The organism is Paenibacillus thiaminolyticus (genome assembly GCF_007066085.1).
In the GTDB taxonomy this organism is placed as follows: Bacteria; Bacillota; Bacilli; order Paenibacillales; family Paenibacillaceae; genus Paenibacillus_B; species Paenibacillus_B thiaminolyticus.
Window position 1 is genome coordinate 1,326,446 of the sequence record NZ_CP041405.1, and the last position, 115,343, is coordinate 1,441,788.

The 115,343-nt window shown below is 56.0% G+C and carries 91 protein-coding genes (2 of these 91 running past the window's edge); 20 read left to right on the forward strand and 71 right to left on the reverse strand.

What is annotated here, in order from left to right; all coding sequences use genetic code 11:
* From FLT43_RS06050 to FLT43_RS06060, 3 genes are all read left to right on the forward strand, one after another.
* Positions 1–1,174: the 3' portion of a sensor histidine kinase gene (locus FLT43_RS06050; RefSeq protein ID WP_087442558.1), read on the forward strand. It extends 56 nt beyond the left edge of the window; the window shows 1,174 of its 1,230 coding nt (coding positions 57–1,230); the start codon falls outside the window, past its left edge; it ends in the stop codon at positions 1,172–1,174.
* 167 nt (positions 1,175–1,341) lie between these two features.
* A complete protein-coding gene (locus FLT43_RS06055; RefSeq protein ID WP_087442557.1) occupies positions 1,342–2,502 on the forward strand; it encodes an acyltransferase in 1,161 nt (386 codons plus the stop codon).
* 183 nt (positions 2,503–2,685) lie between these two features.
* Entirely contained in the window at positions 2,686–3,939 is a 1,254-nt protein-coding gene (locus tag FLT43_RS06060) for a polysaccharide deacetylase family protein (protein WP_087442556.1), read from the forward strand.
* Between the two features lie 104 nt (positions 3,940–4,043).
* On the opposite strand, the gene FLT43_RS06065 is transcribed toward FLT43_RS06060, so the two are convergent.
* From FLT43_RS06065 to mntR, 3 genes are all read right to left on the reverse strand, one after another.
* Positions 4,044–5,021 (reverse strand): patatin-like phospholipase family protein, encoded by a 978-nt coding sequence (locus tag FLT43_RS06065; protein WP_087442555.1) that lies wholly within the window; start codon positions 5,019–5,021, stop codon positions 4,044–4,046.
* 96 nt (positions 5,022–5,117) lie between these two features.
* Positions 5,118–6,749, reverse strand: coding sequence for a family 10 glycosylhydrolase (locus FLT43_RS06070; RefSeq protein WP_087442554.1), 1,632 nt, complete (start codon positions 6,747–6,749; stop codon positions 5,118–5,120).
* Between the two features lie 109 nt (positions 6,750–6,858).
* On the reverse strand, positions 6,859–7,287 hold the full coding sequence (gene mntR, locus FLT43_RS06075) for a transcriptional regulator MntR (protein ID WP_087442553.1): 429 nt from the start codon (positions 7,285–7,287) through the stop codon (positions 6,859–6,861).
* A 212-nt stretch (positions 7,288–7,499) separates the two neighbouring features.
* Here mntR and splB point away from each other — a divergent pair, with 212 nt between their 5' ends.
* Positions 7,500–8,567, forward strand: a complete 1,068-nt coding sequence (gene splB / locus FLT43_RS06080) for a spore photoproduct lyase (protein WP_087442552.1) — start codon at positions 7,500–7,502, stop codon at positions 8,565–8,567.
* A gap of 116 nt (positions 8,568–8,683) precedes the next feature.
* Here the strand turns inward: splB and FLT43_RS06085 are convergent, their stop codons facing one another.
* The 4 genes from FLT43_RS06085 to FLT43_RS06100 form a co-directional block, all read right to left on the reverse strand.
* Positions 8,684–9,400 (reverse strand): cytochrome c biogenesis CcdA family protein, encoded by a 717-nt coding sequence (locus FLT43_RS06085; RefSeq protein WP_087442551.1) that lies wholly within the window; start codon positions 9,398–9,400, stop codon positions 8,684–8,686.
* A gap of 76 nt (positions 9,401–9,476) precedes the next feature.
* Complete coding sequence (locus FLT43_RS06090) at positions 9,477–10,280, reverse strand: metal ABC transporter permease (protein WP_087442550.1); 804 nt, start codon at positions 10,278–10,280, stop codon at positions 9,477–9,479.
* A gap of 50 nt (positions 10,281–10,330) precedes the next feature.
* Entirely contained in the window at positions 10,331–11,089 is a 759-nt protein-coding gene (locus tag FLT43_RS06095; RefSeq protein WP_087442549.1) for a metal ABC transporter ATP-binding protein, read from the reverse strand.
* A gap of 54 nt (positions 11,090–11,143) precedes the next feature.
* Positions 11,144–12,148 carry a metal ABC transporter substrate-binding protein gene (locus FLT43_RS06100; protein WP_087442548.1) on the reverse strand — a complete coding sequence of 335 codons (1,005 nt, stop codon included), beginning with the start codon at positions 12,146–12,148 and terminating at the stop codon, positions 11,144–11,146.
* A 210-nt stretch (positions 12,149–12,358) separates the two neighbouring features.
* On the opposite strand from FLT43_RS06100, the gene FLT43_RS06105 reads away from it, so the two are divergent.
* Positions 12,359–13,171: an undecaprenyl-diphosphate phosphatase gene (locus FLT43_RS06105; protein WP_087442547.1), complete on the forward strand. Its 813-nt coding sequence runs from the start codon at positions 12,359–12,361 to the stop codon at positions 13,169–13,171.
* 76 nt (positions 13,172–13,247) lie between these two features.
* On the opposite strand, the gene FLT43_RS06110 is transcribed toward FLT43_RS06105, so the two are convergent.
* The 4 genes from FLT43_RS06110 to FLT43_RS06125 all read right to left on the reverse strand — a co-directional run bounded on the left by FLT43_RS06110 (position 13,248) and on the right by FLT43_RS06125 (position 17,045).
* Entirely contained in the window at positions 13,248–13,739 is a 492-nt protein-coding gene (locus tag FLT43_RS06110; RefSeq protein ID WP_087442546.1) for an 8-oxo-dGTP diphosphatase, read from the reverse strand.
* Positions 13,740–13,890: 151 nt separating this feature from the next.
* Positions 13,891–15,891 (reverse strand): methionine--tRNA ligase, encoded by a 2,001-nt coding sequence (metG, locus tag FLT43_RS06115; RefSeq protein ID WP_087442674.1) that lies wholly within the window; start codon positions 15,889–15,891, stop codon positions 13,891–13,893.
* A gap of 420 nt (positions 15,892–16,311) precedes the next feature.
* Positions 16,312–16,584, reverse strand: a complete 273-nt coding sequence (yidD, locus tag FLT43_RS06120) for a membrane protein insertion efficiency factor YidD (RefSeq protein ID WP_087442545.1) — start codon at positions 16,582–16,584, stop codon at positions 16,312–16,314.
* On the reverse strand, positions 16,581–17,045 hold the full coding sequence (locus FLT43_RS06125; RefSeq protein WP_087442544.1) for a Fur family transcriptional regulator: 465 nt from the start codon (positions 17,043–17,045) through the stop codon (positions 16,581–16,583). The genes yidD and FLT43_RS06125 overlap by 4 nt, the downstream gene beginning before the upstream one ends.
* A 246-nt stretch (positions 17,046–17,291) precedes the next feature.
* Here FLT43_RS06125 and FLT43_RS06130 point away from each other — a divergent pair, with 246 nt between their 5' ends.
* Complete coding sequence (locus FLT43_RS06130; RefSeq protein ID WP_244194192.1) at positions 17,292–17,864, forward strand: GNAT family N-acetyltransferase; 573 nt, start codon at positions 17,292–17,294, stop codon at positions 17,862–17,864.
* Between the two features lie 388 nt (positions 17,865–18,252).
* Here FLT43_RS06130 and FLT43_RS30780 read toward each other — a convergent pair whose 3' ends face one another.
* The 3 genes from FLT43_RS30780 to FLT43_RS06140 all read right to left on the reverse strand — a co-directional run bounded on the left by FLT43_RS30780 (position 18,253) and on the right by FLT43_RS06140 (position 21,801).
* Positions 18,253–18,552, reverse strand: coding sequence for a TroA family protein (locus FLT43_RS30780; RefSeq protein ID WP_411831080.1), 300 nt, complete (start codon positions 18,550–18,552; stop codon positions 18,253–18,255).
* 29 nt (positions 18,553–18,581) lie between these two features.
* Positions 18,582–18,887 (reverse strand): hypothetical protein, encoded by a 306-nt coding sequence (locus FLT43_RS30785; protein ID WP_411831081.1) that lies wholly within the window; start codon positions 18,885–18,887, stop codon positions 18,582–18,584.
* A 745-nt stretch (positions 18,888–19,632) separates the two neighbouring features.
* Positions 19,633–21,801 (reverse strand): stalk domain-containing protein, encoded by a 2,169-nt coding sequence (locus FLT43_RS06140; protein ID WP_087442542.1) that lies wholly within the window; start codon positions 21,799–21,801, stop codon positions 19,633–19,635.
* Between the two features lie 320 nt (positions 21,802–22,121).
* Here FLT43_RS06140 and FLT43_RS06145 point away from each other — a divergent pair, with 320 nt between their 5' ends.
* The 3 genes from FLT43_RS06145 to FLT43_RS06155 all read left to right on the forward strand — a co-directional run bounded on the left by FLT43_RS06145 (position 22,122) and on the right by FLT43_RS06155 (position 24,243).
* Positions 22,122–22,745, forward strand: coding sequence for a YhbD family protein (locus FLT43_RS06145; protein WP_087442541.1), 624 nt, complete (start codon positions 22,122–22,124; stop codon positions 22,743–22,745).
* 15 nt (positions 22,746–22,760) lie between these two features.
* Positions 22,761–23,435 (forward strand): bactofilin family protein, encoded by a 675-nt coding sequence (locus tag FLT43_RS06150; protein WP_087442540.1) that lies wholly within the window; start codon positions 22,761–22,763, stop codon positions 23,433–23,435.
* A gap of 76 nt (positions 23,436–23,511) precedes the next feature.
* Positions 23,512–24,243 (forward strand): polymer-forming cytoskeletal protein, encoded by a 732-nt coding sequence (locus FLT43_RS06155; protein ID WP_087442539.1) that lies wholly within the window; start codon positions 23,512–23,514, stop codon positions 24,241–24,243.
* 184 nt (positions 24,244–24,427) lie between these two features.
* On the opposite strand, the gene FLT43_RS06160 is transcribed toward FLT43_RS06155, so the two are convergent.
* From FLT43_RS06160 to FLT43_RS06230, 15 genes are all read right to left on the reverse strand, one after another.
* Entirely contained in the window at positions 24,428–25,342 is a 915-nt protein-coding gene (locus tag FLT43_RS06160) for a lipoate--protein ligase family protein (protein ID WP_244194191.1), read from the reverse strand.
* Between the two features lie 52 nt (positions 25,343–25,394).
* Complete coding sequence (locus FLT43_RS06165; protein WP_087442538.1) at positions 25,395–25,649, reverse strand: YciI family protein; 255 nt, start codon at positions 25,647–25,649, stop codon at positions 25,395–25,397.
* 197 nt (positions 25,650–25,846) lie between these two features.
* Entirely contained in the window at positions 25,847–27,763 is a 1,917-nt protein-coding gene (locus FLT43_RS06170) for an LTA synthase family protein (RefSeq protein ID WP_244194190.1), read from the reverse strand.
* Positions 27,764–27,825: 62 nt separating this feature from the next.
* The gene (locus FLT43_RS06175) at positions 27,826–29,118 is read right to left on the reverse strand and encodes a DUF6080 domain-containing protein (RefSeq protein ID WP_087442536.1); all 1,293 of its coding nucleotides are present in this window, start codon (positions 29,116–29,118) and stop codon (positions 27,826–27,828) included.
* 40 nt (positions 29,119–29,158) lie between these two features.
* Positions 29,159–29,476: an EamA family transporter gene (locus FLT43_RS06180; protein WP_164776198.1), complete on the reverse strand. Its 318-nt coding sequence runs from the start codon at positions 29,474–29,476 to the stop codon at positions 29,159–29,161.
* Complete coding sequence (locus tag FLT43_RS06185; RefSeq protein ID WP_087442534.1) at positions 29,466–29,795, reverse strand: EamA family transporter; 330 nt, start codon at positions 29,793–29,795, stop codon at positions 29,466–29,468. Before FLT43_RS06185 ends, FLT43_RS06180 begins: the two co-directional genes overlap by 11 nt.
* Positions 29,783–30,421: an HAD family hydrolase gene (locus FLT43_RS06190; protein ID WP_087442533.1), complete on the reverse strand. Its 639-nt coding sequence runs from the start codon at positions 30,419–30,421 to the stop codon at positions 29,783–29,785. Before FLT43_RS06190 ends, FLT43_RS06185 begins: the two co-directional genes overlap by 13 nt.
* Before the next feature lie 19 nt (positions 30,422–30,440).
* The gene (locus FLT43_RS06195; protein WP_087442532.1) at positions 30,441–31,361 is read right to left on the reverse strand and encodes a decaprenyl-phosphate phosphoribosyltransferase; all 921 of its coding nucleotides are present in this window, start codon (positions 31,359–31,361) and stop codon (positions 30,441–30,443) included.
* 247 nt (positions 31,362–31,608) lie between these two features.
* Positions 31,609–34,704, reverse strand: coding sequence for a GAP1-N2 domain-containing protein (locus tag FLT43_RS06200; RefSeq protein ID WP_244194189.1), 3,096 nt, complete (start codon positions 34,702–34,704; stop codon positions 31,609–31,611).
* On the reverse strand, positions 34,701–35,963 hold the full coding sequence (locus tag FLT43_RS06205; protein ID WP_087442531.1) for a TRAFAC clade GTPase domain-containing protein: 1,263 nt from the start codon (positions 35,961–35,963) through the stop codon (positions 34,701–34,703). The genes FLT43_RS06200 and FLT43_RS06205 overlap by 4 nt, the downstream gene beginning before the upstream one ends.
* Before the next feature lie 13 nt (positions 35,964–35,976).
* Positions 35,977–36,615 (reverse strand): beta-mannanase, encoded by a 639-nt coding sequence (locus FLT43_RS06210; RefSeq protein ID WP_087442530.1) that lies wholly within the window; start codon positions 36,613–36,615, stop codon positions 35,977–35,979.
* A 19-nt stretch (positions 36,616–36,634) separates the two neighbouring features.
* Positions 36,635–37,915 carry a vWA domain-containing protein gene (locus tag FLT43_RS06215; protein ID WP_087442529.1) on the reverse strand — a complete coding sequence of 427 codons (1,281 nt, stop codon included), beginning with the start codon at positions 37,913–37,915 and terminating at the stop codon, positions 36,635–36,637.
* 151 nt (positions 37,916–38,066) lie between these two features.
* Positions 38,067–40,505 (reverse strand): transcription initiation factor TFIID, encoded by a 2,439-nt coding sequence (locus tag FLT43_RS06220; RefSeq protein ID WP_087442528.1) that lies wholly within the window; start codon positions 40,503–40,505, stop codon positions 38,067–38,069.
* A gap of 1 nt (position 40,506) precedes the next feature.
* Complete coding sequence (locus tag FLT43_RS06225) at positions 40,507–43,896, reverse strand: tubulin-like doman-containing protein (RefSeq protein WP_087442527.1); 3,390 nt, start codon at positions 43,894–43,896, stop codon at positions 40,507–40,509.
* 57 nt (positions 43,897–43,953) lie between these two features.
* Positions 43,954–45,735, reverse strand: a complete 1,782-nt coding sequence (locus tag FLT43_RS06230) for a VWA domain-containing protein (protein WP_087442526.1) — start codon at positions 45,733–45,735, stop codon at positions 43,954–43,956.
* Positions 45,736–46,119: 384 nt separating this feature from the next.
* On the opposite strand from FLT43_RS06230, the gene FLT43_RS29245 reads away from it, so the two are divergent.
* From FLT43_RS29245 to FLT43_RS06240, 3 genes are read left to right on the forward strand one after another with little or no spacing between them, the layout of a single operon-like run.
* Positions 46,120–46,272 carry a hypothetical protein gene (locus tag FLT43_RS29245; protein ID WP_164776196.1) on the forward strand — a complete coding sequence of 51 codons (153 nt, stop codon included), beginning with the start codon at positions 46,120–46,122 and terminating at the stop codon, positions 46,270–46,272.
* On the forward strand, positions 46,269–47,210 hold the full coding sequence (locus tag FLT43_RS06235; protein WP_087442525.1) for a hypothetical protein: 942 nt from the start codon (positions 46,269–46,271) through the stop codon (positions 47,208–47,210). The genes FLT43_RS29245 and FLT43_RS06235 overlap by 4 nt, the downstream gene beginning before the upstream one ends.
* Positions 47,211–47,215: 5 nt before the next feature.
* Positions 47,216–48,949, forward strand: a complete 1,734-nt coding sequence (locus FLT43_RS06240; protein WP_127510894.1) for a hypothetical protein — start codon at positions 47,216–47,218, stop codon at positions 48,947–48,949.
* A 214-nt stretch (positions 48,950–49,163) separates the two neighbouring features.
* Here the strand turns inward: FLT43_RS06240 and FLT43_RS06245 are convergent, their stop codons facing one another.
* From FLT43_RS06245 to FLT43_RS06290, 10 genes are all read right to left on the reverse strand, one after another.
* Complete coding sequence (locus FLT43_RS06245) at positions 49,164–50,558, reverse strand: tryptophanase (protein ID WP_087442523.1); 1,395 nt, start codon at positions 50,556–50,558, stop codon at positions 49,164–49,166.
* Between the two features lie 602 nt (positions 50,559–51,160).
* On the reverse strand, positions 51,161–52,783 hold the full coding sequence (gene nagZ / locus FLT43_RS06250) for a beta-N-acetylhexosaminidase (RefSeq protein WP_087442522.1): 1,623 nt from the start codon (positions 52,781–52,783) through the stop codon (positions 51,161–51,163).
* Between the two features lie 56 nt (positions 52,784–52,839).
* Positions 52,840–54,438, reverse strand: a complete 1,599-nt coding sequence (locus FLT43_RS06255; protein ID WP_087442521.1) for a response regulator transcription factor — start codon at positions 54,436–54,438, stop codon at positions 52,840–52,842.
* Positions 54,435–56,270: a cache domain-containing sensor histidine kinase gene (locus FLT43_RS06260; protein WP_087442520.1), complete on the reverse strand. Its 1,836-nt coding sequence runs from the start codon at positions 56,268–56,270 to the stop codon at positions 54,435–54,437. The genes FLT43_RS06255 and FLT43_RS06260 overlap by 4 nt, the downstream gene beginning before the upstream one ends.
* Before the next feature lie 50 nt (positions 56,271–56,320).
* A complete protein-coding gene (locus tag FLT43_RS06265) occupies positions 56,321–57,664 on the reverse strand; it encodes an ABC transporter substrate-binding protein (RefSeq protein ID WP_087442519.1) in 1,344 nt (447 codons plus the stop codon).
* 1,142 nt (positions 57,665–58,806) lie between these two features.
* On the reverse strand, positions 58,807–60,489 hold the full coding sequence (locus FLT43_RS06270) for an ABC transporter substrate-binding protein (RefSeq protein WP_087442518.1): 1,683 nt from the start codon (positions 60,487–60,489) through the stop codon (positions 58,807–58,809).
* 171 nt (positions 60,490–60,660) lie between these two features.
* A complete protein-coding gene (locus tag FLT43_RS06275; protein WP_087442517.1) occupies positions 60,661–61,551 on the reverse strand; it encodes a carbohydrate ABC transporter permease in 891 nt (296 codons plus the stop codon).
* Between the two features lie 18 nt (positions 61,552–61,569).
* Positions 61,570–62,547 carry an ABC transporter permease gene (locus FLT43_RS06280; protein WP_087442516.1) on the reverse strand — a complete coding sequence of 326 codons (978 nt, stop codon included), beginning with the start codon at positions 62,545–62,547 and terminating at the stop codon, positions 61,570–61,572.
* 179 nt (positions 62,548–62,726) lie between these two features.
* The gene (locus FLT43_RS06285) at positions 62,727–65,144 is read right to left on the reverse strand and encodes an AraC family transcriptional regulator (RefSeq protein WP_087442515.1); all 2,418 of its coding nucleotides are present in this window, start codon (positions 65,142–65,144) and stop codon (positions 62,727–62,729) included.
* A gap of 174 nt (positions 65,145–65,318) precedes the next feature.
* Positions 65,319–66,113: an alpha/beta hydrolase gene (locus FLT43_RS06290; protein ID WP_244194188.1), complete on the reverse strand. Its 795-nt coding sequence runs from the start codon at positions 66,111–66,113 to the stop codon at positions 65,319–65,321.
* Between the two features lie 412 nt (positions 66,114–66,525).
* Between FLT43_RS06290 and FLT43_RS30790 the strand changes: the two genes are divergently transcribed.
* A complete protein-coding gene (locus FLT43_RS30790) occupies positions 66,526–66,588 on the forward strand; it encodes a hypothetical protein (RefSeq protein ID WP_087442671.1) in 63 nt (20 codons plus the stop codon).
* 495 nt (positions 66,589–67,083) lie between these two features.
* Here FLT43_RS30790 and pflA read toward each other — a convergent pair whose 3' ends face one another.
* The 3 genes from pflA to adhE form a co-directional block, all read right to left on the reverse strand.
* Positions 67,084–67,818 (reverse strand): pyruvate formate-lyase-activating protein, encoded by a 735-nt coding sequence (gene pflA, locus FLT43_RS06300; RefSeq protein WP_087442513.1) that lies wholly within the window; start codon positions 67,816–67,818, stop codon positions 67,084–67,086.
* Positions 67,819–67,860: 42 nt separating this feature from the next.
* Positions 67,861–70,122: a formate C-acetyltransferase gene (gene pflB, locus FLT43_RS06305; RefSeq protein WP_087442512.1), complete on the reverse strand. Its 2,262-nt coding sequence runs from the start codon at positions 70,120–70,122 to the stop codon at positions 67,861–67,863.
* Positions 70,123–70,558: 436 nt separating this feature from the next.
* On the reverse strand, positions 70,559–73,153 hold the full coding sequence (adhE, locus tag FLT43_RS06310; RefSeq protein ID WP_373994963.1) for a bifunctional acetaldehyde-CoA/alcohol dehydrogenase: 2,595 nt from the start codon (positions 73,151–73,153) through the stop codon (positions 70,559–70,561).
* A 484-nt stretch (positions 73,154–73,637) separates the two neighbouring features.
* Between adhE and FLT43_RS06315 the strand changes: the two genes are divergently transcribed.
* Positions 73,638–74,348, forward strand: coding sequence for a Crp/Fnr family transcriptional regulator (locus tag FLT43_RS06315; protein ID WP_087442511.1), 711 nt, complete (start codon positions 73,638–73,640; stop codon positions 74,346–74,348).
* 652 nt (positions 74,349–75,000) lie between these two features.
* Here FLT43_RS06315 and FLT43_RS06320 read toward each other — a convergent pair.
* The 3 genes from FLT43_RS06320 to nirB are packed head-to-tail and all read right to left on the reverse strand — an operon-like array spanning position 75,001 to position 78,635.
* On the reverse strand, positions 75,001–75,783 hold the full coding sequence (locus FLT43_RS06320; protein ID WP_087442509.1) for a formate/nitrite transporter family protein: 783 nt from the start codon (positions 75,781–75,783) through the stop codon (positions 75,001–75,003).
* 49 nt (positions 75,784–75,832) lie between these two features.
* Positions 75,833–76,192, reverse strand: coding sequence for a nitrite reductase small subunit NirD (gene nirD / locus FLT43_RS06325; RefSeq protein ID WP_087442508.1), 360 nt, complete (start codon positions 76,190–76,192; stop codon positions 75,833–75,835).
* Between the two features lie 19 nt (positions 76,193–76,211).
* A complete protein-coding gene (gene nirB / locus FLT43_RS06330; protein WP_087442507.1) occupies positions 76,212–78,635 on the reverse strand; it encodes a nitrite reductase large subunit NirB in 2,424 nt (807 codons plus the stop codon).
* A gap of 622 nt (positions 78,636–79,257) precedes the next feature.
* Between nirB and FLT43_RS06335 the strand changes: the two genes are divergently transcribed.
* Positions 79,258–82,419, forward strand: a complete 3,162-nt coding sequence (locus tag FLT43_RS06335) for an alpha-amylase family protein (protein ID WP_087442506.1) — start codon at positions 79,258–79,260, stop codon at positions 82,417–82,419.
* A 94-nt stretch (positions 82,420–82,513) separates the two neighbouring features.
* Here the strand turns inward: FLT43_RS06335 and FLT43_RS06340 are convergent, their stop codons facing one another.
* The 5 genes from FLT43_RS06340 to FLT43_RS06360 all read right to left on the reverse strand — a co-directional run bounded on the left by FLT43_RS06340 (position 82,514) and on the right by FLT43_RS06360 (position 88,117).
* Positions 82,514–83,254, reverse strand: coding sequence for a hypothetical protein (locus FLT43_RS06340; protein WP_087442505.1), 741 nt, complete (start codon positions 83,252–83,254; stop codon positions 82,514–82,516).
* Between the two features lie 155 nt (positions 83,255–83,409).
* Entirely contained in the window at positions 83,410–85,347 is a 1,938-nt protein-coding gene (locus FLT43_RS06345) for an ABC transporter permease (RefSeq protein WP_087442504.1), read from the reverse strand.
* Positions 85,319–86,098, reverse strand: a complete 780-nt coding sequence (locus FLT43_RS06350; protein WP_087442503.1) for an ABC transporter ATP-binding protein — start codon at positions 86,096–86,098, stop codon at positions 85,319–85,321. The genes FLT43_RS06345 and FLT43_RS06350 overlap by 29 nt, the downstream gene beginning before the upstream one ends.
* Before the next feature lie 256 nt (positions 86,099–86,354).
* Positions 86,355–87,410, reverse strand: coding sequence for a sensor histidine kinase (locus FLT43_RS06355; RefSeq protein ID WP_087442669.1), 1,056 nt, complete (start codon positions 87,408–87,410; stop codon positions 86,355–86,357).
* Complete coding sequence (locus tag FLT43_RS06360; RefSeq protein WP_087442502.1) at positions 87,407–88,117, reverse strand: response regulator transcription factor; 711 nt, start codon at positions 88,115–88,117, stop codon at positions 87,407–87,409. The genes FLT43_RS06355 and FLT43_RS06360 overlap by 4 nt, the downstream gene beginning before the upstream one ends.
* A gap of 281 nt (positions 88,118–88,398) precedes the next feature.
* Here FLT43_RS06360 and FLT43_RS06365 point away from each other — a divergent pair, with 281 nt between their 5' ends.
* Together FLT43_RS06365 and FLT43_RS06370 are read left to right on the forward strand one after the other, a co-directional pair.
* A complete protein-coding gene (locus tag FLT43_RS06365; protein ID WP_006675962.1) occupies positions 88,399–88,713 on the forward strand; it encodes a DUF485 domain-containing protein in 315 nt (104 codons plus the stop codon).
* Positions 88,710–90,242: a solute symporter family protein gene (locus FLT43_RS06370; RefSeq protein ID WP_087442501.1), complete on the forward strand. Its 1,533-nt coding sequence runs from the start codon at positions 88,710–88,712 to the stop codon at positions 90,240–90,242. The genes FLT43_RS06365 and FLT43_RS06370 overlap by 4 nt, the downstream gene beginning before the upstream one ends.
* 119 nt (positions 90,243–90,361) lie before the next feature.
* On the opposite strand, the gene ric is transcribed toward FLT43_RS06370, so the two are convergent.
* From ric to FLT43_RS06390, 4 genes are all read right to left on the reverse strand, one after another.
* Entirely contained in the window at positions 90,362–91,048 is a 687-nt protein-coding gene (ric, locus tag FLT43_RS06375) for an iron-sulfur cluster repair di-iron protein (RefSeq protein WP_087442500.1), read from the reverse strand.
* A 129-nt stretch (positions 91,049–91,177) separates the two neighbouring features.
* Positions 91,178–92,038 carry a DegV family protein gene (locus tag FLT43_RS06380; protein WP_087442499.1) on the reverse strand — a complete coding sequence of 287 codons (861 nt, stop codon included), beginning with the start codon at positions 92,036–92,038 and terminating at the stop codon, positions 91,178–91,180.
* 200 nt (positions 92,039–92,238) lie between these two features.
* Positions 92,239–92,754, reverse strand: a complete 516-nt coding sequence (locus FLT43_RS06385; RefSeq protein WP_087442498.1) for a cob(I)yrinic acid a,c-diamide adenosyltransferase — start codon at positions 92,752–92,754, stop codon at positions 92,239–92,241.
* A 142-nt stretch (positions 92,755–92,896) separates the two neighbouring features.
* Positions 92,897–93,271 carry a winged helix-turn-helix transcriptional regulator gene (locus FLT43_RS06390; RefSeq protein ID WP_087442497.1) on the reverse strand — a complete coding sequence of 125 codons (375 nt, stop codon included), beginning with the start codon at positions 93,269–93,271 and terminating at the stop codon, positions 92,897–92,899.
* A gap of 195 nt (positions 93,272–93,466) precedes the next feature.
* Between FLT43_RS06390 and FLT43_RS06395 the strand changes: the two genes are divergently transcribed.
* Positions 93,467–94,717, forward strand: coding sequence for a CapA family protein (locus FLT43_RS06395; protein WP_087442496.1), 1,251 nt, complete (start codon positions 93,467–93,469; stop codon positions 94,715–94,717).
* Positions 94,718–94,825: 108 nt separating this feature from the next.
* Here the strand turns inward: FLT43_RS06395 and FLT43_RS06400 are convergent, their stop codons facing one another.
* Together FLT43_RS06400 and tsf are read right to left on the reverse strand one after the other, a co-directional pair.
* Complete coding sequence (locus tag FLT43_RS06400) at positions 94,826–95,386, reverse strand: PadR family transcriptional regulator (RefSeq protein ID WP_164776195.1); 561 nt, start codon at positions 95,384–95,386, stop codon at positions 94,826–94,828.
* Between the two features lie 96 nt (positions 95,387–95,482).
* A complete protein-coding gene (gene tsf / locus FLT43_RS06405) occupies positions 95,483–96,391 on the reverse strand; it encodes a translation elongation factor Ts (RefSeq protein ID WP_087442494.1) in 909 nt (302 codons plus the stop codon).
* Positions 96,392–96,706: 315 nt separating this feature from the next.
* On the opposite strand from tsf, the gene FLT43_RS06410 reads away from it, so the two are divergent.
* Entirely contained in the window at positions 96,707–97,843 is a 1,137-nt protein-coding gene (locus tag FLT43_RS06410) for a GNAT family N-acetyltransferase (RefSeq protein ID WP_244194186.1), read from the forward strand.
* Positions 97,844–97,866: 23 nt separating this feature from the next.
* Here FLT43_RS06410 and FLT43_RS06415 read toward each other — a convergent pair whose 3' ends face one another.
* The 11 genes from FLT43_RS06415 to FLT43_RS06465 form a co-directional block, all read right to left on the reverse strand.
* On the reverse strand, positions 97,867–98,664 hold the full coding sequence (locus tag FLT43_RS06415) for a LutC/YkgG family protein (protein ID WP_087442493.1): 798 nt from the start codon (positions 98,662–98,664) through the stop codon (positions 97,867–97,869).
* Positions 98,664–100,136: a LutB/LldF family L-lactate oxidation iron-sulfur protein gene (locus FLT43_RS06420; protein ID WP_087442492.1), complete on the reverse strand. Its 1,473-nt coding sequence runs from the start codon at positions 100,134–100,136 to the stop codon at positions 98,664–98,666. The genes FLT43_RS06415 and FLT43_RS06420 overlap by 1 nt, the downstream gene beginning before the upstream one ends.
* On the reverse strand, positions 100,133–100,864 hold the full coding sequence (locus tag FLT43_RS06425; protein WP_087442491.1) for a (Fe-S)-binding protein: 732 nt from the start codon (positions 100,862–100,864) through the stop codon (positions 100,133–100,135). Before FLT43_RS06425 ends, FLT43_RS06420 begins: the two co-directional genes overlap by 4 nt.
* Positions 100,865–100,965: 101 nt before the next feature.
* The gene (locus FLT43_RS06430) at positions 100,966–101,817 is read right to left on the reverse strand and encodes a fumarylacetoacetate hydrolase family protein (protein WP_087442490.1); all 852 of its coding nucleotides are present in this window, start codon (positions 101,815–101,817) and stop codon (positions 100,966–100,968) included.
* 80 nt (positions 101,818–101,897) lie between these two features.
* The gene (locus FLT43_RS06435) at positions 101,898–102,671 is read right to left on the reverse strand and encodes an SDR family NAD(P)-dependent oxidoreductase (protein ID WP_087442489.1); all 774 of its coding nucleotides are present in this window, start codon (positions 102,669–102,671) and stop codon (positions 101,898–101,900) included.
* A gap of 225 nt (positions 102,672–102,896) precedes the next feature.
* The gene (gene rbsD, locus FLT43_RS06440; protein WP_087442488.1) at positions 102,897–103,283 is read right to left on the reverse strand and encodes a D-ribose pyranase; all 387 of its coding nucleotides are present in this window, start codon (positions 103,281–103,283) and stop codon (positions 102,897–102,899) included.
* Positions 103,280–103,504 (reverse strand): hypothetical protein, encoded by a 225-nt coding sequence (locus FLT43_RS06445; protein ID WP_087442487.1) that lies wholly within the window; start codon positions 103,502–103,504, stop codon positions 103,280–103,282. Before FLT43_RS06445 ends, rbsD begins: the two co-directional genes overlap by 4 nt.
* Positions 103,501–104,172 (reverse strand): cyclase family protein, encoded by a 672-nt coding sequence (locus tag FLT43_RS06450; RefSeq protein ID WP_087442486.1) that lies wholly within the window; start codon positions 104,170–104,172, stop codon positions 103,501–103,503. Before FLT43_RS06450 ends, FLT43_RS06445 begins: the two co-directional genes overlap by 4 nt.
* A gap of 9 nt (positions 104,173–104,181) precedes the next feature.
* Positions 104,182–104,976 carry an SDR family NAD(P)-dependent oxidoreductase gene (locus FLT43_RS06455; RefSeq protein WP_087442485.1) on the reverse strand — a complete coding sequence of 265 codons (795 nt, stop codon included), beginning with the start codon at positions 104,974–104,976 and terminating at the stop codon, positions 104,182–104,184.
* Positions 104,977–105,081: 105 nt separating this feature from the next.
* A complete protein-coding gene (locus FLT43_RS06460; RefSeq protein ID WP_087442484.1) occupies positions 105,082–106,245 on the reverse strand; it encodes a UxaA family hydrolase in 1,164 nt (387 codons plus the stop codon).
* A gap of 49 nt (positions 106,246–106,294) precedes the next feature.
* Positions 106,295–106,618, reverse strand: a complete 324-nt coding sequence (locus FLT43_RS06465) for a UxaA family hydrolase (protein WP_087442483.1) — start codon at positions 106,616–106,618, stop codon at positions 106,295–106,297.
* A 435-nt stretch (positions 106,619–107,053) separates the two neighbouring features.
* Here FLT43_RS06465 and FLT43_RS06470 point away from each other — a divergent pair, with 435 nt between their 5' ends.
* Positions 107,054–108,058: a LacI family DNA-binding transcriptional regulator gene (locus FLT43_RS06470; protein WP_087442482.1), complete on the forward strand. Its 1,005-nt coding sequence runs from the start codon at positions 107,054–107,056 to the stop codon at positions 108,056–108,058.
* A 2,145-nt stretch (positions 108,059–110,203) separates the two neighbouring features.
* Here the strand turns inward: FLT43_RS06470 and FLT43_RS06475 are convergent.
* From FLT43_RS06475 to FLT43_RS06490, 4 genes are all read right to left on the reverse strand, one after another.
* Positions 110,204–111,088: a carbohydrate ABC transporter permease gene (locus FLT43_RS06475; protein WP_087442481.1), complete on the reverse strand. Its 885-nt coding sequence runs from the start codon at positions 111,086–111,088 to the stop codon at positions 110,204–110,206.
* A gap of 34 nt (positions 111,089–111,122) precedes the next feature.
* Positions 111,123–112,004 (reverse strand): carbohydrate ABC transporter permease, encoded by an 882-nt coding sequence (locus FLT43_RS06480; RefSeq protein WP_087442480.1) that lies wholly within the window; start codon positions 112,002–112,004, stop codon positions 111,123–111,125.
* 110 nt (positions 112,005–112,114) lie between these two features.
* Complete coding sequence (locus tag FLT43_RS06485; protein ID WP_087442479.1) at positions 112,115–113,464, reverse strand: extracellular solute-binding protein; 1,350 nt, start codon at positions 113,462–113,464, stop codon at positions 112,115–112,117.
* 305 nt (positions 113,465–113,769) lie between these two features.
* Positions 113,770–115,343: the 3' portion of a helix-turn-helix domain-containing protein gene (locus tag FLT43_RS06490; RefSeq protein WP_087442478.1), read on the reverse strand. The gene runs 145 nt beyond the window's last position; only the last 1,574 of its 1,719 coding nucleotides appear in the window; the start codon falls outside the window, past its right edge; it ends in the stop codon at positions 113,770–113,772.

Here is a 115,343-nt window from a genome sequence, read left to right on the forward strand (position 1 = left end):
CGTGTTCCTGGGGAGCGTGAGCCTGACCGCATTCATCATGCTGCTTGGCCGCTTGCTGGCCTCGTACTTGCTGTTAGAGCCTCCTTACAACGAACCGCTCATCTGGGCGGTGAACAACATCGGCTCTAAACCGATCATGATCGTGACGGGTATTGGAACGTTTCTACTGTTTTATTTTTTGTTCAGCCGTCCCCTCATTCGTTATTTGAACGAGATAGAATACGGGCTTCAGGAGATTGCCAAGGGACAATTCGATTATGCCATCCCAGTTAAATCGTCGGATGAAATTGGATCGATTGCCTCTCGGATTAACGTGTTGTCCGAAGAGTTGAACAGCTATTTGCAAGAGATTACCTACGGACTGCAAGAGATCGCCAAGGGGCAATTCGAGCACGTCATTCCAGTGAAGCCTGCCAACGATCTCGGCCTGGTCGCCGAGAGCATCAATCATATGAGCGCCCAGCTATATCACTCGATACAGGAGGAGCGCAATGCCGAGAAAACGAAGAACGATCTAATTACGGGCGTTTCCCATGACCTGCGTACCCCGCTGACGTCGATTCTCGGCTTCCTGGAGCTAATCGAAAATGACCGGTACCACGATGAAGTCGAATTGCGGTATTATGTTAATATTGCATATGAGAAAGCATTAAGCTTAAAATATTTGATCGATGACCTATTCGAATTCACGCGCATCAACAACGGACTTCCTCTCGAATTGACCGAGCTGGACATGACCAGCTTCATCCGGCAGCTGGCGGAGGAATTCGTGCCGAGTCTGGAGAATTCCGGCATGATGTGCCGAATCAATGCCCCATCCGAGCCACTGTACATCATGGCGGATGGAGACCGTCTTGTCCGATCGTATGAAAATCTCATCTCTAATGCGATCCAATACGGCAAGGCTGGGAAATATGTCGATATTGAGCTCGGCAAAGAAGAGGATCAGATTTATGTGAAGATAACCAATTACGGCGATCCGATATCGGAGAGGGATCTGCCATATATATTCGACCGCTTCTATCGGGCGGAGCAGTCCCGGTCCAAGGAGACCGGCGGGACCGGCTTGGGACTGGCCATTACGAAGAGCATTATTGAGGTTCACGGCGGGAAAATCTCGGTGACGAGCGATCGCAACAAGACGACATTTACGACTCGCTTCCCATGCGCCTGACCCGCCGGCGCCTTCCTCATCGTTTGCTAAGAAAATAATAAGGATTTCTGATCCGTTTTCGTAAGATACATATTCTATACTCGTTGATAGGGCATGTTCCGCAGGAGCTGATTGGAGGCCTGCTTGAGCATCTTCTTATAGATATTTCGCATGGGAGGTATGACATCATGGCAACCGGACGTGAAAAGCTGTCCGAGGTGCAGCTTGTGCGCGCGATGGCGATCATTGGCGTACTATCCGTTCACTCGACGTCATTTGCGACGCTGCAGATGAAGGAGTCTAATTTTTACTGGATGTACAGCTTCATGAATATATTTATGAAGATTGGCACACCGACATTTTTATTTCTGAGCAGCTTCGTGCTATTCTACAATTACTTTTCGAGGCCTTTGGATTCCAAGCTCATCGGCAATTTCTACAAAAAACGGCTAAAGTACATTATCATTCCGTATTGTTTATTTTCGGTCTTTTACTTCGTCATGTTGCATTTTACTCATTACCGGGACCGCGCCCTGGACGAGACGCTCATCAAATTTTTCACCCAGCTGGCTACGGGCAAGGCGTATACGCATCTATACTTCGTCTTCATCAGCATCCAATTCTATCTGCTGTTCCCGATTTGCCTGTGGCTCTTCAAGCGGAAGCCGGCCATCGCCAAATGGAGCATTCCACTCGGACTGGCTATTCAGTGGGGCTTCATCCTGCTTAATAAATACGCGCTTCAGGTGCCGAACAAAGGGAGCTGGTCGCTCGCGTATATGTCCTACTTCATGCTGGGCGCCTTCCTGGGCATCTACTATCCGAAGCTGAAGAGCTGGCTCATCATCAGCCGGGACAATGCGACTGCGCCGCGTGTCATGTCCTGGATCGCCTTGTGGACAGTGGGATTATGCGCCGGACTCGGTCATGTGTACATCTGGCATACGACACGGCTGTATGGCGCCAACTACAACTCGCTCTTATATGAATTGCTGTGGAATGTACACACCTATACCTTCGCGATTATGGCGTTTCAGATCGCATTTCTGCTTCGCCGTCACGCTTGGCCGTGGCTCGTTAACGGAATGCATCGGCTTGGGGAAATCTCATTCGGCATTTATTTGGTTCATCCGTTCTTTTTGTTCGTCTATCGTAATTTCCCGCCGCATACGTCGAAATCGCCGCTCTTGCATATGTGGTATGCCGGCGGATTCTTGTCGGCTCTTATCTTGTCCTGGATTACGGTCTCGCTGACAGTGCGTTTCGTGCCTCAGTCGTGGCTTATCTTCGGGAGCACGCCACCACGGAAGAAGAGCAAGCCTGCACAGGGCGTGGCCGCGAGCGGCTAACCCTGAATACTCCGTCCCGATCTGATGCGGGGCGGAGTTTTTTTGGCTTCCTTATTAAGGAATTCTTAAGTAAGATGGTAATTGTTTCGCGTTCGATAAGCGTTTGTTAAGATTTGCCTTACAAGAACATTAAGATCCTCCATCTACAATCTCATTATGAGATGAACGAAGGAGGATTTTTTAATGAAAGCCCGCTTATTATACCCTGTAAAAATCGCATTTGCACTTCTATCTTTATTCGTGATGCTGCAAGGCTGCGGCTTGAACCGAAGCGTAAAGGAGGTTGCATTCATTATAAATGGACAACAGTTGGAGAAGCCCGTCTCTGTTGTCATTGATGATGGAACTCTGATGGTCCGGGCATCCTCCGATCAGATCTGGAAGGAATTAGGCATGTCAATTGTTGAATATGCCCCGCCAGAATCGTCTTCTGTCTACTATTCGGACCAGGTTGCCGTATTGATGTACCATCAGCTCGTCGACCAACCGGATAAGACTAAGCCGCACTTGCTGCCCGTCGACCAATTCGAGCAGCAGATGAAGCTGCTTAAGGAACGGGGATTTCACGTCATCAGCATGGATGAATATGTTGACTTTATGACGGGAGGCGCCGCCATTCCGGATAATGCCGTGCTGCTTACCTTCGATGACGGCTATGAGACGTTCTATACGCACGCCTTTCCCATTTTGCAGAAATTCGGCTACACCGCCACGAACTTCGTCATTGTCGCCAGCATAGACAACCAGACGGGCAAGCCGAAGCTGTCCTGGGATCAAATGCGGGAAATGAAACAGGCCGGCATGAGCTTCTATAGCCATACATACAACTCCCATCGCCAGGGCCCAATCAATGCCACAGGCAAGGAGAAACCGATGCTGAGCCGCCATCTATACTTGAAGGACCAGGATCGAATCGAGACCGATGAGGAATATATCGGCCGCATTACCGGCGACCTGGCCACCGCCGAGAAGCGGCTCCGGGAAGAGCTGGGGAACACGCGCAGTATCGTCGCGTTCCCGTACGGAGCTTATAACCAAGATGTGCTCCGTGTTCTCGACACGCTGAATATTGAGCTCTCCTTCACTATCAAACCGGGAATGACCGGCCGGGAAGACCGCAACGCCTTCCGTTTCAATGCGGGAACGATCAAGCAGACGCCAGAGGAGCTGATCAAGCTGCTTAGCGAAGGCGGGTATACGAAGAAGAAGAAGGATAACGAGGTTCGTGTCCGGATCAACGGCAAAAATGTCAACTTTACAAAAAAGCAGCCGATACGGGAGGAGGGGGATATACTGATCCCGCTGCGCGAGCTGTGCAAAATGTATAGTATCGAAATCAACTGGAACAACTCGCAAAATACCGTTGCATTGAAAACCACCCCCGTGGCGGAGGATTCCCCTGCGGATCCCGGCAGTGATGGCGTCTCTTCCCCATGACGTGTTCATTCGTCCCAACCTGCCTTTTCGACCGCAGGCTTCACGCACGAATTCAAGTACGAACCAAAATAGCGCTGCCGCATACACCGTGGAGCGCTATTGGCCTATATTTTATGAACCACACTATGAAAAGCTTGAAACATCTCTCTATATTTCCCGAAATCCCAGCTCTTAAAGAACTCGGTGCCAGACTCCAGACCGGAATTGAATAACGCCATGCTCTGCTCCAACGTGAGATCGAAATCAGTCGTGCCGATGCCAAGCGTCGGAATTTTGATGGTCCGGTACTGATTATGCTTCTCGATATACCGCTGATCATGAGCGGACATCATCGTGCCGAAAATCGCTTGCAGCATCGACAGCAGGCCGGAGATCCGGTGCGGCTGGTTCTCGCTCTTCCCTACCATCTGGAATCCGATCGTCGGAATACAGTTTTTCCCCCCGCCCGCCGCGTCCTCATCGAACAGCCATAGCGGAAAATTGCTCAGCAAGCCTCCATCGACGATATAGGAGAACTGCTTATTGAAGGGCTTGCTCTTGCGCATGGCCGATTGGAAGGACTGACGGATGATAACGGGATCAAAAAAATACGGGATACTGGTGCTCATCCGCACGGCCCGGCTTACGAGAAACCGGTTCGGATCGATCCCGTACTGCTTAATATCGTCGGGAAGCACGAGCAGCCGGCCATTGGAAATATCCGAAGCGATAATGCGCAGCCGGCCGGGCTTGATGTCCCCGAAGCTCCGAACCCCTTTTTCCAGCAGCCGCTGATGGATCCAGTATTCGAGCCGTTCTCCGGAATACAGACCTTTTTTCAGCAGCATCCGCATGGCCGGCCCAATCCATTTGACTTGAAAAATCGGAGCGCTATGCAAAAAGGAGGAGAATGGCATCTCCATCATGAGATGGCGCATCTCTTCCGCCGAGTAGCCTGCAGCGATGAGCGCGGCCACGACGGCACCCGAAGAAGTTCCGGCTACGCGATGAAAGGAAAATCCGTAGTTCTCGGCGGCCTGCACCGCTCCGGACAACGAAATGCCTTTGACGCCGCCGCCTTCAAAAACAGCATTTATTTTCATAGAGGGAATACCCCCTTCCGGCGCATACGGGATCGTATTACTGTTATGTATGCGCGGTAGGGGGCGGTTATGATGGGTTATATAATGGCGGTATTCTTATTGCTCATAATACTGCTTCAGCCGCGCAGCCACATCCTTCGTGTTGTTCAGTAAATCCTTCGCGCTGAAGAAAATGCTGCCGGCCACGCTGTCATACTGCTTGTTGTAGTCCAGTTGGCGGATAAGCACATCGGCGCTGAACCAGTCCTTCTCCTTCGCGTCCGCGAGCTTGTAAGCGGCATGCCCGATATACAGATCGACGCCGGTTCCTGCCGTCTCCTTCACCCACCAGTCGACCAGCGTCTTGTAGTCTGCTGCCGAGTGGCCGATATGCCAATAAATTTGCGGCGCGATGTAATCAATCCAGCCGTGCTTAATCCAGGTGCGCGTATCGGCGTACAGGTCATCATAGGTGTTCACGCCGGCCTTCGTATTCGAACCTGTCGGATCAAGACTCGCATTGCGCCATACCCCGAACGGGCTGACCCCGAAGCGGATATTCGCCTTGCTCGCCTTAATTTCTCCATTCAATTGCTCAATGAACTGATTGACATTGTTGCGGCGCCAGTCGCCTTTGTTGTTGAATACTTTGTTGTACGCTTTGTAGGAAGCATCGTCACGGAAAGGCTCGGAAGCCTGTCCGTACGGATAGAAATAATCATCCAGATGGACTCCGTCGATATCGTATCCGTTCACGACTTCCATAATCGTATCGACAATGAACTGGCGCGCTTCCGGCACGCCCGGATCATACATCAGCTTGCCGCCATGCTTGACGACCCAATCCGGATGCTGCTTCGCCGGATGATCGGCGGCCAGCTTCGCGATGTCTCCCTGCACACTGATCCGGAACGGATTGAACCAGGCATGGAACTCCATTCCCCGGCGGTGGGTCTCTTCGATCATATAAGCGAGCGGATCATAGCCGGGGTCCTGCCCCTGCTTGCCCGTCAGCCATTCCGACCACGGAAGAAGCTTCGAAGGGAAGAAGGCGTCCGATGTCGGTCTCACCTGCACGAAGACCGCGTTTAAGCCCATGCCTTGCAGCTTGTCCAGCATCTCGGAATATTGCTTCTTCTGCTGCTCCGGGTTGGCCCCTTTACGGGGATCGGCCGGCCAGTCAATGTTATATACCGTGGAAATCCAAGTGCCTCTTAAGCCCTCGGTATGTATTTCTTCTTCCGCTCCTGCATGGCCTTGCGAGCCTGTATTGCCATTTGATCCGGTATTGCCTTGAGAGCCTGACTCGCCCGTTAACAGGTTCACCCTGCGATCCTGCTGATTCCAATTGACGGTTAGGCCCGTGTTCTCCCCGATGAACCGCAGCGGCACCATCGTCCGGCTATCCCGCATTTGCGCTCCGGCGTCCAGCGCCACCTTCTCTCCATTGACGAGCGCCGTCTCGCTGCCGATTGTGAGCTGGATGACGGTGTCATCCTTGCGGAACTCCACCTCCTGCTTGCTCTTGTCCCAGCCTACCGTCGCACCGACCGCTTCCCCGACGGCCCGGAACGGAAGCATTGTTACGTTCTTCCCCGGCACCAGGTAAGGCGCCACGTCCGTGACAAGCCTCTTCTGATCGAAATAAATGGTAATGTCGTCCGCCGCTGCCTTCGCAGGCGCCGCCAATCCGGCCCCGAGCAGCAGCGCCGCCATCGTTCCCGACAGGAGGCGTCTCCAGATTGTCATGAATCCTCTCTCTCCCTTGCATCTGATATTTCAGACTTGATCATTTATTCAAGCCCTACACTATTAGACGCACAAAACAAAACATCTGTTTCTCTCGAAACAGATGTTTTTACGAAGATTCGTTCTCTAATTCGCCGCGTACGCCGACAAGATCCCTGATGCGCTCGGGGTCACGCTTGAAATATTCGACAAGCGCTTCGATGCACGTAATGGAATCCCAGCTCAAGTGATGCTCGATTCCTTCCACATCCGTGTAGATGTTCTCATGCTGCACGCCGATCATCTCCAGGAATTCCTCGAGCAGATGGTGGCGATCTACAAGCCGTTTGCCGATTTTTTTGCCCTTGCTCGTCAGCACGAGCCCGCGGTATTTCTCATAGATCAGATATTGATCCTTATCCAGCTTCTGAATCATCTTCGTGACGGAAGATGGATGTACCTCCAGCCCTTCCGCAATATCCGATACACGGGCGTACCCTTTCTCATCAATCAACTTATAAATGCGTTCCAAATAATCTTCCATGCTTGGCGTAGGCATCAAGCGTCCCTCATTTCATTCACGATCGCTAACAATATCCATAAGATAGTGTACCATGTTCATGTAAGCAAGTTCAACCATACCAGGGAAATACGGCTTTTTCCAAGCGGTTCTGCCTGAAAATGACGCATACTAACCGGGGAGGATTGCTTGCAAGGATTATACTGTCCAGTGCAGGCAGGAACCGACTATAAAGGAGGGACAGGCGAGTAATGGCGTCACAATCCGTAACACGGCAGGACAAGCGGCGGGAGACGACGCTGTTCGTCCCCGATCTCGTCTATTTCGAGCCGGGGGCGCTTGCATATCCGAAGGGGCAGCAGATTATGGGTTGGGTCCAGTCCCAGGGGATAGAATACCGGATGACGACCTCGCATAACCGGATTCTGGACTTGCCGGGGGCTACCGATACGGAGAAATACCGAATTGCGAAGCGTACGCTCGTCGTCGGCGTCCGCAAAACATTGACCTTCGATCAATCAAAGCCTTCCGCCGAATACGCGATTCCGATCGGAACCGGGTGCATCGGCCACTGCCATTATTGCTATCTGCAGACGACGCTTGGCGCCAAGCCCTATATCCGGGTATATGTCAACACGGATGACATCTGGGCGGCAGCTATGCGCTACATCGAGGAACGGAAGCCGGAGATAACGCGCTTCGAAGCGTCCTGTACCTCAGATCCGCTGAGCATCGAGCATATTACCGGCAGCCTGTCCGAACTGATCGAGCGGATGGCCGATCAGCCCTTCGGCAAGCTTCGCTTCGTCACGAAGTACCATCACGTCGGTCCGCTTCTCCCCCTCCGCCACGGCGGACGAACCGATGTCCGCTTCAGCATTAACAGCGATTATGTCATTCGCCACTTCGAGCCGGCCACCTCGCGCTTCGAGGAGCGGATCGAGGCGGCCCGGCGCATCGCCGAAGCCGGCTATCCGCTTGGCTTCATTATCGCGCCGATAATGTGGCACGACGGCTGGGAGGATGAGTACGAGAAGCTGATTATGACGTTGGCCGGCGCCTTACCGCGGGAAGCAAGCGAGCGAATCACGTTCGAGTTGATCCAGCACCGCTTCACGAAGACAGCCAAGGCCATCATCGAAAAGCGGTACCCGAAGAGCAAGCTGGAGATGAATATCGCGGAACGCAAATATAAGTGGGGCCGCTGGGGGCAAGGGAAATATGTCTATCCGGATGAGCGGGCCAACCGGTTGAAGGAATTCATCACCGGGCGAATCGGCGAATACTTCCCTGCTTCCCGTGTTCTCTATTTCACGTAGCCGGAGTCCAGGCGGGGATAACAATGAACCGGGCATGCCTGTCTCGCTGTGGAGAAAACATGCCCGGTTCTCTGATGAGCAGCATCGAGTCCCATTTCCATGAGAAGTTGCCGCTCCTATGTAAGCCGCTTCAGCCATTCCGGCGTAATCTGCTGCAGCCAAATATTGATCTGGTTCAAATGATCCGTAAACAGCAGCACGCCCATAATGATCATCACCGCGCCGCCGAACTTCATCATGGCGTTCGAATAGCGGAGCAGCCAGCGCGTCGATCCGATGAAGAACGAGAGAATGAAAAACGGCAGCCCGAACCCGATACAATAGGCGGTCGTCATCACGATGCCAAGGCTCGGCTGAGAAGCCGATAAGGTGAAGATTGCGCCGAGAATCGGCCCCACGCAGGGGGACCATCCGGCCGAGAAGCCCATCCCGAACAAAAACGATCCGAGGTAGCCTCCCTTGCGCGACACATCGAACTTCCATTCCTTCATTAGCATCTGCGGGCGGAATACGCCCATAATGACCAGACCCATCGCAATAATGATAATCGCCGACACTTGACGGACCGTATCCCGATATTCCGCCAGGAATGATCCGAGGAAGGTCGCGCTTAACCCCAGCGTATAAAATACGACGCTGACCCCAAGAATGAAAAACAGTGTATGCGTCATCGTCTTCCAACGAACGACACGCTTATTGCGTTCTTCTTTCAATTGATTAACGGACATGCCCGTAATAATTGAAAGGAATGTGGGATACAACGGCAAGCAGCACGGGGAAATAAATGATATGACTCCCGCCCAAAAGGCAACCCAGACCGTTACATCCGACATGTTGACCGCCTCCTCCCTAGTTCATACACCGGGCGGAACGGCTGCATGCCCTGGAAGAGCCGCCATTCCGACAGCCCTATACCTTTACCCCCCGGCGTATCACTAAGGTTAATATTAACATGGCAATCAATAGTAAGACAATCGTCGCACCGGGAGCCAGGTTCCACACGCCTGCCATCAGCAGCCCGGCAATGACGGCGGATTCCGACACGAGCACGGAGACGATGACCGCCTTCTTGAAGCTCTTCGCGAGGAGCAGACTGGTCGCGACCGGAATCGTCAAGAGCGCCGATACGAGCAAGGCGCCGACGATCTTGATCGCGACGCTGATGACCAGCGCCGTCAGCACCGTCACGGCGACATTCAACCAGCGGACCGGAAGCCCGTTCACCGCAGCCGCGTCCTCATCGAAGGTCAGCATGAACATTTCCTTGAAAAAAATAAGCATAAAAACGACGACGATGACCGTTACGGCTCCGACCACTGTCAGATCCGTGCCGTTCAGCGTATAGATGCTGCCGAATAAATAATTGGTCACGTTCGCGTTGAAGCTCCGTCCCAGCGTAAAAAAGAGCGAAGCCAACGCGACGCCGCCCGACATGATGACGGCTATCGACAGCTCCGCATACGTCTTATACGCCTTGCGAAGCCGCTCGATCGCCACCGCCCCCAGCAGGGCGAAGACGACCCCCATCGCGAGCGGATAGATGCCTAGCAAAAAGCCAAGCGCCACCCCGGCAATCGTCACATGAGCCAAGGTGTCCCCGATCATGGACAACCGGCGCAGCACGAGAAACATCCCCATCAGCGGCCCCGTAATCCCGATGAGCAGACCGCCGATAAGGGCCCTCTGGAAAAATTCCGAAAATATGATATCCAATCTATACCGACCCCTTCACATCATTTGCTAGCCGTATGCCGCAGCGGCATTCAGACGATGACGCCATGCGTCAAACCCGGCTCCAGACATTCCGCCTCATGGGAATGCTTCACATAGAAGTGGAAATTCCCGCAGGAGCCGGCCGGCTCGTCGCCAAGCCACGAGTTCACCAGGTCCAGATCGTGGGAGACCATGACGAAGGTCATCCGGTGATGCTCATGCAAATGCTGCAGCAGGCTGAAAAACTCCTTCTGCGTGCCGGCATCAATGCCGACGGTCGGTTCGTCCAAAATCATCAAGTCCGGCTTGTTCACCATCGCCCGTGCCAAAAAGACGCGCTGCTGCTGTCCTCCGGACAGCTGTCCAATTTTTTTGTGAGCCAGATCCTCGATCCGCATCGCCGCCATCGCATCGACGCATTGGCTGATTTCCTGCTTCGACAGCCTGCGGAACAGGCGGCTCCGGTTGTACATCCCGGACTGCACTACCTCCATGACCGTGGCGGGGAACAGCGGATTGAACGAATTTTTTTGCGGAACATATCCTATACGTTCCCACTGCTTGAAGCGCTGAATCGGCGTGCCGAACAGCCTCACTTCCCCGGCGGTAGGCCGGAGCAGGCCTACCATTAAGCGAAGCAGCGTCGTCTTGCCTGCCCCGTTCGCCCCGATGACCCCTACGAAGTCCCGTTCTATCACCGTGAAATTCACATTATCGAAGACCTTCTGCCCTTCATAGTCAAAGCCGACTTGATCCAACGTGATGACCTGCCCGTGGCAGGGATCGGTTACGTTCATTGTTCTAGTCATCTCTCTTCCTTATCCTCCCGGCCGGGTCGCCGCCCATGCCGGCATGTATCCTTCTTATTGTAACGCGAGAAGGAGATTTTGCAAGTTGCGTTCCATCAGGGTCACATAATTATCGCCCGCCGCTTCCTGCTCCTGCGTCAAGCCTTCCAGCGGGTTCAAGACGAGCGTATCAACCTTCGCTTCCGAAGCCAGCGTTTGGGCCAATTGATCGGATACCAGCTCTTCGAAAAATACATATTTCAGCTGCTTCTCCTGCATCAGCTTCGACAGATTCAGCAAATCCTGCGCACGCGGCTCCGCATCCGGGGAAATCCCCATAATGGCATGCTGGTGCAGATCGTAATCCCGCGCCAAGTATCCGAAAGCCTGATGCGACACGACGATATCGCGCTTCGCCACGTCCTTCAGCTTCGTCGTATATTCCTGGTCGATCGAAGCCAGCTTCGCTTTCAACTGCTCATAGTTCTTCTCATAGTCGCCGCGATGCTCCGGATCGGCATCCACGAGCGCGTCCTTCACATTCTCCACCATAATGAGCGCAGACTTGGGACTGATCCACGTATGCGGATCGATATCGCCATGGTCATGTCCATGCTCATCCTCGTGGGCATGCTCGCCCTCGGCATGCGCTTCTTCTCCGTGCTCCTCTTCCTCTTCGCTCGCCTGTATCAGCGTGATTCCGTTGCTGACCTCGACGGTCTTCGCCTTCGAGCCGGCATCTAGTCCCTTTTGGAAATCAGGCAGCCAGCCTTCGAAGCCGGCTCCATTCACGAGCAGCAGCTGCGCGTTGGACGCATTTTGCAAATCCCGGCTCTTCGGTGTCCAGTCATGCGGCTCGACTCCTGTCGGGATAAGATTGGTAACCTGTACATGATCCCCGCCAATCTCGCTCGCCATGTAATAGATCGGGTAGAAGCTTGTTATCACATTCACTTTGCCATTGGCCGCTCCTTCCACAGCCGAATCGTTATTCGCACATGCATTCAGCAGCAGAAGGCCGCAAGCGGCCAGCGCCAGCATGATGAACCGCAGCGACATACGTCCTTTCCCAAGATTCATATCCCATCTCCCTTTCCTGTCCTTGTTCTTTCTATTTCGTAATTATTACTATTAAGATTATAGCAGGGTCGAAGCACATGTCAATCCCCTCTTTACGGAAAAAAAATAGTTTCATGTTTTGACATCTTTCTACACCGATCATAAGATGATAGAGGGCAATTTGGCGTCTGTATCCCGCGGCAAACCTATTTTTTATAAGGAGTGAAGAGTTTGGAATGGATAGACTGGCTGAAATACGCCATCCTTGGCCTGGTGCAAGGGGTTACGGAGCCCATCCCGGTGTCTTCGAGCGGACATCTTGTTATCGTTGAGAAATTATTCGGCTTACATATCGAAGGGCTTGGATTTGAAGTATTCGTCAACTTCGCCTCTTTATTGGCTATTCTGCTCATTTACCGCCAAGATATTGCGCGGCTGACCGTCAACACATGCCGTTTTCTGTTCCGCCGCGACCCGGCGGCGAAGGCCGACTTCATGTTCGTCGTCTATCTCGTGCTGGCGACTATCCCGGCCGGGGTTATCGGCGTCCTGTTCAAGGATGCTATCGCGGACAACTTCAAGGGGCTGAAAATTATCGGTGTTACGCTGCTGGTAACGGCCCTTGCCCTGTGGCTCATTCGCAACCTGCGCGGTCGCAAGGGTGACAAGGATTTGTCGTTCGGCGAAACCTTCCTTGTCGGCCTGGCCCAATCGGTCGCCTTGATTCCCGGCATCAGCCGTTCCGGCGCGACCATCGTCGCCGCCATGGCGCTCGGATGGAAGCAGGAAACGGCGCTGCGCTTCTCCTTTTTCCTGTACATTCCCGTCAGCTTGGGCGGCATGATTCTCGAAGGGAAGGACATGCTGAAGGATCCGACGCTCGGACAGTTCATCGGTCCTTACTTGCTGGCCTTCGTCTGTTCCCTGGTCGCCTCCTACTTCGCGCTCCGCTGGTTCATGGGGCTGATGGCGCGGGGCAATCTGAAATGGTTCTCCCTGTACTGCGTGGCAGCCGGCCTCTTCGTGCTGCTGTTCCTGAATTGACCCGTACGGACGAGCAACCGAACGCAACACGCAAAAAAGCTTGGCTGCCGGCCAAGCTTTTTGTATGTAAATTCGGTCAACCAAGCTGCTTCACCTTCTCTTCCAACCTTACTCTCGCCTCTTCATCCCAGACGACCGAGATTTCAAAGGTCCCCTCTTCGAAAAATAACGGAAATCTGCGCTTGAACCAAGGCTGCATTGGCAAATGCAATGCTTCTTGTATATTAACCCAGACCAGCTCTCCTTCGGGCGGATTTTGCAGCAGCTCCCCTTCATACCGTGTGGCAAGATAATTGAACACGATATACCGGTATTTCGTCTGAGGCACGACATACTCATCTATTCCTTTAAAAATCAAATCCTCAGGGTGTACGCGAAGACCGGTTTCCTCCCGCAGCTCTCGCACCGCTCCTTCCGCAAAGCTTTCGGGAATCTCAACCTTGCCCCCAGGACCAAGGTAACCTGGGAATCCCAGCTTATCGGGGCGATTCACCAGCAGCACCCGATCTCCATCCTGCACAAGACACATCGTATATAACCCGCATTCCACCTTCTGTAATCCTGACATATTGCCCTCCCCTTTGTCCCATGGATCATTTTCCCACCTTCCTTCAACTATAGCACAAACAAACGTTCGTTGGTACAAGCACAAAAAATGGCGTTCAAATTGAAATCCAATCTGAACGCCATTGTGCATCCGGATAGAATCGTCAGCTAATCTACTTCACAACCGCTCCGTTCGGCATGCTGTCCGGCACGGTAGCGACCGTCAGCTGCCCGTCCTTGGATGCGGCCAGTATCATGCCTTGCGATAAGACGCCGCGCAGCTTGACCGGCTTCAGGTTCGCGACCACTATCACTTTGCGGCCGATAAGCTCCTCCGGCTTGTAATATTGCGCGATGCCGGAGACGACTTGACGCTGCTCGTAGCCGAGATCAAGCTCCAGACGAAGCAATTTGTCCGCTTTCGGCACCGGTTCGCAATGCGTCACTTGGCCGACGCGCAGCTCGACCTTGCCGAAATCATCGATATTGATCTCTTCCTTGGCGTCGGCAGGCGGCCCTGCCGCAGGCTCCGCTTCCGCTGGCGCAGCCGCTGCTGCAGGCGCCTCGGCCGGAGCGGACGCAGTTGCCCCGCCGCTCATGCTCTCCGCGATGAATGCCGCCTCAACGGCCGCCTCCAGGCGCGGGAAGATCGGCGCGGCCTTGACGACGCGTGTGCCTTCCGGAATGACGCCGAATGTACGGGCCGCATCCCAGTCGGCGCATGTCTCAGGCTTCAAGCCGAGCTGCTCCCAGATCAGCGCAGGCGCCTTCGTCAGGAACGGCTGCAGCAGAATCGATGCGACGCGCAGACTCTCTGCCAGATGCGACATCACCGATGCCAGCTCGTCGCGTCGCGCTTCGTCCTTCGCAAGCGCCCATGGCTGAGTCTCATCAATATATTTGTTCGTGCGGCTGATGAACTGCCAGATTGCGCTGAGCGCGACGGAGAACTCCATCTTCTCCATGGCCGCTTCCACCTTATCGATCGTCTGGCCTGCCATCGAAGCCAGTTCGCCGTCGAACGGAGTCACCTGCCCCTGGAACGCCGGGATCACGCCGTCGAAATATTTCTCGATCATCGCCACTGTACGGTTCAGCAAGTTGCCCAAATCATTCGCCAGATCGTAATTGACCCGCTCCACGAAGCCTTCCGGCGTAAATGTCCCGTCGGAACCGAACGGCACCTCGCGCAGCAAATAGTAACGCAGCGCGTCCAGGCCATAGCGGTCGATCAGCATGACCGGATCGACGACATTGCCTTTCGATTTGGACATTTTGCCGTCCTTCATCAACAGCCAGCCGTGGCCGAATACCTTCTTCGGCAGCGGGAGTCCGAGCGCCATGAGCATAATCGGCCAATAGATCGTGTGGAAGCGGATAATTTCCTTCCCAACCAGATGCACATCGGCCGGCCAAAACTTCTCATACAGCTCCGAATTATCGGAACCGTAGCCTAACGCCGTAATATAGTTCGTCAATGCATCGATCCAGACGTAGACGACATGCTTCGGATCGCCGGCCACCTTGATCCCCCAGTCGAACGACGTGCGGGAGACCGCCAGATCTTCGAGCCCCGGCTTGATGAAGTTATTGATCATCTCGTTCTTGCGCGATTCCGGCTGAATGAAGTCCGGATGCTCTTCATAGTAAGCCAACAGTTGCTCGACATACTTGCTCATGCGGAAGAAATAGCTTTCCTCCTTCACGAGCTCCACCGGACGTCCGCAGTCCGGACAGTTGCCGTTGTTCAATTGACGCTCGGTGAAGAACGCCTCGCACGGTGTACAGTACCAGCCTTCATAGGTTCCCTTGTAAATGTCGCCCTGCTGAACCAACTGATCGAAAATTTGCTGGACGACCTTCTTGTGGCGCTCCTCGGTCGTGCGGATGAAGTCGTCATAGGAGATATCGAGCTTCTTCCACAGCTCTTTAATCCCGACGACGATATCGTCCACGAATTGCTGCGGCGTCTTCCCTGCTTCCGCCGCCTTGCGCTCAATCTTCTGCCCATGCTCGTCCGTACCCGTCAAGTAGCGGACATCGAAGCCGCGCAGCCGCTTGTAGCGTGCCATCGCATCGCCCGCTACCGTCGTATACGCATGCCCGATATGGAGCTTGTCGCTCGGGTAATAGATCGGGGTCGTGATGTAAAAGGTTTTGTTATTGTTGGCCATCATACCCATCCTCCTTCATATTCGCTTGCAGCCGCTGGCAGTGAACCCCGGAATGCACGCAAAAAAGCTCTCATCCTCTTGGGACGAGAGCTGAACTCACGCGGTACCACCCAAATTCCTGCCGCCTTCCCTTCCTCTTCTGCAGGTCACAGTGGCGACAGCTTCATTGCAGCCGATTCAATCGGCCTGAACATTCGTTATCGGGAATGAGCCGCCACAGGCTTGCCTTCTCTCGCCATTCGCGTACAGAAGCTCGCAAGCGGATCCTCCGGGACCATGTTCGGAAGGGTTCACATACCGGTTCTCAGCAATCCCGGCTCTCTGCAATGCTCGTCGCTTCCTACTTATCCGTTCATCGGATGATATATACAATATTGTCTCCAGCCTACCTCCAAATATATCCCAGTCCTCCGCCACATGTCAAGAGCGCTTGAGCGGAACCGGATCGTAGCCGCCCGGATGGAACGGATGGCAGCGGCCAATCCGCTTGATCGCGAGCCAGCTCCCTTTGATCGGACCGTGAACCTCGAGCGCTTCCAACGCATAGGCCGAACAGGTCGGATAGAAGCGGCACGTCGGAGGCTTCAACGGGGAGATGAATTTGCGGTAAAATCTCACCGGCCCCTGCAGCGTCCGCACCGCCCGTGACGGGCGTGGAGCCGTCTGCCGGCCCGCATCTTCGGGCGAGCTCATGGCCGGGCACCGTCCTTGTCCGCGACGGCCCCCGCTTCGGAACCGGCTGCATGCGAACAGGCTTCGCAATAGCCGAAGACTTCGAATTTATGCTTCACGACCTGGAACTTCTCCGGCACATCGGTCAGCGGCATCGGACAAAAATGTATCGGATACGTCTTCTCGCACTGTAAGCAGATCATATGATGATGGTGATGTGCCTCCGCGCAATGAACCCGGAACTTGACTCCGTCCTCGAAGACGATCTGCTCCAGGACGCCCAATTCATGCATGACACGGAGATTGCGGTATACCGTATCGAAGCTCAATCCCGAATACCGCTTTCCCATAAACTCATAGACATCCTTCGGTGTCAGGAAGCCGTCCGTATCGGCGAATAATTTGGCTAGCGTGCGACGCTGTTCCGTAATCCGCAGTCCTTGCGCCGCCATTTTGTCCAGTATTTGATCTGTGGTCAGCATCGGTGTCCCTCCCGTAGATTCCGAACCTCTCCTATAATAATGAGCTATTGTCCTTCCGTAGTCAAACATTCTCCCTGCAACCCGCTGCCGCAATCAATCCCTCCTGCTCACCGAGTCAGTCACTTCGTTATCCCGGCCAGTCACCCCGCTCACCTAGTCAGTCACTTCGTTATCCCAGCCAGTCACCCACTCATCCAGTTAGTACCCCCTGCTCCGTCATGGTACAATAAAAAACGAGGTGAATAAATGATGATTCAACTGCTCCGATTCCGGCAGCAAAACGCTCCGCCCGATGTGGCGGAACAGCTTATCTCTTTGATGCGTCAACAATGGCCGCAAGCCTTTGAGGGCGAAGCGACACGGTGGCCGGATAACCCAGACACCAATCCGGTATCATTCGTATATCTATCCGATAACAGCGTTATAAGCCACGTCGCCGTGCAGAACAAGACGCTTCATCATCAAGGACAAGCTTATCGCGCCTTCGGACTCAGCGAAGTCCTCACTCGCCCCTCCAGCCGAGGGGAAGGCTTCGGCACGAAGCTGATCCAGGAGGCGGCAGGCTATATCCAGACGCAAGAGCCAGATATCTCCGTGTTCACGTGCAAGCCCGAGCTGACATCATTCTATGCCCGGGGCGGCTGGGAACATCTCGAGGGAGCTTGTCTTGTCGGCGGCACAAGACACAAGCCGTTCCGCAGTGATTCGCTGGGGCTGGCCGTAATGCTCCGCCTGCATTCGGCCGCAGCGCAGCAGCGGCGAGCAGATTTCGAGCGGGCAGATCTTTATCTTGAACTCGGTGAGAACATGTTATGGTAACGCGCTCTCTGGCCGTAATCTTCTTCCCCGCTTCCACACAACCACGCTGCACACAGCCACTGCCATACGTTGCCATCCAGACACCGCCATACATCAATGGCACACACACCGCCATACAGCAAAAGAGGCTGCCGCTGCTAGCCTTCCGGCATGCGGGAGAGCCTCCTTGAGGTGATCCGATTATTTCTCCAAATGATACTGCTTCTCCAAATCATCGAGCATCAGGTTCGCTGCGCGCACGCCGTCGGCTCTGTTCCAGATGGCGTCATCGACGCGGAAGACCAGGTAGTTCTTCACCACGTTCAGGTTTGCCAGAGCTTATTCTTCGTCCATTCTTTCTCCAGCTTCGACGCTTCCTGATTCCCAGTCTCATAGACGAATCAGAACATCAAATCGCCGTCCATTTCCGGAATCCGTTCCTTTGAGACGTCATCCGCGAAGGCGTCTTTTTTGCTAGGCCGCCGGACGCTTGATGCCGATCTGTCAAAACAATGCCGGAAAACGTCTGCTTGTAGTAAATGCGCACCTTACCCGGCATGAACCGGACAACCGAGACTTCCTTGCTATGCTGATCGCCGGCTTGCGCCCGGAAATCTTCAACCCGTTTGTCGAAGTTCTGAACGAACTGCTCGCCCTCCATGTTTGCATTAATATGATCATACCGAGGATCACCCGTCCAAGACTTCACCGCTCCGACCGGCTTGATGCCGGGCTCGATCAGCGCTTCCGTCCCTTCGTTCGTCTATACGACGCGCTTCGGATGCGGCGGAACGTTCGACGTCCCCATCGCATGCTTGAACCGCCCGAGTCTGAGCTTCGCCCTCTCCTTCCGTCTTCTCGGGCCTTCCGTCGAACCGCCTGGCCGCCGCTCGAATTACCGCCGCAGGCCGACAGCACCAGACCAATCACCAGCACGAGAGACAACAATGATGTCCACTTGCTGCTCCGCCGGAAGCGGAGCGGCGAGTAACCCCTTCGCAATAACGGACGGCCCGCCTGCACGGGCCACCAAAGCCGGGTCACAAGCTGAACAAGTCCCCTTCTAGCTCTTATGTTTGCTAGCCCTATCGCGCAGGTTGAACAACACCTCTTCTGGCTCTTTTGTTCGCAATCCCCATCGCGCAGGTTGAACAACACCCCTTCTGGCTTTTTTGTTCGTTATCCCCGTGGCGCAGGTTGGGCAACTTCTCTTCTGGCTCTTTTGTTCGCTATCCCCATCGCGCAGGTTGAACAACACCTCTTCTGGCTTTTTTGTTCGCTATCCCCGTGGCGCAGGTTGGGCGAACCCTCGGTTAGCTCTTGAACCAAAGTTCCCCTACTGGAAAGGATATCGGTTATAAGAGTCGGTCTGGAACATCAGACGGGACTCCTGAGAGACGGGGATATCAGCCATAAGGAGTCGGATAGGAACATCAGACGGAGCTCCTGAGGGACAGGGATATCAGCCATAAGGAGTCGGATAGGAACATCAGACGGGACTCCTGAGGGACGGGGATATCAGCCATAAGGAGTCGGATAGGAACATCAGACGGGACTCCTGAGGGACGGGGATATCAGCCATAAGGAGTCGGATAGAAACATCAGACGGAGCTCCTGAGGGACGGGGATATTAGCCAGTCAGCTAGAAACATTAACCGAGACTCCTGAGGCGCAGGGATATTGGTCATAAGGAGCAAATGTTCAATCCAATCGCAAAAAAAGAGGGCACCGTCGCGGTCCATCGCGGTGCCCTCTTTGTCGATCCTTTTGATAAGTATAGAATGATGGCTTATTCAGCTGGCTTTTCTTTTGGTAATGGGATGAAGAGCAGATTGACTGGCATATTGCTGCCCGCAGCCGGCGTGAACAGAATCTCAACCGTCTCCTGGTAAGCTCCGGTCCGGTAGACGACACTGGCTTCGCTAGTACTGCTTAATCTTCCCTGATTCGGCGTCTGGAGGGTTTGGCCGTTCACAAACAAGCCTCCAGAGTAGGAGCCTCCGCGGGAGTTGAAGGCGATCAGTGTATGCGGCGCCACATTTTCCAGCTTGACGCGGTACAATACGCCGTAGTTGCCGGCGTTCACTTGGTTCTCGTATGTCATCATATCCGAACCTTCAATGTACGTGTCATTTGTTTTGTCGGCGAATACGAGGCGGGACGCCTCTTCCCCTACCCGCTCCCCGATCGTGAAGACGCGATCCGCTTTGTTGAATGTGCCTCTGATATGCTTGCCGTCAGGCTCAAGCTCCTTCAGTTTGTTCAGTTCTTTCATAATATCCTTCGAAGCGTCCAAGGCGACGACCGAATATTCCAACGTATTGTCGCCGAAGAAATCGGCATACATCGTATAAATGTCATCCGGTCTCATCGGGCGTTCATTCAATTCCGGTATCAGCACCCGAGTCTCGTTCGGCTGCAGCACGAGTTCATTGATTTCACCTTCCTGCTCGAACGATTCCATATATCGAACCGACGCGAGCTTCCCAGTTTGCTGCGGATACGGGTTCGGGCCAGCTTGGCCGTAATGCTCCACATAGACAGTTGCCGCACGGTCGGATACATTCTTCGCAAGCACATAGAGCTGCATCTTCTTGTCCGTGCCATTCTTGTGATGCAGGAAAATACGCGCACCGCCTGCGACACGGTCTTTGTACACGATTCCTTCTTCAAGCACGGTCTCCGGAGAATTCGTGCGGTATAATGTCCGGTTCTCTTCCTTCACTTCCGGCTGGAGCAGCTTCATGCTCAGTACGGATTGTCCGCCTAGCGGGAACACTTCGCCGTACCCTGTGTAGAGCAGGTTGAATTCATGGAAGGAGTACAGTGTTTCATCCGAGATCATGATGGTCTGGGAATACTCATCCGTCAGCCCGAACTTATTTGTAACCTTAAGCGTGATTGTCTGCGGACCCGGTTGAAAAAAAGCCGGCTCGTTGTTGGTCCATACCCGTTCTGTAATGGAATCCTCTTTGTCGGTGCTCATGTCTTCGTAACGGATGTATTCCCCCATCTTGTAGGTGGTCTTAGGCGTCTGGAAGCTCGCCTTCGGCGGCTCCTTCGCCGGCTGAACCGTAATATTGACAGAGAAAGGTTCGCTTATGTTGCCGCGCTCGTCGACGACACGAAGCGTGATGGTGTAGACGCCTGGCGCATCATAATACTCCTGGAGCCCTTCCCACTGCTCATCGACGATCTTCAACCCGGTTGGACTCGTGGATTCGTTCTTGACTGTCACGCGGGTCTGCGTTGCGAAGATTTCCTCTTCATTTACGCTGAATTTGGCAACCGGTTGCGTGTTCAACTGAATCACAATCCGCTTGTTCTTGCTGTCCCATGTATATGGATAGCCGAATGCCTGCATTGCGGAGGTTACCGGCACCATGAACGTGTTTTGGACGATATAGGATTCCCCGCTCATCTTCGTCGGAGAACCATTCACCCGGTATTGATCGCTGCCGGCCTTATAACGCAGCTCTTTGTCTCCGTTCGTAATGATCGTTTCCTTTGTCTTATTATCGAATCGGGTCTGCAGTCCGAACCGATCCACCAAGGAGCGGAGAGCTATGTACGAAACGCCCTTTTTGACGGTAATCGGCTGTGGGGAAGTATATTTAACGCCGTTATGATACATCACATTGCTGTTCGCCATCAGGATGAGCTCATCCTTGCCGGCTGTACTGGCTGTTGGATCCGGGGTAGCCGTATCCGGAGCAGCCGCGTCCGAGTTAGCTTCGTCCGGGTTCACTTCGTCTGGGTTAGCTTTGTCTGGGTTGTCCGCGCTTCCATCTACGTCCGGCTGTTCACCTGTAACGTCGCCTTGCTGTTGAGTGTCGACAACTGCTTCCGTTCCGCTTGCCGCGCTGCCGTCTCCTTCTGCAGCGACCATGACGGGAACCATCGTAATAAGTTGAATTGCTGCCAAGCAAGTAACAAATAGCTTTTTCCAAGATTTCATTTCTGTGCTTTCTCCTCACCCATCGTAATCATTCGTGCCTATATTGAATTCTCACCATCGTAATGAACATAGTCTTAGACGCAAAAGATTACAAAAAGTTTCTATTTTCGTAACCATTCTTACAGAAAACAAGCATACGGCAGAATTCCGATGAATAACGAAGAAATAAGAAGAAGTGTCAACCGCATACGACAATTTTTCCTTGAAGCTCCCCCCTCCTCGAAGCAGGTCAACATCAGGATTGCACTTCAAGAAAAACAATGTTACGATACTAACGTAACACTGTTACGACATCAATATGAAGGAGGCTTCCGCTTGGCATGGACGAACATTTGATTTCAAAAAAAGAATTGCTCGATCTGACCGGCATTTCTTATGGACAGCTATACCGGTGGAAGCGCAAAAATCTGATACCGGAAGCATGGTTTATCCGGAAGTCAACCCACACCGGGCAAGAGACTTATTTTCCGAGAGAGAAAATATGGGAACGCATCGATAAAATCATCAATATGAAAGAGGATCTGTCGCTCGATGAATTGGCGGACATGTTCTCTCCTAATGTCGCCAGCACTGCAGTCAGCAAGTCCGAGATCACCGGCCGCGGCATCGTATCGCCGATGGCGCTTCAGGTATACACCGAGCAAATGGGCGATGCCGAAGCCTTCTCATTCGAGAAGCTGCTGCATATTTACGTGCTCGATCGGCTGCTGCAATCCGGCGATATGAGCCTGGAGGAAGGCATGATGCTGCTTCAACTGTTGCGCGATCATTACGGCAAGTTCGAAGGGAAGGATTGCGATCTGATGCTGGTCCGCAAGATGGGCATTAGTACGCTTCTGCTCGTCTCCAGCCCGGAAGAAATCTGCGTCGACAGCGGCACGAAAATCGTGACCCGTCTGTCGCTCTCCAACTGCCTCGAAGAATTGAAAGTTCAACTTACGTAACGGGAGGAAGCACTTATGTCTCAAGCAACAGGAGATATTATTATTTCGGGTCTTGGAAGTTCGTCCGGCGGCACGTACCAGCGCGTTCGGATAGATGGTGTCGGCAATATCGATGGAAATCTCTTCTGCTCGTCCTTCGTCTCCAACGGAAAAGGCAAAGTTACGGGCAACCTGGAGGCGGGCACGACCGAGGTTCGGGGGATGCTTACGCTCAAAGGCAACCTCCAATCGAATCATAGCCGCATCGATGGGACGGCCCGGCTGGATGGTTATTGGTCGGGCGATGCGATTGAGTTGAACGGCACCGTCACGGTCGCTTACGATTGTCAGGCCGAGCGCTTCATCTCCCGCGGCGCCTTCCATATTGGCGGACTGCTCAACGCAGGCACGATCGATGTCAAGATGGCCGGCGGCTGCCGGGCCCGAGAAATTGGCTGTGAGCGGATTCAGGTTCGACAAGGCGCTGCGTTATCGATCTTCAACAAGCTGTTGTCCTCGTTCATCAACCGTCCTCAGTTGGAGGCGGACACGATCGAAGGAGATATCGTAGATCTCGAATATACCCGTGCCCGCGTCGTGCGTGGCAATCATGTCAGCATCGGCCCCGGCTGCCAGATCGATCAAATCGAATACCGGCAATCCATACAGTTGCATGAAGAGGCGCAAGTGAACAGCCATAGGAAGCTGTAATGAACGGGATGAGGGCTGTCTGGGATTGGTCCCTTGCGGCACCGTTAAGCCCGAATAAGGAGGAATCGATATCAACATGGAACAGCGGCGCGATCTGAAAATTATGGGCTCCTCACGCGCGGGCGGAGGAGCATATGACAAAGTAAGCATTATGGGAGACGGCTCCGTGCACGGCGATGTGGACTGCCGTGTATTCAGCTGCGCGGGATCCGCCCATATCGAAGGCAGCGTGAAGGCCGGCGAAATGAAAATTCGGGGAACCTCCGAAGTGAACGGAAACGTGAACGTCAACAAGCTCTCTATTCAAGGGCAGGGCGAGATTCGCGGCTACTTGCGAGTCGGGGAGGCCAATATTGGCGGGATGGCGAACATCGGCCGCAATTTGCAAGGGGATCGGCTCAGCTTGAAAGGCTCTGCGACAGTGCAGGGAGATTGCGAATTCGAATCTATTACCGCCAACGGTTCGCTCCAAGTCGAAGGCCTGCTCAATGCGGGCAGCCTGGACCTTCGTCTTCAGTGGCCTTGCCATGCTCGCGAGATTGGCGGCGACAAGATCAAGATCCGCCGCGGCAACGGACTCGGCAATCTGCTTGCCTTCCTCCCCGGCCTATTCCACCTGACGCCGGATGCGCGCATGAGCGCAGACCTTATCGAAGGCGATCATATAGAGTTAGAGCATACGGCAGCACGCATCGTCCGCGGGAACGATGTCATCATTGGTCCCGGCTGCGATATCGGTCAGGTCGAGTACCGCGGGCAGCTGCACCGCCATCCGGATTGCACCGTTCATCATATTATTCAATTGTAGTTGGGCATTTGCTGCCGAGCGGCACCTCCGGCAACGGCCCGGAACGGGTCGCTGGCACACACTGGCTTTCCGGGTGCATGTTCCAGGAGCCAGGGGCAACCGATGTATAGAGGAACGAATCGAGCTCATTGAGGAGATTTCCGATCGAAAACACAGGACGGGATGCAAGCATCCCGTCCCTTGTTCATGTGGTGTAGTTATCCTGTATCCCGTACCGGCGGCGAAGTTCGGCTGCAGCCGCGCGCACCTCGTCCGGCTCCGGCAGATGCAGCTTCGCCGCCGCGGCCGTGATTCCCTGCTCCGTCTGCCGCTCGCGGATCACCCGCTTCACGGCTGCGGTGAAGGCCTCTGCGGCATCGGCCTCGCCGCCAAGCCCGGCCGCTTCCTCGAGGCTGGCCGTGCTCTCCTCCGCCACGCGCGGATAATCCCGCTCCGTGCCGCCGGCGGTTGCCCGCGCGTAGAATTCGCGCACGAGCCCGGCGCTGTCGCGGCCGGAGCCGCCGGCGATGACGAACGCCTGCACGATGAAGGCGTTCGCCTGCCGGCGCTGGGCGATGCCGCAAAATTTGCGGCCGCCAATGCTGAGGTCGAAGTCGCCGGGGCAGTAGGCGCCTTCGACCTCGCCTTTGTCGACGCGGCAGCAGGTATGCTGCAGCGCGCGTCGAATCAAGCGGTACATCCGCTCGAAATCACCGTGGAAATGCTTGTCGCCCCCCTCCTGCTTCGGCAGGATGAGCGACAGATTGACCACGCCCGAATCGAGCGGCACCGCCGCGCCGCCGGTATTGCGCACTGCCGTCGCATAGCCGAGCGACTCCAGCCAGCGCAGCGCCTCGGCGGCTTGGGGCAGCCGGCTGTCACGCTGCCCAAGGATGAAGGCCCGCGGATGGCGCCACAGATGGCAGAGCGGCGGGCCGCCGCGGCCAGTCTGTCTGCACAGCAGCTCATCCAGCGCGAACGGGTAGAGCGGATCCGGCTCCGTCCAATCGTTCGTGCGATCCAGCAGCAGCACATCGTTCAGCTTGCCGAGAACGAGCTCATCAAGCGCCTCGTCCTCCGGCAGCTGGCCGCCGCTTCCCGTCTCTGATTGGTTATTCATGTCGCCGCCTCCTGAACGGGAAGGGGGCGACAGCCGCCCCCTTCCCTCCATTCTATATTTTCCACTCGCGAAGGTTCAGATGCCGAACCCCTTCCACGACATACGGATCGTTCTCGGCCAGCTGGCGCGCTTCTTCCATGGAATGCGCCACATAAATGACCATGCCGCCAGAACCGTCGCCGAAGGCGCCTTTGGCGAACACCTTGCCCTGCTCCTTCAGCTTGTCCAAATAATTCAAATGCGCCTGGCGGTACGTTTGATTTTTGGAGGCATCCTTCATTTCCAATAAAGCCGCATAGTGAGCCATTGTCGATTATCTCCTTTTCCCTGATCAGTTAATGAATACGGCAGCGCCGGAAGCGAGCCTCCGCGAGGCGTATGCCCTAGCTTCCTTTCTAGCGTACAACAGAAGGCTTCATATGAAAAGCCGTAAACCGGCCAACAGATCCATCCGCTAGCGCTGCCGGCCCGGAGCGCGGACTGACGCGGCGGCCTATCCGGCCGTTACCGCTTGGGCAGCAGCTGGACATACTCATCCGACAGCTTCATCAACGATAAAATATATTCATAATCGCGGCGGTACGGCTCAAGATCAAGCACGGGCTTCAGCGTCTTCAGCGAGATCGCCTCGCCATCTTCGAAGCCCGTTCCCGGAACGAACAAAATATCGTTCGTAAAAAATGATCCGGTCGGCAAATAATAGCGCATGCCGATGACATTGTTGTCCGTGTTCAGCAGATCCCGCCCGAACGCGGTGAACTGCTGCTCCTTCAGAGAGATGCCAAGCAAATTGGCCAACGTCGGCATAATATCGACCTGACCCCCGGTAAGCTCCACCGTCTTGCCGCCCTTCTGCCCCGGTACGTGAATAATAAGCGGGATATTGAAGCGGCTTACCTTATTATCATAAGGAATGCCCAATTGGGCCGTAATCTCTTTCCCGTCGGTCTCCGCCGGATTGACGCCGGAATGATCCCCATAGGCAACAAGCACCGTGTTGTCCCATACACCTTCAGCTTTGAGCTGGTCGATCAAGCGGCCTAGCGCATAGTCGGTATAATGGATCGCCGTCAAATAATGCCCAAGCTGCGTATCCTCCATCTCTGCAGGCAGCTTCAACCGGCGGCGATCCGGCGGCACGACGAACGGGGCGTGGCTGGACGTCGTCACGAACTGGGCATAGAACGGCTCGCCGGTTCCGGCCATCTCCGCCAGCTTCTCGCTGCCGACGCGGTATAATTCTTCATCCGAAGCGCCGAAATCATTGAAATGATCATTCTCGTAATAAGGCCGGTCGAAATAACGATCAAAACCGACGCCGGGATACAACAGGTGGCGGCTCCAGAAATGAACATCATTGACATGGAACGTCGCCGATTGATACGCCAACTTGTTGAGTAGGCGCGGCAGGCTGGGCAGCTCCCTGTCCCCGAAGCCCGTCGACATCGCGACCGTACCGGTCGGATAGATCGAGGTATTGGACATGAATTCCGCATCCGATGTATTGCCCTGGCCAATCTGCTGGTACACATAAGGGAAATAATAGCCTTCTTCCGCCAGCCGGTTCAAGACCGGCGTCACCTCTTGATCGCCAAGCTTCAAGTGAATCGGGAAATTTTGAAAGGCCTCCATCTGCACGACAATGACGTTCATGCCTTTCGCCTCGCCGAAATGAACGGGCTTCGCGTCCTTCTTCTCTTCCTTGCGGTAAGGATATGTCGCCTGCAGCTCGTTCACCCGCCGAATTGTGTCCTGCAGGTTGCCCTGGGCGATCAGATCATTCTCCCGCTTGCTCTTAATTGCCGATGCGACCTGGTAATTCAGGAAGCCAAGACGCTCCGCCTGCACCAGCTCATTATCGATGCGGCTGCCGTCGACAATGAACTGCAGAGAGACCCCCATGCTGATGACGAGCGCGAGTGCAGCCGCGATTTTGACCCGCAGCGTGCCGGTGCGCGGCCGTTCCCGGAACGATACCGCGATCTCTCGCACGGAAGCCCGATTGTACCAGCGAAGGGCTCCAATCCCGGCCGCGATCGCCATATCCGCAAAAAAGAGAAAATGATAGGGCTGAATCAAGACCGTAATGCTGCCTCTGATTTGCGGTACTTGGCCCAATCCGCCAAGCGCCGTATACGTCGGCACCGTATTGAAATGAATCCGGTACAAGGTAGCGGCGAACAGCATCAGCGAAAAGACGGCGTTGATCGCCCAATAGACGCCGCGCTTCCCCCGGCGCGGCAGGGCCAGCTCCAGCAAGCTCATCATGACGAGCAAGGACAAAGCGTCGCTGAGCATCCCTAGGGCCGTAATTTTGCCGAAGAGGAAAAGACGAAGCAAGGCCAGCTTGGCCAGCATTAAAAGAGAGATGCCGGCCATAGGCGATAATCGATAATATCGATTCCGCATTACTATTTTCATGGCAACAATCACTTTCTTTCTATTCAATCTGTTGCATGCGGCATACGATCAGATACAGGCCGCTACGATCGAAGCGAAGCTGAACCGATCTGAATATAGACTTGCTGAATCGTGTCCAGCGCGGCCGCATGGCCAATTATATTGTGGATCAAGGTTACCGCCGCACAGGCGATGATGACCCCGGTCAGAACCCGGCGCGCGCTCCAGCCGCAGCGGTGGACCCCCCAAGCGCTTAACAGGAACAAGGCAAATAAATAGTGTCCGGCATAGAGATACATATCATATTGGAATGCCGCCAGGCCGAAGCCGACGACAATATGCAGCAGAAGCGCGAACAGCGGATATACTGCGAGAGATTGTACCTCTCGCGAGCGGTACCCTATGAAGAGAGCCAGTAAAGTCAGGCCGATGACAACGATGCCGATAAGATGTCCATACAGCGGGAACGGGTTCGACAGGTTCGTGACGAACGCCATCACCGAGTCGTCGATCATCGCCAAGCGCGGCGTCACAATCGGACTCTCGATCATCGAGTACAATGCTTTCCAATGATGGGCGAAGGAAAATGGCGCCACATAGCTGAATCCGCCAGCTTGAATATTATGCTGCCACGTCGTTATCCAGGAGTTGCCGGGAAACAGAACGAACTGCATTCCCGAAAGCAGAGCGACGAGCAGCAAAGAGACGCCCGCAATTTTGAGACAAGCGTTCAAGTATGTTCGGCTCTTGCGCAGCGTGCTGATGAAGAGCGATCCTACGGCGGTCGCGGCGTTGGTCACGGTGATCCCGAAGTTCAGCGTCAGCAGAAGCGATACCGGCCATACGCCGAGCTTCTCATGGTGCCGGCAATACTGGGCGTATAGCACCGTCAGCAAAATGATCAGGACCGCGTACGGATAAGAATCCGGGATCAGTGCCGAAAAAATTTGATAGGAACTTGCGCCGAAAAAGACGGCCGTTCCGATCGACAAGGCATTGCCGTATGAATTGCGGCGCAAATAATAATACATAAGGACGACGCCACACGCGTTCATGGCGCTCTGTATCCCCAAAAACAAGCCATTGCCCATCGTCATGGAGGCCGCCTGCTTCAACGGCGCCGACAAATAATTAATCAACGGATGAATCACGGAAGATTGCGGCGCATAATAGAGCGACGGATCGAAATTGAACAGATTCAATGTGAACGGCGCCCCGTAAAAAGGACTGTACTCTGCCAGCACCGCCTGATTCCGCTCCATATACGTAATAAACGGAAGATTTAACCAAAAATAAAATAGAAAGAAGCCCAAAAACAGAAGCAGCGCTGTGCGGTTATCCTGCTTCACGCCAAAAACCGTTTTCCAAAACTGCATGACCCCATGCCTCCATACGATAATTTCTATATCTAATCCATCATCCTGCGAGAAGCAGCATGCCCGCAAAAATAAAGGCAATGCCGGCCGCTTTCGGCAAGCCTATCGATTCCTTGAATATCCACCTCGCCAGCACCATCGTCCAGATGAAGGTCAGCGCATTGGCCGGAAGGACGACGGTATAAGGCAGAAATCGCAGCAAATAAATATTGAGCAGCGCCCCGGCTCCATAGCACAGAAACCCGAGGAGAAGTATGCTCCGCTGCTTGCGCGCGGACGATAATTTGAAGCAGGCGCTGCCGAGCGAGCCGAACCATGTCATCACCACGAGGAGGAGCCAGAGCCATTCATTTCTCATAGCTGATGCACGCGACGCCGATAATTAGCAGCAGAACGGCGATTCCTTTCTGCAGATTGACCGTCTCGCCCAAGAGCAGACCGCCATACAGCAGGGCAAAAATATAGCTGCATGCCATGAGCGGATAAGCGACGGACAGCTTTTCCAGCGACAGCGACTTAATCATGAGCACGGCCCCGATGCCATAGAACACAAAGCCAATCCCCAAGTAAAGCAGATTGTCGACGCCCCATTTCCAGAACAACTGCCCCGTCGCGGTGCACCAGGCCGACATGATCATGAGCGCCTTGCCGGCGTGCTTCGACTTCAAGAGCTCCATCTTATAACCTCCAGACCCTCCTGCTTGATCGGTGCGTTCCGGATCAAATACCGCTGCCCCGCCATCTCCAGCATCGGCAGATCGCTGGTGCAATCGGAATATGCGCAGGAAGCCTCGTAGTCGATCTCTAGCTGATGCCGCTCCAAATAATCGCGGATGCGCGCAACCTTTTCTTCCGCTTTGCAATTCTTGCCCTCGATCAGATGCGTATAGCAGCCGTTCCGCCGCTGCAACTCCGTCCCCAGCACCTCGTCCACACACCCCAGCTTCTTGAAATATTTCATATAAGCAACTGGAGAAGCGGTCACGAGAAGGACGCGATAGCCCAGCTTCTTCCTGCTTCGCATCTCGGCGAGAGCATCCTGATACATTTCCGGCACGAGGACCCGGTCGTAGAAAGCTTCCAAATCGCCCTCGTCCATATAAGCAATGGATCGGAAAAAGAACTGCTTGGCCTTCTCTGCCGGCATGATGCCAAGCTTATACAGAAGCAGGTTCCAGGCGAGAGCGGGCAAATGAATAGCAGACCGCGGCTTGGCCGCAAGGCCGTACTTCAAAAACAAGAACATGGAATCGCGCCGAATAATCGTTTTATCGATATCGAAAAGCGCTACTTTGGACAGCATGATGTTCGACCCCTTTTCCCTATTCAAACAGGATGAATATCGCCAGCACGCTAATCACGTACAAAATGACGGTAACGAAAATATGTTTGTCTTCAAACAGCAGCCGATCGGGCGCTCCGCCCTTCTTCTCGACATGGATCAAATATAAGTAACGGAAGATGCCATATATGACAAAAGGAATCGTCCACATCAAATGCGTCGTCCGTCCGGCGGTAAACGTGAACAGCGAATAGCTGATGACGGTCGCCGTAGCCACGATGCTGATCAGCTGATCCAGCAGCGCGAAAGAATAGTTGTCGAGCACCTTGCGGTGCGTCCCTTTTTGATCGGCCAGCAAAAACAATTCATGCCTCCGCTTGCCAATCGCCAAAAAGAGAGAGAGCAGCATCGTGCAGAGCAGGAACCATGGCGTCAAATTCACGTGAATGGCCAGACCGCCCGCGATGGCCCGCAGCACAAACCCGGCGGCAATCGTCATAATGTCGAGGATGACGACATGCTTCAATTTGAACGAGTAAGCCACATTTAACACAAAATAAACGGCCAGCACCGCGGTCAAGAGCGGATGGATAAAGTAAGAAGCGGCCAGCGAGCCAATTAGCAGCACCGCGCCGGTTCCGAGGGCAACGGCCGGATTCAACGCACCGGATGCCATCGGACGATGCCGCTTCACCGGGTGGACGCGATCCGCTTCCCGGTCCGAATAATCATTAATAATGTAGACGCAGCCGGATACGAAGCAAAAGAGAAAAAATACAATCAACGAATGATACACGGCCGACAGCTCCACACGCTTCAACGAAAAGAGAAGCGCTGCGAACACGAGCAGGTTTTTGGTCCACTGCTTCGGCCGCAGCTGCTTCCACATCAGCGCGATCACATGACCGGAGCTTGCTGCGGCCGCGGCAGGCTGCGGTGTGTGCTTAAGATTGATATTCACGTGCGACATCCCCCTAATAACCTAGCAATCTATGTTTATTCGATTCTATTCCCTAGCAGTTTCTTTTTATCTTTCTATGGTTTTTCCATTTATATGGTATTATCATCTCTAGCGTCAGCACGAGCGCATGCCACAGCTCCCATTGAATCCATTTGCGGCTCCAGCGTGCCGGTATCCAGCGCATGGCTCTCAGCCTCCTCTATCATTCGGTGCGCACTGACAAAAAATAGAGGCTGAGTGTCAGCCTCTATTTCTCAATATATTCGACTATCTTCTGATTCACAAGTACTTCACTTATTTTTCCAATCTCGATTTCTTCACCTAAAGAAACAACCGCTTGATAGCTTCGCTGCCGGGCCGGCTGGACAGAATCCGCGCCCGCGCTGCCATCTGCGCCCCCGGCTGGTGGCGCCGCTTCTCCCGGCGGCGTATCTCCCAGCGGCGTGTCTCCCGGAGAGGTGTCTCCCGAAGGCTTGTCTTCTGAGGGCTTGTCTCCCGCCATCTCGTCCGGCTGCGCGCTGTCCCCGCCCCCTGCCATTCCTGCCTTGTTATCAGGAGAATCGGCTGATTGTGTGTTGCCGCCGCCATTCTGATCCTGCTGCTCGGCGCTTGTCGAGGTAGAATCGGCAGCGCCTGCACCCGTCGTTCCCGCGGAGTCGGTTCCCGCTCCGGAAGAACTGCCCGGCGGCGTTCCTTCCGGACCCGCCCCCGAAGCGGCTCCCGAAGAACAGAGGTGCTGCACGGATCGATCCGTATATGTGTGCTCAGTGCCTCCCTCCAGCTTCACCGTAATCGTGCCCGCCTGGAATGCGGCGCATTCCGCCTCCGTCCCGAACTCGAATACAAGCTCTGTCGTCGGCTTCAATTCGCCGTCCACGAAATCCTCGTTCTGTCGCGCATAGACTTGCGGCTCCAGCTTCTCTGCCGGCTGCTGCGTCTCCGGCTCCGGATCGGCTGCGTTGTTACCCGCCACCGCAGGCTTGCCGCTGTCGAAGACGCCGGAGGCCGCCAAGCCGCCGCCAATGCCGCCGATGAGCAGGAGAATGGCCACGAACCATACCATCGCTTTCCGGTTGCGCCGCAGCCATCTGACGATAGGCGGCGACAGCTCGCTGCGGGCCTTGACGTATACAGCCTGAAGCGGCGCGCCCGCCTGCTCGAAATAGAGCTTGCGGTTCGTCCGGTTTTTGAACGCGTCCTGGTCGTATTTTTTGAAATAAGCGACCACCGCCGCAGCATATCCCGGCTCGAGCTTCCTTCCTCGCGAGAAAAAGCGCTGCTTCTCGGACCAGTTCATGAACCGATAGACCGTCTCCTTGTCCGGCGCGTGCTGATGCAAATAATGAAGCAGCGCCCCGTATTCAATCAAGCCTGTGTTGGCATCCCGACAGAACGCAAGCACCAGCCGGCCGAAGCAGGACGGCCCCAGATCCTTCTGCAGCCAGCGTCGTCCAAGCTGCTGCAGCCGGTCCAGCTCGGCAGGCGATAAGCCGTCGAAGATCGATTCATCCGGTTCGGCGTCGCGGAACCAGCGGTATGCAGACAGCATAACATCCGCCGTGGACTGCACATGAGGCGGATAGCGGGCGGCCCATTCCCTCACCTCTCCCGGATGCGCCAGGAATCCGATCTGGAGGAACGCTTCCTGGCGCGTCTGCTCCAGATTCAGCTCCGTCAGCAGGAACACATTCGCCGCATAAGACAGCTGCTCCATAAAGATAAGCATGTCTTCGCTGGCAGGCCGCCCCTCCTCTGCGAGCAGGCGGTCGGCCATATCCAGCACCGCGTTCACGGCGGACACCGGCTCCACATCATGCCGCAGCTTCTCGGCAAGCTGTCCAGCGGCCAACTCGGTGAACTCGGTCTTGAGCAACAGAACCGGGTGCTGGCTGGACCAATGATGAGCCAGCTTCAGAAGATCATCGGCCCGGACGATCTCCTGGAATTTCTGCCGCATATACGGGAAGAAAAGTTCTACCGTCTTGCCGCCCCGCAGCAGCGTGTCGAAGAAAGGCTTGCTGACGCTGTCGCTGCCCTCGATGAGCGCATAATAGGCTTCCATTCGCTCGCGGCCCTTCGACTCACTTGCTTCATACAAGCTCCGGATCAAATAGCCGATCAGATCGCTTCCCAGCGCCGACCCGGCAAGCGCTTCGTATTCCATGAAGCACTTCACGATAGCCGGATCAGGCGTGCCTCCCTGCTTGACGAGCTCATACTCGCGCTGGAAGCATCCACGGAACAGCTCCGCCAGCCGCCGCTTCGACTCGGCAGCCCCTTCCGGTGCCAAGTAATCGAGCATCGAACGCAGCGCGCCGACCCGATTCTGCGTATAGAAAGAATCGCTGCCTTCCTCGATCTGGAACAATACAGCCAGCTCGTGGCAGCTGGCGATCGCGGTATGCCGCTGCGAGTCCATGCCCTCCAGCATCTGCTCGTGGAAGACATAGAAGGCTTCCGCCCGCACCGGCTGCTCCAGATTGCTCCAAGCGAAGCTCAAGTAGGGCTGCTTCCCCAGATCGATATCGACATTCGTCACCCGCTTGGACGCCAGATCGAAGGTATAGTCCTTGTCGATGTTGCGATCATTCGGGCGCAAGCTCCCTTGCTCGACGAACGTCAGATGAATGCCCTTCCGGCTCTGCGGCTCCTTGGAGAACGTCAGGAAGCCGAGCGCGCGGCGGTATGCATACGGCAGGCTGCCGTACAGCACGCCGACCAGCTGCAAGGCGGTCTCCGACAACTCCTCCACCGCGACGTCGAGCGCCACGAACACTTTGCGTCTCGTGACAACGGACGACATGACGGCGAACAATAGCTGCTTGAACATCTTCTCGTCGATCCCGAGTCTGGCGAGCAGGGCGGTCGGCGAAGCCGGACGGCGCGCTTCCGCCGCACTTGGAATCTTCTCCAGTTCGGGCAGCTCCGTGCCCTGCTCGATGTCATAGCTGCTGGCGAAGTCCGCGTTCAGCAGCGATGGGTAGTCCTTCACTGCATCGGCCGCCCGTTCGGCAGGCACGATGAAGTTGTGAGTGAAGAAGGCGCTGCGCAGGCCTGTGAAATCGGCCGCCTGATAGATGCTGCGGCCCAAGACGAGCTGCCCCATATCGGCGTGGAACAGATGCAGCGCTTGTGGATAGCGCGCTTCGTCCTTCTCGCCGAGCGAGGCCAGCTCCGCCGGAGCGTCATAGACGCAGAACGGATGGAGCACTTTTTTGATGAATCCGGTATCAAGCCCGCCGGAGGCCGCGATCGTGTCGAAGCCTTCATTGGGGCGGAATATCCCGCGCCGCTCGCGCGTATACATTTGCTGCTGGATGCGAGAGGATCTGCTCGATGTCAATGCTGCTCTCTCCCCTCGATATAGTTCAATTCATGCAACAGCCAGATGAACGGCTCATCCACCCGAATCGGGCTGACAACCCCCTGCAGCTTCTGATTGACCGGGTTGCTGCCCAATGCCGACACGGCGAAGTAGGCCGTATTGGAGAAATAGACATCCATCGTTCCTTTGAACGGACGGTCCACCTTCTCGATGAAGCGCCGGATCTCGCCGTCGATATTATGGAACTCCGTCAGATCGAGATATTTGCGATGAACCATATTGTGAAAAATGTTGCTATTCGACTTGATATAGTCGCCATCCTCATCCTTCAACGCATGCAGCATGTCGCTCTTCGTCAGCACGACGGCCGTCGGGATGTCGGTCTTGTTCTTATCCTGGTAGGCGATGAAATCGCCGAACAGCGTCAGCACGACATCGCGCGGCTCGTCATATTGCGGCACCCACTCGTCGGAAGCTCCGCCGTATTGCATGCGGATTTTTTCACGAATCGATCGAATTTGCAGCGGATCGATCATGAACAGGATGCCAGCCGAATTTTTGATATGCTGGCCGTGCAGGCCCAGATAATCCTGATCGACCATACCTTCCCCCGCGACATCAAAAAACACCAGCGTGAGCGGCGGCTTCGTCTCATCCTTGAAGACGAATTGAAAGATGAACGGCTCCTGCATCTTCTCCTTCTGCGTCGACGCGAGCAGATCGCCGCGTTCGAACAGCGGCTCCTCGTACATCGTGCGGAACTTGCGGCTTATCTCCGCATTAAGCGGCATGCAGGCGGCATCGAAATGATCGGCCGTCGTATGCTGGAGCGTATGAATCAGCGCGGTCATGTAGACCGATTTGCCGACCTGGGAGGCCCCGATAATAGAAATAATATTGCTCGGCACCTTCCCTGCCGTCACGGGCAGCTCATTATGGCAGTGCGGGCACAGCCTTCTGCGCGTGACGACGCCATAGCGGTCATTCAGCCCGATAAGCACATGATCGGAATACAGATGATGCTCATCGGGAATATCGCGCGGATCGAGAACCGCCTCCATATCATAGACGGTATCGAGGCCGAAGCGGTCCCGGTATTTGTTCAGCTTCTCATCCTCCTGCAGCGCGTAATTCTCGTCGTCCTCGCGGTGGTGCGCCGCGCGGAACACGACCTCCTCCGGCGAGAATTTGCTGAAGCAGAATGGGCATACGATATCATAGAACAGCGGCCGTGACGCCTGCTGCGGCTTGCGCTTCAGAAAATCAAAAATCCCCAATGTCTTCCCCTCCTCATTCCGGTATCAGCTCGTATAGCTGGCCGTATTGGCGGCCGTCGGTGAAGAAGAGCCGAATATAATCGTCCTTCCCGATCTCGATCTCCGGCAGCACATTCCGGCCCGGGGCGAACGGCTCGACGAACGGGTACACCGTTCCGTCGTCTTTGCTGGCGGGAGAGCCGCCATGCTTCTTCACATAACACAGCACATCCGCTGGCAGCGGCACCTCTGCCGTCACCTGGATTTGCGCCGCTTTGAATTTTTTGAACCAGCCGCCTTTATAGTGAATCGAGTAATAGATTCTCGCCCGGCCGGTGCTCAGTGCGATCCGGTTCCCGCCATCCGGCTGGATGACAAGCTGCGGCTGTCCGTCCTCCTGCAGCAGACAGGCATAGACGGTATAGACGAGCCGCCCGATCCCATCAATCCGGTCATGGAAGCCGTTGTTGGCTTTGTACTCGTCTCTCGTGTACAGCTTCAGCTCCGCTGCCGGCGGACGCTCGGCCGCCGGGCGATCCGCAGCCGCCTTGTGAACATAGACGGCCTGGATCGTATCGGGCCACAGCCAGCGCAGCGTACACCGCGCTTCGTCAATATGATGTGTCAGTCCGCGGATGACCGGCGTCTCCTGACCCGCTTCCGTATAATGCATCTGTCATGGCCTCCCCACACTAGAATCCGCGGCTGCTCCGATCGGGCTGCCGTCCGGACAGGTTGCTGCCTTCACTGCCCGCCGATCCTCTCCGCCCGCGGCCTTCCCGTTGCCGCTGGCTCTCCTGTACAGGCACGACCAGCGAGAACAGCGCGATGACGCCCGCCAGCACCAGATCGGCGCCCAGGCGCACAGCTCCGTCCGTGAGCGGGCGTCCGGACAAGCCGGCCTCCAGCAGGAGACCGGCAAGCAGTCCCGCCGCCGCGCCGCCGATAGCGAAGCTCTTGGCAAGATAGCGGTTGTCGAACACGAGACCGAGCGACAAGCCAAGCGCAGTGCCAATCAGCATAAGGGCAATGACATGCAGCGTCATATAATAGCCGCTGTCCCGAAGCGGCCCGGAACGCTCCGTCACCAATGTCCGATCGCCGATGCTGCTGTAAATCTTCTCGAAGACGAACGACAGCTCGTTCGCTTTGGACACATCGTAGTATTGGCCGCCGGTCTCGTCCGCGATCCGTCGCAGCAGACCCGCCCCTTCCGCCTCGACCAGACTGAGGCCGATCGTGTGAACGGCAATATGCTGCGCCTTATAATCGGCGAGCGCTTCATTCGTATTCACTTCGCTGAAGCCGTCCGACAGCAGCACGACCATCGTGCCGCGCGAATCATCCTGGTTGTCCTTGATATGCTTCATCGCTTCGGATAGAGACAGGCCGATATCCGTACCGCCCTGTGTCGGCTGGAGCGCATCGATCTTGGCGAACAGCTCATCCTTGACAGCCCGATCCTTCACTTGCACGAAAGGCTGAAGCAGGTCCACGCTGTCGTTAAATACAAACACAGCTACCCGCTTGTCCCGATCCATCTCGTCGATCATCCGTTTGGCCGCTTCATAGCGATCCTGGTTCGGATCCGTCTGCTCCATGCTGCCCGAATTGTCGATCACGAGCACGATATTTTTGACCGTCTTTACGCCGCCCGCCTCGATCTGGTACGCCGCTTCAAGCGCCAGTCCCGCGATGAACAGCATGACGAGCGTCGCGGGCACGAGCACCAGCCATGATGTGCCCGCATACCGCTGCCGCCACGATTGGCCATTCAGCCGGGGCGAGATCATCTCGGCCGTCAGGCAGGCCAGGCCGATGAATAGGGCGATAACGCCGAAGTAGAGCCCGCTTACCACGACATCCGGCCATTGGCCAAGCAGGCGGCCCAGCAGCCACTCCCCGGCCGCCCAGCCGGCGGCGCCTCCGATCAGGCTGAACAGCACCATGAGCCAGTTCACTTTTCGCTGCATAAATATAGCATCCTCTCACATAAAATACGTGTTCATAAAGGGATGTACAAGCATTCCACTCCCCGCCATTCCCCCCGGAACGGCCGCAGCCCGTACGGAACATCCGCGCTCCCGCACGGAAGCACGGCGGACGTTCGCCCGGCATGCCGGCTTAACGGACAGGCGGCAGCAGCTCAGGATCGAGGCCGTGGAATCGGTACCCGTTCTGCACATAGCTCTCGTAGTACATTTTCCCGTTCCGGTAATACATGAGGTCCTCAACGCGGAAGCCGCCCATAATGTTCAGCTTCTCCACCCCGCTGCTTCGCTTCTCGTGCACGCAGCCGAGCTTGTAGATGCGGGACGTCTCCTCCTCGTTCAGCGCGTACCGCATAAATTCGCTCGTCGCGTCGCCGAAGAAATATTTCTCCTCATAGCGGTGCTTATGCGTATAATCGAGCAGGCGGATATGAATGCCGGCATGCTCCTCCAGCGTCCGGTACAGCTTCTTGAACAGTTCGTCTCGCGACAGCACCTCCTGGTTGCTGTAGTCGATCGTCACGTTCGCCCGCCGCAGCAGTTCTTCCTCGAACGTCTGCTTGAACGGAGCCGCGGTCAAAATATGAGCCCGGCACACCTCGCACAGCCGCGCGGCCAATGCTTCCGTTCCTTGCTCCAGCAGGCGGGAGACGCTGCCCATATACCGCTCTTCGCCGAAGGCGCCCGGCCCCCGCTTCGCCTCGATATCCCGCATGACGTCCGCCGTTACTCGCTCGTAATACTCCATAATATTTTGACCGATATAATCATCGGCCTGGCGGATGCTGGCAAACGCCGCTTCCCGGAGCGTCCGCTCCAGCGTCTCCAGCTGCTGCACATACTGCTTATATATCGTGTGCAGCCGTTCCAGCTCCGCTTCATATCTCCGGTACAGCCCCAGCTCCGTCTCCAGCCGCAGCACCTCCAGCTTCTGACGGTACACGGTGTCGAAGAAGGTGCGGATGAAGCTGCGCACATTATGCTTATCCATCAGCGGCAGCCGCTGGAACGATTGCTCCTCCACCGTCTCGCTATACTTCTGCTCCAGCTCGGCCCGCGCCGCCTCGAGTGCTCTTCCCGCATCGCGGATGCGGCCGTGCAGAAGCGGCCAGATGCTGCCCGCTTCCTCCGCTTCGTTCGTCCAGGCGTACACATGATAGAAGCCGATATCCGTCTGGGAGTCCAGCCGCTGCCGGACCATATATTGCAGCTCGTCATCCGGCAGCTGCCGGATCGCGCTGTCTGCGGCCCGTTCGTAATTATCCCGGAAAAAGGCAATGCAGCCGCTGCCGAACAGCGCTTCCTCGGCTTCGCGCAGCGTCATGCGCTTCAATTGGCTGAAGCTGACGCCATGCGTCATCATGCCGTTCATATCGCGGAGCCGCTCATCGTCCGGCACTGCTTGATCGACCCGGGCCCCTATCGCTTCCGGGTCCAGCCCGAACCAGGCCAGCTTCTCCGCCGGCGTCCGTTCGGGTCCGCCCTTCATCCGCGCCGTCAGCTCCCGGCAGAAATGGTACAGCACAGCGAGCGCTATCGAATGATTCGGGCGCTTCACCTTCGAGAATCCCGCCGAGACGAACCCGATCCGGCCGGATTCGGTCATCAGATTGTTGCGCAGGGAGGTATTGTTGTAGCTGTCCATTCCATGCGCCGCGGCCGAGTCAATCCGCTTCCGGTTTTTCAACAGGTTCATATGGCAAATGATCTCGTAATTGTCTTCCTCGTCGAAGGATGACATGCCGCGTTCATTTTTGTCCGTCAGCACGTAGACGAGATCGAATAACGGCGAAGCGGGATGCGTCACCTCGATCGCAATCCCGTCTTCCGTCACATGCAGCGGGGCCGAGAACGAATAGTCCGGACTCTGCATATAATCGAGCTCGCGCAGGAACGCGACTCCCGCCGAGCTGGCATAGCCGAAGGATTCCGCTTGTTCACGCTCGCTGACGAGCGCGTACAGGTCCGTCTGCACCGATTTGAACGATTGCTGAAAAATCGCTTCCGCCAGCATCGTAATTTCCGGCACCAGCACATTGAGCGGATCATCGGCCCGCGTAATGACCCCCAGATGAATCCGGTCGAAGGAGGCATACAGGCGGCCGTACTCCGCGATATCGCTGCTCACCTTCCGCAAGATGCGGTTGAGCTCAAGCAGGCCGCCCTCCTCCTCGTAGAACTGGCGGTGCACATCGCGGCGCAGCTTCTTGCGGCTGTCGCCGCCCCCGCTTCCGCCGATCGGAAGCACGAGCCGGGCGACTCTGCCGCCGGGGTCTGCGCCATGCCGCGCGGAAGCGGAGCCGCGGGCGGCCGGGCCAGCCGTGTCATCGCCGTAAGCTTCCACGCCTTGGTCACGGGACGCCGCGTGCACGTACATCACGCCGGCGCTGTTATCCCATTTCCGATCGTTAATCCGGATCATCGGCTCGATAGCGTCCCCCGCCTTGTCGCCGATGAAGAGGAACACCGTCGGATAATGAATGCTGCTCTGGTTATCGTCCCGGCCGGTGAGGCGATCCTCGTCGTGCGCATATTCGGTTGCGAACCTTTCTACCATGGTGTGCGTCATCATCTTATTTCAACTTTCTCCGAATGGCGTTCAGCTTGGTCGTCAATTGCTTGTAGAACTGGTACGTGTCCTCGCCGTTCGCCAGCTCGATTTTCTCGTATTCCAGCCGCTCGCGCGCCTCCAGGAATGCCGCGTACAGCTCATCCAGCTTCGCCAGCAGCGGCGCGACGTCCTCTGTCGCCGTCATCTCGGCGGCGCGGCGGGCCGATTTGCGCAGCAGCGTGCCGCGACTCTTCTCATCCAGGCCGCGGAAATGCTCGTATACTTCGTATTCGACATAATCCCGGCTCTTCATCAGATTGGCGAACGGCTCCCATGCTTCCTCTTCCTCGTCGCGGTCATACACATAGAGCGCGCCTTTTTTGCAGATCGTTCCGGTGTACAGCGCCTCGATGAATTGATCCTGCCACTTCTCCTCATCCTGATGCTGGCTAAGGATCTGCTCGAACTCGGCCATCTTCGCCTCGATCGCCTCATACTTGGCCAGTTCCTCACGAATGCGCGCAATCAGCTCCGGCGAGCGGATCAGATTGTCCTTCGCCAGATCCTCGTTCATGCTGCCGAAAATATCTTTGGTCTCGACCGGCTCCAGCCCCTCTTCCAGCAGCCGCTTCAGATCGAGGTAAGCGCGCTTCACTTCCCCGAGATTCGGCTTCGCGGCCTGAAGCTGCAGATCGTAGCCTTGCAGCATGTCCGCGAGGTTGAACGGCTTCGTGAAGACGACCGCATAGCGGTTGCTCGTGTTGTCGTCCATGCCCTTCTCGATGACGGTCTTGAACCGCGAGCCCCGTTCGAATTCGGCGCGGACGCGGGCGTTGTATTTCTGCACCCGTTCATTCTGGTACGTATCTCCCCATGATTGCTCCGGTATCGGCGAAGGAAGATAAGTCCAATTCGCTTTATCGGTCTGCACGAGATGGCGGCCGATCCCCTCCTTGTCGAGAATCGTGCGCTCGTAGCTTTCCTCATATACCTTGAGCGGCGTATAGACGAAGAGCGGCACCCCGTTATGCGTATTCAGCCAGAAGATGCGGTTCTTCACTTCGCTCTCCTTGACCGTGAAGTTCGACTTGCCGACCGCATTGTTCTGATAATTGCGGATCCCTTTGAGAATGCTCGGCGCCTGGACGGGCACCGACACGAAGCCCCAGCGCGGGAAATGAAGATTGCCCGAGCTGTTGCTCAGATGGAAGACCGGAACCGCCTCGTCATCCAGCTTGCTCGCGATCTGGCGCTCGACGAACTTGTCGATCGACTCGTCGTTGCCGAACTTCATGACGAGGAACTCCTCCATCGATTGCGTAATCAGATCGCCGAACTTGTCCGACAGGAAGTCTGAGATCGAACTAACGATATCGAGCTCCTGCTCCTTGATCCACTGGTTCGAGTGATTCAGCAGCTCCAGCGAGAAGTCGCGGATCAAGTCATCGACTTCCTTCTGATCCATAATGTTGCTGATGACTTTCGAGATGTCCGGCACGCTGACGATGTTCCAGTAATAGGTCCGGTTCCCTTTATGGTCGGCCTGCTCCTCGCCGTTGATCAGAATGTCGCCGTTCTTCTCGAAGATCGAGTTGAGCGCGTTCAATATTTCGGTAAATACGCTATAAATGCGGTTGTTCTCCTGGTTCAGCAGCTGGTACAGATCCTCGTAGAATTCGATCATCTGCTCCGTGCGCTCCACATCGGCATGCAGCCAATATTCATGGATTTTGGCTTCGATGTACATATTTTTCTTTTTGTCCTTGGAAATAAAGGCGCTCTTCGCATCGCCGAGGCGCTCATTCGCCTGCTCCTGCGCCGCCTCGATGTCGCGCGGAATATGATGCAGATTCTCGCGCAGCGTCTCGATGTAGGAGAGCAGCATTTTCAACAGACAGAAGCCCTTCTCCGTGTAGATGAGACGGGACACATAGAACGGCCCCTGCTCCGGATGGAGGAACATCCGCCGGATCTGATCGGTGAAGCTGCCGACGATCTCGCCGGGAAGCTGCTTCTTCGCCTTGATGTATTCCTCGCGCGCCCGCGCCAGGAACGTCTGCTCCAGCTCCGTATCCATATTGACGACTTGCATTTTGATGACATTGTTATAGCTCAGGCGCTCGCTGTTCTCGAAGCCCGGCAGCGGCTCCGGCACGCGCGATTCGAATGTCTTCACCATCGTGTCGAGATCGACGCCCAGCTTGCGGGCGAACTTCTCGACCTCCTCCTGGCTCGGCGCCTTCTGGAACATCTTCTCCATCTTCTGGAACAGACGGTACCCGAGATAGGTCGTCATCTCTTCGATTGGCAGGACGGCCGACGACGCGCCGATGATGTTGTATTCGTAATTGGCCGGATACGCCCGGTTCATCTGGGCGATATTCGTACGGATATTGCTGATATAGTCGTGAATCGCGAATTCCTCGCCGGACTGCTTCTCCTCGCTCGCCATGAAGTTGGTAATGTTCTCGGCCGTCACGTTCATGCAGTAGTCGTACGAGTTCTCCAGCAGCTTCCCTTCCGTGTTCGTCGCCGAGATCAGATGGCACAGATTGAACGGCGGCAGCGGAGAATTAACCGTCAGGATGTTGCCGTATTTCTGCCGGAAGCGCTCGCCGCGGCTGTCAACGTTCATCCAGTAATCAAGCTCCTTGAGCGCGGCGTAGCCGTTCTTCTTGATATATTCGCGCGTATGCTCGCTTAGGCTCTTGTTCGACAGGTTCACGTCCGGCGTGAACAGATAGCCGAGCGTATTGACGCGGTCGATGCCCGCCGAGCCGTAATCCCGCTCGATAATGCCCCGCACGATATAGGAAATATCCAGGAAGCAGCCGCTGCCGGTCCCGCCGGACAAGCCGGACAGGAGAAATACCATCAGCTTCTTGTTCGTGCCGACGGACAGCGTCTTAATCTTCTTGTCAATCGCCTGCACGACCTGATTGATTTTGGTGAACAGCAGCAGGCGGCCCGCCTGGCGCACGCCTGCGGCGCCGTTCATCCCGTCGGTGATGCTGAGCTCGGGGGACAGCCACTCGGTAATGTACGGCTCCAGGATGCTGCGGTTCTGCAGCAGCCCGCCGATCTCGGCGTTCGACAGCAGCACGAATTCATTGAGCGGATCGAGTCCGATGCCGCGGTATTTTTTGTTGCGATCCTGTTCGTTCGTCTCAAATGCCAAGAACTCCACATTGTCCGGCTTCTCGCGCTTCTTCTTCGAGATCGGATCTTCCGGCAGCTTGAATCTGCGGTTGATCTGATACTTCAAGCGCAGCAGCGCGTCGATGCCGGTCCCGCCCAAGCCGATAATCAAGATCGGATTGTCGATCGTGTCGACGCGGATCTTATCGCTGACGATTCCTCCGCCCAGCGATACGTCCAATTGCTGAATATGTTCTCTGACGATTGGTTTCATAAAAGGATGTTCCTCCCTATCAGTTCGAGTTCAAAAAAACGGGCGTGCGGAACGGTTCTACACAATATATTCAATCCAGACCGTTTTATCAACCTGTTGCAGCGGGATCGTAACCCGGTCGCCGCTCTTCAACTCCAGCCCTCTGCTCGCATCGACGGCGCGGCCTGATTTCTCAACCGTCCCGGCCGAGCCGTTCTTGAGCAGGATGCGGTCGCTCTTGCCCGGCATAAAGACCATCTTGTCGGTCTCCTTGAACTCGGGCGCCAGCTGCAGCAGCTGATGAAGCGTGAATTTACCCTTGAAGGCAGTCAGCTTCTTATATTGCGGATAGGTCTTCTCCCCCGTATTCTCATCGCGGATCTCAATGACCATCTGGCCGACGAAGCCGCGGTTCGCCTTCTTCCATGCCGCAATAAGGAACCCGGCGGCCAGGGCGAGGACGATGAGGCCGACAGCCGCATAGACGATCCACATCGGGAACGGCTTATCCGCTTCTCCATCGCCTGCACCCGCTTGAGCGGACGCACCGGCGCCCGCCGGCTTGGCGCTCACCTTGACCGGCTCCGTCTCCCGGTAGAAGCTCTTCTCCTCCGCTCTTACTTTAATCTCGTAATCATGCTTGTCCTTCACCTCGAATTCACCTTCGAAGCGGTCCCCCGCCTGATCGAGGGGCAGATCGGCCGTATCGCCGGTATCGAGGTCCTTGACATTCAGCACGGCGCTCATGTTCCGGTACAGCGCCTCGTTCTGCAGCTGCTGGCTATTGCTGGTCAAGTAGGCGCCAATCTTGATTTTATCTCCTTTTTTATAGGTTTTGGCCGGAATCGGGTCCATCGTCAGCTCCAGATCGTAGTTGAAGACGAGATTAATATCGATCTTGTCCTTGTCCGCCCCCTTGACCTGCAGCTTCCAATCGCCCTGGACCGGTTGAATCAGCTTCAGGAGCGAATAGCTCTTCGAACGGGACAACTGAACGTCATCTGAAGGAATCGCGATCTCCTTGCCGGACGGGTCATACAGCTTCAATTCGACCGGCTTCGAGGACATGATGGAAATATTGGCCTCCATCACGTTCGCATTCGGCACGTTCACCGTCACGTCCTGATAGCTTCCGTTCCCGGTGATCGACTGGACCGGAACGATCTTCAGCTTTTGATGGCTGGCGAATATTTCGCTCAAAATTTGCGGCAGGTCGTCCGCGGACGACGTGACGAACGCTTTGCCGTTCGTCTGCTTCGACAATTCGGCCAACGCTTCCTTGTTCAGCTGCCCGTCGGCATTCAGCCCGATCGTGTAGATCGGGATGCCTTTTTGCTTCGCGTCTTCTACCGCCGCGCTCAGCTCCTGATCCGACTCCGCCTGCGTGCGGCCGCCGTTCTTGTTCAAGTAGTTATTGCCGTCAGCCAGCAGCACGATCATCGGCTCATGGGCCGGGTCGGCTCCCTGCTGGAGCACCTTGACGGCTTCCTTCACCCCGACCGCGATGTCGGTATAGGGCCCGCGGTTCAATTGGTCGATGAACTGCTTCAGATCCTCCTTGTCCGCCTGGGATCGAATCTCCAGCAGCGCTTTCTCGCGTTCGATTTTATCGGTATAAGCGACGATGCCGACTTTATCGCCTGAGGACGACAGCATATCGATGAACATCTTCATCGCTTCATTGCCGATCTTGTCTTTATCGCTCGTATCCATCGAATTGCTCACATCGATGACAAGCATGGCATCGATCTTCGAGGCCGCCTGGGCAGCCTGCGCCGCAGGCACCTTCCCGAGCCAGGGAAGCAAGCCGAATGCCAGAGTGAACAACATCATGTAAGCAGCAAATTTTCTCTGAAGCATAGTTGTACTCCTTTATCATAAAATGATAGGTTAATGGCAGGCACACAAGCGCCGCGGAAGACGGCACTATATTGTTATACCTTATAGTTCTTAAGAATAGATGAAAATTTTCTGAATTTCCTTGGGTCCCGCCACGATATTGTCTGAAACGACAATATATTTACTGATTCTACCACCGATCTGTCATTATGATATAATCAGTGACTGTAAAGTTCAACCTCATTCGACACAATGCAATAGGAACAAGGTCATTCGAATGAAGGATGTCCTTGTCGAAATTTGTCTAATCAGTATACGATTCAAGGACACGCTGCCTTAATAGATTACTATGGGCTTGCGGAGCATCTCCCATTACTAGATTGCAGTTAAAGGAAGGGACTCTCTATGTTAGCATACGGTTGTATCGCAGTTTTGTTTCTTTTTGTCGCCAGCCAAGCCGTCCTCTATTGGGTTCGGCAGAAAGCGACGCCTTCGCCGGCGGATATTGATGCCCGGCTTGTCTCTATCGTCAATGGCGAGAGCGGGAGAACGCCATGAAAAAAATACCTGCCTACTTCAGACCTTACCGCAAGCCGAAGCAGCTCTATCATCTCATACATCGATGCGCCTCGTGTCAGGCGTTCACCGCGCTGGAGGAAGAAATCTGTCCGGTCTGCGGTAAAGCGTCGCTGCGCCCGATCGAACGGCACGCGGCCTCCCGGGTAAGACGATCGCTGCAGACGAAGCGGCTCTTCGCCCTGCTGCTCGGGCTCATCGGCATCCTGCTGAGCGATACGTTCGGGCAAATGGTGCTCTGCGCCGCGGCGTCCATCCTCTTGATCGGCCTGCTCTGGTTCGTCCAGCGGAAGGCAATGTCCGCCGAAGCCAGCCGCGAGCTGGATCAATTGCTGCAGCGCGAGCAGGAACGGCTGGCCCAGGACATATACCGCGACTGGGAGCATGCCTTCTCCCATTGGGATGACGACAAGCAGCTCACCTATGAGCTGCTGCGCGAGCTGCGGCCGTTAATCCGCAACGATACGATTCGGCTGCAGCAGCTGGCGCTGCTTCATTACTTCGCGCTGCGCAAAGATATGGAGCTGGAGCTGGAGCCGCTCTTGCTGCAGCAATATGATCCGCTGTTGGCCGATTACATCGGCGAGATCGCCAAAATCAAGCGGGATCTGATTAAGGACCGCACGTTCCAGTTCGTCATCCATTACGAACCGGAAATACTCGGGCTGGACAACGGCCAGGATATTCTCGCGGGCGTGGCGGGCGCGGCCGTGCGCATGAAGCGCTACGTGCTCGCCTATCCCGGATTGGTCCGGCGCTACGCCCATCGCCTGCCGAAGGAGCGCTTGCTCCGGCTGCACCGGATGATCCGGCAGCACCCGCATGAGAATTGGGACCGCGTCGCCGACGAGGTGAACCGGATTGTGCGCGAGAAATACGAATGGGATCCTGACTTTCAGGACTCGGCTGAGAGAGGCTGATGTATATGACGATCCGAGACATCCTGAACCCGCGGAATCTGATGATCTTGTTATGCGCCGCCGCGGTGGTAATGATTGGATTCAAGGGGATGCATATCAAAGAGAAGATCGACGCCGTCAAGGAGGCGGACCGGCTGTATGCCGCTCATGAGCTTGTGGAAGCGGAAGAAGCGTACCGTCATGCCCGGAATAATCGCTCGATACGTTATGAGGAAGACAAGCTTGCCGAGAGACTGCGGGAGCTGGCGCCGATTACCGAGATGAAGCGCCAACTGAACGAGGTCATGTCAGAGGCGGACGAAGCGGCGGCATCGCTCCGCTTCGATGCGTTTTTGAAGATACATAGCCGATATCAGCAATTGCGTTCGACCTATTTGAAGTCTGGCGGCTCTTATGCCGTCGAGTTCAAGCAGATGCTGGCCACCGCGCGAGCTGCAGACCGGATGCAGGAGCATTTCAGCCGGTTCAAGGCTCATTTCGAGGCCCAGTTGAAAGACGGCAAGCAGGAGAGCGGTGGCGATGAACCGTTCAAGGCGAATCTGCTGGCCATTCCGGCCTCACTCTTCGGCGGGGCCGACGACAAGGCGAAGCAACTAACTCGCCTGTTCCGGTCCTATGACGAAGCCCAACTGGCGCGCCTGGCTAGCCAAGGAAAGTTCCAGCTTATGCTGGACGAGGTCCTGGCCATGCGCCAAGCGTACCGGAAGCTTGACATCGAGGCCGAATGGCTGAAGAGCAAGTCGGAGGAGCTTGCCGAGGCGATACTGCGGAAGGATGTCGAGCAGAACAATGCGAAGGCGTTCGCCCTTCACGCTTCCGCCTATGCGGCCTATGTGGATGCTTCCGGCATCCCGTCGCGGCTAAGCGGCTATCTGGAACGCGAGATGGAGAACTGGGTGCGGAAGGCGGACCGCCATGTGGCGGCCGGGGAATACGAAGCGGCGATCAGCCTCTATGAGGCGCTGGCCGGCTTTCGCGACATGTCCGCGAACATCGAAGCCGTCCGCATCACCTGGGCCGCATCCGATCCGTCCCTTCTGCTGCCGGAGGGGGACTATCCGCTCGTCAGCGGCGGCCGGGACCGGTTCGGCGCCAAAGTGTACGCCATGGCGATCGATTCGGAGCGGCGCATATACTACGCGGCTTGGGACGGCCAAGGGCGGCCGACGGTGCTGCGCAGCCAGCCGCTTCCGACCGGAAACGCCGTGCGGAGCCTGACCGTCGAGGAACGGTTGAGCAGCAGCGATCAGCCTGTCCTGCTCGTCGAAGCCGATTCACATTCGCGCGCAGCCTTGTACATCGCCTATACCGCCGCGAATAACCAGCTCAACCCGTTGTTCGCGTTCGAGGCGGACGGCTACGAGGTCGGAGGCGGCGCGACCTTGCTCGTACGTAACCCGACCGTAGCGGGAGCCGAGGGCAGAGCGGCCACCTACGAGCGTCAAGGCGACGTCTACCAATTTGTGGGTGTTATTCCAGGTTCGGATTATATCGATATCCGCGTGGAGCAGCTGCCGGAGTATCCGCGCGAGAAGGTCCGCTTCACCTGCGAGATCACCGCTGTCAGCGAAATAGGAGCTTACGCCCGTATGGGAGACCGCTATATTCTGCTGAAGGGCGATTTCTCCTTCGAGGAAGGCCCGGTTACGGTCATTGGCGCCTATTATTACTATACGAACTTAGATATCGGCAGCGAGGACGAGACCGCTCCGGTCTTCATGGTCGAAGCTGTCGAATAGCGGGGTCATGACCGGGGCCTTCCCCCGCTTCCCTTCGCCTGCTTGGGAACCGGGCAGGAGGGGGCTCCTCGCCCCCTCCTTCTCGCATCAAAGTACAGTCATTCGCTACCATTTATCACCATTCATTACCCTTCGATGCCGTTCGGTAAACGGTCGTTCAGTTAAACGGTTCCCTTTCGCTTACTCCGTCCCCGTTCAGGCTAGACAGCATATGTCAGCGGGACGGGACTTCTGTCTTGATCGGTCGAAGGCGCGCAGTGAAATGCCGCAATATCGGCGGTTCGTACGTGAACTCCAACCCTGCCAATGTGCTTGCCCGATCCTTGATTGCAATCAGAGCATCCGCAATGACATCCATATGATTATTCGTATAGACGCGGCGCGGAATCGTCAAGCGCAGCAATTCAAGCTTGCTCTCCAACTGCTCACCCGTCGCTGCGTCACGTCCCAGCAGAAAAGAACCGATCTCGACCCCGCGTATCCCTGCTTCCAGATATAGCTCGTTCGCCAGCACCTGGGCCGGGAATTGCGCCGCAGGAATATGCGGAAGCAACTTCTTCGCGTCTACGAAGACGGCATGGCCGCCGGTCGGCGTCTGGAAAGGGATTCCTCCCTCCTCAAGACGTCTGCCGAGATATTCGATCTGGCCGATGCGATAAGCCAGATACTGCTCATCGACGCCTTCGCGAAGCCCGCGGGCAAGCGCTTCCATATCGCGGCCGGTCAAGCCGCCGTAAGTCGGAAATCCCTCCATCGGCACGGTCATCGAACGCGCTTGCGTAAATAACGCTTCATCCTCTTTAAAGGCCAGTAAGCCGCCAATATTGACAAGCCCGTCCTTTTTGGCGCTCATCGTGAACCCTTCGCCGTAAGAGAACATTTCACGGACGATATCAACGATATCCTTATGCTCATAGCCTGGCTCGCGCTTCTTGATAAAGTACGCATTCTCCGCATAACGGGCGGCATCAAAAAACACGCGAATCCCGTTCTGCTTCGCGATGGCAGATACTTCGCGAATATTTTCCATGGATACGGGCTGGCCGCCGGCACTGTTGTTCGTCACGGTAATGAGTATAAATGCGATGTTCCCGGTTCCCTTTTCAGCGATCGCATGGCGCAGCTTCTCCGTATCGAAGTTCCCTTTGAACGGGTAAGGCGTCGTCGTATCATAGGCTTGTTCGGTAACAAGATCAACCGCAATCCCCCCGGCCAGATCGACGTGCGCGCGCGTTGTATCGAAATGCCAATTGCTCAGGACATACTGCCCTTTTTGAATAAGCAGCGGAAACAGCACCTTCTCGGCGCCCCGCCCCTGGTGCATCGGAATCACATGCTGATAGCCTGTAATCTGTTGCACCGTCTCGCACAGATGATAATAATTGCGGCTGCCCGCATACGATTCGTCGCCCAGCATCATGCCTGCCCATTGGTTGTCGCTCATCGCGCTCGTGCCGCTGTCTGTCAACAGATCGATATACACTTCTTCTCCGCGCAGCAGGAATGGATTATACCCCGCCCGTTCCAGCGCTTTCTCCCGTTCCTCCCGTGATATTATGGTCAGCGGCTCCACCATTTTGATTTTAAAAGGCTCTGCGAATCGCGCCATTCCAACACCCCCGTTATTTTAAATAAGTTTTACAACGTCACCTTTAAAGTTTTTCCTTGCAGTTCCAATATTTTGAAGGCGATTTCATTATACTGGAAAAATATAACGCTTTCAATATTGTACTCTTTTTGCCTTTTTTTCTCACGATTTTTTCGCGGCAGGAGGAATATAGAAATAATTGGAGGTGATTCGAGATGGTTCATGAGTGGTATGTAATGGACAAATTAGGAGAGTTTCGGCGTCAAAAACTTGAAGCGGCGGATCGGAAAGGGGCGTCTAGAATAGAGAGACAGCAGATGTTGTCTCCCAAGAGGAGTCATTGGCTTTCTTCCATATTCAGAAGGAAGAAATGCAGGGGCAGCCTCTCTCTCTCACCTGCGGGAGCAACCGCAACTGCATCTCCTTCCCCTGCCCGGCATCAGGCAAAGAGCCGATGAGTCACCATTCCCTGGCCTGCCGGGCCTCCCCTCCTCTCCTGCGCCGCAGCGGAGGATCCCGTGAATCCACCAAGAGAAGGCCGTTCCCGGCGTCATTATTGACGACCGGGGAACGGCCTTCTCTTACCACTATCGGCTCTTTTTCCATGCCGATTCTCTATCCCTCTACGCCTGATGCCCGAACGGGTATTCCGGCGAGATCGTAACCGGCAGCTTGCCGCGCGCTTCCTGCTTGCCTGCCAGCACGGCCCCCAGCGCCTTCATCGTCGCCGGGCGATTCTCGTAGCAGCACAGATAGACCGGCGCATCCGGGAACTGATTCAAATCATACGGATTGCGCGTCGAGGCGACAATAACCTGCGCATCCTGGAGCCCAATCAGGCCCTGTACAATCTCGACCTGGCCGGGATGGAGCGTGGATACCGCATTATAGGTCAGCGCGACAATCTGCTTGAAGGATGCGGCCTTCGCCAAGGTCGCCTCCACTTCCTCCGCCTCCGGATACGTGCCGATCCGCCATTCCTCCACATGGTCAACGTACGGCGACAGCGCAGTCGCCACAGTGTAGGACTGTTCGATCGGCTCATCGACCTCCGTGCGCTGGCGCACTTCCGGCCAGATAACGAGCGTTGGCTCCTCCTTGCGAAGCGGGATGGCTCCGCCATCATTTTTGACGAGCGTAATGCTGTTCTCGCAGATGCGGTCGACGACGGCCTTGGAAGCGTCGGAACCGAACAGCGCCGCGAATTGAGGCGTCACTTCCGGCAGGACGTCCATGCTGCGCTTCGCCTTCAGCGCCAACAACCGATCGACAGACTCGTCGATCTGCGATTCCGGAATCCGTCCGCTGCGAACCGCCTCGACCAGCGCCTCAATCGCCGCCACCTGCTCTTCGTAGGTATGGCTGACGAGCACCAGATCGGCGCCGGCTTCCACCGAGCGCACGGCCCCTTCAGGAATGCCGAACTCCTTGGAGATCGCATGCATCTCCAGGCAGTCGGTGACGATTACGCCATTATAGTTGAGCCGCTTGCGCAGCAGATTCGTCAGCACGCTGCGCGACAACGTCGCCGGAATCGGGTTCGGCTCGAAGGCCGGGAACATGACATGTGCCGTCATAATCAGATCGACGCCCTCGCGGATAGCGCGAATGAATGGCGCCAGTTCGATCGCGAGCAGCCGCTCCTCGTCATGATTGACCGCGGCGAGTCCATGGTGGGAATCAACAGCCGTGTCGCCATGACCCGGGAAATGCTTCGCCGTCGCCGCGACGTTCGCTTCCTGCAGACCGCGAATCTGAGCTGCTCCTAGCTCTGCCACGAGATCCGGGCGCTCGCCGTACGAACGCACCCCGATGACCGGGTTCAGGGCATTGTTGTTCACGTCCACGCTTGGCGCGAAGTTCATATTGATGCCCATATGGAGCAGCTCTTCGCCGCAGATGCGGGCCGCTTCATACGCGTCTTCGGCGCTGCGTGCCGCGCCGAGCGCCATATTGCCGGGAATGAGCGTAATATCGTCCCAATCGATGCGGGCGACCATGCCCCCCTCCTGGTCGAGGCAGATAAAGAGCGGAATATCAGTATGCTTGCGCGAGATAAGCTGCAGCTCCCGGGACAATCCGCATACCTGCTCCTTGCTCTGCACGTTGCGGCGGAAATAAATGATGCCTCCAACATGATGCTTCTCAATCAGCGTGCGGATATTGTCGTTGACAACCGGGCCGTGGAAGCCGCACATGACCATTTGGCCGATTTTCTGTTCCAATGTCAGTTGCTGTTTACCCATGCCACTCGTTCCATCCTCTCTCTCGTTAAATTGATGCGCAGGCGCCGCTGCGCTGTCTATTCGGCCGTTACCCGGGACTCCCTGTATTCGGAAGGAGTCATGCCCGTATACTTCTGAAATACTCGGGTGAAGTAACGGCGCTCGGTGTAGCCGACGAGCATGCCGATCTGCGCGATGCTCTTGTCGGTCATGCGCAGCATCGACGTTGCCAGTTCCATGCGCTGTCTTGTTACGTATTCAACGAACGTCTCCCCGAAATAATTTTTGAACAGCATGCTGAAGTAGCTGCAACTGATGCCGAGGTAATCGGCGAGCTCCTCGATGCCGATATCCGAGCCCAAATGCCGGTGAATATAATCCTTCGCCGAAATCATAAGCAAATCGCCCGATTTCTTGTTCATGGCGTGTTCCTTCGTATTGCCGACCAGATCCGTGATGACATTCATCAGGTCCTTCACGCTCAAGCTGTGCTGCAGCTTGTTCCACACTTCCTCCTCCTGCTGCGCCTGGATGAATTCCAGTTCCCGCATCTCACGCAGCAGATGGATGACGACATAATGCAGGAACTTCTCGACCCGCATGATCGACTGCTCCGACATATAGGACAGGCTCGTCTGCAAGGAATGGAGCCCTTGCTCGACATTCCGCTTGTCGTTCTGCTTCATCCCGGATACGATCTCTTCGACGAGATGCCATTCCGAGACCGACGCGACCTGGCGGGCCATCGATCCTTCATCGACCGAGAGCAGCTGCTCGTCATCCGATGCCCATACCAGCACGCGCTGCAGCCGTTTGTAAGTGTGGGAGAGCGCGGCCATCGGCACCGGTCCCTGATCCCAGGCGAGGCTTACGGTCATTTTGACATGCTCCCGCACCGCCTGTTGAATATCTTGGGCCCAGCACACCATCTCCGAAGTCATCGCCTCCGCGCGTTCCGGGCCGAACTGAATGAGGACCGCCCATTCCCCTTCCCGCATTTGCAGGACGGCATAGGTCAGCCCTTCCTCCTGAATGGCATCCTGGAGCACATTGCGAACAGCGAAATTCCACAGCTTGCGCTCGCTATCTACCCATGATACGGTACGCTGGGCATATCCGTCCAGATCGACGAGCAGCACCGCATAGGTCAGCCGCTCGGCCGGGATGTCCCCTTCCTGCATCAGCAGCGGGGGCGGACCTGATGAGAAGCCCATCAGCACATCGAACAGCATTTTCTCGAAGGCAAGGCGGATGACTTTCCCCCAGCGCCGTTCCTCTTGCTTTTTCTTCTGCTGACGGGAACGGATCTCATCGGCCAGCTTGCTTACGGTCTGCTGCAGCTCTTCATAATTAATCGGCTTCACAATATAATCTCGCACCCCGTGCTGCAGGGCGATGCGGGCATATTCGAATTCCTGGTAGCCCGTAAGCATCAGCACCTCCGCTTCGACGCCCATTTTACGGATTTCCCGTAAAAATTCCATACCGTCCATCACAGGCATGCGGATATCGCACAAAATAATGTCGGGCTCATACGCGCGCACCGCATCGAGCCCTTCGGCGCCGTTGCGCGCGGTCCCGACGATATCGATCTGCATCTCGCTCCAGGGGATGACGATCTTCAGATTGTTCACGATCGGGGCTTCATCGTCAATGAGCAACACCTTCACGTTCATTTCGCTTCCCCCTGTTCAAATTTTGGTATCGTAATCTGAATCACCGTTCCCATCTGCGGCGCAGAACAGATGAACAAGCCATAGCGCGGGCCGTACCGGATTCGAACCCGGTCGGCTACGCTGCGTACGCCAAGGCCGCGGCGCTCTGTATTGTAGCTGTCGGCCAGCTCCGGGTTCGAAGACTGCCGCTCATCGGATTGCATATATTGGAAGCGGCTGAGCTGCCTGTTCGACATCCCGACGCCGTTATCCTTCACCCGTAAATAAATGCATTCGGCATCCTCGGAGGCGATGATTCGGATAACCCCGGTATGCATGATGCCGTCGAAACCGTGCTGAATGCAGTTCTCGACGAGCGGCTGCAAGGTCAGCTTCAAGATCTTCGCATTCATGATGTCATCCGGAACGCTGATCTCGAAGTTGAACACATCCTCGAAGCGGAACTTCTGGATTTCCAAATAACTGCGCGTGTACTCCAATTCCTCACGGATCGTAATCTCTTCCTTGTCTTGGATGCTCGTGCGCAGGATATTGCCCAGCCTAATCACCATCTGGCTTACTTTGCGGCCCTCATTCTGCACCGCAAGCACATTGATCGATTCCAGCGTGTTGAACAAGAAGTGAGGCTTGATCTGGGCTTCGAGCACCCGCATCTCCGCCTTGTTCTTCTGCTGCTGTTCCCGCTTGACCTGCTGCAGGAGCACGCATACCTGATCGATGAGGCGGTTGAAGCCGACAGCGAGCGCGCCCAATTCATCCCGGTCCTTCTCGTCGACCCGGGCGTTCATCTCGCCGGACTCCACGCGGCGCATGAAGCGCACGATTCGGTTGATGGAATGGGTAATCCGGTTCACGAACAGCAGATTGAACAGCACTGCGGCAGCAACGCAAATGAGCAAAATAATAGCGACCCACATGCCGAAGTTGATCATCTCTTTGGTCAGCATTTTCCATGAAGTCACCGAGACGATATGCCAATCATAATCCTTCAGCTTATACATCGACACGATGCTCTCCTGCCCGTTGAACGACGTCTTGAAGCTTTGGTAGCGCGGCGTATCCGATAGCTTGCTGGAATCGATCATCCCGGTTAACGAGTCCCCGTTCGCCAGCTTGTCGCTGTCATACAGAATCATGCCCTCATTATTGACGAGCAGGAAGCGCGTGTCATCCTCCTCCTCCCCTTGGTTGCGGCGGAAATCATTGAATATCGATTCGATCTCCCAGTTCTTGATCTGCACGACAAGAATGCCGATATTGCGCAGGCTGCTTAATTCCTTGACGACCCGGATCTGGGTAAAAACCGGTTCATGGCCGGTCACCTCCGGGTATTCATACGGCCCCACCCATTTCGGAGCGCCGTTCGACTTCAGGACTTGCTCGTAGAGCGGATGCTTTTTGAATTGATCGAACGGAAGCGCCATAAAGCCCTCTTTGTTAAAAATCGAAATAACCTGATTTTGCGGCAGAGTGCTTCGGTTATTATAAAGAAATGCGTATCCGATAGACGGATGGCTGTATAACAGCAGGCGGAAATTGCGTTGATTCTCGTTCAGCTGCAAATAATTCGCGTTGGCCAGATTTTCGCTCGCTCCAGCCTTCAGCGCGTTCTGGAAGACGGAGTTGCTGATGCCGGTGTCCGTCACCCGGTTCATTTCCGAGAAAAAGTAGCTGACGCTCTGCCCGATCGCTTTGAGCGAAAATTCCGCCTGCTCGCTATACTTTTGCGCGAATAATTGAAAGGTAATATAGAACACGAGCGACCCCAGCAACAGAAGGGGAATGATGATCAACGTTACGAATCCAGCCAACATTTTAAACCGCAAGTTCATTCCCGTTCCCAGCTCCGTCCGTATTTATTGCGCCAACGAAGGAACATTCCTTATCTCACGGTCATGTTCGCTTCGTCCTGCATCTTCTGCACGTCGGCCAGCATAGCGGCCGGCTCGACATCGCCTTCCATGACGCGCTGAATGCCGATGCGCAGCTCAGCGTCGACCTCGGCCTGGATTAACGCGTCGAACGCCGGCCATCTGTACCGAACTTCATTGGTGCGCTTGATAATCTCAAGAATAAGGCCGCTATCGACCACCTGCTCCATCTTCGACTGCTCCATCTTAAGCGACGGCAGCACGCCGTCCTCCATCAGACCCCTCAATTGAATCTCTTCATTATAAAAATTGAGGATGAACGACTTGACCGCCTCCAGCTTGCGCGGATCCTCCGCCACCTTGGCCGAGAACGCATACCCGTTGTTCGTGTCCACCATTGCACTTATCCCGTCGCCTTCCTTGAGCGGAGGCATCAGGAAGAAGCCGAATTTGCTCTTGCCGTCAGCCGTCTTCTCCTCCGTCAGGCCGGAAGACCCCCAGGTCCCGTCGAACATCATGATCGCCTCTCCAGTCAGAAGCTGAGTGCGCTGGTCTGCATACTCCAATCCGAGCTCGCCACGCTTAAAATAACCTTTGCTCACCCACTCCTGATGCTTCGAAATCGCTTCCACCATTCGCGGGTCGGTCCATTTCGATTCGCCGGTCTTGAAGCCTGCGGTGAAATGAGGCCCGGTATAGTAAGACCACAGATTATTAATCGTCATGAGCGGAACCCAGGCATCCTTGGAAGCTCGGGCGAACGGGATTTTGCCGTCGGCTTTGATCTTGTCCGCAATCGCTTCCAGATCGGCCAGCGTCTTCGGCAATTCCAGCCCCTTTTCCGCAAAATATTGTTTATTATAAAAATAGCCTTCAATGGATCCGCCGTTCGGCAAGCCATAAATCTTCCCGTCATGCGTCCACGGTTCCAGGTTGAGGAACTTGTCCCTCAAGCCAAGCTCCTGCAGAATCGGCGCTATATCCAGCACAAGGCCTTCCTTGGCATACAGACCGACATCCGGACTGCCGAATGTATCGAAAATGTCCGGCGGATTGCCGGCCGCCATCTCGCTTCTCAGCTTATCCTTGCGGTTCACCTCGCTGTCGACCCCATCCAGCCTGATCGTAAGACCTGGATGCTGCTCCTGCGTCTTCTTCAAGACAGCTTCGAGGCGAGCGAGGCGGTTCTTATTCGCGTCTCCGAGCTGGATATGCCGCAGCTTCAGATCGAACGGCTCACTATTTTGTGATTGTCCGGACTTGGCACCGTCTCCGCCGCCAATTATGCCGCAGGCAGCAATGACGGACGCCGCCGCCACGATCAGCGTGAGAAGAAGAACAGCCTTTCTTCTCATGGCAAGACCTCCCCAAGGTAAAGTATAGTCCATACATAATCAATTATAGGTCTATCGTCCGTATCCGTTAAGGACGAATATCTACGATAGGGGGATAAAATCCTCTAATCCCCATTATACAATTGTATCCCTGCTGGTGGGGGAGAGTCCTAACTCTCAGAAGATAGATCCGTTCCGTCGCATACCTGCCATTTACGACATTATCCCACTGGCTCAGTTATATTCGGATTCACCCTGGTCGTAAGTCCTTTTGGCCAATATCCCATTGAATCAGGTAGAGCCAGGTTCACCCCTCACGAGCCCTTTTGAGCAATATCCCATTCAGTCAGGTGCTTCCTCTGCCAACCCGCTATTTTCGCCATTCTCCCATTGATTCAGGTTGAGCCAGGTGCATCTCTTGCCTAGTCCATTTGACTATTATTCCAATCAATCAGAACCTATCTTATCCAAACATATCAAAGGCTGCTGAACAATTTCTTTACACCAGATAACATTTGTGGGGCTCATTCCGGCACATAGACATCTTCCTGAATGAAGGGGAGATTGCTCGTAAGAGGCACGGACACAAAACATGGTATGTCATTACTAAGTCAGACAGCTTTGTTAAGAGACTTTTTTGTTATTCACGAGGCTAACATAGCCTAATGTACCATGGATTCGACTTAAGAACAGCCATGCTGGGCTGGCTGAGTGAATGGGTGATGCCAAATGTCACTTTTCAATGCGTTCGTTCTCGTTTCAGCATATCGCAAGGCTCCTCATCTCGTTTTGGATCAGATTACGTGAGCTTATTTTTTATAGTCCGGACAAGTGTAGACGATCCATTTTCTTCTCATCTCAACGGGTGAATTTAATTGAATTTACGCGTGATTTATGCACGTCAATTATTCGAACGCATTATTTATGCGTGTTAATATTGGTTGTGAAACACACATACTACCTTCCTGACTGTTAGGGATATTGCTTATAAGTGCCCTCCTAACACATATACGACTTCCTGACGGATGGGGAGACTGTTCATAAGAGCCACGAATGAACTCACAATCTCAACATAAAAGCTATCCGGGATAGCACCCCAGATAGCTTCTTTTGTATGCTCTGCTTTGGCGATGGGAAATTGAATGCGGTACCGCGCCTGCGGTTTATTTTTTGCTGTCGTAGGCGGTTTGGTATATTTCCAGGAAGCGCGGCAGGTTCATTCCTTCGAGTGTCTGGAGATAGATATCCCAGTCTTTCTCCAGATCCGCGTCGCCGATGACGAAGCGGGCCATCATTTCGTCGACGTAGTCGTTGATTGTCTTCGACAGGTCGGACAGCTCAGCAGCCTGTTCATCGGTGAAGAACAGCTGCGGAACGGCCATATCCGCGCTTGGCTTGTATGGATCGTAGTTATTTTTCGTTTCATTATATAGGATCACTTCGAGACTCGGCTCGCCGTTATCTGGAACGGCCGAGCTCAAGCGAAGCTCGTTGGAGCGGTTCGTCGGCGCTGTCTGCTCCCAGTGGACGTTCTGAATCTGCCCGTATTCCTTCAGCTTCGCCCACTTGGCCGGCTTGCCGTTGATGCCGATTTCGCCTTCCTTCGCTTCGCGCCATTCCTCGCCCGGTCGTCCGATCGTCGTGCGCAGCGATACTTCTTCATCATAGAAGCCGTCTGCCCAACGGAAGGCGACATCCGGGTGTTTCGCGTTTTTCGTTATGAGGTACGATCCGACAGAGTATCCAAATGGGTCATAGGCGGCATATTGAACGCCGTTCGGCCCTTTCAATGGCGGGACGGTGACATAGTCGAGCCAGCGGCCGCTCTCTCCGGCGATCTGGGTGAAGACGCCCTGGTGTCCCCCAAAGGCCGCCCCGACTATCGGATCGCCGGACGCTTCGCCCAGCTTCAGCAGTTGATCACTGTCCTGCGTGAAGATTTGCGGATCGATCAAGCCATCCTTATACAATTTGTTCATATAGGCGAGACCGTCGCGCCAGCCCGGCTTGTCAAAGGCGACTTGAATGCGGCCATCTTCCACATACATATGACTGCGCGAAGGGCTGAAGACCGGGTTCAGCACGAAGGAGTTCATCAAAAAGGCGTCGATGGACGAGTACCAGCCGCTGCCGCGCGGAGCTCCCGTAAGCGGCACTTCATCCGCCTTGCCGTTCCCGTTCGGGTCCTTTTCCTTGAACGCCTTCAATACGGTGTACAGCTCATCCGTTGTGGTCGGTACGTCCAGGCCCAGCTTGTCGAGCCACGGCTTGTAGATCCACATCTTCTGCGCCATCGAGCAATGGTAGCAGTCGTTGATGCTCGGCAGCGCATAAATATTGCCGTCAGGTGCCGTAATCGCGGTGGACATCCCCGTATTGCTGTCGAGCACTTTTTTGAAGTTGTCGCCGTACTGCTCGATCAGGTCGTTGAGCGGCAGGAACACGCCCTGATTGCCATAGATCATCTGCTGCGCAGGCGTGACGCCGAATCTCATGATGACGTCCGGGTAGTCGCCCGAAGCGAGCATCAGGTTGAGCTTCTCGCTGGCGCTCTGCTGCGGCACGACGATCCATTCCACATGCACGTTCGTCTTTTCTTCATACCATTTCGTGAACTCGTTCGTCTCGAAATTTTCAACGAGCGCCTCCGACGGAACCATGACCTTCAGCGTCACCTTCTCTTCTACAATCGGGTATGTGCCCTTAGGCGTCACGATCGATTTACTGGCCTGGCCGCCGTCATTCGTTCCGCTCGCATTGCCGCCGCTGCCCGAGCAAGCGGTCAGCACAAGAGAGAGCGTCATCACCGCCGCCAGACATACCGTACTCCAACGCTTCCATCTCATTACGAATTCCCCCTTTTTGTCCTGTTCACAGCCATCTTGCCTTCTATGCCTAATGAAGCCGACGCTTCAAAAACCGATGCCGAAGCCTGCACCATATCAGGGCTTATCCTTTGATAATGTCTATCCTAATCAGGCCTGCCCTTTGATCATGGCTTATATTTAGATCGGGGCCTATCCTTTGATTGAGCCAATCATCATGCCCTTTACGAAATATTTCTGCACGAACGGATAGATAGCTAACAGCGGCACGGAAGATACGACGATAAGAGAGTATTTCAGCAGCTCCCGCAACCCTTGGCGCGCGGCTGCCGTCTTCGCATCCCCGAGCGTCTCCTGGCTGACTTGGTTCTGGACGAGTATATCCCGGAGGACGAGCTGCAGCGGGAACAATTTTTCTGATTTCAGGAAAATCAATGCATTGAAATACTGGTTCCACTGATCCACCGCGTAGAACAGCGTCACTACGGCGATAATCGGCCCCGACAAAGGAAGCACAATGCGCAGCAGGAAGGTGAAGTCGCTGCAGCCGTCCATCTGTGCCGATTCCAGCAGCTCCAGCGGAATGCTGGTGCGGAAATACGTCATCATGATCATGACATTCCAGACGGACAGGGCGGCCGGAACAATCATGGCCCAGGCCGTATCCAGCATGCCGAGCTCTTTCACGAGCAGATAGGTCGGAATGAGCCCGCCGTTGAACATCATCGTGAAGACGAACAGCAGCGTGAAGCCTCGTCTCCCTTTGAAGTCGTTCCGGGACAGCGGATAAGCCGCCAGCACGGTGACCAACACGCTGATCAAGGTACCGGCGAATGTATAGAGGAGCGTGTTCTGCAGACCGGTCCATACCATCCGGTGCCGGAACACCGCCGCATAGCCGTCCAGTGAGAATTCGACCGGCCACAGCCATACTTTGCCGGAAATAACGGCGCTCGCCGAGCTGAAGGAAGCGCTTACGACATACAGCAGCGGATACAGCACGATGAGGAGAAATACGCCCAGCACCGCATTGTTCACGATATGAAAGATACGATCGCTTTTATCATGAGCCAGTGAATCCATCTGTGTCCTCCCCTCCCGTCACCATAAGCTCTCCTGCCCGGTCTTGCGGGCGCTATAATTGACCATCACGATTAGCAAGAGCGATATCGCCGATTTGAATAGGCCGATCGCCGTCGCGTAGGAGAAATTCATCGCTTGGGACAGCAATCCGATCTTGTACACGTAGGTGTCAATCACTTCCGATGTCTTCAGATTCAGCGGATTCTGCATCAAATAGATCTTCTCGAACCCGGTCTCCAGCAGCTGCCCCGTATTCAAAATGAGCAAAATCATCGCGATCGGGAGCACCGCCGGCATATCGATATGCCAGATTCGCTTTGTCCGCCCGGCTCCATCCAGCACGGCGGCCTCATGCAGGGCCGGATCGACGGTGGACAGTGCGGCAAGATAGATAATGCAGGAGAATCCGATATGCTGCCAGATGCCGGACCAGACGAATATCGACTTGAAAAACTGCATTTCCCCCATAAAATGAATCGGATCAACCCCGAAAAGTCCCAAAAACTGATTGATCATGCCGGAGCGGGGATCGAGGAACTGCAGCAGAAGGCCAACCATAACGACGGTGGAGATGAAATGGGGCGCATAACTGACCATTTGCACTGTGTTCTTGAACCACCGTATCCGGACCGCATTCAGGCTCAGCGCGAGCAGCACAGGCAACGGCGTGCTAACCGCAAGGGAATACAGGCTGATAATCAGCGTGTTCTGCATAATGCGCCAGAAATCATAGGAGTTGAAGAAGCGCGCAAAATGCTTGAATCCGATCCAATCGCTCGCCCACATGCCTTTGACGACGTTGTAGTCTTTGAAGGCGATCTGGGCGCCGACCATCGGACCGTACTTAAAGAGAATGACATAGAGCAGCGGAAGGGCGAACAGCGCGTACAGCTGCCATGATCGCTTCATATAGGACACGAACGCGGACTTGCGCGCCGGTATCGCCGCCGCTGCCGGAATGGATGATCTAGCCTCTGGCTGCCAGTGTTCCGACAAAAGCACACCTCCTGTTCCCGGTCGGGACCGTTATAATGGCGCAGCGATGATGACGCTTACATCCGTCGCTGCGGTGATGGCTGGCGGGCTTGCCCTTACCAGCCGTTCGCTGTGTGGTCACAGTGTATAACGGAACTCCGCAACGGGAAAAGAAGCCGTTTTTACCGATTGTGCGATTTTTACGAAGAGTCATTATTCCTTTTTTGTTCGTTTAACCATTTTCGATATTCGGTGGCGCTCATCCCGTGTGCGCGCTTGAATGCGCGGCTGAACGAGTTCAGGGAATTGTAGCCGACCCGCTCGGCAATCGAGGTCAGGGCGTCCCCTTCCAGCATTAATTGCTTGGCATGCTCCAGCCTCAGCTCCTCCACATAATCCGAGAAATTCCGGCCGGACTGCTCCTTGAAAAACGCGGATACATAGGCTTCCGATACTTGGAGCCGATCCGAGATGACGGTGAGAGACAGCGATGAATCCACATAACCTTCGCGAATGCAGGCCATCATATCCTCCAGCAGCGTCGCGTTGCGGCTGCGCTTGCGCTCGTGCACCGTCCGGCTCAATTGAACGAATTCGTTCCGGACAAGCGGGAACAGCTTATGCAGCTCCGCCCCTTTCTTTAATACTTTTTGCTGAAAGGTCGCGCTATCGGTCTGCAGGGTCAGATCGAGCGACTGCGCCAGCTTCATCGCCGCGGCATACATATCCATCAGCAGCCAGCGTTCCATCGGACAGGTAAGCGGCCGCTTCTCCCAGTTGTCCTGCCAGACGGTCTGGCACAATCTCGCCACCTCTTCCTCATCCCCGCCGCGGACGGCGTGCGTGAGCCGATTCTCCATCTCGGCGTTGAACCGGTACAGTCCGGCATCCGCATGCTCCTCCTCGTCCCACCAGATCAAATCCTGGCTCCCGTCGGACATTCCGTACAGCTGCTGAGCCTGTTCCAGCGACCGGGGCACATCCATCCGATCGCTGACGATGCCTCCGATCGTATACATCGGCAAGATATGAGCACTCTTCAGGCGCTCGTTCAATTCTCTCAACGTCTGTTCAATCAAGGCCGCGAAGCGGGCTCCCGCATCGCCTTCCGCTCCCGCCTCAGTGCCGTAGAACAACAAGGCCACCTGATCCTGGCCCGCCTCATGAAGATCGAAGGGAACCCGTTCCAAGCCGGACGCCTCCTCCTTCACGACCAGCATCTTCAGCACCATCTCATCGAGGACCGGGGCGCTCCAATCGTCGCCATGCCAGCCGAGATGAAGCACCGCGACCGCATACATCGTAGCGCTGCGCTGCAATCCCGCATGCGTCAGCGAGGACTCCAGCTGCTGGTCGGTGGCGTATCCCCCGCGCAGCCAGCGATCGAAAACCGCCATGCGGGCATATTCCTGCCGCTCGCTCAGCTTTTGATCAAGCGTCTTCGTCGTCTCCAGCAGCTCCGTGAATGCATCGCGCAAATAGGCAAAAATGTCGGACTTGCGGCTTCGCTGCCCTAATCCCGGCTTCGCGTTCGTATGGACATAGGAGTACAGTCCTTCCAAGGGGCGGCTGTTCCGGCGGGACAGCCACAGGGCCAGCAGCACGATGACGACGAGCGACAGCCCTACTAGCGTGAAGGTCGTCCGCTTCATCGCATGCACGCTCTCCAGTACTTCGTCCGCCGGCTGCGCAGCGATATATGTCCAGCCCGTCTTCGAAGAAATCATCCTCGAGACGAGCATGTCCCTTCCGTTCAGCTCGGTCCGGTAATGGGTATTCGGCCGTTCCAGAAGAGCGGCCAGTTCACTCTCTCCTCCCCGCTGTCCGCTCCCGGCTTCGTCTCCGGCCTGGCCAATGAGCTGGCCGTGTTTATCCAGCACGCGCACCCAGCCCCCGGCCTGCACATTGATGCCGCTGAGCAGCTTGGCTACTTCCGCATGCGGGATGAGCGCTACGACCGCTCCCTGGTAATAACCGGGATACCCTAGCGAACGGATGTAGGTGATCATCCCCTCCTCGGCGGTTCCGTATTTTACGGTATGAAGGCCAATGAAATCTTTGGAATGATACGTCTCCAACGTCTGCTCCCGCCATTCGGTCATATCCCAGTCCCGATAGCGGAGCACATCCTCGTAGAATTCATCCAGCGCCTCCACCCGATGCGGCGAGATGACGAGCGAGCTGTTGCGGAAGACGACAAAATAATCTTTCAAAAACCGGTTGCTGATGCTGTAATCATCAAGCGCCTTTTGCGTGCTCATCACCTTGTACGTGTTCGTGCCGGCAAAAGGCTTCTTCACCACCTGGAAGCCTCTCACCTTCGGGTGATCGGCTACCTGCTGCACGATGGATTCCACTTCCGCAATCCGGGTCTCCAGCAGCGTCTGGGCCTGGTGGAGCGCCTTGCCGTTCCGCTCCAGCACTTCCCGCTCCAACACGTCGATCGTCTCCTGGTAAGCGATCCAGCCAGCGATTAAGGTTAATAGGAGAAATAATAAATAAGGAAGGAGAAACCGGAACCAGAGCCTCCCCATCCATTTCCGGGTCCAAAAGGAAACCATCCGCCCTTTGATGAATTCGCTTACATAATGATTCGGCTTCGGCAACGGACTATTCATTCAAGTCCCCCCTTTTTTGTCTAATTTGTGATAATAAACATACCAGAAATTAAGGCGCTCGAACATCCTCTTGTCGGAATTTGTCGCTTGGCATGATTTTGTCCTCAGTAACGCCAAAAAGCTCCTGCATTCAGGAACGGACAGGTTCCAGTTCAGGAGCTTGACATGCTCATTTTATTTTCGGTTAGCTAGGATGGTCGCGACATCTTGAATCGATTGTCTGCCTGCCATACTGATGCCGGCAAGCTGAAAGAAGCCGTGGTTCACGCCTAAATACCTCTTGCAATGCGCCTCAACGCCTGCTTCCAACAAACGGCGATATAACGCCTCCCCCTCGTCCACAAGCGGATCAAATTCCGCCGTACAAATATGAGTTGGCGGGAGACCTGCCAAATCATTGCGGTATAGCGGGCTCGCTTCGCGATGATCAGGAGCCAGATCGGATAAATAAGCCTCAAACCCGCTTAGCAAAGCGTCCCGTGTAACTATATAATCATCGCCATATTTTTGATAGCTATTGCTTCTGCCTTCGGCGTCCAGCATGGGATAAATGAGAATTTGCCGCTGCGGCATCCACTGCCCTTGTTCTTTTAAGCGAAGACAGGTCACCAGTGCCAGATGCCCTCCTGCACTGTCCCCGGCAATCGTGATGTTATCGGGGTCGCCGCCCCAAGATAAGGCATGTTCGCGAGCGATAGCAGCGGCTGTGAACGCATCATCATGCGCTGCCGGATACACATGCTCCGGGGCTAACCGGTAATCGGCAGCAATGACCAAAGCGCCTCCCAGATTAGATAGCAAACGCATCTGACGATCATGGGTTTCGAAATCGCCGCTGACAAAACAGCCTCCATGATAAAAAATCAAAACCGGAAGATCGCCTTGTTCCGATGGCTTGTAGATGCGTAGCCGTATGCCGTCAATCGTGTGTTCCAAAATATCGTGGACCGGGACGGCCTCTCCGGCCAAGTGGACCGTATCCAAATATCCCTGCCTCCGCTCTTGGATGCTTTGCTTTCTTGCCGAAGGTCGTCCGCTCTCGATAAATTGGGCAACCAATTGTCGAATACCCGGCTCAAGGCCGCTTATATCTGCCATTTTCTATTCACTCTCCACATAGCTTATACATCTCTCAGTTTGTACCAAAGCCAGTTTGTTTGACATTCTCTAAGTTGAGACTAAGTAAAATAAGTCCGGTGGCGCGGCTTGGTAAAATACAAGTAGTTTATACTCTCTATCTCAGAACGGACCTCAATAAGGTTATTGACCAGCCTGTTGTCTACTGTCATAAAACTGATCCCGTACAAGCGGGCCATTGAAACATTAACGGCATCCGCCGCGCCCAAATGATTCGTTAAATCCTGACAAAACGCATAATTTTATCGCGAACGGCTTCCTTGTCTTTCTGAGTAAAGTTGTCCGACTCATGGGGACAGGCGATTAAATATTGTGCTAACGCACGCTGAGCCAAATTGACTATCTCATTAATGATAGTCGGGTTAACAAACAAAAAAAGTACGTCTTCATTATTGAAAACGTAGGTGTCGAACAGATTTTTAACTGTTGCATGATAAGCATCGAAAGGATTGAAGTAAGCATACAGAACCCCAGTATCAATGAGGATGCTCTCCTCTGGCTCAAAACCGCAAAATCCCGAAGCATTAAAATCAACGATTTTCATATTTCCACCAATCTCTGACCTTGTCCATGACACCATCTCCTAAAACTCACTTTAAGATCAGTATTCACAGACCGTATATCTATCATGCTTGCTGATTCGGCTAGCTTTTTCCTTATATTATAGCATATTCCGCCGATGTTGGGAGATTAGTATTGCCCCCAATTCCTGTCCCCCTCCTACTAGTGCAAATTTCTTCTCCTCAAAAAAACGTGCAGGCCCCTTGAGTGTCAAAGAGCTCTGCACGTCGCGTTGCAATATTCAATTCGCTGCGGCTTCGGTCCGGCCCTGTTCAATCAGCCGCTGTGCCCGCTCCGCTTCCTCCGCCGTCGGCGTCGGAATGCCTTCCAGCGGGTACTTCTCGCCAAGCTGCTCCCATTTATAGACCCCCATCTGGTGGTATGGGAGCACATCCACTTTCTCGACGCCCTGCAGCGAGCCGATGAAGCGGCCGAGATTCAGCAGATCCTGCTCGTCATCGTTAATCGTCGGCACGAGCACATGCCGGATCCACATCTTCTTCCCGTGGTCTGACAGCCAACGCGCCGTCTCCAGAGTGCGCGTGTTCGGCACGCCTGTCAAGGCCAAGTGCTTCTCATTGTCGATATGCTTGAGATCGAGCAGCACCAGGTCGGTCAGGTCGTACAGCTCGGTCAGCTTCGTCACGTCGTTGACGCCGTTCGTATCGAGCGCCGTCGGCAAGTTCCAACGCTTCTTCACCTGCTTGAACAGTTCCTTCACGAAGGGAGCCTGCAATGTCGGCTCCCCGCCCGATACAGTCAAGCCGCCGCCGGAGCTGCGATAATACGGAAGGTAGGACTCGATTTCCGAGAGCGCTTCTTCTACGGACATCTCGGTGCCGCCGTGCAGATCCCAGGTATCCCGGTTGTGGCAATATTTGCACTTCAGGGCGCAGCCCTGCATGAACAGAATGAAGCGGATACCCGGCCCATCCACCGTGCCGAACGTTTCTACGGAGTGTATGCGTCCAATCATGTCGCTCACGGTCCCTTCTCTTCCGGCTAACATGCCTGTGTGTTACATGCTGCCGTGGAATGTGCGGTTGATAACATCGAGCTGCTGCTCGCGCGTCAGCTTGATGAAGTTGACCGCATATCCGGATACGCGAATCGTCAATTGCGGATAATTTTCCGGATGTTCCATCGCGTCAAGCAGCTGCTCGCGGTCAAATACGTTGACGTTCAAGTGATGCCCCTTGCTGCCGAAGTAGCCATCCAGCATCGACGTCAAGTTCGATTTGCGCGAATCGAGCTCCTTGCCCAGCGCCTTCGGCACGATGGAGAACGTGTTCGAGATGCCGTCAAGGCTGTGCTCATATGGCAGCTTCGCGACGGAGCTCAGCGAAGCCAAGGCTCCTTTGCGGTCGCGGCCGTGCATTGGGTTCGCCCCAGGAGCGAACGGTTCGCCCGCTTTGCGTCCATCCGGCGTCGTACCGGTCTTCTTACCATAGACGACGTTCGACGTAATCGTCAATACGGATTGGGTTGGGAGCGCATTGCGGTATGCATGATGCTTCCGGATCATATTCATGAACGATTCAACCAGGTCGATCGCGATGCTGTCTACGCGATCGTCATTGTTGCCGTAGCAAGGATATTCGCCTTCGGTCTCGAAGTCCACCGCGATTCCTTGCTCGTTGCGAATCGGTCTGACTTTCGCGTACTTGATGGCGCTGAGCGAGTCGGCTGCGACCGACAGGCCCGCGATGCCGCATGCCATCGTCCGGAGAATTTCACGGTCATGCAATGCCATTTCAATCCGTTCGTAGCTGTATTTATCATGCATATAGTGAATGACATTCAGCGTGTTCATATACAGCTTCGCCAGCCACTCCATCATCTGCTTGAACCGTTTGACGACTTCATCGTAATCAAGCACTTCGCTCGTAATCGGAGGCAGCTCCGGTCCGACCTGCACGCCCAGCTTCTCGTCCTTGCCGCCATTGATGGCGTACAGCAGACATTTCGCCAGGTTGGCGCGAGCGCCGAAGAACTGCATTTGCTTACCGATGCGCATCGCGGATACGCAGCAGGCGATACCGTAATCATCGCCATAGATTGGGCGCATCAGATCATCGTTCTCGTATTGAATCGAGCTCGTCTCGATCGATACTTTGGAGCAATATTTTTTGAATGCTTCCGGAAGCTTCGTCGACCACAGCACAGTCAGGTTCGGCTCTGGAGCCGGTCCCAGATTGTACAGGGTGTGCAGGAAGCGGAAGCTGTTCTTCGTGACGCGGGTCGTGCCATCCACGGCCATGCCGCCGATCGATTCAGTCACCCATGTAGGGTCGCCGCTGAACAAGTCATTATAATCCGGCGTACGCAGGAACTTGACGATACGGAGCTTCATAACGAAATGGTCGACCAGCTCTTGGGCTTCTTCTTCGGTCAGCGCGCCTTCCTCCAGATCCCGTTCGATATAAATATCGAGGAAAGACGATACGCGGCCGAGCGACATTGCCGCACCGTTCTGCTCTTTGATTGCTGCCAAGTAACCGAAGTAAACCCATTGGAAAGCTTCCTTCGCATTTTGAGCCGGCTTGGAAATATCGAAGCCATGCATCTCGGCCAGCTGCTTCAACTCCGTCAGCGCCCGGATTTGCTCGGACAGCTCTTCGCGGTCGCGGATAACGTCATCCGTCATCACGTCAACTTCCAGGTCGTTCAGATCCTTCTGCTTCATCTTAATAAGGAAATCTACGCCGTACAATGCTACGCGGCGGTAGTCGCCGATAATGCGTCCGCGCCCGTACGCGTCCGGCAAGCCTGTAATAATGCCGGCTTTGCGGGCCATGCGCATATCGGAAGTATATGCATCAAATACGCCTTGGTTATGCGTCTTGCGAATGTCTGTGAACATTTTGATGATTTCATCAGGCATTTCGAAGCCGTACGCTTTACAAGCGTCAATCATCATCCGGATGCCGCCGAACGGCTGGATGGAACGGCGGAACGGAGCGTCGGTTTGCACGCCGACTACCTTCTCCTTATCCTTGTCCAAATAGCCTGGTTTATGCGAGGTAATCGTCGATGGTGTATTGACATCGACATCCCACACGCCGCCGCGTTCGCGCTCTTCCTTCGACAATTGGCTTACGATATCCCATAGATCTTTGGTGTTCTGGGTCGGTCCGGCCAAGAATGCCTCATCACCGTGATAAGGCTGGATGTTGCCTTCCAAGAAATTGGGCACATCCACATGATTTTGCCATTTTCCCGTATTGAATCCACGCCACGCTTGTTCTTTTACTTCTGTTTTACGTTCCATCACCGACATCGTAATCCCTCCATACTGTTTACTTTTCGTATGTGCTGACAACGAAGGCGCCACCCGACACGGTTCTCTCTATACCTTAACCTTACTTTGTTGTGATGAATTTCACATTTAAGGGTACGCGGCTGTTACCTTCTGCCTTCTTCGTTCGATAACCGCCCGCTTTTTTCCTGCCTGAGTGGCTTACGCAGCGTCGCCGCTGCACTGCAGCCTCTATCCTTGCCGCATTTTAATTGTACCTCCTTTCACGTAGTTTCGGTGTGATGTACATCACAAAGAAGCAACTTTTTGTGAAAATAATCACATAAAATAGATAAAAGCACGATTATTTCTGCAGCGCTTGCCCTCACACGCGAAAAGCAGCGAAGAGCTATTGCTCTCCGCTGCCTGTTCATACGCTAGTGGTGGCTAGTCATGTGCTAGTGATGCACTGTTTTTCTTATTCGAAGCGGCCATAGAAAGCGTCGCGGTATACTTCCGCCAGCTCGGTTACGAGCGGCAGCTTCGGATTGGCGGTTGTGCATTGGTCTTCGAAGGCGCGATCGGCCAGATAGTCGACGCGGGATTCGAAATCCTTGGCATCGAAGCCCAGCTCCTGGAACGACTCGGGAATGCCCAGCTCGCGGTTCAGGCCGCGGATGGCCTCGATAAGGCTCTTCACGCCCTCCTCCGTCGTGCGGGCCGGCAATCCGAGAATGCGGGCGATCTCGGCATAGCGCACATCTGCGACGAAATGGTCATATTTTGGGAAGGAAGCGAACTTCGTCGGCTTCTTCGCGTTGTAGCGGATGACATGCGGCATCAAAATCGCATTCGTGCGGCCGTGCGCCGTATGGTACTGCGCCCCCCACTTATGCGCCAAGCTGTGGTTGATGCCGAGGAACGCATTCGCGAACGCCATTCCCGCCAAGGTCGAAGCGTTATGCATTTTTTCACGCGCTTTCGGGCATGCTTCCCGGTAAGACTTCACCAGGTTCTCGAAGACGAGTTGGATGGCTTTAATCGCCAGACCGTCCGTATAATCGCTAGCCATGACGGAGACGTAAGCTTCAATCGCATGCGTCAATACGTCCATACCGGTGTCGGCCACGGCCGTCTTCGGCAAGCTGTAGACGAATTCAGGGTCGATGATGGCCACGTCTGGCGTCAGCTCATAGTCTGCCAGCGGATATTTCGTGTTGCCCTTCTCTTTGTCCGTGATGACCGCGAACGAGGTAACCTCGGATCCGGTACCGGACGTTGTCGGAATGGCGACGAATTTGGCCTTTTGGCCCAGGCGCGGGTATTTGAATGTGCGCTTGCGGATATCCAAGAACTTCTGCTTCAGATTATCGAAGTCAGTATCCGGATATTCGTAGAACAGCCACATGCCCTTCGCCGCGTCCATCGGCGAGCCGCCGCCCAAGGCGATAATGCAGTCGGGCTCGAAGCTCCGCATCATTTCCGCCCCGCGCTCTACCGTCTTCGTGGACGGATCCGGCTCGACATCGGAGAAGACTTCGATCGCAACCGGCGTGCGGCGCTGGCGCAGATAGTATTCCAGCTTCTCGACGTACCCGAGCTTCACCATCATGGCGTCGGTGACGATCATCACCCGGTGAATGTCCGGCATTTTGGCCAAATATTGCGTTGCACCCTTTTCAAAATAAATCTTGTTCGGCACTTTAAACCATTGCATATTCACAGTTCGCTTCGCCACCCGTTTAATATTGAGCAGATTGACGGCCGTTACGTTGGAAGACGTCGAGTTGCGTCCATAGGAGCCGCAGCCCAAGGTCAACGAAGGGATATTCGTGTTGTAAATATCCCCGATAGCGCCGTGTGTCGACGGCGAGTTGACGAGAATCCGTCCGGTCTGCAGACGGTCAGCGAAGCGGTTAATCACGTCATCGTCGTGGGAATGAATGACGGAGGAGTGACCCATGCCGCCAAAAGTGACGATCTCGGCTGCCCGGTCAATACCTTCCTGCACATTCTTCACTTTATAGCAGGCGAGCACAGGGCTCAGCTTCTCGGCAGACAGCGGGAACTTCGGACCGACGCCGTCCAGCTCGGCTACGAGTATCTTCGTATCGTCCGGCACCGAAATCCCTGCCATCTCGGCAATCTGCTTCGCCGACTGGCCGACAATAGCCGGATTGACGGCGCAGGATTCTGGCTTCATCGCCATGCCCTGCAGCTTGCCGATCTCTTCTTTCGTCAGGAAGCGGCAGCCTTTGGCCTGCATCAGCTTTTTCACTTCGGCGAAGACCGGTTCTTCGATAATGACCGCCTGCTCGGATGCGCAGATCATACCGTTGTCGAATGTTTTGGACAGAATCAAGTCGGTAACTGCCTGCTCCAGTTCCGCCGTCTTGTCAATGAAGCAAGGCACGTTGCCCGGACCTACGCCGAGCGCCGGCTTCCCGCAGCCGTACGCCGCCCGGACCATGCCCGCACCGCCTGTCGCGAGGATGAGCGCTACGTCCGGATGATTCATCAGTGCATTGGTCGCGTCCATGGACGGATACTCAATCCATTGGATACAGTTCTCAGGTGCGCCGTATTTGACCGCTGCGTCATGCAAAATGCGCGCTGCTTCCGCACTGCATTTCTGCGCCGACGGATGGAATCCGAAAATAATCGGGTTGCGTGTCTTAATGGAAATGAGCGCCTTAAACATCGTCGTGGATGTCGGGTTCGTCACCGGGGTAATCCCCATTACGATACCGACCGGCTCCGCAATTTTCATATATGCGCCATTCGGATTGTCCTCGATGACGCCGACGGTTTTCTCGTATTTAATCGAGTTGAAGATGTACTCCGTGGCAAAAATATTTTTCGTGATTTTGTCTTCATATACGCCGCGGCCTGTCTCTTCGACCGCCATTTTCGCCAAGTGCATATGCTTGTCGAGACCGGCTAACGCCATTTGCTGCACAATCGTGTCAATCTGTTCCTGCGTCATGTCCATAAATGCGGCTTGAGCCTTCTTGGCGCGTGCCACCAATTGATCAATATGTTCTGCTGCGTTCGGAACATTCTTCTTTTCCATTGCTGTTGCTTTCGGTTGTGCTGCCATCTTCTCCGCCTCCGCTCCGTAGACCAAGTCAACCCGGGGTTCCGCTTCTTTGCCGGTATTATTTCTATTTATGATGCTGCGGATATCATCCGATGTTCCTCGGTTTTTATTTGTGAATCTTTTCACAATCCAAGTGTAGCTTATTTGCGGATGAACTGTATGTGATCTGCATCACATATTGATTCTTTTTTCCGTCTATATTTTATACCCTGATTTCCGTGCATATTTTATACCCTGATTTCCGTCTATCTTTTACAGCCTGACCAGACTTTGTGATGCTCGTCACAATCTGTCGCTAATTTGTAAAAAATTTAAACATTTCTAAATTGACAAGACTCGCTGGAACGTACATGATAGTAGTATCAAAGGATTTAGTGAAACATGTCACATGATATATCATAAAACCCAATAAATAACATTTAGAAATAGACAATTGGAGGCGAATGGAGTGGCCAACATGATGGAACAACTCGGCGAACACTGCAACTTATCGTGTTTCTCGGAGCAGAACCGACAGCGGCTGTTGGAGATTGCGAAGGATCGGACCTACCCCGAGAACTCGCATCTATTTTGGGAAGGCGACGTATCCGATAAGCTCTTCATTCTCAAGAGCGGCCGCGTCAAAATAACGAAATCTACGGATGAAGGCAAGGAATTGATTCTCTATATGTATCAAGCCGGAGACATGATCGGGCAGGTCGACCCGTTCAACAGCACGAAGCATAGCTTCACGGCGGAAGTGATCGAGGAAGCCGAGCTGGGCATGATCGATCAAAAGGATATTGAGATTTTAATCTGCCAATACTGCGATTTTTCGATCGACTTCATGAAATGGATGGGGATCCATCATCGTCTGACGCAGACGAAGTTCCGCGATCTAATGATGTATGGCAAGCCGGGCGCGCTGTGCTCGACATTGATCCGCCTGTCCAACACGTACGGAGAGGAGCTGGACGACGGCGGCGTGCTCATCAACAAGAAGATTACGCACACCGATTTGTCGAACATGATCGGCGCTACCCGCGAGAGCGTCAACCGAATGCTGAGCGATCTCCGCAAGAAGGGCGTGCTCGAATACGAGAGCGGCATGATTGTCATCCGCGAGCTCGATCATCTGCGGGACGTCTGCCGGTGTGAAATGTGTCCGAAGGAGATCTGCCGCATCTAGTTAACCGATTACGACGGCCCTTCCTTCCCCATCCAATCGCATATCGAAGCCAGCAGCTTGATGCCGCTGGCTTTTTTGCATGTCTGCCTTGGCCAGTTGCATTCCGCGCTTGGCCAGTGTTATCTGCACTTGCCCAGCAGACTTGCATTTGCCAGTTGCAATCCCCCACTTGTCCAGTATACCTGCATTTGCCAGTTGCATTCCGCACTTGGCTATATCCACACTTCCGCATTTGCCCAGTTGTACCCAAATCCTGCATTTGTACATCAATTTTCGCCGATTTAGCTTATAACGGTTACAATTCCTGCGCTAACGCATCATTTTCGCTAATTTCATCATCTTTTAGAGCGGGACCATGATAATTGATGTACTTCTTGCAGGAATTTCAGTCCGGGTTAGTAGCAAGTATCCGAATGCTGCAGTTTTGCAGTATTTAAGAGCACATCCAATAGAAAAGGAGTCTTGAAGGCAAAACAACACCCTCAACTCAGGGCCATCGGATTCCGTATGTAAAAAAGCCCAAAGCTGGAGGATTGCTCCCGCTTCAGGCTCTGCTTCAGGCTCTATTGATTACATGGATTTTCATAAATGTGCTCTTGATTCAATGTGAATGGACTCACAATCTGCAGAAATGCGCCACGCTCATGTGCCGTTATTGCCGTTGTCGCACCGGGCTGATGAACCAATAAGCCATGCCTACGAAAATGGCGCCGCCAACGATATTGCCCAGCGTCACGGGAATCATGTTATGCAGCCACCCCGCGATCGTCACCGTCTCCGGATGCTGCGGCAGCAGCAAGGCCGTCGTCAGCAGCGACATATTGGCTACGCTGTGTTCAAATCCAGTGGCGATGAAGGCATACAGCATCCACCATATCAATACCAGCTTGGCGATCTCTTCCTTGGCGCGCATCGCCGTCCAGATCGCCAGACAGACGAGCCAGTTGCACAGAATGCCGCGGAAGAAGAGCTGATCGATCGGCAGCTTCATCTTCGCAGCCGCTGCCGTGAACAGCAGATGATCGGCCGGTGCGGCGCCGAACACGCCCGATCCTCGAATGAGCAGACTGAACAGAACCGCACCGAGCAGATTGCCGAGAAAGACGATGCCCCAGTTCGCCCACGTCGTCCGCCAAGGCGTCCTTCCCGACAAGGAACTGACGGTGAACAGCATATTGTTCCCCGTGAACAACTCGGAGCCGGCAAATATGACCAGGGTCAGGGCAATCCCGAAGGACATGCCCATCACCAGCGGCACGGCAGGAGAACCTGCCGCCTTGAAGCTTCCGCCGACCGTAAAAATAAGCATAATGCCGAAGCCGACATAGGCGCCTGCCAGCATCGCCGACACGATATAACGCAGCAGCCCCGACTGCATCAGCTTCTTCTTCGCTTCTACCGCTTCATTGACGGCTTCCAGGGATCCCTTGAACATCGCATCTCAACCCCTCTCTTCTCTATCCCGCTAATGGATCTTTTGCCTGTTACATGTTGTCCGCGCTTCCGTCCCGGCCTGCCCCGCCTGCCGCAATCTTCACGATGCCGTCCTGCGCCTTGATTGGATAGGTCTTTACCTGCCCGGTGTCCGGCTCCTGGACGCGGCCATCGCGAAGATCGATCTTCCAATCATACAGCGGATCATATAAGTAATGTCCGGATACGATTCCTTCGCTGAGCGGGCCGCCCTTCGGATGCGGGCTCCGATCCTCCAGCGCATACCAGCCGCCTTCCGTCCGGAAGACTGCAACCGCTGCTCCATTCATCCGCACGACGCGACCCACTCGCGGCAAAAACTGATCCATCTCTCCTACGGCCACAAACGCTCCGTCCACTGATTTGGCCATGCTCGTCTCCTCCTCTCCGCTATTGCTCCAAACTAACGGCTTCGAACAGCTTGCTCCGCAAATCCGGCTGCTCCAATACTTGCTTCCATGGGTCTTCCGCCTGGGCCAGAGCGATGTTGATCCGTTCAACGAGCCGCTTGCGCTCCTCGCTGTCTTCCACGACCGTTCGCCGGATTGCGTCCAGCCCGATTCGCTCAACCCATTCCGAAGTCCGCTCCAAGTAGTTGGCCGTCTCGCGGTAATATTGAATGGCAGCCGCCGTCGTCTCCACAAGCTCCTCATCCGTCTTGACCTTGCACAGCAGATCCGCCAGCCGCGGCTTAATGCCGCCGTTGCCGCCGATATAGATCTCCCAGCCGCCGTCATTGCCGACGATGCCGATATCCTTCGTGCAGGATTCGGCGCAGTTACGAGGGCAGCCGTTCACCGCCATTTTGAACTTGGCCGGATAGTCGATCCGTTCGAACTTGCGCTCCAGCAGCGCACCCATGGCCAGCGAATCCTGCGTACCGAAGCGGCAGTATCGGGAGCCTACGCAGGTTTTGACCGTGCGCAGCGATTTGGCATAGGCATAGCCCGACGGCATATCGAGTGCCTCCCACACTTTCGGCACATCTTCTTTTTTCACGCCGATCAGATCGATCCGCTGTCCCCCCGTCATTTTGACGAGTTCCACATTATACTGAAGCGACACATCCGCAATTTTTTTCAATTCTTCCGGCGAGGTCATGCCGCCGTACATGCGCGGCACGACTGTGTAGGTGCCGTCCTTCTGAATATTGGCGTTCATCCGCTCGTTCACGAAGCGCGACGATTTCTCGTCCCGGTAGCTTTCCGGCCACATCATACCGAGATAGTAGTTCAGCGCGGGACGGCATTTTGAGCAGCCCTCCGGCTGCTTCCATTCGAGCGCCGCCATCACTTCGTGAACCGTATGGAGCCCTTGCTCCCGAATCGCCGCGACGATCTCGTCGCGCGAGTGCTCGGTGCAGCCGCAGATGCCTTGCTTGACGGCGCCTGCCTCGAAGCCGTCGCCGAGAGCATGCTGGAGCAGCTGCTCCACCAGCGGCTTGCAGCCGCCGCAGGAGCGCGATGCGCCGGTGCAGGCCTTGACTTCCTCCAGCGTCGTCAGGCCGTTGTCTGCGATGGCGTCCATAATCATCTTTTTGGTCACGCCATTGCACCCGCAGACGATATCGTCATCCGCCAATTCGGCGGCCGCATTCGCTTTCGAGCCGCAGCAGCCTCCCGTACCCGTCAATTCCTGGTACAGCTCGTCGGTCATCGCCGCCCCCTGCTTCACGAGGCGTTCCAGCTTGGCGCCATCATCCGTATCGCCGAACAGCACGGCGCCGACGATGATATTATCCCGGAGCACGATTTTCCGGTATGTGCGCTTCCACCCGTCATGGAAGGTCAGGGTAGTGCATTCCGGCGTCTCCAGGAAAATGCCTGTCGAGAAGACATCAACGCCGGACACCTTGAGCTTGGTCGAGCAGACCGAGCCTTCATACGGCTTCGTCTCCACGCCGGCGAGCGTCTTCGCCAGCACCGCCCCCTGCTCGAACAGCGGAGCGACGAGCCCGTAGCAGACGCCGCGATGCTCCGTGCACTCTCCGACGGCATATACGTCTTCGGCGGAAGTCCGCAGGCAGTCGTCCACCACGATGCCCCGGTTCACGTCGAGGCCGCTCGCCTGGCCGATGCCGATATTCGGGCAAATGCCGACCGCCATGACGACGAACTCCGCCTTCAATTCCGTCCCGTCGCTGAAGCGCAGGCCTTCGACGCGCTCGCCGCCCGTAATCTCCACCGTCTGCTTGCCGAGCGCGAACCGGATGCCTTGGCGTTCCAGTTCCTGCTCAAGCAGGCGCGCCGCGGTCATATCGAGCTGGCGCTCCATCACATATTCAGGCAGATGGACCACCGTCACGTCCATGCCCAGCTGAACCAGCCCCTTCGCCGCTTCCAGGCCGAGCAAGCCGCCGCCGATGACGGCTGCCGTCTTATACGTTCCCGCTGCGGCAATCATGCGATCGCAATCCTCGATGCTGCGGAAGCCGACGACGCCCTCCTTGTCCGCGCCGGGGACAGGCAGCCGGAACGGCGTCGATCCGGTCGCGATGATGACCCGATCATACGGCACCTCGCGGCCCTTATCGGTCAGGACGACGCGGCGTTCCGTGTCGATCCGCTCCCCCTTCTCGCCCGCCAGCAGTGTAATGCCGGCCTCGTCATACCACCAATATGGATTCAATACGATATCATCCAGCTTCTTGCTGCCCTCCAGCACGTAAGACAGCAGAATCCGGTTGTAGTTGGGATGTGGTTCCTCCCCAATCACCGTAATGTCACAACGATCGGTCAGCTTCAACAACTGCTCCACCGTATTGATGCCTGCCATGCCGTTGCCTACGACGGCCAGCCGCCATTTTCGTTCCATGATGGTCCCTCCTTGTCACAATCCGAAATCCATTCATATATTGTTACTTTTTTCACATACTTTTCTACCTGGATCATACCTCAGGCTGGAAGGGCATCGAGTGATTACACGCACACCAAATGTGGCGGTTTTCCTCTCGTTTGTTCACATTTGACTGTGGCCGCTCCATATGTGCTCCGGGGGCCTTTCCCGTTGCCATTGCCACCGAATTTTCACTGCACTTACACTGCACTTACACTTCACTTACACTTCACTTACACTTCACTTACACTGTACTTACACTGTACTTACTTTACTGCTACTTACCACCGTAATTTCACTGCCCTCATCCTACTTACCCCTGCACTTTCCACTGCATTTCTGCCGTTATACTGTACTCGCGACTGCACTCACCACTACACTTGCTGCTGTACTTGCTTCTCTCCCCATTCCCCGCGCCGCAAGCCCCGTACCGCTTTTTGCGCCTCCTCTCCAATCGCGAACGGGAATTTCCTATAAAGACAGCCCTCCCGGCTTCCCCTATAATGGGAACAGCATCAACTCAAGAATTTCAAATTAAAAGGTTGTTCGAAATGCCCGCTGCGGCCTTTTGAACGCGCATTTATTTAAAGGAGATACGATAATGAAGACTTCTTATGTATGTCTATATGATCCAAGCTTCCCGTCCGCCAGCAACGCACTCCCTTCCGGCATGCGGGATCGTCTCGCCTCCGAATGGAATATCGTGCAAGCGGAGCGTCTCGCCGAAGCACTTGACGCGCAGCAGGACGGCGTATTTATCAACCTGCACGCCCCGTACTTCCCGAAGAGCGCGTGGACGTCCATCGCCGCGTTCCTCGAACGGGGCGGACATCTGCTCAGCGCGGGCGGCTCCCCCTTCCGCATTCCCGTCTACCGCGACGGCAGCGGCTGGACGGCGGAGCCGGAGCAGACAGCCTATCACCAGCGTCTTCGCATCCACGAGTGCATGCCGGTGCAGGCGGACCGGTTCGAGCGCTTCGCCGCCAACGTGGAGCGCCCCTTGTTCGAGCAGGCGGCACCGCTATGGCCGGCTTCGCCAACCTGCAGCTTCGTGCTCTGGGTGACCCGGCACGACGACTGTCCCGGCGAGCATGGTTCCGCCGGCCCGATGGATGCCCACATCATACCGCTCGTCACGGCGCTGGATCGTGACGGCCGGGAGGTGGGCGCGCCCGTCGTGCTGCTCGAAAACACGAAGGGCGAATTCGCCGGCACCCGATGGCTGTTCGTGAACCAGCCGCTGACGGCAGAGTTCCTCGAGCAGGCGGGAGCGGAGACACTCCTCGCCTGGGCCCGCTATTGCTCGTACGGCGTCAGCGATTGGTGGCTGAAGCCGGGCCGGGCCTGTTATGAGCCGGGCGAGCGCCCGAAGCTGACGCTGCAGACGCAGCTGCTGCACGCGGCACGCGCCAGCTACGGCGCCGGCGGCCCGCTGGCCGCTTCTCGTCGAAGCGTGGCCGACGCCGCGGAAGCGGATGTCGTCTGGCAGGCAAGCGTCGAGCTGACGGCGGACGACGGCGAGGTGCTGTGGCGCAGTGAGCTCTCCGTCCGCTGCGGGCGGGAGCTGGAGCGGCTGATCCTGACGCCGGACACCGTGCTCGCTCCGGGCATGTACCGGGTGCATGCCCGGCTTGTGAGCGGCACCGGCGAGGTCCGCCTGCTGCGGCAGGGCTTCTGGTGCCGCGACGAAGCGCTGCTGCGGAGCGGCTCGTTCCTGAAGGCGGGCCGGGATTACTTCGAGCGCGACGGCGTTCCTGTTCCTATCGTCGGCATGACGTATATGTCAAGCGATGTGGCGCGCAAGTTCGTGTTCCTTCCGAACGCGGCGGTATGGGATCGTGATATGGCCCAGATGAAGAAGGCCGGAATCAATCTAATCCGCACCGGCATCTGGACCGCGTACCGCCACATCATGTATGTGGACGGGCATCCGTCCGAGGATGTGCTGTGCGCCCTGGACGCCTTCTTCCTGACTGCGAAGAAGCACGGCATCGAAGTATGCTTCAACTTCTTCTCCTTCGCGCCGGAGCTGTGGGAAGGTTCGAATCCTTACCTCGATCCGCGCAGCATCGAGGCGCAGAAGCGCTTCATCGGAGCGGTCGTCGAGCGGCACCGCCACACCTCGTTCGTCCATTGGGATCTGATCAACGAGCCGTCTCTGTTCGATCCGAAGCGAGTGTTCGCCGGGCCGCGCAGCGCGAAGGATAAGTATGAGATCGCGGCCTTCCGGGAATGGCTCAAGGAACGCTACGCCGGCGATATCCGGCTGCTGCAGGAGCGCTGGGGCATGACGCCGGAGCAGGCGCCGGGCTTCCGCGCGATTATGCCGCCGGAGCCGCAGGAGATTAACTTCGATGCCCAGGATATGATTAAGGAGAAAAAAGGGACGCGCTGGCTGGATTATTCGTTGTTCACGATGGAGATGCTCAACCGGTGGGTGCATGCAATGCGCGACACGATTTCGTTCCATCAGCCGGAGCAGCTCGTATGCATCGGCCAGGATGAGGCGCTGGCGGCACAGCGGCCAAGCCCGTTCTTCTATGAAGCGTCCGTCGATTATACATCGAACCATTCATGGTGGCTGTACGATCAGCTCATCTGGGACGGCGTGTTCACGAAGACGCCGTACAAGCCGAACCTCATCCAGGAGACGGGCATCATGTACGGCATGACGCCGGATGGCTTCGCCTTGCGGACGGAGGAGCAGCTGCGCAACATTTTGGAGCGGAAATACGCCTATGCGTTCGCGACCGGCTGCGCCGGGGCGGTGCAATGGATCTGGAACACGAATTTCTATATGAACAATGTGAATGAATCCAATATCGGCGCGCTGCGCGCGGACGGCACGGAGAAGCCGGAGGCCGATGTCTCCTATGACTTCGGCGCATTTATGCAGGCGGCAGCCCCGCTCTTCCGGGATCGGGAGCTGGAGCCGATCGTCGTCATCTACCCGGAAGCGAACGATCTGTCGAACCGGCGGATGGCGGCCGAAGCGACGTCAACGGCGGCGCGTGTGCTGGCCTATGAGTTGAAGGTTCCGTTCCGGGCGATGGGAGAATACCAGCTGGAAGCGCTGGATGATATGCCCCCGCGGCTTATTATCGTGCCGTCTCCGCATCATTTGACCGATGCAGCTCTCGATCGTGTGCTCGCCTTCGTGGATCGTTCCGGCGCGACCTTGCTCATCACCGGCCCGCTCGGCCGCAACGAATATTGGCAAGCGACCGCCCGGATGGACAGCCTGCTCGGTCCGCGGCGCCTCGGCAGCGTCGTGCGCGAGGAGCGCTTCCTCCTCGCAGGGCGGGAGATTCCGCTCTCGTTCGGCGGCCGCAAGATTAAGCAGGTATTCAAAGAAACGAATGCCGACGGCAGCCCGTCCACGCTCCTAGAGCAGCCGTTCGGAAGCGGCAAGCTGCTCTGGGTCGGCCTCCCGGTCGAATGGAACGATCGGCAGGCTGCCATCGCGGAGCTGTACGCGCATGCCATACAGACCGCATCCATCGAGCCTGATCTGCGCTGGGAAGAAGGCGGCAGCCGCCCGGGAATCTACGGACGCTGCCTCACCTTCGCGCAGGGCCGTCTCTATCTGTTCGTGTCCGAATCAGGGCAGGATGAGATCGTCCGCATCGTCCAGCCTGACAACGGAACAACGTACGCTTTCAAGCTGGCCAGCGAACGCACCGTCATGTTCGCTGCCGATCGCCAGGGCGAGTTGATCGCCGTCTACCGGCCGCGGGAGGTCGAGATCGAAGTCATCAAGTAAGCGGAGCAGGCGAGTTCCGGATAACGGCAACAAGCCCTTGCAGCGCAATCATTCATTGCGTCGCAAGGGCTTGTCCCGTCTGTACCCCACTTATTTATGGTGTAATGTTGATTTCGATCTCGTCATCAGGCTTCAGCTTGCGCTCGGCATCCTGATTATAATTCAGCTTCTTGTCATTCACCTTCAAGGAGAGGACCGCCTTGACGTCCGGTTCCTTCTCGCCGATGCGAAGGACATGCTTATGGTCCTCGTCCAGACTGATCTGCGCGAAGTTCTGAACCAGCTCCTGGAGCGTTAATTCCTCCGTCCAACGGACCAGATAGGAATTCGTAATATTCGGCGCGACCGTGCCTCCCTCGATGCGAAGCGTCACGCTGGGAGCCGCCACATGGTTCGTGCGGACCTCCATCTTCTTGATGAAGACGCCGACGACATCGTCAGGCTTCAGCTTCTTATCCATGGCGAACGGCAGCACGAATTCCTTCCCGTTCAGCAGCAGGCCCCACTCCATCTTCGGATCGAGGGCCACATCGCCAACCGAGACGATGGCGGACTTGTCTTCGGATACTTTGACGGTTCCGGATTGCTTCAGCGCGTCGACGAGCTGCATGGATTGCTCATAGCTTACAACGATGCGCTCCGACAAAGTTGGAACGAATGTGCCTCCGTCAATCGAGACGATAACTTCCTTCCCAGGAGGCTGCGCGTCTTCCTGCTCTCCCCTGTGGGAAACGCTCGATGCGCATGCTGAAGACACCAAAAAGAGAACGCCCAGCAGCAGCAGCTCAAAGCCGCGCCAGCTGCCCTTCCTGAAGCTGACATGATGTTTCCCCATTGCCGTCCACTCACTTTCCCACCTTCAAGTTAACCGCATTCACTTGAGACACTCTGCATCTATTATGCATGAAAGATGGCGAGAAAAAGTATCAATCCAGTAACAATACCAACGGGGTTATCCATGATTCGACACGGATGGAAGTTAGCGTCAAGCTAGACGACAGCCTCTTCCAAAATCTTGCCCATATAAGTGCGCCGCGCCATCAAAAAATAGAGAGTCTGCATCAGAACGAACAGGCCGACCACGGTAACCCCGTAACCCATCACATTGATATTCATCAGATTGGTTAAGGTCTTCATTGCGAACAGCGTATGGATGCTGCCGACGATGCATGGAGCGTAGAAAATGAGCCCCACCTGGAAGGTCACGACGCGGCGTATCTCCGTGACCGACAGGCCGATGCGGGTGAGTGCCCGGAAATGCGCCTGATCTTCCTGCAGTTCCGTGAACAGCTTGAAGTAGATGACGCTGCCGCTCGCGATGAAGAACAGCAGACTGATGAACAAGCCAATGAACAGTCCGAGCGAGGAATTCTGCCGGGTATCGTTCCAGTCTTCGGTCCGGCTGTACATACCGAATTCCGAAGCCGGATCCCGCATCTCCCGGATCCGTTCCATCAGCGGCATCGCATCCTCCCAGTCAGTCCAGTTCATGACATACAACGTCTGCGCCTGATCCGCCGGCGCCTGCCGATACAGCCGGTCCAGCAAGGCATCGGGGACGACGAACAATCGGTAGCCGACGCTCCTCGTCAATACGATCTGCTTCGTATGCAACTGCTGTATCTGAAGCTGAAACGGCTTCGCTTGTCCTTCGACCTGAACAGAAAGACGATCGCCTTCCACGTCCTGGGATAAATTCTCATAAAACAGCAAATCCCGCTGATCGACCAGAATCGCTTTGCCTTCCTCAATCCGGACAGGATCATACCCGAGCTCTCCGGCAAGCCGATTGTAGTCGGATTCGCCAACCAATGTCCCATATTGCTCCAGCCTGGACCCCTTCACCATCGCATCGACGACACGGGCCTTGTCGGAAAAGGTGACGTTATGCTTCATTTGCTCCGCCAGCCGCTCAATGCGATCCGGCGTTACCGGCGGGCGATCCTCCTTCCCCGCGGACATCGTCAAGACGAACGGATTATTGAGTCTGACCGAGATTCTCATCCCTTGATCGAAGGCGTATACGGTAGCGGTGGCGGTAAGCACGACGGCGCATAGAATCGAAACGTTGAACAGCACGCGGGCATTATCCCTCATTTTGAAGGCCGCTTGCGAGACATTCAGGAGATTCGTTCCACGGTAATAGAACCGCTTGTTCTTCTGCAGCGCCCGAATGACCGCCACACTCAGCTGCGTGAACAAAAAATACGTGCCAAGCACAGTCAACCCGATAATCGGCATCGCCGACAGAATGAACAGCTTCAGATCGGTCACATAAGCCAGACCGTATCCGCTGCCGAGCGTAAGCACCGACAACAGGACAAGGAACCAGGAGAACTTGGGCGGCGACTTCGGCTCCTTGTCCGCCCGAATCAAATGGATAATCTCCACCCGGCTCACATGGCGCAGTGAGAAAAGCGTAATGAAGGCGAACAGCAGCAGGTAGCCGATGGATGTCAGCCCGATCGCAGACGGACTGATATAGAAGCTCAGCGGCGCATCCACCCGCAGCAGCCGGGACATCGCCATCAGGAACAGCTTCAGCAGCACCATGCCGCTTCCGATGCCCACAACGATCGCCATGATGGAGATCAGCATGTTTTCATAGAAAACCAGCATGCGGAGCTGCCCTTTGGTCGAACCGAACAAGGACAACAAGCCGAGCTCTTTTTGCCGGGATTTCAGAAAAGCGGAGCTCGAATACAGGATGAAAAAAAACGAGAACACCATGATGAGAACTTCGCATACAATCATCAGCTGGCGCACATAGTTGCTTTCCTGTATCTTGCCGCCCGCCACCTCCGGATGGTAAATGATCGATGCGTACACGAAAAAGATCATGACGGCGAAGACGCAGCTGAGAAAATAAGCGCCGTACCGATGCCAGCTTCCTTTAATATTATTGATAGCGAGCTGTCGGTACGTCATCGAATTGGCCCCCTAACAGACTGAGCGAGTCTAATATGTGCTGGAAGAATGTCTGCCGGTTCGAGCCGCGGCGCAGCTCGGAAAAGATTTGCCCGTCCTTGATGAATAAAATCCGCTTGCAGTAGCTCGCTGCGAACGGATCATGCGTCACCATGAGAATGGTGCGGTTCTGGTTCTCATTCAGATCTTGAAGGGCGTTCATCACTTCCTTCGCCGCCTTCGAATCGAGATTCCCGGTCAGTTCGTCCGCCAATAGCAGAGATGGCTGATGAATCACCGCACGCGCAATGGCCGTCCGCTGCTTCTGCCCCCCCGATACCTCGTACGTCCGCTTATCCAGAATCGGCTCGATGCCGAGCCAACGAATCGTATCGGCCAGCCGCTGCTCAATGTCGCGCGCCGAGATTTGATCCAGCGCCAGCGGCAAAATGATATTCTCCTTAATGCTGAGCGTATCCAGCAGATTGAAATCCTGAAACACGAAGCCGAGCTCCCGCCGGCGGAAATGCGCCAGCTTCTTATTGCTCAGCTTCGCCGGATCGGTTCCGTTAATCCATAGCTTGCCGGAAGTCGGCTTATCTATCGTCGCGAGAATATTGAGCAGCGTCGTCTTCCCGCTGCCCGATGGGCCCATAATGCCCACGAATTCTCCCTCATCCACATGCAAATGAATGTCTTTGAGCGCCGTGTACGTCATTTTTCCTTTAGTGCCGAATACTTTCGATAACTGCTCCGCTCTTAGAACCTCCATATTCCCAGCCCCTTTCCAGTCACGCAGACGAATACACTTATCCGTTCCTTCACTACTTTTATTCAGTATAACCGTTTTCGGGCAGGTACGACATGGAATAGCCTTGCGCCGGCTTACAAACTTGTCACCTAGGCAACTGGCCGTCCACCCGGACCCGACGCGCAGCCAACGCAAACAACGCATGTACGGCAGCCGGCTGCCATGCACGCGTTATACACGGTGATTGGAATGAGGCGGGTGGAGCTCCCGCCCCGGCTTATATACGGTGGATGCCGTCGGAATGGAAGCCAAGCGTGAAGGTCGTGCCCACATGCGGATCCGATTCGACGCTTATCGTATGACCAAGCTTGCCGCACACCTGCTTCACCAGATAGAGCCCCATCCCGGTGGCATCTCCTTCCCGGCGTCCATTCTCCCCGGTGAAGAAGGCATCGAAGATGCGCGGGATATCATGCGGCTCGATGCCGACCCCCTCATCCTGCACCCGGAGCTGAACGGCACCGCCGGTCTGCTGCACCGTGAACTGGAGCGACTTGGCCCCCTCCTTATCCTTCATATATTTGATCGCGTTCGTGACCAGCTGGGTCAGAATGAAAGCCAGCCACTTCTCATCGCTCTCGACTATCGTGTCGCCGGGCGTAACCTTCGGATAGATCTGATAACGAATGAGTGCTTTTTTATTCTGATTGATGACCTGCCGGATGACATGCTGCAGCGACAGCCCCGTCACGTGCAGATCAAGGTCGAACTTCTCCATGCGGGCCGTATGCAGCATCATGTCGAGGCCGCGCGCAAGCCGATCCGTCTCTTCCGCGATGCTGCGCAGCAGCTGCTCCGTCTCCTCCAGCGACAGCGGCTGAGGCGTCTGCTGCGAGATAAGATGCAGTACCGACACCGGGGTCTTCATATGATGAACCCATTGGTTCGTAAAATGAAGATGCTGCTCCCGGTTCTTTTGCATCGTCAGCAGTTCGTCCATATAGGCGCTGTACTGGCGGCTGATCAAGCCGTGAACCCGCTCCTGCTCCTGCGTCTCCGGATGCTGGAGACAGAGCGTGAAATCATTGCTGCTCGGATTCTCCTCCGCATTCTTCATCTCGCGGAACCAGCGCCGCTGCCGCGAATAGTCATAGATTAAGCCCACGAGGATGACGGCCCCGCCCAGCACGAATACGTAGGTTAGGCTCCCGCTGTACAGATAGCGCTGCCCGATCCCGAGATCCAGCCATACGACGAGCAGGGCGACGAACAGAGCCGCGAAGCAGGCCAGCACAAGGAGCAGCCGATCCTTCATAAAGCGCCAAAAGGTCATGCCCAATCCCCGTCTTCCTTCCACGAGGCTTGCAAGCGGTATCCCTGTCCGCGCATCGTCTCGATCGCTTTATGAATGCCAATCTCCTCCAGCTTTTTGCGCACGCGGGTTACATTGACGGTGAGCGTGTTGTCGTCCACGAAGTCGACATCATCCCACAGCGTCTCGAGCAGCGTCTCCCGGGAGACGATATAACCGGCGCGCTCCATGAGCACAGCGAGCAGGAGCGCCTCATTCTTCGTCAGATCGACGCGGCTCCCCTTCCATTCCAGCGTATTCCGGGAGCGGTGCAGGCTCAAGCCGTGCACGACGAGCTCCTCGCCGCCGCTGCTGGAAGCATACTCTCCGTAGGTCCGGCGCAGGACGCCCTTGACCTTCGCCAGCAGCACATCAAGGTGGAACGGCTTCGTGATGAAATCGTCGCCCCCGTTCTCGATCGCCATTACCTGGTCCATCTCTCCGGTGCGCGCGGAGACGAAAATTATCGGGGCATTGGTCACCATCCGGAACTGCCGGCACCAATAGAATCCGTCATAGGCCGGCAAATGAATATCGAGCAAAATCAAATCCGGGTTCACCGCAAGCAGTTCCTCTTTCAGCGCCTTGAAATCGGTGGCCCGCGTCACTTTGTAATCATACTTTTCCAACGAAGATTGCAGAATGGAAGCAATCTTGTCATCATCTTCAACGATCATAATCCGATACATTGTTATCATCCCCCGACTCTGTCTATATACCGATGCATAGCATATTTTTCATCATATCACAAACCGTCCGCCGGACAAACTGCCGCGTTTTTTACTTGATCCTGGAAAATGTTTGACGATCTGGTGAACGGCTTATATAATAGAAAAAAGTCATCACGGCCATACGAACGAACCGTTATTTCGAAAGGGGTGTAAGCGTTTACTTTTCCTGTTATAGACTCGCTATCCTGAAATGGTAATGAAATCTGTCTGAACCATTGTTCGGAGGTGTATCGTGTCCTATGAAGCATGAACGCGTGAATTACGGCCAGATGGCCAAGTCATCCCGGTTTCATACATTAATCCAGAGCAAGAAGCGCTTCATTATCCCGCTGACAATTTTCTTTTTCCTCTTCTATTTCGCCCTGCCGATCCTGACTTCCTACACCACGATATTGAACCGGCCCGCGGTTGGCGCGATTTCCTGGGCCTGGGTATTCGCCTTCGCCCAATTCATCATGACTTGGGTCCTATGTGTCCTCTACGCCCGCAGAGCGGCCAAATTCGATAAACTGGTGGCCGAAATCAATCAGGAATGGAGTGGGGAACGCGAATGAGCACAACGGCGTTCATTTTGTTCGTGGCCATCGTAATGCTGACCATGGTCATTACATATATTGCGGCGAAGAAGACGCGCAGCGCATCCGATTTCTACACGGCCGGCGGCGGCCTGAAGGGCTGGCAGAACGGGCTGGCCATCGCCGGGGATTATATGTCCGCGGCTTCGTTCCTCGGCATCGCCGGATCGATCGCTCTCGTCGGCTTCGACGGCTTCTTCTATTCGATCGGCTTCCTCGTCGCCTATCTCGTCGTGCTGTATCTTGTCGCGGAGCCTTTGCGCAATCTGGGCAAGTTCACCTTGGCCGATATGATTGCCGCCCGCTTCAATAATATGAAAATCCGGGGCGTCGCCGCGCTGAATACGGTGACGATCTCCACCTTCTACATGATCGCCCAGCTCGTCGGGGCCGGCGCGCTCATCAAGCTGCTGCTCGGCATCGATTATGTATGGGCCGTCCTTATCGTCGGCTGCCTGATGACGCTGTATGTCGTCTTCGGCGGCATGCATGCCACCTCATGGGTACAGATCATCAAAGCGATCCTGCTCATGGGCGGGACCTTCCTGCTCTCCATCTTCGTCTTCTCCAGATTCGACTACAGTCTGACCGGCATGTTCGAGCAGATGAAGACCGCGACTCCGCTCGGAGAAGCTTTTTTGAATCCGGGCAATAAATATACCAATTCGCTTGATACGCTCTCGCTCAATCTCGGACTGGTGCTCGGAACCGCCGGACTGCCGCATATTCTGATCCGCTTCTTCACGGTGAAGGATGCCCCGACCGCCCGGTCCTCGGTCGTCTATGCCACCTGGATAATCGGCCTGTTCTACATCCTGACCATCTTCCTCGGCTTCGGCGCCGCCGCCTTCGTCGGAACCGAAGCAATTCTCGCGGCGGACAAGGGCGGCAATATGGCCGCGCCGCTTCTGGCCCAAGCGCTCGGCGGCGATTTCTTCTTCGCCCTGATCTCGGCTGTCGCGTTCGCGACCATTCTCGCCGTCGTCACCGGCCTGGTCCTCTCGGCCGCCTCCGCCTTCGCGCATGATTTCTACAACCATATCCTGCGCAAGGGCCAAGCCAATGAGCGCGAGCAGATGAAGGCCGCCCGCTTCGCCTCCATCGGCGTATCCGTGCTGTCGATTGCCTTGGCGCTGCTCGCTTCGAAGCTGAATGTCGCCTTCCTGGTCGGCCTCGCCTTCGCCGTCGCGGCCAGCGCGAACCTTCCGGTCATTCTGTTCACGATCTTCTGGCGCCGCTTCAATACGGCGGGGGCGATCAGCGGCATGCTGACCGGACTGCTGTCGGCGATTGCGCTCGTTGCCGTCTCCCCAAGCATCTGGGATCCGGCTGGCAAGGCGATCTTCATCGGAGAGCCGCTCATCACGCTCACGAACCCGGGCATCATCTCGATCCCGCTCGGCTTCATCGGCGCCTGGATCGGTACGATCGTGTCGTCCCGCAGCAAGGACGCGGATGCGAAGTTCGATGAGGTGCTGGTCAAAGCCAACACCGGCATTCATATGTAACCGGCAGCCCGGCCGTTCCACGCAAAGCAGCCCCCGGCGTCATCGATTGGCGCGGGGGCTGCCCTCTTGCTGTCCTGTTGTCCTGCTTCCTGTGTACTGTGTACTGTGTCTAATATCCGTTAATCGGCAATTCTCGGGAACAGCACATTATTTTCCAAATGCACATGCTCGAAGGTCATCGACTCCAGCTCCTCCAGCCGCGCATAGGCGACGCGGTAGGTCGTGCAAGCGCCTTCCGGCGGCGTGAAATCCGATGTCGTCTCCCGTAGCCGCTTGAGCAGCGCTCCGGCTCCGTCATGCTCCTCCGCCAGTTCCGCTACGACGGCCCGGGCTTCCGCCGCCGTCCCTTCCGGATCGTCTTCATACCGGATGATGAGCGGGAAATGAGAATCTTCTTCCTTCGCGATATGAGCCTCCAGCTCGGCCTTCAGCCGCAAGAACGTCTCATGCACCATGGCCAGATGGGGTTGATCTCCGCCATGCACGTGATATACCCGCGCCACATTCGCCGTGATTGCGGGAAGCTGCTCGCGCAAGTACCGGTGATGCATATTCACGATATATTCAATCAGCGAACGGGATGACATGAACTGCCAGTCTACGCCCGTTCCCGCCGCAGGAGCCGCTTCACGCATCCGGTTCAACTCGTGAATGACCTCTTCTGCCGCATATCCCCGTTCCGCTGCAGCTTCGCGTATCGGCCGGTTGCCCCCGCAGCAGAAATCAATCTTCAACCGTTTAAATAAATCGCTCGCCGCCGGATAACGCAGCACGGCATCGCGTACCGTCATCTCTTCCGTAAACATGTGACACCTCTCCCTTCCTCGTCCAGCGCTGCATCGCGGCTGCATCGCCGCCAAGCTTGCGCTGTAACCCGATCATACGCCCAGGCAAGGGACAGGATAGTGATTGTGATCACCGGAATATAGACAAATCTACGACAGTGCAGGCGCTTCCTGATAAGAAATGAGGACGCCGCCTTCCCCGGCATAGGTTCCGATGACCGGCCCCATATTGACGAACAGCACCTCATCGAACGGATACTTGTCCATCAAATCGTGGAGAAACACTTTGGCGCGCTCCTCGCAGTTGGAATGAGCGAGCGCAATCCAGTTCTTGTCGACCTGATGCCACGCATCTCCCACCTTGTCGATCAGGCGCCGCAGCGTCTTCTGAGTGCCGCGGATTTTTTCCAGCACTTCAATCGAGCCTTCTTCGCTTGCTTCCATCAGCAGCTTAATATTCAGCATCGAGGCGACCGTCCCCTTAATCCGGCTCAACCGGCCGCCGCGGATGACATTTTCCAGCGTGTCCAATGTAAAATAAGTTCGTGTATGCTTAATAAAATGAACCATCTTCGTCATCAAGTCTTGCAGCTCTTCCCCCGCATGAGCCAATTGGGCCGCCCGCACGGCCAGCAGTCCAAGCCCCATCGACGCCGTCTTCGTATCCAGTACCTCGATCCGGTTCGGATGCCCTTCTTCCTCATACATGGTCTTGGCCATCAGCGCGTGATTGTAGGTGCTGCTGAGCTGAGAGGTCAGCGATAAGACGAGAATGTCTTTGTCGGTTCCGAGAGATCTGTACATATGATAAAAGTCGGCAGGCGAAGGACTCGCTGTATTGGGCAGCTCATGCTCCTCCCGCATCCGTTCATAGAAGGAATCCGTATTCATATCGGATGTCAATACGTCTTGCCCGAAGCGAACGTACAGCGGAACGACGTGAATGCCGTACTGCTCTACCAGCTCCGGCGTCAGGTCCGAGCTTCCGTCCGTGATGATGTGAATGGTCATGTCAGTCTCCTGTCTCATAGTGAAATGTAATTATAATACCCCTTGTCATTCCGCTTAATTATAAGGGCTGCAGGAAAGGTTGACAACGGTAAAAAGGGGCACCGTCCCGTACGCGCCCCCTCCAACATAAAAAAGCGGGCGCATTACTCCTTCGGAGCCGTGCCCGCCGTGCCGCCCGGTGAGGGCATTCGCCCGCAAGCCTAACGCTTGCCCTGCTTCCCGCTCACGCGGTCCGCAAGCCACCATAAGTACGTTGATAACCGATTGATATATTGCAATACGACCTTCGAGGCGATCTCATCACGCATCAAGGTGACGATCCGCCGTTCCGCCCGCCGGCATACGCCGCGGCACACCATCAGCCTGGCAGACAGGGAATTGTCCGGGTAGCCGGCTTGAAGCGGCTGCGCCGGGGGATGCTCATCCATGCGCCGTTCCAGCTGTTCGACCGCCTCCGTGGCAAGCCGGTAGGGCCGGAATTCCGGAGAGACGACGGCCAGATCATGGCCGCAATCGAACAGATATTGCTGGATTCCTGTCAATTCGGCCGCAAGCTCGGCTTCCCCGTCGATCTCCGCCTGGCGAATGGCCGAGCTCATGAATGTGTTCAATTCGTCAACTGATCCGTAAGCCTCCACCCGCGCATGATCCTTGTCGACCCGCCCGCGAATGACACTCGTCTTGCCGCCGTCTCCCGTCCTTGTGTAAATACCCAATCATCATTCTCCTTATGCGTGATAAACCGTTAGTCGTTGCTTCATTCATTGCGAAATACGATGCCTTGGGCTTGATGGCGATAACGCGCCTCCGGCAGCGCCCGATCTTCCGGACGCGGCGACCATTGCCGCTTCAACCCGATCAGGAATCGCCCGAATCGGTTGCAGCGGATTCATCCGGCTCTCCGCAGTCTGCCGACTCGCTCACCCATGTCTCCGCCCAATGTTGAATGGCCTCCATGACCGGCTGCAGCGCCAGCCCCTTCTCGGTCAGCTCGTACTCAATGCGCACCGGAGTCTCCGGATAGACGTTGCGCACGACAATGCCCGCTGCCTCCAAATCTTTCATTCGCTCACTTAGCATCTTGTCGCTCATCGCAGGAATGAGCGCGGAAATATCTTTGAACCGCTTCGGTCCGCTGAGCAGGACCTGAATGAGGAGCCCGTTCCAGCGCTTCCCCAGTACACAGAACGCGGATTCAAAACGGGGACACATCCCCAAATGATGGGATTCCATATCATCATCCCTCCTTCATAGCTTACAAAATGTAAGCAAGTTTATTTTACCATAGCGTTTTCAAAAAGAAAATGGGGAAGACTCAAGTCAAGTAACAAAATTTATAGTATATTGCAAATATTTTGAAACTTATTTCCTGATGTTAACGAATATAATGAAAGCGGTGAAATGACCTTATTACATAGGAGGTACCCTTTGAGCACATTTCGGGAATCACGCCGCGAGCGCCATCAGCGGCTGAAGCAGCGCCGCAAGCGCAAATGGACAGGGGCGCTTGCGATTGCGGCCGCCGCCCTGCTGTTCTTCACCGGCATCCTCCTCCATTCGATGGACGGACCGAGGCAGGACCAGGGAGAACAGGCAGCAGCTGCTCCGTACGGGGCCCCTCCCGCAGAGGGCAAAGCTCGCGGGACCGGAGCCATGGGGCCGCTTCCCCCGCTTTACGGGCCCGCAACCGAGGCCAACGCCGCGGCAGACGGGCCGATTCGGCTCGTATTTGCGGGCGACGCGCTCATGGACTGGTCGGTCAAAGAGACGATTCGGAAGGAAGGGCCGGACTATCCGTTCGTGCATGTGGCCGAGGAAATCCAGGAAGCCGACTTCGCCGTGGTCAACCTGGAGACCGCTGTCACCTTCCATGACCAAAAAGATACGAACCAGCTGTTCAATTTCAAATCCGACCCGATCTCTCTGGAAGGATTGAAGAATGCCGGGTTCGATCTCGTGTCGATCGCCAACAATCACACTCTCGACTTCAAGCAGAAAGGCTTTCTCGATACGCTCGCCAATCTGGAGCATTACGAGCTGCCCTATATGGGAGGCGGCCAAAACCGCGAGGAGGCGTACCGCGCCCATGAAGTGACGATCAAGGGCAAGCGCATCAGATTCCTCGCCTTCTCCCGCTTCATTCCCCAGACGTACTGGTTCGCCGCGAACGACCGGCCGGGCATCGCAGAGGCATACAATAAGTCAAGCGTTCTGCCTGTCATTCGCACAGAGAGCCAAGATTGCGATTATTTATTCGTCTATATGCACTGGGGCGTGGAGAAAAACAACAAGCCCGAGCCATGGCAGCGAACCTATGCCCGCGAGATGATTGACGCCGGGGCCGACGGCATCGTCGGCAGCCATGTGCATGTGCTGCAAGGCTTCGAATGGTATAACGGCAAGCCGATCGCCTATTCGATAGGCAACTTTCTTTTTCCGGATTACGTGAAGGGGAAAAATGCGGATACGGGCCTGCTCACGCTGACGATTGAGAATGGCGAGATTGGAATGTCCTTCAGTCCGTATCAAATCTACCGGGATCAGATCATCAAGAAGGACGATGCCTATGTGAAGCGGCAATTGAAATATTTGGAGTCCATCTCCTACGACGTGGCCATTGGCGCCGACCGGGCGATAGAGGCGATCCAGGCGAAGCCTCCGGCTTCCGGCAAGCACTAGCAATCCAAATAATGAAAAAATACAGATCATGCAGCGTTTGCGCATGATCTGCCTTTTTGTGGTGCAGCCGAGCCGAACTCCGCCGTCAGACGCGAACCCGACCGCTGATTACCTGTCGCTTGGAGCGCGGTCTGGCAGCGACTGCAGCTCCTGAATGCACTCCTCCGCCCAGCTGATCTCGGCTTCCGTAACCTTGAAGCCTTTGCGCAACGAGAATAACCAGTACCGCTTCTCGGATTCGAAGGAACTCTCCCGAATCGTCCTCTCGATATGTTCGAGGAAAGACAGCACCTCCTTCTTCTCCTTCAGGAATAGTTGAAGCTGGAAGACAAGCTCTTCCGCAGCAAGCTTCGAGCCGAAGAAGACGCGAAGCGTCGTCTCATCCCTGGCAACGGCATGGAAGCTATCGGGCACCTTGTTCAGCCACTTCCCGAATTCTTCGCTTCCCAGTCCGGTTATCCGGTAGACGCGGCGATCTGGGCGGGTTTCCTGCGGTTCAATAAAGGAATCGACCCATTGTTTTTTCTCAAGGCCCTTCAATTCCCGGTAGATTTGACTCAGATGGGCTGGCCAAATATGCTTCACCGAAGCGTCGAAGTAATATTTCAGATCATAGCCTGTCATGTCTTGGCAAGACAGCAGGCCTAAGATGGCATAGGCAAGAGACATATGTACCCCCTTCGTCAGAACAATGCATTGGTTACATTCTACCATAATCTTACGACCCGATGTCCCTTGCCGTCAGCGAGGGCATCTCTGAAGCTACTACTCGTCCGCCGGCTTCGCGACGCCCTCCCCCTTCTGATAGCATTCGAACCGCATAATCGACATCGTGCCGCAACCCAACGCGTTCATCGCTTCCTGCAGCACCTCATGCATCGTCTTTTCCGGCTGCTTAACCCAGCTTTGCTCCAACAGGCAGACCTCCCGGAAGAAGCGGTTCATTCCGCTGCTCACGATCCGGTCGACGACCGCTTCCGGCTTATCCTCGCGCAGCGCCTTCGCGCGCAAGACAGCGCGCTCCCGCTCCAGCACATTCGACGGAACCGCTTCCCGGCTGATATATTGAGGTCTGGCAGCAGCGATATGCATCAGCAGTTCTTTGAGGCAAGCGTCGAACACAGGCTCGGACAAGCTCTCCTGCCGGGAGACAGTTAGCTCCAGCAGCACCCCCAGCTTCCCTGCGGTGAGATAATCCTCATGAATATAGCTGCCGACAGCACCACGCCCCTTTACTTCAAAGCGGCTGCTCCTTCTCAGGGTGAGCTTCTCACCGAACGCTGACGCGAGTTGATGGAGCGTCTCTCCAACGCTGCGGCCGTCCGCCATGTCCGTCGCTGACAGCACCTCCGGACAATCTGCTCCCGACTCTGCCGCCAACCGGGCGGTCTCCTGTACGAAGCTTCTGAACTCCGCGTTGTTCGCCACAAAATCCGTCTCGCAGTTAACCTCGATCATAGCGCCTGACCTTCGATCGGGGCTTATGTAAGCATGGACCAGCCCTTCGGCTGCGATGCGGCCACTTCTTGCCGCGGCGGAAGATAGCCCCTGCTCCCTCAGTAATCGCACAGCTCTGTCCATATCCTCGCCCGACTCGCTCAGCGCCCGTTGGCAATCCACAATTCCGGCGCCCGTTCGTTGACGCAACTCTCTAAGCTTTGCAGCTTTTGTCATCGTTCACCATCCACCCTTCGATAATTATATAACATGTTATATATATTTTGTTATGCAATAAACATACTTATTCCCTTTCTTCTTGTCAAGCCTTTTTCCATCCGCGAGCCAACAAGGATAGCTATACTGCTTCCACGGTGAGGAACGGCGGAGGGGAATTATGTCTTTTTTATGTCCAATTTGCCATCAAGTAGGTATCTTGCTTCCTTCATCGAAATAAAGTAAGAGCCAGAGGCAAAAAACGGATATGTCCCGTCATGTGCAATTCCCGCCTCCGGAATTGAATTAACCCGCAACCCGATAAGGAGGAGTACCATGGAACAAATACGAATGCTGCAGCCGCTCGATTACGAGCAGGCGGTGCAATTGTCGGACAAGGTGTTCCGCAACAGCCGGCAGATCTCGATGGAACACGGCTTCCCATACTTGTTCTCGCCCGTCTATGCCCATTCCTACGGCGTATTCCGGGACGATAAGCTCATCGCGCATATGGGGCTCCTGCCTGCTAAGCTGCGCATCGGCGCCGCCCGCCTGCCCGTCTTCTCGCTCGGTTCCGTGTGCACGGAGCCGGAAGCCCGGGGCAGCGGAGTCGCGACCGAACTGCTGCACCGCGTCATGCGCCATGTCGACGATATGGGAGCGGCGCTGCTCTTCATCTCGGGCGGCCGTTCACTTTACCGACGGAACCGCTGTTATTCGTTCGGCCGCTTGACAGCGTATACATTGACCGCCGAGACGAGCCGGGACGCCGCCATGCCGATGGCGGAAGATGCGGCGAACGATGAGTGCCTTCGCGAGCTCTCCAGCTTCGACTGCTTCGCTTTCCATGATCTGACGCTGCAGCATAAGGCTGCCTTCGACATGAGCGTATGGGATCTGGGGGGCCTGAAGGATGCCGCGGCCTATGCATCCTGCCTGGAGATGAAGCCGAAGCTGTACGGGCTGGAACGCGGCGGCAAGCTTACGGCGTATGCTTACGTCCTGAAGCCGAAGCCTTCCCAGACCGATCGGCTGCCGATCGTGCTCGAATATGGCGGAGCCGATGCTGTGCAGCTCGTGCGGCTGCTCCAGAGCGTCCCGGCCTATGAGCGGCTGGAGGTGATTGTGCCTTGGCAGGACGATGCTATGCACCGTGAGCTGTCCGCCTGTCCGGCCCGGTTCCGCCACAATGACGGCACGGTATATGTTCCGTCCATGGCGCGGCTCATCCGTCTGCTTCGGGACTGGTGGCAGTCGATCGGGTCGCCTGCCGCCTGCATCGAAGCGGATGATCTCGGAGACGGCCAGGTCCGCCTCCGCTACCCGGACGCGGAAGCAGCCGTATTGTCCGAGGAAGAGACAATACGGCTGCTGTTCGAGCCGGAGGCGGACATTCCGCTGCCGGAATCATGGCCGGGCGATCTCCGCATAACGGTTCCGCTGCCGCCGCTGACCGGCTTATATTATATCTAAATCCGCAATCCGAACCGGCGCGGCTACGTGCCGGATGATGTCAAAATGACAATACCCACCACACCCGGGCCGTGAACGCCGATCGTGAGATCATTCTCGATATCGGCGCTGCGGCTCGGCCCCGTAATGAGATTCAACGAGGCCGGCAGGCCGCCTTCTTGATTCGCCATCCCGTTCACCCGTTCGAACGCCTCGCCCATCCGGGCCACGATCCGCTCGGCCGGCAATATGGCGAGCAGCATGCCGGGCAGCAGGCTGACCGAACGGCCTTGTCGCCCGGCGGACCATACCGCCAGCGTCCCAGTGTTGGCAATCGCGGCTGCGGGCGCAACGATGCCGAGCTGGCACCGCTCCGCGGCGCGCAGCAGCGGGCTGCGAGACTGCCACTTCGCTCCGGCGAGCGCTCCCGCTTCGTCGGGCTGGGAGAGGCCCAATTGCTCCAGCTCGGCTTCATTGTCCCAATCATCCGCCCAAGGAATCCCGCTCAAGCCCTGCTCCTGCAGCACCCGCGGCACGCCGTACCCGCGCAGCTCCTCCGTGTCCGCATACAGCACGCGCTCCAGCGGGCCGCGCTGCCGGAAGCGGGCCAGAATCTCTTCGATGCCCGCTGCCGCCTCCTCCTTCGGCACGATCACCGCTTCGCCGGTGAGCGCCGTCCAGTTATTGACGAACAGCTGAAGGCGTTCGTCCGCGTTCAGGATCTTCATCCGGTCCCGATATTGTCCCGGCACGCCCCGGCACAGATGGGCCGGCGCTTCCGTCAACGGTCCGGAACGGCCGAGCCGGGAGGCAACGGCGGCAAGAAACGCATCACGCTCCATTACGAATCCCTCCCTTGTTCGCGGTCCGCCCGCGCCAATTCCGCTTGCAGCTCATCCCATCGATCGCGGAACGACTGCTTCGGTATCGCCGGGAACGTCCGTGAAGCGGTCCAGCCGCCAAGCGGACCCGGCCCTTTGCGGATCACCCCGCCCCGCACGAGCGGCTTCTGGCCGTAATAAGCGGCTTTGCCCGCCATCCGGTACCATTTCACATGGCTGAACACTTTGCCGAACAGTTGGAACCCGAGCCGTTCGGTCTGCGGCGTATAGCCTTCTTTCACTTTGCGGGCGCGCAGATGAACAAGCATGTCATGGAGCGGAATTTTGACCGGGCAGGCTTCATAGCATGCCCCGCATAGCGATGACGCGTAAGCGAGCGTCCCCGCCTCCTTCATATCCTGCTGCAGCAGCGGGGTCAGTACCGCCCCGATCGGCCCGCTGTAGACCGAGCCGTACGTATGGCCGCCCACATGCCGGTAGACCGGGCATACATTCAGGCAAGCCGCGCACCGGATGCAGTGCAGCACCTGCTGGAACTGCGGATCGCCGAGCTGCGCCGAACGCCCGTTGTCGAGAATAATGATGTGCAGCTCCTCCGGGCCGTCCAGATCGCCCCGCTGCCGGGGACCGGTGATGAACGACGTATAGGTCGTCAGCTTCTGCCCGGTCGCGCTGCGGGCCAGCAGGTTCAGCATCACCTCGACATCGTCGAAGGTCGGAACGAGCCGCTCCATCCCCATGACGACGACATGCGTCTGCGGCAAGGTCGTCACCATGCGCCCATTGCCTTCGTTCGAGACGATCGTCACCGTGCCGGACTCGGCGATGCCGAAGTTGCAGCCCGAGAGCCCGATATCCGCTTCCAGGAAAAATTGGCGCAGCTTCCGCTTGGCGAACGCGGCCAGTTCCTTCGTCTCCGGCGGAAGCGGCTTGCCGGCCTCCTTCGTGAACAATTCAGCAATCTGGGATTTGTTCTTATGGATGGCCGGGATGATCAGATGGGAGGGGGTCTCCTTCGCCAACTGTAAAATATATTCGCCCAGGTCGGTCTCGATCGCGGCAATGCCCTGTTCGCGCAGCCGCTCATTCAGGTGCATCTCTTCCGACACCATCGACTTGCCCTTGGCCACCAGCTTCGCCTGCTTCTCCTTCGCGATCGCCAGGAAGACCTGCACCGCTTCGCCGCCCGTCCCGCAGAAATGAACCCGTGCGCCGCGCCGTTCCGCCTGCTCGGCGAATTGGCCCAAATAATAGTCCAAATGCTCGATCGTATGCTGCCGAATCTCCTGGCCCCGGGTGCGCCACGTTTCCCAGTCGCCGAATTCTTCGGCAGCGCTCAAGCGGCCGGTGCGGAGCTTGTTCGTCGTGAACGCCACCGCTTGGCGCAGGAACGCGTCCTGAAGCACCGCCTTCGTCCGCTGCTTCAGGCCGCTGCCGATGCCGCCTTGGGCGGGGGATGTCTCTGTGCTCATGCCCGCTTCACTCCTTCCTCCAGCAGTTGGGCAAGATGCATGACGCGAATCGGTCTGCCGGCCTGATTGAGCCGGCCGCCAATGTTCATCAGGCAGCCCATATCCGTCCCGATCAGAATGTCCGCTTGCGTCGATACGACATGCTCTGCCTTCTCCGTAACCATCGCGCCGGACATCTCCGGCATCTTCACGGCGAATGTGCCGCCGAAGCCGCAGCAATCCTCCTGATGAGGCAGATCGACAAGCTTCAGCCCCTTCACATGCCGCAGCAGCGTCATCGGCTCGTCGCCAATGCCGAGCAGCCGCATGCCGTGACAGGAAGGATGGTAGGTGGCCGTCCCCTCGTAAGCGGCCCCGATGTCGGTGCGCCCCAGCACCTTCACGATGAATTGGGACAGCTCATAGGTGCGCTCCGCCGCACGCGTCGCCCGGGCCAGCCATGCCGGCTCCTCCCGGAACAAATCCTCGTAATAATGGCATGCCATGCCGGCGCAGGAGCCGGACGGCGTCACAATGTAGTCGCTGTGCTCGAACGCCCGCAGCCACTGCCGCGCGACCTCCCGCGCGTCGTCATGATAACCGCTGTTGAACGCCGGCTGCCCGCAGCACGTTTGCAGCCGGGGGAAATCAACGTCGCAGCCGAGACGGTGCAGCAGCCGGACCGCGCTCTCCGCCACGTCGGGAAAGCAAGTATCCGCCAGACAAGTGACAAATAAAGATACGCGCATCGAAGTCCCTTCTTTCTTCTCGGATCAAATCACTCAAATATCCGCTTCTCGCCTACATAAAAAGCGCTTGAAGGAGCTGCCCCCTTCAAGCGCCGCCGAATCTACCGTTCGGCCACCATCCGGTTCGTCAAAGCGCCGAGCTTCTCGATTTCAATCGTGACCAGGTCGCCGTCCTTCAAGTAGACTCGTTCGGATTCCGGCAAGCCCAGCACGACCCCTTCCGGCGTGCCCGTCAAAATGAGATCGCCCGGAAGCAGCGTCAAATGACGCGATATATAGCTGATAATCTCCTTGCAGGTAAAGATCATGTCCGCCGTATTCGAATGCTGGCGCGTCTCTCCATTGACAATGCAACGGATATCGAGTTGGTTCGGATCGCCCACCTCATCCGCCGTCACGAGATACGGCCCGAGCGGACTGAAGCCGTCGCAGATTTTGCCGAGCATCCATTGAGGCGTGCGCATCTGCAGATCACGGGCCGACAGGTCGTTCACGTTGCAGTAGCCGAACACATAGTCCAGCGCTTCCTCCTCCGTTACATCCTTGGCAGGCTTGCCGATGACGATGACCAACTCGGCCTCGTAGTCCACCGCTTGGCTGACGCGCGGGAGCACGACATCATGGCCGTGGCCGGTCAGCGTATTGTTGAATTTGTTGAATAGAATCGGAACTTCCGGAATCGGAGCATTCGTCTCCTCCGCATGCTTCCGGTAGTTCAGTCCGACACAAATGATCTTCTGCGGATCCGTGACGCATGGCCCGTAGGTCAAATCCTTCTCGTCGAGCACATCGTTCGCGCCGGCGGCGTAAGCCTCGACCTCCCGCAGGACATCCCGGCCTCCCGAGATCACCTCATGAATTGTATATTTGCCGCTGATGTCGACGATGCCTCGATCCGTCTTGACGCCCGCGCGCAGCTGTTGATCGTGATCATAGAACGTGATAAATTTCACCGTAATTTCCTCCCTCACTGGATATAATGGGCACTAGACAGGCAGAGGCCGGCGGTACCGGGTCCGCGTCAGCCGCGGATTTAAGCATTTTTGCCGAAGACGACGCCGCCGTCTACGTACAACGGGGAGCCCATAATGAATTTGGCTTCGTCCGAAGCCAGGAACAGCGCCGCTTCCGCCACATCCTCAGGCAGGCCGAGTTCGCCGCTCAGTTGCCGTGTCTTGATGGAAGCAATCGCTTGCTCGGGATCATCATACGAATTGCGCAGATACTGCTCGACGAACGGGGTGTAGATCGTTCCCGGCAACAGCGCATTCACCCGAATGTTGTACGTGGCGTAGTCCACCTGCATCGATTTGGTCAAGGACAACACCGCACCCTTCGTTGCCGCGTAGGATGCGCGGTTCGCCAGCCCCATCTCGGCGATGCAGGAGGACATGTTGATAATCGCGCCGCTCTGCTGCTCGATCATATAAGGAATGACATATTTGCTCGGCAGGAAGACGCCGCGGATATTAATCGCAATGACGCGATCCCATGCCTCGGGCTCGATCTCATGCAGCATTCCTATGCCGCTGACCCCCGCATTGTTGAACAGAACGTCAATGCGCCCATACTGCCGCATCACCGTATCAGCCATAGCCTGAGCTTGCTCCGGAACGGTAACGTCCACATGCACGAACGAAGCGGCTCCGCCCTGGTCCGTGATCAGCTTCACGGTCTCCTGGCCTGCATCCGGCTGGATGTCGGCTACGGCCACCACCGCTCCTTCGCTCGCGAAGCGCAGCGCCGAGCTGCGTCCGATGCCGGATCCCGCGCCTGTAATGATACATACTTTCCCTTGTAAACGCATGCCGATGACCCCTTCCCTCGATATCCGTTTTCACTCATTTCATTTTCATAAAAGTAAGGGTTGATCATAAAAGTAAGTTGATTATAAAAGAATCGTTCATGATGGAAGCCTTTACAACGATGTCGGCTCGAGCTGTACATACAAGGGAACAGGTCTGTGACGGCCCGTTCCCTCATCCTGCGATGCAGCTGCGGAGGCCGGCGCAAGCCCGGCCTCTTCTGCCACTCATCCGGATACGATGATCAGATTCGCATACGGGGTCGTATCCCCCGTCCGGATAACCGCCCTCGATTCGGTGCACAGCTGCTTGAACTGGACATGCGGCAGCACCTTCCATCGCGCATCCGGCATCAATTCCTTCAGCAGGGCGACCCGCTCCGGACTGAAGGCTTGCATTTCCTCGGTAATGATAATGCAATCAATCATGAATTCGCCGGCGATGGCCCGCAGGGCGTCCGTAACGGCCGGCAGATCATCGGTCAAGGCAAGATCGACCCGCTCCACGCCGAGCGGTACCGGGAAGCCGCGATCGCAGATCGTCAGCATATCGGTATGTCCGGTCTCGGCCAGGATGCGGTTCAGCTGGGGATGAAGCACTCCGCCTTTTTTCATGACTCCTCCCCCTCCCGGCCCCAGGTTTCCGCCATCCGCGCCACTTCTTCACGTTGATCCAGCGTAATGAGCTCCCGGAATGTCGGGCCCGGCCGCTTGAGGTACATCTTCTCGATGCCGTCCACCACCGTAACCGCGACCAGCTCCCAGCCGGATTGGCCCAGCTCGTTCAATGCTGCCGCATCATGCTCGATTCGATACTCCCACGTGACGAGACTCATGGGCGAGCCTCCCACTGGATCGCCACGATCCGGGCGGGCGCTCCGCTCGAATCCCGTATTTTAAGGGGCATTGCTATCACATGCCATTCGCCCTCCCGCAGCGCGGGATCATCGAGCTGCAGCCCTTCGGCGACCCACATATCAGCGCCGAGCACGATACGGTGCGTCTCCTCGTTCTCTTCGCCCGTGCCGCCGATGCTGAAATGGTCGATTCCGACCGCCTTCACGCCGCACTCGGCCAAATAGCGGGCGCCCTCATTGGACAGATACGGAGATTCATAGATCCATTCCTTGGTCCAGCCCCGCTTCTCGCCCCAGCCAGTATACAGCAGCACGACCGCATCGCTGGTCAACTGTTCGGCGTACGGCTCCAGATCCGAGCGCCCAATCGGGTAACCCTTGCCCCGATCCTGCAGCGGGACGAATACCATCCGCCCCTGAAAGGCGTCCACCGGGAATTGATCCAAGGTCTTGCTATATTCGCCCAAATGCGCCGGCGCATCCATATGCGTGCCGGTATGCAGGTTCATCGTCACCTGCTCCAGCTTCCAGCCGTCGCGCGGCCCGACGCATATATAATCCATTTTGGGCGGTTCGAAATCCGGCAGCACCGGGCACAAATGGTACAGCTCCTGCGAGAGATCCACCATCCGGGTAATGTTCAGCATTCGCCTCACCTACCGTTCCATATGATCGTCCGGCTGCGCCGCCTTCACCGTCAAGCCGCCGTCCACCATCAGCAGATGGCCATTGACCTGCATCGCTTCCTCGGATGCGAGGAAGACGACCGCATCGCCAATCTGGCGCGCGGTGCCGAGCCGCTTCATCGGGTTGGCCTGCTCTTCCTTCTCCCGCATGCCCGGCGCAGCCAGGAATTCCGTGCACATGTCGGTATCAACCGTGCTTGGGCCGACCGCATTTACGTTGATGTTGAATCTGCCAAGCTCGATTGCCATCCCCTTCGTTAGCATATGCGCAGCCGCCTTGGACGACTGGTAATGCGGGATGACCGGACTGGTCACCATCAGGCTGGCCGTCGACAACACGTTGACGATTTTGCCGAAGCGGTTGTCGATCATATGCTTTGCTGCCCGCTGCGAGCACATAAAGATGGATTTTACGTTCGTATTATAAGTGCGATCCCATGTCTCCTCCGTCACTTGCATGAACGGCTCGAACGGGGCAATGCCCGCATTGTTCACCAGCACATCGACAGGGCCCAGCTTCGCCTCGACCTCATCGAACATGCGGTTCACTTCCTCCTTGCTGCCGACGTCCGCCTGCACAACAATCGCCTTGCGCCCAAGCTGCTCCACCTGCTGCTGCACCTTGACCGCCTTATCATACGAAGACTCCGACATATAGTTGATCGCGATATCCGCTCCTTCTTCCGCCAAGCGAATGACAATAGCTTCGCCGATGCCGCGGCTTCCTCCTGTTACCAGTGCGATTCGTCCTGTTAATCGACCCATATTGGCACGTCCTTTCTCTTTTCCCCAAAATAAAATAAGTTCCGGTTCCACACCGCCAATCGGCCCTCAGCCCGCTCTGCTAGCCGGCCCGCCGCTTGTCGTTCCTTACAGGCTCGGACCGATCCGGTTGATGCTGAACTCCGCGTGACCGAGCACTTCGGCTGTCGTCAGCTTGCCGCTGCTGACCGCCCGGATTTCGTCCCAGATGCGCTCGCCCGCTTCCTGAAGCGAGTATTCCCCTTCAAGCAAGCCGCTGACATCGACATCCATGTTGTCGGCCATCCGCTCCGCGCACAGGCGGTTCCCGGTAATCTTGATAACCGGAATGACGGCTGATCCGGTCGGCGTGCCGCGCCCTGTCGTGAAGCAGACAAGATGCACGCCGCCCGCAGCCATGCCGGACACGCATTCGATATCGTTGCCGGGGGAGTCCATAAAATAAAGCCCGCCCTTCGGCACCTGCTCTGCATATTCGACGATACCTTCGATCGGCGCCGTGCCGCATTTGCTGATGCAGCCAAGCGATTTCTCCTCGATTGTGCTGAGGCCGCCCGCGATATTGCCTGGGCTCGGATTGCCGCCGCGCATATCCGCCCCCATCCGCTCGACCTCTTTCTCGAATCGATCGACGATGTGGTACAGATTGTCCGCAATCTCCGGCGTCCGGCACCGTCCGGCCAGCACATGCTCAGCCCCGATAATCTCCGTCGTCTCGCCGATGACAATCGTGCCGCCTTCCCCGATGAGGGCATCCGCCGCCACGCCCAACGCCGGGTTGGAAGCAAGGCCGCTCGTCGCATCCGAACCGCCGCATTTGACGCCGACCTTCAGTTCGGACAGCGGGATGTCCACCTTCTCCATCGCATCAAGCAGGGCCCGCATCTTGCCGGCAAGCTCAACGCCATGCTGGATCGCCTTGACAGAGCCGCCGACACTCTGAATATCGAATACCTCGACAGGCTTCCCGGTCTTGCAGATCTCCTCGCGGAGCTGCAGCGGATCGACGACCTCACAGCCAAGGCTGACGATGAGCACTCCGCCGACGTTCGGATTTTTCCCCGTGCCTGCCAGCACATCGAACGTGCGCTCCTTGTCGGCGCCGATCTGGCTGCAGCCATGCTGATGCGGGATGGCGACCGTGTTCGGAACAAGCTGTTGAATGCGGTTGCACACTTGATTCGCGCAAATGACCGTTGGGATGATTAGCAGATGATTGCGAATGCCTACCTCGCCATTCTGGCGCCGGTAGCCTTGAAATGTCATGCTCATTTATCCGATTCCCCTTCCCTAAGTTGACAGACTGTCAGATGAGGTCCGCTTACTTAGCCGATGCCGCCTGATCCCCGCGGCCGCGGATGCCTTCGATGTTGTGCACATGCACATGGCTGCCTGCGGGAATGCCGCAGATCGCCCGGCCGATCACTTCTCCGTATTTGTGCACATGGTCGCCTTCCGTGATCGGAACGATGGCCACCTTATGCCCGAATGGAATGACCTGACTTACCGCAACGGAACGAGTAGCTCCCGCGACCTCGCAAGTGACCGTTTCACCCGGCTGCAATTCCCGCAGTGCCGTCGCCACATGATCGCGTTCGTCCATGACGATAACGCTTACACCTTTTTGCATGACCCTCTCGCCCATGCTTGATCCCTCCTGATTTATCCTAACAAGATGACTTAAACTGGAAATGTTATCGTTAACTCAACAATATCATGGGCCCCTCTTGATGTCAATGTTCTCTATAGCATAAAATATAATCGGTAAAATCTATTTTTAAGTTCTGGCGAAAATGGTATAATTAGGACTTCATCAAGAATGCAAGACTCGACATCGGGTCCGATCCTATTACGTTCATAACCAAAAGCGGACTTGGTGAGCCGCCTCTTATTTGGAAATAGGACATGCTTCTTCCGCCTCGCTGCGCCGGTTGGTGCCGCCGTAGCAGGCGCCCGGCCCGCGGACAGCTAGCTCCGCGGCTTCAGCCCTGGATGCCGCCTTCCCGCGGTGCTTCGTTCGCTGAAGCCGCTTGCAACTGTGCCGCCGGTGCCCATTAAATCATAGTAGGAGATAACGCCAATGGCTACCATTTATGATATTGCGAAGAAAGCCAATGTCTCGGCAATGACCGTATCCCGAGTCATCAACAATACCGGAAGAGTGAGCGAGAAGACCCGCGACAAGGTCAAGCAGGTGATGGAGGAAATGCGGTACATCCCGAACTCGGTCGCCCGCTGCCTTGTCACGCAAGAGAGCAAGATCGTGTCGCTTCTCATTACGGATATTACGAACCCGTTCTTCACGACGATGGCGCGGGGCGCCGAGGATGCCGCCATGCGGCATGGCTATCGGCTCATGTTCGGGAACAGTGACGAGAGCTTCTCGAAGGAAAAGGATTACGTGGAAATGATTCTGTCGATGCGCGTGGATGGCGTGCTGTTCGCGCCGAGCGGGGATCAATCTAAGGAACATCTGGAGTGGCTGCAGCGCCAAAATGTCCCTTTCGTGCTGCTGGACCGCGAGGTTCCCGGCATCGACTGCGACGCCGTGCTCGGCGATAGCCTCGATGGGGCGAAACGTATGGTGGCGGAGATGATCCGATACGGACATCGCCGCATCGCCCTTGTGAACGGAGCTCAGGACGTATCGACCGCCCGTGAGCGGCAAGCCGGCTATATCGAGGCCTTGCAAGAAGCCGGCATCGAACTCGACGAGTCGCTGATCATGCAGACAAGCTATTCACGCGTGCAGGACTTGTCCGTTGCGCATTGGATGGAGCTCGCTCCGGAAGCGCGGCCGACAGCCATCTTCGCGGCGAACAATATGCTGGCCCTGTCCGTGCTGAAATCCGTCCGCAGCCTGGGCCTCCGCGTGCCGGACGATCTGTCGATTGCCTGCTTCGACGACTTCGGATGGGTCGAGGAAGCGAACCCGTTCTTCTCCGTCGCTTCCCAGCCAGCGTACGAATTCGGCGAGCAAGGCATGCAATTGCTGCTGGACCGAATTAAAAACCGGGAAGAACAGCCGCGCCAAATCATGCTCCCTTGCGAGATATTGATGCGGGAGTCCGTGGGAAAAGTATAGATTTTAATCGTTATACGCCGGGAAGGGACGCCTTCCGTTCCTTCCTTTCCTGCATTTGACGGAGGCACTCACGCGCCATCCTGAACTGACCCACGCAGACCCGGTTTGCTCAGAAAAAGAAACCACAAATCTACGCCGCATCGTAACCTTATGTGACTGACTGCCTAACATAAAGACCCATGATGCGGCATTTCGTTTTGCTCACGCAATGCTTTTTTTCCGCATATTCAGAATCTCCTCAACTGGTAAGACGGCCCTCTCGCCCAATACCTAATCTCCCATAAAATAAGATACTCGTCTCGACTTATGCTCGCTCTCCCGTCCAGTCAGGGACTCCACCATCTTGCCTTATGCTCAGTCTCCCGTCCAGTCAGGGGCTCCAACTCGCCTTTTGCTCAGCCTCCCATTCAGTCAGGGGCTCTATCTCGCCTTTTGCTCAGTCTCCCGTCCAGTCAGGAGCTCCAACTCGCCTTTTGCTCAGTCTCCCATTCAGTCAGGGGCTCCAACTCGCCTTTTGCTCAGTCTCCCATTCAGTCAGGGGCTCTAACTCGCCTTTTGCTCGCTCTCCCATTCAGTCAGGGGCTCCGACTTGCCTTTGCTCAGTCTCCCATTCAGTCAGGAGCTCTACTTCGCCTTTTGCTCAGTCTCCCATTCAGTCAGGAGCTCTTTCTCGCCTTTTGCTCGCTCTCCCATTCAGTCAGGGACTCTATCTCGCCTTTTGCTTAGTCTCCCGTCCAGTCAGGGGCTCCAACTCGCCTTTTGCTCAGTCTCCCATCCAGTCAGGAGCTCTATCTCGCCTTTTGCTCAGTCTCCCATTCAGTCAGGGACTCCAACTCGCCTTTTGTTCAGTCTCCCGTCCAGTCAGGGGCTCTATCTCGCCTTTTGCTCAGTCTCCCATTCAGTCAGGGGCTCCAACTCGCCTTTTGTTCAGTCTCCCGTCCAGTCAGGGGCTCCAACTCGCCTTTTGCTCGCTCTCCCATTCAGTCAGGGACTCTATCTCGCTTTTGCTCAGTCTCCCATCCATCAGATAATTCGAATCAATTTTTACTCGATCTCCCGTCTAGTCAGGTGCTCTGAAACGCCTTGATACTTAGTCTTCCAACTACTCAGAAAAAGGCTCGCTAGTTTCTACCAATTTCATGAGAACTGAGACTCTCTGCGAACTGTATTGGTTCATCCGACAATCTCCTCAGTTATCCAGTTCACCTATTTAAGTGAAATTTCTTCTTAAATAATCCCACTTTACGAACATACTTCAGTTACCTGCGTGAGGGGGATATTGTTCATAAGAAAGGAAATACAGGATTCACTCCGGTTCCTGTGCTAAGGGGATAGTGCTCTTAAGCGGGGCAGACAACGATTCATCTCCACTTCCTGCGTGATTGGGATATTGTTCATAAGGGAAGAAAAACCCATGATACACACTGCTTCCTGTGCTAAGGGGATAATGCTCTTAAGCGGGGCAGACAACGATTCATCTCCACTTCCTGCGTGATTGGGATATTGTTCATAAGTGAAGAAAAACCCATGATACACCCTGCTTCCTGTTCTAAGGGGATAATGCTCTTAAGCGGGGCAGACAACGATTCATTCATCTCCACTTCCTGCGTCATGGGGATATTGTTCATAAGAGAAAAAAACCATGATACACCCTGGTTCCTGCGCTAAGGGGATACTCCTCTTAAGCGGGGCAGACACAGCTTCATTCATCTCCACTTCCTGCGTCATGGGGATATTGTTCATAAGAGAAAAAACCCATGATACACCCTGGTTCCTGCGCCAAGGGGATACTCCTCTTAAGCGGGGCAGACACTGATTCATTCATCTCTATTTCCTGCGTGACGGGGATATTGTTCATAAGATAGGACAAACCGTGCACACTCCGGTTTCCTGCGCCAAGGGGGTATTGTCCTTAAGTGCAAGAGACGAAAGTTTTCTTCGAATCATTGTAGCCGGCACCCTTTGGAGCTTAAAAGAACTGCTTCTATCGGTGCCGGCTTTCTTATTTTGTTCTAGCGATGAAGGCCTTGTCTGTCAATGTCCTGCCTCCGATCGATTCAGTTCGTCCGTTTATCGGGGGGGCTCGGGGCTGACTCGTTGTATAAAGTATATCCGGTTACTTCGTCCTCTCGCTTTCTATAAGGTTTACCCTTTTACGGCGCCCGCGGCCATCCCTTTCATAACCTGTTCCTGGAACAGGATGTAGATCGCGATCGTCGGCAGTGCGGCCATGCCTAGGGCGGCCATCGTTAGCTTGTAGTCCGTCGAGTAGCCTGTAGCGAAGACGGACAGGCTGAGCGGCAGCGTCTTCAGCCCCGGGCTGTTGATAAATACGAGCGCGAACGCGAAGTCGTTCCAGAAGCGAAGAAAGCCGAGAATCGCGACGGTGGAGAGCGCCGGGAGTGAGACGGGGAGCATGATCCGGGCAAAGATCCCCATGTATCCGCAGCCGTCCACATGCGCCGCTTCTTCCATTTCTTGCGGCATATTAGCCAGATAGGCAGCCACGATGAAAACGGCAATCGGCAGTTCAAAGGCGGTATAAGGAAAGATAAGCGCAGCATGCGTGTTCAGAATGCCCAGTTTGTTCATCATGATAAAGAGCGGAACAAGCGTACTGTGAACCGGTATCAGCATGCCGAGCACGAACAAGCCCTGCAGCAGGCTGCGCCCCTTGAACCGGAACCGGGCCAAAATGTAAGCCGTCAGCGCTCCGAGGAGCAAGGTGGCCGCCAATGATATCGTCGTGACGAACAAGGAGTTCCACATGGAGCGTCCCATCCCCGACACTTCCCATGCCCGCACGAAATTGTCCCACTGCCATGAGGTCGGCAGTCCGAAGGGATGGGCAAAAAACTCCTCGTTCGTCTTGAAGGCGCTCAGATAGAGCCAGATGAGCGGATACAGCGTGACGAGCGCATAAAGGGCCAAGCCGGCGTTCACGAGGAGCCGGAACGCACGCGACCCTTCGCGCGAGCCTGCAGCGCGGACTGCATTCCCTTGTGCAGATGCGGTTAGCAATGATGCCATATCGATTTCCTCCTTCCTGTCCATTGCACGGATGCTAATGCGCTTCCCGGCGCATCAGCCGCTGTGAACCCGCGACGAGCAGCAAGCTGATGATGACGATGAGGGTAGAAACCGCGCTGCCATACCCGAAGCGGTAGACGGTGAAGGTGCTGTTATACATGTACGATGCGAGCAGCTCTGTGGCATGGGCCGGTCCCCCGTTCGTCATCACATAAATTAGGTCGAACGCCTTCAGGCTGCCGGAGATGCACAGCACGATCGCCACCTTGAGCGTATCCCATATCATGGGCAGTGTCAGTGACGCCAGCTTGCGAATTCCTCGCGCTCCGTCCAGCTCAGCCGCATCGTCCAGTTCGGACGGGATGCTATGCAGGGCAGCAAGGAACATAATGAGATACGGACCAATATAGTTCCAAATGACGGGTATTGCGATCATCCAGATAGCGGTGTCCGGCTCCGACAGCCAGGCCCGCTTCCAATCGGACAGGCCGATCGCATCGAGTGCCGCATTCACCAACCCGGTCTGCGGGTGATATATATTCGTCCAAATAATCCCGATGACGACCGAGGACAGCACCATCGGCATAAATACCGCCGAGCGGACGAAGCGCTGGAACCAGGTTCCCCGCTTCAGCAGCAGAGCGAGCAGCAATGCGATCGGGACTTGGCCGAAGACGGAAGCCCCTACAATAACCATGTTGTTGCGGAACGAGAGCCAGAATACCGGATCTCGCAGCGCCTCAACGAAGTTGGCGAAGCCGGTAAAGCGCATCTCGCCGATTCCTTTCCAATCAAAAAAGCCGTAGTAAGCCGACCAGAATATCGGGACAATGACGAATACGGCATAAATGAGAAGCGACGGCGCCAGCCCCGCCGCAATAAATATCCGCTTGCTTGCCCCTGCATGCGCGCGCATTCGACTCAGCCTCCTCTCCTTGGTGTTGAAGCCGCCCCCCTGCTTGGCCTGAATCGCCTGCGGCCTGGCCTGAATGGTCAGGGGCACGCTTGGCGGCGGCATGCGGCATGTCAGCGGCCGAGCGACTTCGCCTGTGCTTCCTGAATCTTGCGGGCGATCTCCTCCGGATTGCCGCCCATCAGCAATTCCTGCAGCCCATTATTGACGGCATCAGCACCTGCGCTAGTCATGACGGCGTCATAGACCGGCGTCCGCTTGACTTCATTGACAAGCAGGTATACTTTGGCAAACAGCGGCGACACGGAGCTCTCATCCAGATCCAGCTTGTAGCTGACCAATTGATTCGCTTCCAATGTGCGCTTCTGCGCCTCCGGTCCGGACAAGGCGTAGATCAGCTCATAGGCAGCTTCTTTGCGCTTGCCGTCTACCTTGGCGCTCAGACCGAGCCCGACGCCGACAACGCCGGAGGTCGAGTACGGATCGCCCTTGCCGTCCGGGACCGAAGGCAGCACCGCCGCGCCCATGCTCTTGAGCGCTTCCGGCGACGCATTGGCCGATAGATTCGTCAACGCCCAGCCGCCATCGATCATCATCGCGGCCTGGCCTTGCGCAAACATCATTTCCATCTGAGTATTATCGATGCTGTTGAAGCCAATCTGGAACGCCCCTGCCTGCTGCAGCTGTTGCAGCAGCTCCAGCGCCCGCACGAATTCCGGATCCGTGAACTTGGCTCCGTCCTGATTCGCGGCCTTCAGGAACCATTCCGTCCCGGTCACCCGGTCCGCAAGCGAGCTGATAATACTCGACTGGGCGAGCCAGGCTGCCTTGTTGCCGAGCGCAATCGGCGTGACCTTGTTCTCATTTAACGTCTTCACGGCCGCGAGCAGCTCATCCCACGTCTTCGGCACCTGCAAGCCGTGGCTACTCAATATTTCCTCGTTATAATAAAGAATCGAAGTCGGCGATAATCCCATCGGAGCGCTGTAAATGCTGCCGTCAATCGTAAAATCGTCGAAAGACCCAGGGAGGAAGCCGCTCTTCCAATCCGCCTTGCTGTTCAGCAGATCGTCAATCGGCTGAATCAAGCCCCCTCCATGGAATTCCTTCGTCATCATGCCCGGCCACATCAGGAAGACATCCGGCATCTCATTGGCAGCCGCCACTGTCTTCAAGCGTGTTTTGTAGCCGTCCGGTGGAATGGCTTGAATATCGAGCACGATATCCGGGTGCTCCTGCTGGTATGTCTCGATGATGTCGCGCATCGCTTCGGCGCGAAGATCGTCTCCCGTGAAGTTATGCCATAGGGAGAGCTTCACTTTATCCGCGGCCCCCCCTTCCTTCGCCTCGCCCTCGGGACCCCCGGGACTGCTCTGGCCGGAATTGCCTCCCCCTGAACCGCATGCGGAGAGCAGGGAAACAGCCAAGAGCATAACTAACATCGTCATCCATCGTGTTCGCATAGAACAACCCCTCCAATTATGTATGCTGTGAACATTCGAATCGCAAAAAATAGCTATCGTTTTGAGCAGTCGAATCGAAAAATAGCTATCGTTTTGAGCAATTCAATCTCAAAAATCCGACAGAGGGAGTGCCCTTCCGCCGGGCTCTGCGTACATCCAGTATACGAAAGCGCTTCCTTATCCGGTGAGGGAAGAAATTAAGCGGCAGGGGGGAATGTTTTCGCCGATTTTGCGCTAAGCCGGGCGTTCGGCTGCGTTCAGCCGGGAAAAGAATCCTGTCCCGGTGTGTCGGCGCTGGTCACCGATCATCGGGCCGGGTCGCTGAGCGGGACGCTGTTCGAGCCGCCTGCAGCTCCGCCGCTCCGGCTGCTCCGGTATTCGGAGGGGGTGCAGCCCATATGCTTTTTGAACAGCTGGGAAAAATATTTCAAATCCTCATACCCCACCATACGGGCGGTATCCGACACTAGCGCCGAGCCGTCCTGCAGCAGGCGGCATGCCCGGGCGATGCGGGCTTGGGTAACGTACTCGATATAGTTCATGCCCGTCTCCTGCTTGAACTTATCGCTCAGATGATTCGGGTGGACATTCACCACGCTGGCGACATGCTGCAGCGTCAGGCTTCCGTCGGCAGTCTCCCGGATATAACGCATCGCCCGCGAGACATAAGGAACCGCGTCGTCTGCATAGCGGTCCCGATAGATTTGCATCGCCTCCTGAAGCGCGGCGAAGAGCGAGCCTTCCCATTGCTCGGGAACGGCGGCCGCGGGGTCAGCGAGCGCATGCGGCTGCCAGCTCCAGCCGTCCCACGCCTCCGCTGCCTGCCGGTTCAGCGGCGCGGCGGCTTGCGCGCACCGCTCCAGCCAACGCTCCGCCGCGATCAAGGCGGATTGCCCATAGGAGCGGATAGATTCCGGCGTCGCATGCGGATGGGCTATCAGTTCCTTCACCCGCTCCCCAATCCAAAGGCGCAATCGCTCCGGCCGGCCGGAGGACAGCGCCTGCAGCAGGCTGTCCTCCTCCTGCGCCGAGCAGATAGACGGACGGCCTTCGCGCGCCGCCGTCTCCTCATAATGGAGCAGGCGGCGGCCGGCCGCGAACCAGCGGAAGCGCCCGGCGCTGCCTGCTTCCCGGCAGGAGCGGCCGATGTCCGCGGCATCCGCGGCGGCCCCGCCGATTCCGGCGAAGAGCCGGCACTTGAGGAGCTGCTCCGTCCGGCGCAGCGCTTCGTCCCAGCCGCATGGCAGACGGCCGGGGACCGGCTCCGTCCGGCGCAGCGCCAGCAGCAGCTGAGCGTGCCGGATGACCGGGCCGCCAAGCAGCTCGGCCAGCAGATTGGCAGCGGCGAACAGCAGCAGCCCGTGCCGGGCTTCGCCCCAGCCAGCCGCCTCGATGACGGCCGCCTCATACGAAGCCGCATTGATGACGGCAGTCTCATCCGAAGCCGCCTCGATGACGGTCGCGTCGATGGGCGCCGTCCCATAGGAAGACGCGACGCTTCCGCTTCCCTGCGGGGCGCCGTCGCCGCGGAACAATTCGGCGGCGATCCGGCGGCAGTCTTCCACAGGCAGCGGCTCGGTCAGCAGCTTCAGCATCTGGCGCTCCCGGTGGGACGCCTCCTTCGCCGAATCATGCATCGCCGCGTCCTGCTTCTCCAGGAGGCGCGCCTTCGCCCGCAGCGCCGCCTTCACGATGTCGTCCGGGCGGCTCGTTTTGAGCAAATAATCGCATACCCCTTCCCGCAGCGCCCGCCGGGCGTAATGGAAATCGTCGTAGCCGGTCAATATCAGCGTCTCCGTTCGCGGGCTGACCTCGCGGATATGGGCCGCCAGGGCGATCCCGTCGGCGCCGGTCATCCGGATGTCCGTCAGCACGAGAT

What these genes read in the sequence shown, in the direction of transcription:
- FLT43_RS06125 (WP_087442544.1), bottom strand. Translation starts at nt 17,045, where the DNA reads ATGCTGACCACAGATCAAATACTGGACAAAATGGCGGCGCAAGGACTG.
- FLT43_RS06260 (WP_087442520.1), bottom strand. Translation starts at nt 56,270, where the DNA reads ATGAACTTGCGGTTTAAAATGTTGGCTGGATTCGTAACGTTGATCATC.
- FLT43_RS06155 (WP_087442539.1), top strand. Translation starts at nt 23,512, where the DNA reads ATGGAACAGCGGCGCGATCTGAAAATTATGGGCTCCTCACGCGCGGGC.
- FLT43_RS06245 (WP_087442523.1), bottom strand. Translation starts at nt 50,558, where the DNA reads ATGGCGCGATTCGCAGAGCCTTTTAAAATCAAAATGGTGGAGCCGCTG.
- rbsD (WP_087442488.1), bottom strand. Translation starts at nt 103,283, where the DNA reads ATGAAAAAAGGCGGAGTGCTTCATCCCCAGCTGAACCGCATCCTGGCC.
- FLT43_RS06275 (WP_087442517.1), bottom strand. Translation starts at nt 61,551, where the DNA reads ATGGATTCACTGGCTCATGATAAAAGCGATCGTATCTTTCATATCGTG.
- FLT43_RS06230 (WP_087442526.1), bottom strand. Translation starts at nt 45,735, where the DNA reads ATGCTTCAGAGAAAATTTGCTGCTTACATGATGTTGTTCACTCTGGCA.
- FLT43_RS06160 (WP_244194191.1), bottom strand. Translation starts at nt 25,342, where the DNA reads ATGAATAACCAATCAGAGACGGGAAGCGGCGGCCAGCTGCCGGAGGAC.
- FLT43_RS06355 (WP_087442669.1), bottom strand. Translation starts at nt 87,410, where the DNA reads ATGACCTTTTGGCGCTTTATGAAGGATCGGCTGCTCCTTGTGCTGGCC.
- tsf (WP_087442494.1), bottom strand. Translation starts at nt 96,391, where the DNA reads ATGACAAAAGCTGCAAAGCTTAGAGAGTTGCGTCAACGAACGGGCGCC.
- FLT43_RS06215 (WP_087442529.1), bottom strand. Translation starts at nt 37,915, where the DNA reads ATGCAGCGAAAAGTGAACTGGCTCATGGTGCTGTTCAGCCTGATCGGA.
- FLT43_RS06410 (WP_244194186.1), top strand. Translation starts at nt 96,707, where the DNA reads ATGGAACAAATACGAATGCTGCAGCCGCTCGATTACGAGCAGGCGGTG.
- FLT43_RS06235 (WP_087442525.1), top strand. Translation starts at nt 46,269, where the DNA reads ATGAAAAAAATACCTGCCTACTTCAGACCTTACCGCAAGCCGAAGCAG.
- FLT43_RS06070 (WP_087442554.1), bottom strand. Translation starts at nt 6,749, where the DNA reads ATGACAATCTGGAGACGCCTCCTGTCGGGAACGATGGCGGCGCTGCTG.
- FLT43_RS06415 (WP_087442493.1), bottom strand. Translation starts at nt 98,664, where the DNA reads ATGGAGCGTGATGCGTTTCTTGCCGCCGTTGCCTCCCGGCTCGGCCGT.
- FLT43_RS06445 (WP_087442487.1), bottom strand. Translation starts at nt 103,504, where the DNA reads ATGAGTCTCGTCACGTGGGAGTATCGAATCGAGCATGATGCGGCAGCA.
- FLT43_RS06055 (WP_087442557.1), top strand. Translation starts at nt 1,342, where the DNA reads ATGGCAACCGGACGTGAAAAGCTGTCCGAGGTGCAGCTTGTGCGCGCG.
- FLT43_RS06365 (WP_006675962.1), top strand. Translation starts at nt 88,399, where the DNA reads ATGAAGCATGAACGCGTGAATTACGGCCAGATGGCCAAGTCATCCCGG.
- FLT43_RS06060 (WP_087442556.1), top strand. Translation starts at nt 2,686, where the DNA reads ATGAAAGCCCGCTTATTATACCCTGTAAAAATCGCATTTGCACTTCTA.
- FLT43_RS06390 (WP_087442497.1), bottom strand. Translation starts at nt 93,271, where the DNA reads ATGGAATCCCATCATTTGGGGATGTGTCCCCGTTTTGAATCCGCGTTC.
- adhE (WP_373994963.1), bottom strand. Translation starts at nt 73,153, where the DNA reads ATGGAAAAGAAGAATGTTCCGAACGCAGCAGAACATATTGATCAATTG.
- FLT43_RS06370 (WP_087442501.1), top strand. Translation starts at nt 88,710, where the DNA reads ATGAGCACAACGGCGTTCATTTTGTTCGTGGCCATCGTAATGCTGACC.
- FLT43_RS06170 (WP_244194190.1), bottom strand. Translation starts at nt 27,763, where the DNA reads ATGAAAATAGTAATGCGGAATCGATATTATCGATTATCGCCTATGGCC.
- FLT43_RS06460 (WP_087442484.1), bottom strand. Translation starts at nt 106,245, where the DNA reads ATGAGCATGACATTTCAAGGCTACCGGCGCCAGAATGGCGAGGTAGGC.
- FLT43_RS06335 (WP_087442506.1), top strand. Translation starts at nt 79,258, where the DNA reads ATGAAGACTTCTTATGTATGTCTATATGATCCAAGCTTCCCGTCCGCC.
- FLT43_RS06400 (WP_164776195.1), bottom strand. Translation starts at nt 95,386, where the DNA reads ATGTCTCTTGCCTATGCCATCTTAGGCCTGCTGTCTTGCCAAGACATG.
- FLT43_RS06145 (WP_087442541.1), top strand. Translation starts at nt 22,122, where the DNA reads ATGGACGAACATTTGATTTCAAAAAAAGAATTGCTCGATCTGACCGGC.
- FLT43_RS06165 (WP_087442538.1), bottom strand. Translation starts at nt 25,649, where the DNA reads ATGGCTCACTATGCGGCTTTATTGGAAATGAAGGATGCCTCCAAAAAT.
- FLT43_RS06095 (WP_087442549.1), bottom strand. Translation starts at nt 11,089, where the DNA reads ATGACTAGAACAATGAACGTAACCGATCCCTGCCACGGGCAGGTCATC.
- FLT43_RS06220 (WP_087442528.1), bottom strand. Translation starts at nt 40,505, where the DNA reads ATGATGACGCACACCATGGTAGAAAGGTTCGCAACCGAATATGCGCAC.
- metG (WP_087442674.1), bottom strand. Translation starts at nt 15,891, where the DNA reads ATGGCCAACAATAACAAAACCTTTTACATCACGACCCCGATCTATTAC.
- FLT43_RS06465 (WP_087442483.1), bottom strand. Translation starts at nt 106,618, where the DNA reads ATGGGCGAGAGGGTCATGCAAAAAGGTGTAAGCGTTATCGTCATGGAC.
- FLT43_RS06485 (WP_087442479.1), bottom strand. Translation starts at nt 113,464, where the DNA reads ATGCGAACACGATGGATGACGATGTTAGTTATGCTCTTGGCTGTTTCC.
- FLT43_RS06100 (WP_087442548.1), bottom strand. Translation starts at nt 12,148, where the DNA reads ATGAATCTTGGGAAAGGACGTATGTCGCTGCGGTTCATCATGCTGGCG.
- pflB (WP_087442512.1), bottom strand. Translation starts at nt 70,122, where the DNA reads ATGTCGGTGATGGAACGTAAAACAGAAGTAAAAGAACAAGCGTGGCGT.
- nirB (WP_087442507.1), bottom strand. Translation starts at nt 78,635, where the DNA reads ATGGAACGAAAATGGCGGCTGGCCGTCGTAGGCAACGGCATGGCAGGC.
- pflA (WP_087442513.1), bottom strand. Translation starts at nt 67,818, where the DNA reads ATGATTGGACGCATACACTCCGTAGAAACGTTCGGCACGGTGGATGGG.
- FLT43_RS06185 (WP_087442534.1), bottom strand. Translation starts at nt 29,795, where the DNA reads ATGGAGCTCTTGAAGTCGAAGCACGCCGGCAAGGCGCTCATGATCATG.
- FLT43_RS06350 (WP_087442503.1), bottom strand. Translation starts at nt 86,098, where the DNA reads ATGGAGGTTCTAAGAGCGGAGCAGTTATCGAAAGTATTCGGCACTAAA.
- FLT43_RS06450 (WP_087442486.1), bottom strand. Translation starts at nt 104,172, where the DNA reads ATGCTGAACATTACCCGGATGGTGGATCTCTCGCAGGAGCTGTACCAT.
- ric (WP_087442500.1), bottom strand. Translation starts at nt 91,048, where the DNA reads ATGTTTACGGAAGAGATGACGGTACGCGATGCCGTGCTGCGTTATCCG.
- FLT43_RS06270 (WP_087442518.1), bottom strand. Translation starts at nt 60,489, where the DNA reads ATGAGATGGAAGCGTTGGAGTACGGTATGTCTGGCGGCGGTGATGACG.
- FLT43_RS06340 (WP_087442505.1), bottom strand. Translation starts at nt 83,254, where the DNA reads ATGGGGAAACATCATGTCAGCTTCAGGAAGGGCAGCTGGCGCGGCTTT.
- FLT43_RS06475 (WP_087442481.1), bottom strand. Translation starts at nt 111,088, where the DNA reads ATGGCATCATTGCTAACCGCATCTGCACAAGGGAATGCAGTCCGCGCT.
- FLT43_RS06320 (WP_087442509.1), bottom strand. Translation starts at nt 75,783, where the DNA reads ATGTTCAAGGGATCCCTGGAAGCCGTCAATGAAGCGGTAGAAGCGAAG.
- FLT43_RS06150 (WP_087442540.1), top strand. Translation starts at nt 22,761, where the DNA reads ATGTCTCAAGCAACAGGAGATATTATTATTTCGGGTCTTGGAAGTTCG.
- FLT43_RS06345 (WP_087442504.1), bottom strand. Translation starts at nt 85,347, where the DNA reads ATGACGTACCGACAGCTCGCTATCAATAATATTAAAGGAAGCTGGCAT.
- FLT43_RS06470 (WP_087442482.1), top strand. Translation starts at nt 107,054, where the DNA reads ATGGCTACCATTTATGATATTGCGAAGAAAGCCAATGTCTCGGCAATG.
- FLT43_RS06190 (WP_087442533.1), bottom strand. Translation starts at nt 30,421, where the DNA reads ATGCTGTCCAAAGTAGCGCTTTTCGATATCGATAAAACGATTATTCGG.
- FLT43_RS06455 (WP_087442485.1), bottom strand. Translation starts at nt 104,976, where the DNA reads ATGGGTCGATTAACAGGACGAATCGCACTGGTAACAGGAGGAAGCCGC.
- FLT43_RS06360 (WP_087442502.1), bottom strand. Translation starts at nt 88,117, where the DNA reads ATGTATCGGATTATGATCGTTGAAGATGATGACAAGATTGCTTCCATT.
- FLT43_RS06130 (WP_244194192.1), top strand. Translation starts at nt 17,292, where the DNA reads ATGATGATTCAACTGCTCCGATTCCGGCAGCAAAACGCTCCGCCCGAT.
- FLT43_RS06140 (WP_087442542.1), bottom strand. Translation starts at nt 21,801, where the DNA reads ATGAAATCTTGGAAAAAGCTATTTGTTACTTGCTTGGCAGCAATTCAA.
- mntR (WP_087442553.1), bottom strand. Translation starts at nt 7,287, where the DNA reads ATGCCTACGCCAAGCATGGAAGATTATTTGGAACGCATTTATAAGTTG.
- FLT43_RS06180 (WP_164776198.1), bottom strand. Translation starts at nt 29,476, where the DNA reads ATGAGAAATGAATGGCTCTGGCTCCTCCTCGTGGTGATGACATGGTTC.
- FLT43_RS06480 (WP_087442480.1), bottom strand. Translation starts at nt 112,004, where the DNA reads ATGCGCGCGCATGCAGGGGCAAGCAAGCGGATATTTATTGCGGCGGGG.
- FLT43_RS06110 (WP_087442546.1), bottom strand. Translation starts at nt 13,739, where the DNA reads ATGTCAGGATTACAGAAGGTGGAATGCGGGTTATATACGATGTGTCTT.
- nagZ (WP_087442522.1), bottom strand. Translation starts at nt 52,783, where the DNA reads ATGGGTAAACAGCAACTGACATTGGAACAGAAAATCGGCCAAATGGTC.
- FLT43_RS06085 (WP_087442551.1), bottom strand. Translation starts at nt 9,400, where the DNA reads ATGTCGGATGTAACGGTCTGGGTTGCCTTTTGGGCGGGAGTCATATCA.
- splB (WP_087442552.1), top strand. Translation starts at nt 7,500, where the DNA reads ATGGCGTCACAATCCGTAACACGGCAGGACAAGCGGCGGGAGACGACG.
- FLT43_RS06420 (WP_087442492.1), bottom strand. Translation starts at nt 100,136, where the DNA reads ATGAGCACAGAGACATCCCCCGCCCAAGGCGGCATCGGCAGCGGCCTG.
- FLT43_RS06380 (WP_087442499.1), bottom strand. Translation starts at nt 92,038, where the DNA reads ATGACCATTCACATCATCACGGACGGAAGCTCGGACCTGACGCCGGAG.
- FLT43_RS06065 (WP_087442555.1), bottom strand. Translation starts at nt 5,021, where the DNA reads ATGAAAATAAATGCTGTTTTTGAAGGCGGCGGCGTCAAAGGCATTTCG.
- nirD (WP_087442508.1), bottom strand. Translation starts at nt 76,192, where the DNA reads ATGGCCAAATCAGTGGACGGAGCGTTTGTGGCCGTAGGAGAGATGGAT.
- yidD (WP_087442545.1), bottom strand. Translation starts at nt 16,584, where the DNA reads ATGAGCTCGCCCGAAGATGCGGGCCGGCAGACGGCTCCACGCCCGTCA.
- FLT43_RS06255 (WP_087442521.1), bottom strand. Translation starts at nt 54,438, where the DNA reads ATGAACGTGAAGGTGTTGCTCATTGACGATGAAGCCCCGATCGTGAAC.
- FLT43_RS06225 (WP_087442527.1), bottom strand. Translation starts at nt 43,896, where the DNA reads ATGAAACCAATCGTCAGAGAACATATTCAGCAATTGGACGTATCGCTG.
- FLT43_RS06175 (WP_087442536.1), bottom strand. Translation starts at nt 29,118, where the DNA reads ATGCAGTTTTGGAAAACGGTTTTTGGCGTGAAGCAGGATAACCGCACA.
- FLT43_RS29245 (WP_164776196.1), top strand. Translation starts at nt 46,120, where the DNA reads ATGTTAGCATACGGTTGTATCGCAGTTTTGTTTCTTTTTGTCGCCAGC.
- FLT43_RS06315 (WP_087442511.1), top strand. Translation starts at nt 73,638, where the DNA reads ATGATGGAACAACTCGGCGAACACTGCAACTTATCGTGTTTCTCGGAG.
- FLT43_RS06285 (WP_087442515.1), bottom strand. Translation starts at nt 65,144, where the DNA reads ATGAATAGTCCGTTGCCGAAGCCGAATCATTATGTAAGCGAATTCATC.
- FLT43_RS06265 (WP_087442519.1), bottom strand. Translation starts at nt 57,664, where the DNA reads ATGAGAAGAAAGGCTGTTCTTCTTCTCACGCTGATCGTGGCGGCGGCG.
- FLT43_RS06210 (WP_087442530.1), bottom strand. Translation starts at nt 36,615, where the DNA reads ATGCATTATACGGAAGCGGGTCAGGAGACGCCGGTCATCCGCGGACTG.
- FLT43_RS06425 (WP_087442491.1), bottom strand. Translation starts at nt 100,864, where the DNA reads ATGCGCGTATCTTTATTTGTCACTTGTCTGGCGGATACTTGCTTTCCC.
- FLT43_RS06435 (WP_087442489.1), bottom strand. Translation starts at nt 102,671, where the DNA reads ATGCGTTTACAAGGGAAAGTATGTATCATTACAGGCGCGGGATCCGGC.
- FLT43_RS06240 (WP_127510894.1), top strand. Translation starts at nt 47,216, where the DNA reads ATGACGATCCGAGACATCCTGAACCCGCGGAATCTGATGATCTTGTTA.